110 protein-coding genes and 2 tRNA genes (2 of these 112 cut by a window edge) are annotated in these 111254 nt (G+C 68.2%); 60 read left to right on the forward strand and 52 right to left on the reverse strand.

What is annotated here, in order from left to right; all coding sequences use genetic code 11:
* Positions 1–50: the 5' end (the start) of a helix-turn-helix transcriptional regulator gene (locus ABFG95_RS12525; RefSeq protein ID WP_054501189.1), read on the reverse strand. 775 nt of this gene lie to the left of the window's left edge; the window shows 50 of its 825 coding nt (coding positions 1–50); the start codon lies at positions 48–50; its stop codon lies off the left edge, out of view.
* A 484-nt stretch (positions 51–534) separates the two neighbouring features.
* Between ABFG95_RS12525 and ABFG95_RS12530 the strand changes: the two genes are divergently transcribed.
* Entirely contained in the window at positions 535–1572 is a 1038-nt protein-coding gene (locus tag ABFG95_RS12530; RefSeq protein ID WP_348995984.1) for a 2-isopropylmalate synthase, read from the forward strand.
* On the opposite strand, the gene ABFG95_RS12535 is transcribed toward ABFG95_RS12530, so the two are convergent.
* On the reverse strand, positions 1520–2410 hold the full coding sequence (locus ABFG95_RS12535; protein WP_348995985.1) for a LysR family transcriptional regulator: 891 nt from the start codon (positions 2408–2410) through the stop codon (positions 1520–1522). The two genes, ABFG95_RS12530 and ABFG95_RS12535, sit on opposite strands and share 53 nt — an antisense overlap.
* A gap of 135 nt (positions 2411–2545) precedes the next feature.
* Here ABFG95_RS12535 and ABFG95_RS12540 point away from each other — a divergent pair, with 135 nt between their 5' ends.
* Together ABFG95_RS12540 and ABFG95_RS12545 are read left to right on the forward strand one after the other, a co-directional pair.
* Complete coding sequence (locus tag ABFG95_RS12540) at positions 2546–3094, forward strand: GNAT family N-acetyltransferase (RefSeq protein WP_049076590.1); 549 nt, start codon at positions 2546–2548, stop codon at positions 3092–3094.
* Complete coding sequence (locus ABFG95_RS12545) at positions 3091–4272, forward strand: MFS transporter (protein ID WP_063580374.1); 1182 nt, start codon at positions 3091–3093, stop codon at positions 4270–4272. Before ABFG95_RS12540 ends, ABFG95_RS12545 begins: the two co-directional genes overlap by 4 nt.
* 14 nt (positions 4273–4286) lie before the next feature.
* Here the strand turns inward: ABFG95_RS12545 and ABFG95_RS12550 are convergent, their stop codons facing one another.
* Both ABFG95_RS12550 and queC read right to left on the reverse strand, forming a co-directional pair.
* A complete protein-coding gene (locus tag ABFG95_RS12550) occupies positions 4287–5867 on the reverse strand; it encodes an EAL domain-containing protein (RefSeq protein ID WP_348995986.1) in 1581 nt (526 codons plus the stop codon).
* Positions 5868–6206: 339 nt separating this feature from the next.
* A complete protein-coding gene (queC, locus tag ABFG95_RS12555; RefSeq protein ID WP_278991995.1) occupies positions 6207–6920 on the reverse strand; it encodes a 7-cyano-7-deazaguanine synthase QueC in 714 nt (237 codons plus the stop codon).
* Between the two features lie 171 nt (positions 6921–7091).
* Here queC and ppc point away from each other — a divergent pair, with 171 nt between their 5' ends.
* The 4 genes from ppc (at position 7092) to ABFG95_RS12575 (ending at position 13694) form a co-directional block, all read left to right on the forward strand.
* The gene (gene ppc, locus ABFG95_RS12560; protein ID WP_054419415.1) at positions 7092–9938 is read left to right on the forward strand and encodes a phosphoenolpyruvate carboxylase; all 2847 of its coding nucleotides are present in this window, start codon (positions 7092–7094) and stop codon (positions 9936–9938) included.
* Between the two features lie 348 nt (positions 9939–10286).
* A complete protein-coding gene (locus ABFG95_RS12565) occupies positions 10287–11222 on the forward strand; it encodes a 3-hydroxyacyl-CoA dehydrogenase family protein (protein WP_278991996.1) in 936 nt (311 codons plus the stop codon).
* 185 nt (positions 11223–11407) lie between these two features.
* Positions 11408–12748 carry a TIGR00366 family protein gene (locus tag ABFG95_RS12570; RefSeq protein WP_049076597.1) on the forward strand — a complete coding sequence of 447 codons (1341 nt, stop codon included), beginning with the start codon at positions 11408–11410 and terminating at the stop codon, positions 12746–12748.
* Between the two features lie 217 nt (positions 12749–12965).
* On the forward strand, positions 12966–13694 hold the full coding sequence (locus tag ABFG95_RS12575; protein WP_348995987.1) for an SDR family oxidoreductase: 729 nt from the start codon (positions 12966–12968) through the stop codon (positions 13692–13694).
* A 50-nt stretch (positions 13695–13744) separates the two neighbouring features.
* Here the strand turns inward: ABFG95_RS12575 and ABFG95_RS12580 are convergent, their stop codons facing one another.
* Positions 13745–14527: an IclR family transcriptional regulator gene (locus ABFG95_RS12580; RefSeq protein WP_278991998.1), complete on the reverse strand. Its 783-nt coding sequence runs from the start codon at positions 14525–14527 to the stop codon at positions 13745–13747.
* Positions 14528–14696: 169 nt separating this feature from the next.
* Between ABFG95_RS12580 and ABFG95_RS12585 the strand changes: the two genes are divergently transcribed.
* The 6 genes from ABFG95_RS12585 to ABFG95_RS12610 are packed head-to-tail and all read left to right on the forward strand — an operon-like array spanning position 14697 to position 18545.
* On the forward strand, positions 14697–15386 hold the full coding sequence (locus ABFG95_RS12585; RefSeq protein ID WP_006390038.1) for a 3-oxoacid CoA-transferase subunit A: 690 nt from the start codon (positions 14697–14699) through the stop codon (positions 15384–15386).
* Positions 15383–16027, forward strand: a complete 645-nt coding sequence (locus tag ABFG95_RS12590; RefSeq protein WP_020926099.1) for a 3-oxoacid CoA-transferase subunit B — start codon at positions 15383–15385, stop codon at positions 16025–16027. The genes ABFG95_RS12585 and ABFG95_RS12590 overlap by 4 nt, the downstream gene beginning before the upstream one ends.
* Positions 16028–16081: 54 nt before the next feature.
* Positions 16082–16357 (forward strand): muconolactone Delta-isomerase, encoded by a 276-nt coding sequence (gene catC, locus ABFG95_RS12595; protein ID WP_020926098.1) that lies wholly within the window; start codon positions 16082–16084, stop codon positions 16355–16357.
* Positions 16358–16369: 12 nt separating this feature from the next.
* Positions 16370–16666 carry a YciI family protein gene (locus ABFG95_RS12600; RefSeq protein ID WP_006390035.1) on the forward strand — a complete coding sequence of 99 codons (297 nt, stop codon included), beginning with the start codon at positions 16370–16372 and terminating at the stop codon, positions 16664–16666.
* Positions 16667–16721: 55 nt separating this feature from the next.
* Positions 16722–17501, forward strand: coding sequence for a 3-oxoadipate enol-lactonase (pcaD, locus tag ABFG95_RS12605; protein WP_049076601.1), 780 nt, complete (start codon positions 16722–16724; stop codon positions 17499–17501).
* A 3-nt stretch (positions 17502–17504) separates the two neighbouring features.
* Entirely contained in the window at positions 17505–18545 is a 1041-nt protein-coding gene (locus ABFG95_RS12610; RefSeq protein ID WP_348995988.1) for a cyclase family protein, read from the forward strand.
* Positions 18546–18725: 180 nt separating this feature from the next.
* On the opposite strand, the gene ABFG95_RS12615 is transcribed toward ABFG95_RS12610, so the two are convergent.
* On the reverse strand, positions 18726–19097 hold the full coding sequence (locus ABFG95_RS12615) for a PsiF family protein (RefSeq protein WP_049076604.1): 372 nt from the start codon (positions 19095–19097) through the stop codon (positions 18726–18728).
* Positions 19098–19565: 468 nt separating this feature from the next.
* Here ABFG95_RS12615 and ABFG95_RS12620 point away from each other — a divergent pair, with 468 nt between their 5' ends.
* Positions 19566–19901 carry an FxLYD domain-containing protein gene (locus tag ABFG95_RS12620; protein ID WP_049076613.1) on the forward strand — a complete coding sequence of 112 codons (336 nt, stop codon included), beginning with the start codon at positions 19566–19568 and terminating at the stop codon, positions 19899–19901.
* A 166-nt stretch (positions 19902–20067) separates the two neighbouring features.
* Positions 20068–20718, forward strand: a complete 651-nt coding sequence (locus ABFG95_RS12625; RefSeq protein ID WP_049076615.1) for a carbonic anhydrase — start codon at positions 20068–20070, stop codon at positions 20716–20718.
* 519 nt (positions 20719–21237) lie between these two features.
* On the opposite strand, the gene ABFG95_RS12630 is transcribed toward ABFG95_RS12625, so the two are convergent.
* Entirely contained in the window at positions 21238–21894 is a 657-nt protein-coding gene (locus tag ABFG95_RS12630; RefSeq protein WP_230846684.1) for a GntR family transcriptional regulator, read from the reverse strand.
* Between the two features lie 226 nt (positions 21895–22120).
* Between ABFG95_RS12630 and ABFG95_RS12635 the strand changes: the two genes are divergently transcribed.
* The 12 genes from ABFG95_RS12635 (at position 22121) to ABFG95_RS12690 (ending at position 33517) form a co-directional block, all read left to right on the forward strand.
* Positions 22121–22912 (forward strand): SDR family oxidoreductase, encoded by a 792-nt coding sequence (locus tag ABFG95_RS12635; RefSeq protein ID WP_049076620.1) that lies wholly within the window; start codon positions 22121–22123, stop codon positions 22910–22912.
* A gap of 92 nt (positions 22913–23004) precedes the next feature.
* A complete protein-coding gene (locus ABFG95_RS12640) occupies positions 23005–24216 on the forward strand; it encodes an ABC transporter substrate-binding protein (RefSeq protein WP_348995989.1) in 1212 nt (403 codons plus the stop codon).
* Positions 24217–24338: 122 nt separating this feature from the next.
* Positions 24339–25241, forward strand: coding sequence for a branched-chain amino acid ABC transporter permease (locus tag ABFG95_RS12645; RefSeq protein WP_054417916.1), 903 nt, complete (start codon positions 24339–24341; stop codon positions 25239–25241).
* On the forward strand, positions 25238–26242 hold the full coding sequence (locus ABFG95_RS12650) for a branched-chain amino acid ABC transporter permease (protein ID WP_348995990.1): 1005 nt from the start codon (positions 25238–25240) through the stop codon (positions 26240–26242). Before ABFG95_RS12645 ends, ABFG95_RS12650 begins: the two co-directional genes overlap by 4 nt.
* On the forward strand, positions 26239–27003 hold the full coding sequence (locus ABFG95_RS12655) for an ABC transporter ATP-binding protein (protein WP_348995991.1): 765 nt from the start codon (positions 26239–26241) through the stop codon (positions 27001–27003). Before ABFG95_RS12650 ends, ABFG95_RS12655 begins: the two co-directional genes overlap by 4 nt.
* 4 nt (positions 27004–27007) lie before the next feature.
* The gene (locus tag ABFG95_RS12660) at positions 27008–27715 is read left to right on the forward strand and encodes an ABC transporter ATP-binding protein (protein WP_194957127.1); all 708 of its coding nucleotides are present in this window, start codon (positions 27008–27010) and stop codon (positions 27713–27715) included.
* 13 nt (positions 27716–27728) lie between these two features.
* On the forward strand, positions 27729–28484 hold the full coding sequence (locus ABFG95_RS12665; protein WP_064527314.1) for an SDR family oxidoreductase: 756 nt from the start codon (positions 27729–27731) through the stop codon (positions 28482–28484).
* Between the two features lie 8 nt (positions 28485–28492).
* Positions 28493–29233, forward strand: a complete 741-nt coding sequence (locus tag ABFG95_RS12670; RefSeq protein ID WP_063581622.1) for an SDR family NAD(P)-dependent oxidoreductase — start codon at positions 28493–28495, stop codon at positions 29231–29233.
* 5 nt (positions 29234–29238) lie between these two features.
* Positions 29239–30945 carry an FAD-dependent oxidoreductase gene (locus ABFG95_RS12675; RefSeq protein WP_278991304.1) on the forward strand — a complete coding sequence of 569 codons (1707 nt, stop codon included), beginning with the start codon at positions 29239–29241 and terminating at the stop codon, positions 30943–30945.
* Between the two features lie 25 nt (positions 30946–30970).
* A complete protein-coding gene (locus tag ABFG95_RS12680) occupies positions 30971–31576 on the forward strand; it encodes a glutathione S-transferase (protein ID WP_006390017.1) in 606 nt (201 codons plus the stop codon).
* Positions 31577–31955: 379 nt separating this feature from the next.
* Positions 31956–32804: a class I SAM-dependent methyltransferase gene (locus ABFG95_RS12685; RefSeq protein WP_278991307.1), complete on the forward strand. Its 849-nt coding sequence runs from the start codon at positions 31956–31958 to the stop codon at positions 32802–32804.
* 131 nt (positions 32805–32935) lie between these two features.
* Entirely contained in the window at positions 32936–33517 is a 582-nt protein-coding gene (locus tag ABFG95_RS12690) for a hypothetical protein (protein ID WP_049076637.1), read from the forward strand.
* A gap of 172 nt (positions 33518–33689) precedes the next feature.
* Here the strand turns inward: ABFG95_RS12690 and ABFG95_RS12695 are convergent, their stop codons facing one another.
* The gene (locus ABFG95_RS12695) at positions 33690–35024 is read right to left on the reverse strand and encodes a DUF3100 domain-containing protein (protein WP_278991309.1); all 1335 of its coding nucleotides are present in this window, start codon (positions 35022–35024) and stop codon (positions 33690–33692) included.
* A 319-nt stretch (positions 35025–35343) separates the two neighbouring features.
* Between ABFG95_RS12695 and ABFG95_RS12700 the strand changes: the two genes are divergently transcribed.
* Both ABFG95_RS12700 and ABFG95_RS12705 read left to right on the forward strand, forming a co-directional pair.
* On the forward strand, positions 35344–36267 hold the full coding sequence (locus ABFG95_RS12700) for a LysR family transcriptional regulator (protein ID WP_068981217.1): 924 nt from the start codon (positions 35344–35346) through the stop codon (positions 36265–36267).
* Between the two features lie 84 nt (positions 36268–36351).
* A complete protein-coding gene (locus tag ABFG95_RS12705; RefSeq protein ID WP_278991311.1) occupies positions 36352–36543 on the forward strand; it encodes a DUF2970 domain-containing protein in 192 nt (63 codons plus the stop codon).
* A 75-nt stretch (positions 36544–36618) separates the two neighbouring features.
* On the opposite strand, the gene ABFG95_RS12710 is transcribed toward ABFG95_RS12705, so the two are convergent.
* The gene (locus tag ABFG95_RS12710; protein ID WP_175144705.1) at positions 36619–37482 is read right to left on the reverse strand and encodes a LysR substrate-binding domain-containing protein; all 864 of its coding nucleotides are present in this window, start codon (positions 37480–37482) and stop codon (positions 36619–36621) included.
* 124 nt (positions 37483–37606) lie between these two features.
* Between ABFG95_RS12710 and ABFG95_RS12715 the strand changes: the two genes are divergently transcribed.
* The 3 genes from ABFG95_RS12715 (at position 37607) to ABFG95_RS12725 (ending at position 41582) form a co-directional block, all read left to right on the forward strand.
* Positions 37607–39148, forward strand: a complete 1542-nt coding sequence (locus tag ABFG95_RS12715; protein WP_278991312.1) for an MFS transporter — start codon at positions 37607–37609, stop codon at positions 39146–39148.
* Between the two features lie 159 nt (positions 39149–39307).
* Positions 39308–41044: a nitrite/sulfite reductase gene (locus ABFG95_RS12720; RefSeq protein WP_348995992.1), complete on the forward strand. Its 1737-nt coding sequence runs from the start codon at positions 39308–39310 to the stop codon at positions 41042–41044.
* Positions 41037–41582 (forward strand): DUF934 domain-containing protein, encoded by a 546-nt coding sequence (locus tag ABFG95_RS12725; RefSeq protein ID WP_348995993.1) that lies wholly within the window; start codon positions 41037–41039, stop codon positions 41580–41582. The genes ABFG95_RS12720 and ABFG95_RS12725 overlap by 8 nt, the downstream gene beginning before the upstream one ends.
* Positions 41583–41632: 50 nt before the next feature.
* On the opposite strand, the gene ABFG95_RS12730 is transcribed toward ABFG95_RS12725, so the two are convergent.
* Entirely contained in the window at positions 41633–42436 is an 804-nt protein-coding gene (locus tag ABFG95_RS12730) for a helix-turn-helix domain-containing protein (RefSeq protein ID WP_054500475.1), read from the reverse strand.
* A 102-nt stretch (positions 42437–42538) separates the two neighbouring features.
* Here ABFG95_RS12730 and ABFG95_RS12735 point away from each other — a divergent pair, with 102 nt between their 5' ends.
* Genes ABFG95_RS12735 through ABFG95_RS12750 form a run of 4 tightly spaced genes read left to right on the forward strand, consistent with a single transcriptional unit; the run spans position 42539 to position 46642 of the window.
* The gene (locus ABFG95_RS12735; RefSeq protein WP_054417904.1) at positions 42539–43528 is read left to right on the forward strand and encodes a tripartite tricarboxylate transporter substrate binding protein; all 990 of its coding nucleotides are present in this window, start codon (positions 42539–42541) and stop codon (positions 43526–43528) included.
* An 11-nt stretch (positions 43529–43539) separates the two neighbouring features.
* The gene (locus ABFG95_RS12740; protein WP_348995994.1) at positions 43540–45045 is read left to right on the forward strand and encodes an AMP-binding protein; all 1506 of its coding nucleotides are present in this window, start codon (positions 43540–43542) and stop codon (positions 45043–45045) included.
* Complete coding sequence (locus tag ABFG95_RS12745) at positions 45042–45830, forward strand: citryl-CoA lyase (protein ID WP_348995995.1); 789 nt, start codon at positions 45042–45044, stop codon at positions 45828–45830. The genes ABFG95_RS12740 and ABFG95_RS12745 overlap by 4 nt, the downstream gene beginning before the upstream one ends.
* Complete coding sequence (locus ABFG95_RS12750) at positions 45827–46642, forward strand: SDR family NAD(P)-dependent oxidoreductase (protein ID WP_348995996.1); 816 nt, start codon at positions 45827–45829, stop codon at positions 46640–46642. Before ABFG95_RS12745 ends, ABFG95_RS12750 begins: the two co-directional genes overlap by 4 nt.
* 111 nt (positions 46643–46753) lie before the next feature.
* Here the strand turns inward: ABFG95_RS12750 and ABFG95_RS12755 are convergent, their stop codons facing one another.
* Together ABFG95_RS12755 and ABFG95_RS12760 are read right to left on the reverse strand one after the other, a co-directional pair.
* A complete protein-coding gene (locus tag ABFG95_RS12755) occupies positions 46754–47293 on the reverse strand; it encodes an acireductone dioxygenase (protein WP_348995997.1) in 540 nt (179 codons plus the stop codon).
* Between the two features lie 3 nt (positions 47294–47296).
* On the reverse strand, positions 47297–48094 hold the full coding sequence (locus tag ABFG95_RS12760; RefSeq protein WP_054417899.1) for a MetQ/NlpA family ABC transporter substrate-binding protein: 798 nt from the start codon (positions 48092–48094) through the stop codon (positions 47297–47299).
* A 181-nt stretch (positions 48095–48275) separates the two neighbouring features.
* On the opposite strand from ABFG95_RS12760, the gene ABFG95_RS12765 reads away from it, so the two are divergent.
* Complete coding sequence (locus tag ABFG95_RS12765; RefSeq protein WP_348995998.1) at positions 48276–49349, forward strand: DUF6817 domain-containing protein; 1074 nt, start codon at positions 48276–48278, stop codon at positions 49347–49349.
* A gap of 105 nt (positions 49350–49454) precedes the next feature.
* On the opposite strand, the gene ABFG95_RS12770 is transcribed toward ABFG95_RS12765, so the two are convergent.
* From ABFG95_RS12770 to hemA, 5 genes are all read right to left on the reverse strand, one after another.
* On the reverse strand, positions 49455–50018 hold the full coding sequence (locus tag ABFG95_RS12770) for a UbiX family flavin prenyltransferase (protein ID WP_020926056.1): 564 nt from the start codon (positions 50016–50018) through the stop codon (positions 49455–49457).
* A 4-nt stretch (positions 50019–50022) separates the two neighbouring features.
* Complete coding sequence (grxD, locus tag ABFG95_RS12775) at positions 50023–50349, reverse strand: Grx4 family monothiol glutaredoxin (RefSeq protein ID WP_020926055.1); 327 nt, start codon at positions 50347–50349, stop codon at positions 50023–50025.
* Between the two features lie 139 nt (positions 50350–50488).
* Positions 50489–51316 (reverse strand): peptide chain release factor N(5)-glutamine methyltransferase, encoded by an 828-nt coding sequence (gene prmC / locus ABFG95_RS12780; RefSeq protein ID WP_348995999.1) that lies wholly within the window; start codon positions 51314–51316, stop codon positions 50489–50491.
* Between the two features lie 40 nt (positions 51317–51356).
* A complete protein-coding gene (gene prfA / locus ABFG95_RS12785) occupies positions 51357–52439 on the reverse strand; it encodes a peptide chain release factor 1 (protein ID WP_049076675.1) in 1083 nt (360 codons plus the stop codon).
* 82 nt (positions 52440–52521) lie between these two features.
* Complete coding sequence (hemA, locus tag ABFG95_RS12790) at positions 52522–53796, reverse strand: glutamyl-tRNA reductase (protein WP_006391699.1); 1275 nt, start codon at positions 53794–53796, stop codon at positions 52522–52524.
* A 327-nt stretch (positions 53797–54123) separates the two neighbouring features.
* On the opposite strand from hemA, the gene ABFG95_RS12795 reads away from it, so the two are divergent.
* Positions 54124–54199 (forward strand) — tRNA-Phe (locus ABFG95_RS12795).
* A 177-nt stretch (positions 54200–54376) separates the two neighbouring features.
* Here ABFG95_RS12795 and ABFG95_RS12800 read toward each other — a convergent pair.
* Together ABFG95_RS12800 and ABFG95_RS12805 are read right to left on the reverse strand one after the other, a co-directional pair.
* Positions 54377–54985: a LysE family transporter gene (locus ABFG95_RS12800; protein WP_063581636.1), complete on the reverse strand. Its 609-nt coding sequence runs from the start codon at positions 54983–54985 to the stop codon at positions 54377–54379.
* A 78-nt stretch (positions 54986–55063) separates the two neighbouring features.
* Complete coding sequence (locus ABFG95_RS12805) at positions 55064–55540, reverse strand: Lrp/AsnC family transcriptional regulator (protein WP_063581637.1); 477 nt, start codon at positions 55538–55540, stop codon at positions 55064–55066.
* Positions 55541–55735: 195 nt separating this feature from the next.
* On the opposite strand from ABFG95_RS12805, the gene ABFG95_RS12810 reads away from it, so the two are divergent.
* Entirely contained in the window at positions 55736–56380 is a 645-nt protein-coding gene (locus ABFG95_RS12810) for a LysE family translocator (protein WP_081273596.1), read from the forward strand.
* A 22-nt stretch (positions 56381–56402) separates the two neighbouring features.
* Positions 56403–57299: an EamA family transporter gene (locus ABFG95_RS12815; protein WP_049076681.1), complete on the forward strand. Its 897-nt coding sequence runs from the start codon at positions 56403–56405 to the stop codon at positions 57297–57299.
* Between the two features lie 128 nt (positions 57300–57427).
* Here ABFG95_RS12815 and ABFG95_RS12820 read toward each other — a convergent pair whose 3' ends face one another.
* The 5 genes from ABFG95_RS12820 to ABFG95_RS12840 all read right to left on the reverse strand — a co-directional run bounded on the left by ABFG95_RS12820 (position 57428) and on the right by ABFG95_RS12840 (position 64057).
* Positions 57428–58411 carry a tripartite tricarboxylate transporter substrate binding protein gene (locus ABFG95_RS12820; RefSeq protein ID WP_049076683.1) on the reverse strand — a complete coding sequence of 328 codons (984 nt, stop codon included), beginning with the start codon at positions 58409–58411 and terminating at the stop codon, positions 57428–57430.
* A 118-nt stretch (positions 58412–58529) separates the two neighbouring features.
* Positions 58530–59315, reverse strand: coding sequence for a 2-oxo-tetronate isomerase (gene otnI / locus ABFG95_RS12825; RefSeq protein WP_049076684.1), 786 nt, complete (start codon positions 59313–59315; stop codon positions 58530–58532).
* 78 nt (positions 59316–59393) lie between these two features.
* A complete protein-coding gene (locus ABFG95_RS12830) occupies positions 59394–61421 on the reverse strand; it encodes a TonB-dependent receptor (RefSeq protein WP_348996047.1) in 2028 nt (675 codons plus the stop codon).
* A gap of 213 nt (positions 61422–61634) precedes the next feature.
* A complete protein-coding gene (locus ABFG95_RS12835) occupies positions 61635–62726 on the reverse strand; it encodes a M14 family metallopeptidase (RefSeq protein WP_348996000.1) in 1092 nt (363 codons plus the stop codon).
* Positions 62726–64057 (reverse strand): MFS transporter, encoded by a 1332-nt coding sequence (locus tag ABFG95_RS12840; protein WP_348996001.1) that lies wholly within the window; start codon positions 64055–64057, stop codon positions 62726–62728. Before ABFG95_RS12840 ends, ABFG95_RS12835 begins: the two co-directional genes overlap by 1 nt.
* 176 nt (positions 64058–64233) lie before the next feature.
* Between ABFG95_RS12840 and ABFG95_RS12845 the strand changes: the two genes are divergently transcribed.
* Entirely contained in the window at positions 64234–65154 is a 921-nt protein-coding gene (locus ABFG95_RS12845) for a LysR substrate-binding domain-containing protein (protein ID WP_348996002.1), read from the forward strand.
* A gap of 49 nt (positions 65155–65203) precedes the next feature.
* The gene (locus ABFG95_RS12850; protein ID WP_049076702.1) at positions 65204–65911 is read left to right on the forward strand and encodes a FadR/GntR family transcriptional regulator; all 708 of its coding nucleotides are present in this window, start codon (positions 65204–65206) and stop codon (positions 65909–65911) included.
* Between the two features lie 46 nt (positions 65912–65957).
* On the opposite strand, the gene otnK is transcribed toward ABFG95_RS12850, so the two are convergent.
* The 6 genes from otnK to ABFG95_RS12880 form a co-directional block, all read right to left on the reverse strand.
* Positions 65958–67220 (reverse strand): 3-oxo-tetronate kinase, encoded by a 1263-nt coding sequence (gene otnK / locus ABFG95_RS12855; protein ID WP_348996003.1) that lies wholly within the window; start codon positions 67218–67220, stop codon positions 65958–65960.
* On the reverse strand, positions 67217–68122 hold the full coding sequence (ltnD, locus tag ABFG95_RS12860) for an L-threonate dehydrogenase (protein WP_049076707.1): 906 nt from the start codon (positions 68120–68122) through the stop codon (positions 67217–67219). The genes otnK and ltnD overlap by 4 nt, the downstream gene beginning before the upstream one ends.
* The gene (gene denD, locus ABFG95_RS12865; protein WP_059272752.1) at positions 68119–69096 is read right to left on the reverse strand and encodes a D-erythronate dehydrogenase; all 978 of its coding nucleotides are present in this window, start codon (positions 69094–69096) and stop codon (positions 68119–68121) included. Before denD ends, ltnD begins: the two co-directional genes overlap by 4 nt.
* A complete protein-coding gene (gene otnI / locus ABFG95_RS12870; RefSeq protein WP_100505074.1) occupies positions 69093–69884 on the reverse strand; it encodes a 2-oxo-tetronate isomerase in 792 nt (263 codons plus the stop codon). Before otnI (ABFG95_RS12870) ends, denD begins: the two co-directional genes overlap by 4 nt.
* 31 nt (positions 69885–69915) lie before the next feature.
* Positions 69916–70554: an aldolase gene (locus ABFG95_RS12875; RefSeq protein WP_348996004.1), complete on the reverse strand. Its 639-nt coding sequence runs from the start codon at positions 70552–70554 to the stop codon at positions 69916–69918.
* Between the two features lie 178 nt (positions 70555–70732).
* On the reverse strand, positions 70733–71179 hold the full coding sequence (locus ABFG95_RS12880) for a hypothetical protein (RefSeq protein ID WP_049076714.1): 447 nt from the start codon (positions 71177–71179) through the stop codon (positions 70733–70735).
* Positions 71180–71373: 194 nt separating this feature from the next.
* Between ABFG95_RS12880 and ABFG95_RS12885 the strand changes: the two genes are divergently transcribed.
* Positions 71374–71808 (forward strand): hypothetical protein, encoded by a 435-nt coding sequence (locus ABFG95_RS12885; protein WP_278991351.1) that lies wholly within the window; start codon positions 71374–71376, stop codon positions 71806–71808.
* Between the two features lie 48 nt (positions 71809–71856).
* Here the strand turns inward: ABFG95_RS12885 and ABFG95_RS12890 are convergent, their stop codons facing one another.
* Positions 71857–72765 carry an alpha/beta hydrolase gene (locus tag ABFG95_RS12890; RefSeq protein ID WP_054417883.1) on the reverse strand — a complete coding sequence of 303 codons (909 nt, stop codon included), beginning with the start codon at positions 72763–72765 and terminating at the stop codon, positions 71857–71859.
* A 90-nt stretch (positions 72766–72855) separates the two neighbouring features.
* Between ABFG95_RS12890 and ABFG95_RS12895 the strand changes: the two genes are divergently transcribed.
* The 4 genes from ABFG95_RS12895 (at position 72856) to ABFG95_RS12910 (ending at position 76827) form a co-directional block, all read left to right on the forward strand.
* Positions 72856–73242, forward strand: a complete 387-nt coding sequence (locus ABFG95_RS12895) for a MerR family transcriptional regulator (RefSeq protein WP_068952894.1) — start codon at positions 72856–72858, stop codon at positions 73240–73242.
* Positions 73243–73678: 436 nt separating this feature from the next.
* Complete coding sequence (locus ABFG95_RS12900; protein WP_059272758.1) at positions 73679–75124, forward strand: gluconate:proton symporter; 1446 nt, start codon at positions 73679–73681, stop codon at positions 75122–75124.
* Between the two features lie 11 nt (positions 75125–75135).
* Positions 75136–75999, forward strand: coding sequence for a serine hydrolase (locus tag ABFG95_RS12905; RefSeq protein WP_348996005.1), 864 nt, complete (start codon positions 75136–75138; stop codon positions 75997–75999).
* A 12-nt stretch (positions 76000–76011) separates the two neighbouring features.
* The gene (locus tag ABFG95_RS12910) at positions 76012–76827 is read left to right on the forward strand and encodes a carbon-nitrogen hydrolase family protein (protein WP_348996006.1); all 816 of its coding nucleotides are present in this window, start codon (positions 76012–76014) and stop codon (positions 76825–76827) included.
* Positions 76828–76900: 73 nt separating this feature from the next.
* On the opposite strand, the gene ABFG95_RS12915 is transcribed toward ABFG95_RS12910, so the two are convergent.
* The 3 genes from ABFG95_RS12915 to ispB all read right to left on the reverse strand — a co-directional run bounded on the left by ABFG95_RS12915 (position 76901) and on the right by ispB (position 78834).
* Positions 76901–77515 (reverse strand): DUF3182 family protein, encoded by a 615-nt coding sequence (locus ABFG95_RS12915; protein ID WP_175144684.1) that lies wholly within the window; start codon positions 77513–77515, stop codon positions 76901–76903.
* 115 nt (positions 77516–77630) lie between these two features.
* Positions 77631–77707 (reverse strand) — tRNA-Pro (locus tag ABFG95_RS12920).
* A gap of 161 nt (positions 77708–77868) precedes the next feature.
* Positions 77869–78834, reverse strand: a complete 966-nt coding sequence (gene ispB / locus ABFG95_RS12925; RefSeq protein WP_054417878.1) for an octaprenyl diphosphate synthase — start codon at positions 78832–78834, stop codon at positions 77869–77871.
* Between the two features lie 443 nt (positions 78835–79277).
* Between ispB and rplU the strand changes: the two genes are divergently transcribed.
* From rplU to proB, 4 genes are all read left to right on the forward strand, one after another.
* Entirely contained in the window at positions 79278–79589 is a 312-nt protein-coding gene (gene rplU, locus ABFG95_RS12930) for a 50S ribosomal protein L21 (protein ID WP_006389960.1), read from the forward strand.
* A 35-nt stretch (positions 79590–79624) separates the two neighbouring features.
* Positions 79625–79885, forward strand: a complete 261-nt coding sequence (gene rpmA / locus ABFG95_RS12935; RefSeq protein ID WP_006389959.1) for a 50S ribosomal protein L27 — start codon at positions 79625–79627, stop codon at positions 79883–79885.
* Positions 79886–80228: 343 nt separating this feature from the next.
* Positions 80229–81365 (forward strand): GTPase ObgE, encoded by a 1137-nt coding sequence (obgE, locus tag ABFG95_RS12940; protein ID WP_049076732.1) that lies wholly within the window; start codon positions 80229–80231, stop codon positions 81363–81365.
* Positions 81366–81423: 58 nt separating this feature from the next.
* Positions 81424–82560, forward strand: coding sequence for a glutamate 5-kinase (proB, locus tag ABFG95_RS12945; RefSeq protein ID WP_049076734.1), 1137 nt, complete (start codon positions 81424–81426; stop codon positions 82558–82560).
* Positions 82561–82573: 13 nt separating this feature from the next.
* On the opposite strand, the gene ABFG95_RS12950 is transcribed toward proB, so the two are convergent.
* A complete protein-coding gene (locus tag ABFG95_RS12950) occupies positions 82574–83218 on the reverse strand; it encodes a winged helix-turn-helix domain-containing protein (protein WP_231891625.1) in 645 nt (214 codons plus the stop codon).
* Positions 83219–83357: 139 nt separating this feature from the next.
* Here ABFG95_RS12950 and ABFG95_RS12955 point away from each other — a divergent pair, with 139 nt between their 5' ends.
* Positions 83358–83807, forward strand: a complete 450-nt coding sequence (locus tag ABFG95_RS12955; protein ID WP_049076739.1) for a helix-turn-helix transcriptional regulator — start codon at positions 83358–83360, stop codon at positions 83805–83807.
* A 73-nt stretch (positions 83808–83880) separates the two neighbouring features.
* Here the strand turns inward: ABFG95_RS12955 and ABFG95_RS12960 are convergent, their stop codons facing one another.
* Positions 83881–84444, reverse strand: a complete 564-nt coding sequence (locus tag ABFG95_RS12960) for a hypothetical protein (RefSeq protein WP_054417875.1) — start codon at positions 84442–84444, stop codon at positions 83881–83883.
* Positions 84445–84816: 372 nt separating this feature from the next.
* Here ABFG95_RS12960 and thiC point away from each other — a divergent pair, with 372 nt between their 5' ends.
* Positions 84817–86730, forward strand: coding sequence for a phosphomethylpyrimidine synthase ThiC (thiC, locus tag ABFG95_RS12965; RefSeq protein WP_049076743.1), 1914 nt, complete (start codon positions 84817–84819; stop codon positions 86728–86730).
* A gap of 320 nt (positions 86731–87050) precedes the next feature.
* Here the strand turns inward: thiC and ABFG95_RS12970 are convergent, their stop codons facing one another.
* The 7 genes from ABFG95_RS12970 to gpmA all read right to left on the reverse strand — a co-directional run bounded on the left by ABFG95_RS12970 (position 87051) and on the right by gpmA (position 95182).
* Positions 87051–88463 (reverse strand): FAD-binding oxidoreductase, encoded by a 1413-nt coding sequence (locus ABFG95_RS12970; RefSeq protein ID WP_348996007.1) that lies wholly within the window; start codon positions 88461–88463, stop codon positions 87051–87053.
* Positions 88460–89179, reverse strand: coding sequence for an FCD domain-containing protein (locus ABFG95_RS12975; protein ID WP_169535759.1), 720 nt, complete (start codon positions 89177–89179; stop codon positions 88460–88462). The genes ABFG95_RS12970 and ABFG95_RS12975 overlap by 4 nt, the downstream gene beginning before the upstream one ends.
* 85 nt (positions 89180–89264) lie before the next feature.
* Entirely contained in the window at positions 89265–90455 is a 1191-nt protein-coding gene (locus ABFG95_RS12980; RefSeq protein ID WP_348996008.1) for a GGDEF domain-containing protein, read from the reverse strand.
* A gap of 130 nt (positions 90456–90585) precedes the next feature.
* Entirely contained in the window at positions 90586–91341 is a 756-nt protein-coding gene (gene moeB / locus ABFG95_RS12985; protein ID WP_348996009.1) for a molybdopterin-synthase adenylyltransferase MoeB, read from the reverse strand.
* Positions 91338–92783: a S41 family peptidase gene (locus ABFG95_RS12990; RefSeq protein WP_049076753.1), complete on the reverse strand. Its 1446-nt coding sequence runs from the start codon at positions 92781–92783 to the stop codon at positions 91338–91340. The genes moeB and ABFG95_RS12990 overlap by 4 nt, the downstream gene beginning before the upstream one ends.
* Before the next feature lie 41 nt (positions 92784–92824).
* On the reverse strand, positions 92825–94393 hold the full coding sequence (locus ABFG95_RS12995) for a peptidoglycan DD-metalloendopeptidase family protein (RefSeq protein WP_348996048.1): 1569 nt from the start codon (positions 94391–94393) through the stop codon (positions 92825–92827).
* A 36-nt stretch (positions 94394–94429) separates the two neighbouring features.
* A complete protein-coding gene (gene gpmA, locus ABFG95_RS13000; RefSeq protein ID WP_049076754.1) occupies positions 94430–95182 on the reverse strand; it encodes a 2,3-diphosphoglycerate-dependent phosphoglycerate mutase in 753 nt (250 codons plus the stop codon).
* Positions 95183–95343: 161 nt separating this feature from the next.
* Between gpmA and ABFG95_RS13005 the strand changes: the two genes are divergently transcribed.
* From ABFG95_RS13005 to ABFG95_RS13025, 5 genes are read left to right on the forward strand one after another with little or no spacing between them, the layout of a single operon-like run.
* On the forward strand, positions 95344–95766 hold the full coding sequence (locus tag ABFG95_RS13005; protein ID WP_049076757.1) for a rhodanese-like domain-containing protein: 423 nt from the start codon (positions 95344–95346) through the stop codon (positions 95764–95766).
* A 50-nt stretch (positions 95767–95816) separates the two neighbouring features.
* Entirely contained in the window at positions 95817–96074 is a 258-nt protein-coding gene (gene grxC, locus ABFG95_RS13010) for a glutaredoxin 3 (RefSeq protein WP_068950383.1), read from the forward strand.
* A 36-nt stretch (positions 96075–96110) separates the two neighbouring features.
* Entirely contained in the window at positions 96111–96644 is a 534-nt protein-coding gene (gene secB / locus ABFG95_RS13015; RefSeq protein WP_049076759.1) for a protein-export chaperone SecB, read from the forward strand.
* Between the two features lie 18 nt (positions 96645–96662).
* Complete coding sequence (locus ABFG95_RS13020) at positions 96663–97712, forward strand: NAD(P)H-dependent glycerol-3-phosphate dehydrogenase (RefSeq protein WP_049076761.1); 1050 nt, start codon at positions 96663–96665, stop codon at positions 97710–97712.
* A gap of 59 nt (positions 97713–97771) precedes the next feature.
* Positions 97772–98767, forward strand: a complete 996-nt coding sequence (locus ABFG95_RS13025) for a tripartite tricarboxylate transporter substrate binding protein (protein WP_049076764.1) — start codon at positions 97772–97774, stop codon at positions 98765–98767.
* Positions 98768–98820: 53 nt separating this feature from the next.
* On the opposite strand, the gene ABFG95_RS13030 is transcribed toward ABFG95_RS13025, so the two are convergent.
* Positions 98821–99291 carry a tRNA (cytidine(34)-2'-O)-methyltransferase gene (locus ABFG95_RS13030; protein WP_054417870.1) on the reverse strand — a complete coding sequence of 157 codons (471 nt, stop codon included), beginning with the start codon at positions 99289–99291 and terminating at the stop codon, positions 98821–98823.
* A 117-nt stretch (positions 99292–99408) separates the two neighbouring features.
* Positions 99409–99906, reverse strand: a complete 498-nt coding sequence (locus ABFG95_RS13035) for a phosphoribosyltransferase family protein (RefSeq protein ID WP_348996010.1) — start codon at positions 99904–99906, stop codon at positions 99409–99411.
* A 311-nt stretch (positions 99907–100217) separates the two neighbouring features.
* Between ABFG95_RS13035 and ABFG95_RS13040 the strand changes: the two genes are divergently transcribed.
* The gene (locus ABFG95_RS13040) at positions 100218–101150 is read left to right on the forward strand and encodes a methyltransferase domain-containing protein (RefSeq protein WP_054417869.1); all 933 of its coding nucleotides are present in this window, start codon (positions 100218–100220) and stop codon (positions 101148–101150) included.
* Positions 101151–101228: 78 nt separating this feature from the next.
* Here the strand turns inward: ABFG95_RS13040 and ABFG95_RS13045 are convergent, their stop codons facing one another.
* The 7 genes from ABFG95_RS13045 to rsmB form a co-directional block, all read right to left on the reverse strand.
* Positions 101229–102473: a YbdK family carboxylate-amine ligase gene (locus tag ABFG95_RS13045; RefSeq protein WP_049076772.1), complete on the reverse strand. Its 1245-nt coding sequence runs from the start codon at positions 102471–102473 to the stop codon at positions 101229–101231.
* 376 nt (positions 102474–102849) lie between these two features.
* Complete coding sequence (locus tag ABFG95_RS13050; RefSeq protein ID WP_049076775.1) at positions 102850–104319, reverse strand: potassium transporter TrkG; 1470 nt, start codon at positions 104317–104319, stop codon at positions 102850–102852.
* 52 nt (positions 104320–104371) lie between these two features.
* Positions 104372–105751: a Trk system potassium transporter TrkA gene (gene trkA / locus ABFG95_RS13055; RefSeq protein WP_049076778.1), complete on the reverse strand. Its 1380-nt coding sequence runs from the start codon at positions 105749–105751 to the stop codon at positions 104372–104374.
* Positions 105748–106437, reverse strand: coding sequence for a response regulator (locus ABFG95_RS13060; RefSeq protein WP_238909723.1), 690 nt, complete (start codon positions 106435–106437; stop codon positions 105748–105750). Before ABFG95_RS13060 ends, trkA begins: the two co-directional genes overlap by 4 nt.
* Positions 106438–106448: 11 nt before the next feature.
* Positions 106449–108770, reverse strand: coding sequence for an ATP-binding protein (locus tag ABFG95_RS13065; RefSeq protein WP_049076790.1), 2322 nt, complete (start codon positions 108768–108770; stop codon positions 106449–106451).
* On the reverse strand, positions 108767–109357 hold the full coding sequence (locus tag ABFG95_RS13070; RefSeq protein ID WP_100505058.1) for a DUF4390 domain-containing protein: 591 nt from the start codon (positions 109355–109357) through the stop codon (positions 108767–108769). Before ABFG95_RS13070 ends, ABFG95_RS13065 begins: the two co-directional genes overlap by 4 nt.
* A 39-nt stretch (positions 109358–109396) precedes the next feature.
* Entirely contained in the window at positions 109397–110734 is a 1338-nt protein-coding gene (rsmB, locus tag ABFG95_RS13075) for a 16S rRNA (cytosine(967)-C(5))-methyltransferase RsmB (RefSeq protein WP_100505057.1), read from the reverse strand.
* Between the two features lie 130 nt (positions 110735–110864).
* Between rsmB and ABFG95_RS13080 the strand changes: the two genes are divergently transcribed.
* Positions 110865–111254: the 5' portion of a LysE family translocator gene (locus ABFG95_RS13080; protein WP_348996011.1), read on the forward strand. It continues 243 nt past the right edge of the window; 390 of the gene's 633 nt are visible here — the first part of the coding sequence; it begins with the start codon at positions 110865–110867; its stop codon lies beyond the right edge, outside the window.

Genomic DNA, 111254 nt, shown 5'->3' on the forward strand with positions numbered 1-111254 from the left:
TCGGCGGGCTTGCGCGATCGGGAGGCGGCGGGCGATTTCGGTTTGTCCATTTCTCGATGATTCATGTCCAACCGGCGGTAGACGGTCTTTTCCAGTGTACCTATCCTGCCCGCCATCCCGTCGATTTCCCTGTCGTCCGCGTTCCGATCATGCCTCTCGCCTGCCATTGCCCCGCCGCCCGCTGCGCCGCCATGCGCGGCCGGCGCGCGCGCATGGCCGGGAAATCGGACGCCCTCACAGCCGCGCGCGCGGTCCCGGACACCTGGCGCCTTTGCGCCAACGCGCGCCCCGCCGCGCCGCGCCGGCGCCTTTTCGCCCATACCCGCCTCGTCCCGAGCTGCCGCGCCCTCCGCGCCCACGCCGCGGCCGCCGTCCTGCCGACGCTACGACTAGCGCGCGGTTGCCGGGCCTTGCGCCCCGTGGCCGCCCGGCAGCCCCGGGCCCTCTGACGGGCCCGTCCGCCACCTCCCTTGCCCGACCGCCGCCGCAGACCGGCGGCCCCAGACGCCGCGCGCCGCGCGGCCGGAGGTTTTCATGCTCGACCATCCCCAACACAAATACCGCCCCGTCCAGCCCTTTTCCCGCGACTACGCCGAACGCCAATGGCCCGCGCGCCGCCCGAGCGCGCCGCCGATCTGGATGAGCACCGACATGCGCGACGGCAACCAGGCGCTGATCGAGCCCATGGACGCGGCGCGCAAGCTGCGCTTTTTCGAGCAATTGGTGGCCGTGGGCCTGAAAGAGATCGAAGTCGCGTTCCCCTCGGCCTCCGACACCGACTTCAACTTCGTGCGCAAGCTGATCGAGGAAAACCGCATTCCCCACGACGTCACCATCGAGGTCCTGACCCAGTCGCGGCCCGATCTGATCGAACGCACGTTCGAATCACTGCGCGGCGCGCGCCGCGCCATCGTGCACCTGTACAACCCAATCGCGCCGCAATGGCGCCGCATCGTGTTCGGCATGAGCCGCGCCGAGATCAAGGAGATCGCGCTGGCCGGCACGCGCCAGATCCGCGCCCTGGCCGACGCGCATCCGGAAACGGAGTGGATCTACGAGTACTCCCCCGAGACCTTCAGCCTGGCCGAGCTGGACTTCGCGCTGGAGGTCTGCGACGCCGTCAGCGCGATCTGGCGTCCGACGCCGGCAAACAGGATGATCATCAACCTGCCGTCGACGGTGGAATGCACCACCGCCAACGTCTATGCCGACCAGATCGAATGGATGCACCGCCGCCTGGCGCGGCGCGACAGCATCGTGCTGAGCGTGCATCCGCACAACGACCGCGGCACCGCCGTGACCTCGGCGGAACTGGCGGTGCTGGCCGGCGCCGACCGCGTCGAAGGCTGCCTGTTCGGCAACGGCGAGCGCACGGGCAACGTCGACCTGGTGACGCTGGCGCTGAACCTGGACCGGCAGGGCATCGCCAGCGGCCTGGATTTCACCGACATGGCGGCCGTGCGCGACTGCGTCCAGGCCTGCAACCAATTGCCGGTGGACGTGTTCCACCCCTACGCGTTCACGTCCGCAACGCCAGCAGCGCTTCCTGCAGGTGCCGCAGCCCCCGGCTGAGCGGCTTGTCGCGGCGCACCACCACGGCCAGCGTGCGCGCCAGGCGCGGCGTCAGGGAACGCACCGCCAGGCTGGCGCGCTGGCCCGCGCCGCTGACCGCCAGCCGCGGCAGCACCGCGCACGCCAGGCCGGCCGCCACGATTTCCTTCATGGCCTCGGTGCTGCCCAGCTCCATCACCGGCTTGGCCGCCACCCCTGCCGCGTCGAACCAGTCATCCACCAGGCCACGGGTGCGCGCGCCCGGCTCGAACAGCACCAGCGGCAACGCCGCCAACGCCTGCGGCGTCACGGCGTCCGGCATTCCCAGCGGGCCGCGCGCCGGGAAGATCGCCACGAACTCGTCTTCCAGCACGGGCGTGGCCTCGATCATGCGGCCGGGCGCGGGCAGCGTCACCAGGCCGATGTCGAGCGTGTTGTTCTCCAGGCCGCGCAGCATGTCGGCGGTATTGCCGGTGCTGGCCACCACGTCCAGCGCCGGAAAGCGCCGCCGCAGGCCGGCCAGCAGCGGCGGCAGCAGATAGGTGCAGGCGGTGGCGCCGGTGCCCAGGCGCACCCGCCCGGTCACTTGCGAAGCATGCGCCGTCATGGCCTGCTCGGCCCGCGCCAGCGCGGTGTCGATGGCGTGGATGTGGGTCAGCAGTTCCAGCCCGGCGGCGGTGGGCCCGGCGCGGCGGCCGACCCGCTCGACCAGCTTCAGGCCGAAGCGGCGCTCGAGCTGGCGCACCTGCAGGCTGACGGCGGGCTGGGTGATGCCGCCGCGTTCGGCGGCGGCCGAGAAACTGCCCAGTTCGATCACCTGCGCAAAGGTGCGCAGGGCGTCCAGATTGAGTCCGCGCATGGCATTCCGCCCCCGCCTAATCCAAAGTTTTACTTATGAAAAGCATAATAGACCAAAGCTTTATTTATGCATGGGCTTGCGCCACACTGGCGGCTGGTTTTTCACCCCTCCGTTACTTCCCTCCGCGAACCCGCCATGCCGCAACCCGCCGCCCCCACCATCCTGATCCGCGACAGCGTGGATGCCGATCTGCCCGCCATCAAGGCCATCTACGCGCACCATGTGGAGCACGGCACCGCGTCGTTCGAACTGGAACCGCCATCGATCCAGGAGATGCGCCAGCGACGCGCCGGGGTGCTGGAAAAAGACATGCCCTACCTGGTGGCCGAGATCAACGGCGAAGTGGTGGGCTACGCCTACGTCACCCCCTACCGCCCGCGCCCGGCCTACCGCCACACGGTCGAGGATTCGGTCTACGTCAAGGCCGGCCGCGCCGGCCTGGGCATCGGCGGCAGGCTGCTGGCCAGCCTGGTCGAACGCTGCACCGCGGCCGGCTGGCGCCAGATGCTGGCGGTGGTGGGCGACAGCCGCAATGCCGCCTCGCTGGCGGTGCATGCGCGCCAGGGCTTTCACCCGGTGGGCACGCTGCGTTCGGTAGGCCATAAGCATGGCGAATGGCGTGACACCGTGCTGATGCAGCGCGCCTTGGGCGAGGGCGACAGCACGCCGCCGCAACGCCCATGATCCCGCCGCGCGCGGTGGTCTGCCTGGGGCTGACGCAACTGGTCGGCTGGGGCGTCACCTTCTACCTGATCGGCGCGCTGGGGCCGGACATGGCCGCCGACCTGGGCTGGGACCCGGCCACCCTCTACGGCGGCTTCTCCTGCGCCATCGTGGTCATGGCGCTGGTGTCGCCGCTGGCCGGCCGCGCGGTCGACCGATGGGGCGGACATCGGGTCATGCCCGCCGGCGCCACGCTGGCGGCGGCGGGCTGCGTCGCGCTGGCCGCCGCGCACGGCCTGCCTGCCTATTTCGCCGCCTGGACGCTGCTCGGTGTGGGCATGCGGCTGTGTCTGTACGACGCCGCATTCGCCTCGCTGGCGCGCGCCGCCGGCCCCACGGCGCGGCGGCCGATGTCGCAGATCACGCTGTTCGGCGGGCTCGCATCGACCGTCATGTGGCCGGTGGGCCATGCGCTGTCGGGCTGGCTGGGCTGGCGCGGCGCCGTGCTGGCCTACGGGGCGCTGGCATTGGCGACCGTGCCCCTCTACCTGGCGCTGCCGCGCGCACGCTACGCCGCGCCGGTCCAGGCCGCCGGCCAGGGTGGCGCGGGCCTGACGCGCAACGCATCCGAGCGGCGCCTGGCCGGCCTGCTGTACGCGGTGATCGCCATGCTCACCAATTTCCTGGCGGCCGGCAATGCCGCCCACCTGATCCCGCTACTGGCGGGCCTGGGGCTGACCAAGGCGCTGGCGGTCAATGTCGCCGCGTTGTGGGGCGTGGGCCAGTTCGCCTCGCGGCTGGCCGACGTCGCGCTGGGGTCGCGCCTGCATCCCTTGACCCTGACCCTGGCGGTGGCCGCCCTGATGCCGCTGGGTTTCGTGCTGGCGCTGCTGTCCGGCGGTCACCTCGTCGCCTTGGCCGCCTACGCCTTGCTCTACGGCGCCTGCAATGGCCTGCTGACCATCGCGCGCGGCACGCTGCCGCTGGCGTTGTTCGACTTCCGCAGCTATGGCGCACTGGTCGGCGCCCTGCTGATCCCCAGCTTCCTGTTGACCGCCGCCGCGCCCGTGGCCTACGCCTACGTGGTCGAACGGCACGGGTCGCACGCCGCGATGGGCATATCGGCGGGACTGGCTACCGCCATCCTGGCCGCGGCGCTGGCGTTGCGATGGCGCTTCATCGCCCGGACGCGGGGCTGAAAGGCGCGCCGCCGTCACGCAGCGCCGGCCGGCGCCGGGCGTTCGCGGCCTCGCGCCATGTCGGCGCGGCGCCAGCGCTGCTCGGCGAGCGCGGCGGCCAGTTCATCGCCCGTGCCGGGCCGGAAAAACAGGAAGCCCTGCAGCAGGTCGCAACCGGCTTCGCGCGCGGCGCGGCAATGCGCCTCGGTCTCGATGCCCTGGGCCACGGTGACGATGTCCAGGTCGCGCGCCAGCTGACAGATCGAGGTCATCACCTTCTGCGCCTCCGCCTGGCGCGCGGCGCTCCAGACGATGGACTTGTCCAGCTTCAAGCCGGTCAGGGGCAGCGTCGACAACCATTCGAGGTTGTTGTAGCCCTTGCCAAAATCATCCAGCCAGACCTGGATGCCTCGACCGGTGAAAGCTTCCAGCGTTGAACGGATATCGGCGGATCCCGCGTGCAGGGCCGCTTCTTCGGTGAGCTCGATGCGGATGTCGCCCGACGCCAGGCCGCACGCGGCGATACCGCGCAGGACTGTGCCGACGACATCGCGGCGCGCAAAGCTCTGCGGCGAGATATTGAGATTCACCGCCAGCGCCGCCCCTTGCGCCGCCTGCCGCCAGCGCGCCTGGTCACGGGCAATGGTCTGCAGGCTCCAGCTGATGAGGGCCTGCGCCGCCTCGGGGGCGGCTGCTTCGCGCAACAAGCCATCGATGCCCATCGTCTCGCCCCCGGCCGCACGCCATCGCAACAGCGCTTCGGCGCCGACGATTTCCAGATCCGCGGCGGTGACGATAGGCTGGTAGTGGAACCGCAGGCGGTCGCCCTGGATCGCGGCCAGCAGCGGCGACACGGCGCCTTCCTTGCGGATCACCGTGGGTTCGTGGCTCGCGCCGCCGCCATCCTGGACCAGCGTGGCCGAGAACGCATAGCCCTTGCCGCGCAGGCTGCGTATTGGAATGGCCATGCCGGCGGCAACGCCCTTGCGCTTGAGGCGGCTGATGACCAGGTCCAACGCGCGGCCATTGCCGGCAATGTCGAGGCCGGCGGCGGCGAAGCCCGCGCGGCGGATGACGCGCTCGGGATGGCCGTGCATGCCCTTGAGCACCGCGCGTTCCATGGGCGTGAGATTGACGGCCGCCCCGCCGGGCGAGACCAGCGTCCATTCGTTGTCGCACAGCCGCCAGCTTTGTTCCGCCGCGGCGGGCTCGGCCGCCACGTCCGGCCGGCGCGGCGTGGAGGCCACGGGCGGCTGGCACAAGGTCAGCTTGCGCTGCGCCGACTGAATCGCCGCCGCCACTTCGCTGTAGCTGATGTTCGCGTCATAGCAACTATCCGCGCCGGCCAGCAGCGCGTTGATCCGCATCGCGGGGCTTTCGATGTGGCGGATGGCGATGATGGTCGAGTGGGCGAAGCGCGCGCGCAGTTGGCCGATCGTGATGTCCAGGTCGCGCGGCAGGCACAGATGCACCTGGATTTCCCCGGCATGGCGCGCCGGCGCCGGTTCCTGGAGCGATACGGGATTCAGGACGAAACCGATCTGCTGGAGCGAATCGGAGATGCCCTGCTTGGCGAATTCGTTATCGAAAATAAGGATGATGCGCGACCGATTCATGATGATTGAGCCCTGGATAAATACGCATTCCATCGAACGGTATTGAAATGTTTTTTTTCATCTCCATACCTGGAACAGGGTCGCAAAAAAAGGGCGCTCAATCCTTCCTGGTGCCGCGTAAAGTCGAAAATCATTGAATTCCATTCATTTAAAAATGAATGGAATTCAATATATCGAAATAAAATTCGCCGATGAGTGAAACGTAGCGACATGCGCGCGGCTACGGTGCCGGCGCAATCCGACGCCATTGCGGCGCGATCCGGCAACGCGCCGCGGCGGTCCGCCGGGCGCTTTCCGAAGCAGGGGGTCGTTGTTGGAGGGGTGTCGCGGGCGGTCGGCTCAAGCCGCGCCCTGAGCCTGCCATTTGTCCCAGCCGGCGCGGCGAAGCTTGCAGGCCGGGCATTCGCCGCAGCCATAGCCCCAGGCATGGCGCGCGCCGCGCTCGCCCAGGTAACAGGTGTGGCTTTCCTCGACGATGGTCTCGACCAGCGCGTCGCCGCCCAACTGCTTTGCCAGCGCCCAGGTTTCCGACTTGTCGATCCACATCAGCGGCGTCTCGATGGTGACGCGGCTGCCCAGCCCCAACCCCAGCGCCACCTGCTGCGCCTTGATGGTGTCGTCGCGGCAATCGGGATAGCCCGAGAAATCGGTTTCGCACATGCCGCCCACCAGCACGTCCAGTTGGCGCCGGTAGCCCAGGGCGGCGGCCAGCGTCAGGAACAGCAGGTTGCGTCCCGGCACGAAGGTGTTGGGCAGGCCGTTTTCCTGCATCTCGATGGCGCGGTCGCTGGTCATGGCCGTGTCGCCCACCTGGCCCAGCACCTTCAGGTCCAGCAGATGGTCTTCGCCCAGGCGCGCCGCCCATTGCGGAAAGCGCGCGCGGATCTCGCGCAGCACATTCAGGCGCGCATCCAGCTCGATGCGGTGGCGCTGGCCATAGTCGAACGCCACGGTTTCCACATGGGCATAGCGGTCCAGCGCCCAGGCCAGGCAGGTGGTGGAATCCTGTCCGCCCGAAAACAGCACGAGCGCGCGACGTTGGTGGTTCAGCATAAATGGGGGTTTCTGCAAAGACTAAGGGATAGAGCCAGACTTTACCGCAGCCAGCCGTCTTTCCCGTAAGGAAGCCTGCGTAAAATCGGTGACGTTTTCGTTTGTGGTTCACCCGTAGCGCGCATCACCCCACCCTCCCCTTTTCCAGCAGCCCGACGGATCTCCCGCCCGATGAATGCCAGCCGCCCGCAGTCCGATTCAGCAGAACCCTTGCGTCACGATATCCGGCTGTTAGGCCGATTGCTGGGCGAAGTCATCGCCGAATGCGAAGGCAAGCGCGTCTTCGACACCATCGAGACCCTGCGCCGCACCGCCGTTAAATTCCGCCGCGAAGGCAACGCCGCCGACGGCAAGCTGCTGGAGCAACGCGTCAAGCACCTGCAGGGCAGCGACCCCAACTCGGTGGCGCGCGCCTTCAGCTACTTCCTGCACCTGTCCAACATCGCCGAGGACCGCGACCAGAACCGCAGCCAGCGCGCCCGCGCCCTGGCCGGCGATGCGCCCGCGCGCGGCAGCCTGCGCGACGCGGTGCAGACCCTGGGCCGCCATGGCGTGACGCCCGCGCGCATCCGCCGCCTGCTGGCCGACGCCTGCGTCATGCCGGTGCTGACCGCCCACCCCACCGAAGTGCAGCGCAAGAGCACGCTGGACGTGCATCGCGAGATCGCGGCCGCGCTGGTCCAGCGCGACAACCCGCTGACGCCGGAAGAACTGGCCGAACTCGACGCCGCATTGCTCGGCCGCGTGGCCACGCTGTGGCAGACCCGCATGCTGCGCTACACCCGCCTGACGGTGGCCGACGAGATCGAGAACGCGCTGTCGTACTACCGCAGCACCTTCCTGCAGGTCATCCCGCGCGTCTACGGCGACCTGTCCAAGCTGCTCAACCGCGACGCCAAGCCGTTCGGCGCGCCCCCGCCGCCGCTGGAGCCGTTCCTGCGCATGGGCAGCTGGATCGGCGGCGACCGCGACGGCAACCCGAACGTGGATGCCGGCACGCTGGAGCGCGCGCTGCTGCGCCAGGCCACCGTGCTGTTCGAGCACTACCTGCAGGAAGTGCACGCGCTGGGCGCCGAGCTGTCCATCACCACGCTGCTGATCGCGGTCGACCCGGCCTTGCTGGCGCTGGCCGAGCACAGCGGCGACGACTCGCCGCATCGCAGCGACGAGCCCTACCGGCGCGCGCTGGTCGGCGTCTACGCGCGCCTGGCCGCCACCGCGCTGCGCCTGACAGGACAGGACCTGGCGCGCCGCAGCACCGTCGCGGCACAACCCTACGGCACGCCGCAGGAACTGTCGGCGGACCTGGCCGTCATCGCGGCGTCGCTGTCCGCGCACCATGGCGCGCCCATCGGCAAGTTGCGCCTGGCGGGGCTGCAGCAAGCGGTCGAGGTGTTCGGCTTCCATCTCGCGACGGTCGACCTGCGGCAGAGCTCAGACGTGCACGAGCGCGCGCTGGCCGAGCTGTTCAGCCGCGCCGGCGCCACCCGTGACGGCCAGCCGCTGGACTACCTGGCGCTGGACGAAGACGCGCGCGTGGCCCTGCTGCGCGCCGAACTGGCGCAGGCGCGGCCGCTGGCCTCGCCCTGGATCGCCTACAGCGAAGACACCACGCGCGAACTGGCGGTGCTGCGCGCGGCCGCCGCCGGCCGCCAGCGCTATGGCAAGCAGGCCGTGCGCCAGACCATCGTCTCGCACACCGAAACGCTCAGCGACCTGCTGGAAGTGATGGTGCTGCAAAAGGAAGCGGGCCTGATCGCGCCCGCCGGCCAGGACATCCCGCCGGAAGACGGCCTGATGGTGGTGCCGCTGTTCGAGACCATCCCCGACCTGCAGCGCGGCGCCGACATCATGGCCGCCTGGCTCGACCTGCCCGAGATCCGCGAGCGCGTGAAGCGCGCCCAGAATGGCGCCCAGGAAGTCATGCTGGGCTACTCGGACAGCAACAAGGACGGCGGCTTTCTCACCTCCAACTGGTCGCTCTACCAGGCCGAACGCGCGCTGGTGGACGTCTTCTCCAGCCGCCACGTGCGCCTGCGCCTGTTCCATGGCCGCGGCGGCTCGGTGGGCCGGGGCGGCGGCTCCAGCTTCGACGCCATCCTGGCGCAGCCGCCGGGCACGGTGGCCGGCCAGATCCGCCTGACCGAACAGGGCGAAGTCATCCAGAGCAAGTACAAGGACGCCGAGGTCGGCCGCTGGCACCTGGAGCTGCTGGTCGCCGCCACGCTCGAATCCAGCCTGGCGCCGCGCGCCGAGGCCACCAGCGCGGAAGACGCGCACATGGCGCAGCATGGCCCGGCCATGTCGTTCATGTCCGAGACCGCGCAGCGCAGCTACCGCGGCCTGGTGTATGACACGCCGCGCTTTGCCGAATACTTCTTCGCCGCCACCCCCATCGCCGAGATCGCCGGGCTGAACATCGGCTCGCGCCCCGCTTCGCGCAAGAAGGGCCAGCGCATCGAAGACCTGCGCGCCATTCCCTGGGGCTTTTCCTGGGCCCAATGCCGCCTGATGCTGACCGGCTGGTACGGCATGGGCTCGGCCATCGAGGCCTATCTGGAGACCGGCGCGCCGGGAGCGCCGCGCTCGCGGCGCGGCCGCCTGGCGCAACTGCGCGAGATGGCGCGGGACTGGCCGGCCTTCCGCACCCTGCTGTCCAACATGGAGATGGTGCTGGCCAAGTCCGACCTGGCCATCGCCGCGCGCTATGCGCAGCTGGTGCCGCAGCGCGCGCTGCGCGAGAAGATCTTCGGCATGATCAGCGCTGAACACGCCCGCACCCTGGCCATGCTCAAGCTGCTGACCCGGCGCGAACTGCTGGCCGACAACCCCGCGCTGCAGGCCTCGCTGCGCGAGCGCTTCGCTTACATCGACCCGCTCAACTACCTGCAGGTCGACCTGATCCGCCGCCACCGCGCCGCGCAGAAGTCGCCCGCCGCCGAGGCCGACGAACGCGTGCAACGCGCGATCCACCTGACCATCAACGGCATCGCCGCCGGGTTGCGCAACTCGGGGTGAGGCAACAGGGCAACGCCGCGCCCGGGCTTCGGGCTCCGGCGCGCGCTTTGCCCCCATTCCATCGATTCGACCCTCCACGCAGAACGCGACGCGGCCTCGGCAGGCCGCCTTGCGCACGCTCCGCACTGTCCACCTGACGAACGCCCCAAAACGGCCATTTGTCCACCCCCGGCAACTTTTAGTACTATCTTCGTCAGAAATTCTATATACGCACAAATGTTCGCATATAGAACACAACGATTTTTCTGGCCCGCGCACAGGAAGACACCGACGGAAGAGACAGATCGCAGTTCCCTGGTTCCGCCTGTGCCGCCCGCCGCGCGCGCCCCGTAAGGCAAGCGAACCCTCATGGATACTCCCCTGCAGAACCTGGCCGTCATCGGCGCCGGCGCCATGGGCAGCGGCATCGCCGCGCTCTTCGCCTCGAAGGGATTGGACGTGGTCCTGGTCGACCCGATGGAAGGCGCCCTGGATCGCGCCCGCGCCGTCATCGAACGCCAGTTGAATGTCTACGCCCCCGGCCAGGTCGACGCCGTGATGCAACGCATCCGCATGGCGCCCGGCCTGGACGCGGCCGCCGCCTGTGACCTCGTCATCGAGGCGGTGCCCGAGAACCTGGAACTCAAGCGCGGCCTGTTCGCCCAGCTCGACACGCTGTGCAAGCCCGAAGCGATCTTCGCCACCAACACCTCGGGCCTGTCGATCAACGCCATCGCCAGTGCTGTCACGCGCCGCGACCGCTTCGTCGGCACGCACTTCTTCACCCCCGCCGACGTCATCCCGCTGGTCGAAGTGGTGCGCAACGACGCCACCTCGGAAGACACCGTGGCGCGCGTCATGGCGACGCTGCGCCTGGGCGGCAAGCGCCCGGTGCTGGTGCGCCAGGACATTCCCGGCTTCATCGCCAACCGCATCCAGCACGCCCTGGCGCGCGAAGCCATCTCGCTGTTGGAAAAGGGCGTGGCCAGCGCCGAGGACATCGACGAAGTGGTCAAGTGGAGCCTGGGCATCCGCCTGGCGCTGTCGGGTCCGCTGGAACAGCGCGACATGAACGGCATCGACGTCCACTACGCCATCGCCAGCTATCTCTACAAAGACCTGGAAAACCGCACCGAGCCGTCCGACCTGCTCAAGAGCAAGGTGGAGAACAGCCAGCTCGGCGCCAAGAGCGGCCAGGGTTTCTACACCTGGAGCCCCGAGCGCCGCGAACGGGTGCTGCGCGAGAAAAGCGCGGCGCTGGGCGAGCTGGCCGCGTGGCTCAACGCCAAGGCCGGCGATTCCTGACGCGGCAAGCGCAACACCGAATACCTACACCATAAGGCGCGCGGCGATCCCTCCGACGCGCCAGCGGGCCACGAGCCCAACCACACAAAGAAACCGACCGTCCCATCCGCCACGCGCCAACATCCGGCGCACGGCGGCGCAAGACACAAGAGCAATACGCCTTACCGGAGTTCGTAGGAGGCACCATGAATAAATTGGCATCTTTTTTCACTGAGCTGATGCGCAAGTATCTGCCCGATCCCTTTGTCTTCGCGATCGCGCTGACCCTGCTCACCGTGCTGCTGGCCATGGGCATCGAAGGCCAGGGCATCGGCGACGTGACCCGCGCCTGGGGCAAGGGCTTCTGGAGCCTGCTGGCCTTCACCACCCAGATGGCCGTGATCCTGGCCATGGGCTACGTGCTGGCCACCGCGCCGCTGACCGACCGCCTGCTCAACCGCATCGTCAGCCACGTGCACAAGCCGCACACCGCCATCATCGTCGCCACGCTGGTGGGCGGCATCGGCAGCTACCTGAACTGGGGCTTCGGCCTGGTCATCGGCGGCATCGTCGCCAAGAAGCTGGCGCTGAAGGTCAAGGGCGTGCACTACCCGCTGATCATCGCCGCGGCCTACAGCGGTTTCACCATGTACGGCCTGGGCCTGTCGGCCAGCATCCCCGTGCTGGTGGCCACCCCCGGCCACCCGACCGCCAAGCAGATGGGCATCATCCCGCTGACGGAAACCATCTTCTCGGTGCCGATGCTGATCACCAGCCTGGTGATCATCGTGACGCTGCCGCTGCTGAACGCCTGGCTGCACCCGAAGAAGGGCGAAAAGATCGTCGAAGTGGACCCGGCCATCGACCGCGACGCCAACGCGTCCAATGCGGCCGAAGACATGCTGGAGAAAGGCACCCTCGCCTCCAAGCTGAACAACAGCCGCATCCTCAGCCTGCTGATCGGCGCGCTCGGCGTGGCCTACGTCGCCTTCCACTTCATCGACGGCGGCTCGCTCGACCTGAACCTGATCAACTTCATCATCCTGTTCCTGGGCATCATCCTGCTGGGCACGCCGGCCGCCTACGTGGCCAAGCTGACCGAAGGCATCAAGACGATCTCCGGGATCATCCTGCAGTACCCGTTCTACGCCGGCATCATGGCCATCATGGCCGCCTCGGGCCTGGTGACCACCATCTCCAAGGTGTTCGTGGACGTCGCCACCCCGGCCTCGCTGCCGTTCTGGGGCCTGATCAGCTCGTTCGTCATCAACTTCTTCGCCCCGTCGGCCGGCGGCCACTGGGTCATCCAGGGTCCGTTCATGATCGACGCCGCCCGCGAGATCGGCAGCGCGCTCAACCAGACCACCATGGCCGTGATGCTGGGCAACGCCTGGAACGATCTGGTGCAGCCCTTCTGGATCCTGCCGGCGCTGGCGCTGTCCAAGCTCAAGCTGCGCGACGTGATGGGCTATACGGTCATCATGATGCTGTGGGTCGGCGTGATCCACATCACCGCCGTGCTGGCCTGGGGCTATCTGACGCATTAAGCCCCCCCGTACGCGCTTGCGCGCGCCCCCCAGGGGGCGACACCTGCAGACCGGAGAACGAGATCCACCCCGTACGCGCTCGCGCGCGCCCCCTCAAGGGGGCGACACCTGCAGACCGGCAGAGCCGGATCTGGCGGTGTCCTCGCTGGGGGAGAGGGAACGTTGAGGGGCGGAGTTCCTGGGAACGCCGCGATTGAGAACTGAATTGGGAGCTGAGATGAGCAAACCTACCGCGTATCTGGTGACCGGCGGCAGCGCCGGGATCGGCGCCGCCATCATCCGCATGCTGCTGGATGCCGGACACAAGGTCGTCAACATCGACTACCGCCTGCCCAAGAATCCGCCGGCCGGGCTGGTGTCGTACCAGGCCGACCTGACCGACGAGGCGCGCACCAAGGAAGTGGCCGCCGAAGTGACCGCGGCCTACGACATCGTCGGCCTGGTCAACAACGCCGGCGCCACGCGTCCCGGCACCGCCGACACGGCCACGCTGGCCGACCTGGACTACGTGGTCAACCTGCATCTGCGCACCGCGCTGATCCTGGTGCAGGCCGCGTTGCCGGCGATGCGCGCGGCCGGCTTCGGCCGCATCGTCAACATGTCGTCGCGCGCCGCGCTGGGCAAGCCGGACCGCGTGGTCTATTCGGCCACCAAGGCCGGCCTGGTCGGCCTGACGCGCACGCTGGCGATGGAACTGGGCGGCGACGGCATCACCGTCAACGCCATCGGCCCCGGCCCCATCGCCACCGACCTGTTCACCAAGAGCAATCCGGCCGGCGCGCCGCAGACCGAACGCATCATCAACAGCATCGTGGTCAAGCGCCTGGGCACGCCCGAGGACGTGGCGCGCGCCGCCATGTTCTTCCTGTCGCCCGACAACGGCTTCGTCACCGGCCAGATGCTGTATGTCTGCGGCGGCACGACGCTGGGCGTCGCCCCGATCTGAGGCCGGCCGCCATGTCCGCCCGCCTGCCCGACTCCGCCCGCCCGCGCCGCCTAGCGGCGCAGCAGCGCGTGGTTGATCTGGTCGGCGGCGTGGCGCAGCGGCGGCAGGAAGGTCGCCAGCATTTCCTCGCGCGAGAAGCGGTTGGCATGGCCGCTGACGTTCATGGCGGCGATCACGCGGCCGCTACGGTCGACGATCGGCACCGCGACGGATTGCAGGCCCGGTTCCAGTTCCTGCGCCACGCAGGCGTAGCCGTCGGCGCGCACGCTGGCCAGGATGGCCTTGAGCGCGCCGATGTCGGTCACGGTGTCCTTGGTGTAGGCCTGGATCTGGCTCATGGCCAGCACCCGGTCCAGTTCGGCCGCGGGCAGGCCCGCCAGCAGCACGCGACCCATCGACGTCACCCACGCCGGCAGGCGGCTGCCCACGGCCAGGTTGATGGTCATGACCTTGTGCGTCGACAGACGCAGGATGTAGACGATGTCGGCGCCTTCCAGCACCGACACCGAGCACGACTCGCGCGTCTGCTCGGCCACTTCTTCCATGTAGGGCAGCGCCAGGTTCCACAGCGGCGTGCCCGACAGGTAGGCGTAGCCCAGTTCGAGGATGCGCGGGGTCAGCGCGAACTTGCGGTCCTCGACCGTGACGTAGCCCAGGTGCTCCAGCGTCAGCAGGATGCGGCGCGCGCCGGCGCGGGTCAGGCCGGTCACGGCCGCGACCTCGGACAGCGTCATCTGGGAACGATCCGGGCCGAACGCCCGGATCACGGACAGGCCGCGCGCAAAAGATTGAACGTAGCTGTCGCTGGGTTGCTGGGTTGCTTGCTCGGCCATCCGTCTACCGCGAGAAAAAACGTTGCCGCTGCCGGCAACCCTGGACGGGGAGGATCGGGCCGCGCCGGCTTGCCTTGACGGTCGACCATCCCCATGAAACGATGTTCTTCAGAAGAACGAAAGTTCTAATTAAGAACAAATTATGACACGCCACCTATGAGCGAACACCATGATTTCTAAGCTTGTTGCAAGCGCGGCGGCCGCCCTCGCCGACGTCCCCGACGGCGCCACCGTCATGATCGGCGGCTTCGGCACCGCCGGCCAGCCCATGGAACTGATCGACGCCCTGCTCGAGCAAGGCGCCAAGGACCTGGTCATCATCAACAACAACGCCGGCAACGGCACCACCGGCCTGGCCGCCCTGCTGGGCGCCAACCGCGTGCGCAAGATCATCTGCTCGTTCCCCCGCCAGGTGGACTCGCAGATCTTCGACGGCCTGTACCGCAGCGGCAAGATCGAGCTCGAACTGGTGCCCCAGGGCAACCTGGCCGAGCGCATCCGCGCCGCCGGCGCCGGCATCGGCGCGTTCTACTCGCCCACCGGCTACGGCACCCCGCTGGCCGACGGCAAGGAAACCCGCGAGATCAACGGCCGCCAATACGTGCTGGAATATCCGCTGCACGCCGACTACGCGCTCATCAAGGCCGAGCGCGGCGACCGCTGGGGCAACCTGGTGTACCGCAAGACGGCGCGCAACTTCGGCCCCATCATGGCCAGCGCGGCGCGCGTGGCCGTGGCGCAGGTGCGCGAAGTCGTGGAACTGGGCGCACTCGACCCGGAAACCGTCGTCACCCCCGGCATCTTCGTGCAGCGCGTCGTGCAGATCGACGCCGCCCAGGCCGCCAAGGAGCAGCAATGAGCACCAAACTGACCCGCGACCAGATCGCCGCCCGCGTCGCCCAGGACATCCCTGAAGGCGCCTACGTCAACCTCGGCATCGGCCTGCCCACGCTGGTGGCCAACCACCTGCCGGCCGACCGCGAAGTCATCCTGCACACCGAGAACGGCATGCTGGGCATGGGCCCCGCGCCGGCCAAGGGCGAAGAAGACTACGACCTCATCAACGCCGGCAAGCAGCCCGTCACCGAACTGCCCGGCTGCTCGTTCTTCCATCACGCCGACTCGTTCGCGATGATGCGCGGCGGCCACCTGGACATCTGCGTGCTGGGCGCCTTCCAGGTGTCGCAGCACGGCGACCTGGCCAACTGGCACACCGGCGCGCCCGACGCCATCCCCGCCGTGGGCGGCGCGATGGACCTGGCCATCGGCGCCAAGGACGTCTTCGTCATGATGGAACTGCAGACCCGCGAAGGCCAGAGCAAGCTGGTCGACGCCTGCACCTATCCGCTGACCGGCGTGCGCTGCGTGTCGCGCGTGTACACCGACGTGGCCGTGTTCGACATCCGCGCCGACGGCGTCACGGTGATCGACATGTTCGGCGAAACCACCGCCGACGAACTGCTGCGCCTGACCGGCCTGCCGCTGAAGTTTTCCAACTGATCATTCCCCCCGCGCCCCGGCAACGCCGGGGCCGATTTCCTGGAGACACCCATCATGTTGTTCATGGTTCAAATGCAGGTCAATCTGCCCGTCGACATGCCGGCCGCCCAGGCCGACAAGCTCAAGGCCGACGAAAAGGCCCTGGCGCAGCAGCTGCAACGCGACGGCAAGTGGAAGAGCCTGTGGCGCGTGGTCGGCCGCTACGCCAACGTCAGCATCTTCGACGTGCAGGACAACGACGAACTGCACGCGCTGCTGTCGTCGCTGCCGCTGTTCCCGTACATGGACATCCAGGTGACGGCGCTGGCGCGCCATCCCTCGGCCATCTGAACGGAGCCGCCCATGCCCTACATCATCGAAACCTTCGACAAGCCCGACCACCAGGCCGTGCGCCAGCAGCATCGCGCCGCGCATCTGGAATACCTGGACGCCAACAAGCATCTGCTGCTGGCCTGCGGCGCCAAGCTGCAGGATGACGGCAAGGACCTGGGCGGCGGCCTGTACATCGTCGACCTGGACACGCGCGAGGCCGCGCAGCAGTTCATCGACGCCGATCCCTTCGCCCAGGCGCAGCTGTTCCAGCGCGTGACCATCACGCGCTGGCGCAAGGCCTACGTCGACGGCACCTGCTATCTGTAATCGCCACGCGGCCGCCTCCGGGGGGCCGCGCTTTCATTCCCCGAGGATTTCCCGCATGTCTTACGCCGATCTCAGCCAGGCACGGCTGTTCTACGTCATCGATGGCCCCGCCGACGCGCCGGTGCTGGTGCTCTCCAATTCGCTGGGCACCAACGCCGACATGTGGGCGCGCCAGGTTCCCGCGCTGAGCAAGCACTTCCGCGTGCTGCGCTACGACACCCGCGGCCACGGCAAGTCCTCGGTCCCCGACGGCGAATACACGTTCGCGCAACTGGGCAACGACGTCGCCGAGCTGCTGGCGCACCTGAACATCGAGCGCGCCCACTTCTGCGGCCTGTCGATGGGCGGCCCCACCGGCCTGTGGCTGGCGCTGAACCGGCCCGAGCTGATCGGCAAGCTGATCCTGTGCAATACCGCCGCGCGCATCGGCTCGGCCGAAGGCTGGAGCGCCCGCATCGCCGCCGTGGCCGAGCAGACGCTGGAAAAGATGGCCCCGACCCTGGTCGAGCGCTGGCTCACCGACGGCTACCGCGCCGCCGAGCCGGGCCTGTCGCAAGTGCTGGTCGATATGCTGCGCCGCACCCCCGACGCCGGCTACTCGGGCAACTGCGCCGCGCTGCGCGACGCCGACTTCCGCGAACAGGTGTCGGCCATCAAGGCGCCGACGCTGGTCATCAGCAGCACCCACGACCTGGCCGCCACGCCCGCGCAGGGCCAGGAACTGGCCGCCGCCATCAGCGGCGCGCGCTATCTCGAACTGAACACCTCCCACATCTCCAACTGGGAACAACCGGAAGCCTTCACCCGCGCGGTGGTCGACTTCCTCGCGGAGTAAGCCATGCAGCGCTGGACCCATCGGCCCGAAGGCTCCAACTGGGGCGACTTCGGACCCGACGACCAACTCGGCCGCCTCAATCTCATCACCGAAGAACAGGTCCTGAAAGGCGCGCGTGAAATCCGCGCCGGCAAGACCTTCTGCCTGTCGCTGCCGCTGGACCTGCCCGGCGGCAACGTGCTCAACCCGCGGCGCCATCCGCCGCAACTGAGCCCGACGCGCCTGGCCGACACGCCCTACCTGAACTTCCCGCTGCGCAACGTCAACCCGGACGCGGTCGACGTGCTGAGCGACGACCAGGTGCTGCTGTCGATGCAGTACTCGACGCAATGGGACGCGCTGGCGCACGTCGGCGCGCTGTTCGACGCCGACGGCGACGGCAAGCCCGAGCTGCGCTACTACAACGGCTACCAGGCCGGCGTCGACGTCGTCGGCCCGGCCGACGGCGACCACACCGGCTGCGGCTGCAACAGCGGCGGCCCCTCGGCCGCGCTGAAGCTCGGCGTCGAGAACCTGGCGCAGAAAGGCATGCAGGGCCGCGGCGTGCTGCTGGACCTGGCGCGCCACTACGGCCCCGGCCGCACCCTGATCGGCCACGCCGAGATCCAGCACGTGCTGAAGACGGACGGCATCGAGATCGAGGCCGGCGACATGCTGGTGCTGCGCACCGGCTACGCCGAAGCCGTGGTCGCCATGGCCGGCAAGCCCGACGCCGAGGTGCTGCACACCTACGGCGCCGCGCTCGATGGCACCGACGCCGCGCTGCTGCAGTGGATCACCGACAGCGGCATCGCCGCCATCTGCGCCGACAACTACGCCGTGGAAGCCTATCCCGCGCGCGAGAAAACCGGCCCGCGCGCCATGCTGCCGCTGCACCACCACTGCCTGTTCAAGCTGGGCCTGCCGTTGGCCGAGCTGTGGTACGTGAAGGAGCTGGCCGAGTGGCTGCATGCCAACGGCCGCCACCGCTTCATGCTGACCGCCCCGCCGCTGCGCCTGCCGCACGCGATCGGCTCGCCGGTCACGCCGATCGCCACGGTGTAGGCCACGCCTCGGGTCGCGCCGGGCGCGGCCGGGAGGCCCGCCTGGCGGGCTGGGTCGTCAACGACCGTGCCGTGATCCGGGCCCGCGGTAATCGATCACGTCCTGCTTGCGACGCGCAGAAAAAAGCGCCGGTCCGTTCAACGGCCGGCGCTTTTCACTTACGCGGAATCCACGCCGCGTTCAGCCTTTCAGGCAGGTGCTCATGAAGGTCTTGCGCTTGTCGCCGGTCAGCTTCTGTTCGCCGGCCTTGGCGTTGCAGTCCTTCATCTTCTGCTGCTGCGGCGTCAGCTGCTTGGCGGGCGGCGGCGCCTCGCCCTTCAGGCAGGCGCTCATGTACGTCTTGCGATCATCGCCCTTCTTGCCTTCGGCCGACTTGTTGCAATCGGCCATGCGCTGCTGCTGCGGGGTCGGCGTCTTGGCTGCCGGCGTGGCGGCGGGCGCGGGGGTCTTGGCGGGTGCGGGCGCGGCGGCCGGCGTCTGGGCGTGGACGGCGCCCAGGAAACAGGCGGACAACACGATGGCCGAAGCCAATTGGCTAGTACGAGAAAGCATGAGTTCCTCCCTTGATCGCCCGCCGGCGCCATCCTGGCGCGCGCCCGGGCCGCAAGATCCGCCGGCCAAGTTGCCGGCGTGGTCATCATCGGACAAAGCCGCATGCTTCGCAAGCGTCGAAAGGACAACAAATGCTAACGCCGCCGCGATCATTCAGCTTACAGAAAGGTGGTGCCAGACCGTTCCGGCGACGGCCATTTTTCCTCCGAAAACCGTGCACCGCCCACCCGCGCCACCGCGCCGAGATTCCACCCAAATCGCCTGAAACGCCCGCAAGTTGGAGACATTCCGATGCACTTGTGGCATCCACGGCGGAATCTGCGGCTATCCCCAGCAACCTGTTACCCATTCATCCCTTTGGGCCGTTGTGCCCGGGTCGGGAAAGGTGTGAGATAGACGCATGCCCCGACACGCGACGCCAAAGACCGCGACCGGGACGCCCCGGCAGCCGGGCAACAGGAGACCGCCATGAAATCCGCCCTCGCCATCCTCGCATTGCTGGCCGGCCTGACCGGCGCCGCCAACGCGCAAAGCCTGTACGGCGTCACGCTCGGCAATATCCAGGCCGTCCGCGACACCAACGAAAACCAGTCCACCATCACCGGCTTGCTCGCCAACCAGTCCAGCCGCGCCGTCAACTACGTGATGCTGACTTTCGTCCTCTACGACGACCAGGGCCGCGAGATCGGCCGGGTGCGCGATGACGACATCGGCCCCCTGGCGCCGGGCCAGATCAAGACCATCCGCGCCATCACGCCGCTCCGATTCGCCAAGGTCACCGCCCTGGACATCCGCGCCCGATAATCCAAAAAAACCCTTATCTGGATAGGGTTTAGTCAAGCCGGCGTCAGGCCAATTGTGGGAAAATTCCGCAGCCGACTCGACAAAAGGGGCTTCCACACGAAGCCCCTTGTTGCGTCTGCCGGCACGCCGGCATGCCCGGCCTCGTTACCAAGGAAGTGAAAAGATCATGTTTCCCAAAAGACTCACCGAAGGCTATCAGTCCTTTCTCGCCGGCCGTTTCCATTCCGAACGCAGCCGCTACGAAAAGCTGGCCGAAACTGGGCAAAGCCCGGAAATCCTGATCATCGGCTGTTGCGACTCGCGCGTCTCGCCCGAAGCGATCTTCGACGCCGGCCCCGGCGAAATGTTCGTCGTGCGCAACGTCGCCAACCTGGTCCCGCCCTGTGATCCCGATTCCGAATCCTCGTACCACGGCACCAGCGCCGCGATCGAGTTCGCCGTCAACGGCCTGAACGTCAAACACATCGTCGTCCTCGGCCACGCCTCCTGCGGCGGCATCCGCGCCTTCTTCGACGACGCCAAGCCGCTCACCAAGGGCGACTTCATCGGCAAGTGGATGTCCCAGATCGCGCCCGTCGCCGAAGAACTCGGCCCCGGCGGCGACGACCGCGCCGCCAACCTCAAGCGCCTCGAACTCGCCGTCATCGGCCACAGCCTGAACAACCTGATGACCTTCCCCTCCATCCGCCGCCGCGTCGAAAGCGGCGACCTGGAGCTGCACGGCACCTACTTCGGCGTCGCCACCGGCGTCCTGTTCCTGCGCGACCCCGCCACCGGCGAATTCAGTCCCTGCCTGGAAACCGGCCTGCCCGGCTGATCGCTCCGCGAACGCGGCGGCTCGGCCGCCGCGTGCAGGCAGCGCCGCCACAGCCCGCCACGGGCAAATAGCGCAGGCGCATCCGCGCCATGCAACCGCGGCAAGCACGCCAAACCGTCACTGCGCAGCCGCAACATCACACGGCCAGCGCAACGCCATCACCAGCGCGCAGCGTCATCCCCCCGACGCCAGACACCCAAACGCCAAAGAAGGCCGCCCGCGCGGCCGCCTTTGGCGACCCCGCAAGACCTTCCCCTACCCCCGATCGCTGGCAAAAACGCCAAGCACACAACTCGCCCCAAAGCCCGGCCGTTAAGTCTCATCAAAAGGGGGAGCCGGGGCAGGCGGGGGATGGCGGGGCGTGTAGATGCGCCCGACGGAATCTGAAGGGAAGGCCGAAGGCCTGGACGAAGATGAGGAAGGGGCAGTCCGGAGCGAAGGCTCCGGACCGCAATCGTAGCCCCGCCATCCCCCGCCTGCCCCGGCTCCCCCGGCTAAAGAACCCAACCGCCAGCCCCCTTAGACCCGATAGGCCTGCGCCAACCTCTCATAATTATTCTTAAGAATGATCCCCGCATAGTAGACATGCTCCCGCATCAGATCCTCGGCCCGCGCCCCATCCCGCGCAATAATGGCATTCACGATCCGATGATGATCATCATGCGACCGCAGAATGATCCCATGGTCCTCCCACAGGATGATCCGATCCGACGCATACGGAATCGCCTGCGCCTGCGTCGCGAACCGCTTCACCCACGGATTGCCCGCCGCCTCCAGGATCCCGTTGTGCAGCGTGATGTTGACCTGCTGGTACGGCAGATGATCCTCCGCCAGCAGCACGCCCTTGCCGAGAATGCGATCGCCTTCGTCCAGGCAGTTCTTCAGCACCGCCACCGCGTCATTCGATAAACCGCGCAGCGCTGCCTGCCGACAGGCCAGGCCTTCGAGCGCCGCCCGCACCTCGTAAGCCGCCACGATCTCGGCCAGGTCATAGGCCCGCACGGTGTAGCCGCGCTTGGGCAGGTGCTCCAGCAACCCCTCGTTGCCCAGCGTCGCCAGGGCCGCCCGCACCGGCGTGCGCGACACCCCCAGTTTCTCGGCCAGCGGGATTTCCTCCAGGCGGGCCCCGGGGCTGAACTTGCCATGCAGCACCCAGTCCCGCAGCGTATCGGTCACGTGTTGAGATAGCGTATCCATGCCCGCATTGTATACATGAAGAATACATGCGACACCGCCCCTTACCACCGCGCTAGGGCTTTCCCCAATGAGAACAGTCAAGGCTCCTCGATAAATACGGGAAACCCCCTATACCTGCCACCCCTTCATGTATACATAATCGCCAAAAATTCAGATCAGCGGACGCCGTTTCCAAGGCAGGCGAATCCGCGCAACAGGAGACAGCATGTCCAATGTATCCACGCCGGCCGCGGGCCCGGCCCCGCGGCTCGCGCTCGTCACCGGCGGCGGCGGCGGCATCGGCGCCACCATCTGCCAGGAGCTGGCCCGCGCCGGCTACCGCGTGGTGGTGTCGGACGTGGACGCCCAGCGCGCCCGTCGCGTGGCCGACGAACTCGGCGCGCCGCACAGCGCTCATGCCTTCGACGTCAGCGACGAAAGCGCCGTCGAAACGGCGTTCGACCAGATCGAAAAGACTCACGGCCCCATCGCCGTGCTGGTCAGCGCCGCCGGCCTGCTGCTGTTCCAGGCCAACGGCGAACGCCCGCTGATCAAGGACACCACGCTCGACATCTGGGAACGCAGCTTCGCCGTCAACGCGCGCGGCGTGTTCCTGTGCGGCCGCGCCTACCTGCGCCGGCGCGAAGCCGCGCCGCTCCAGCATGGCCGCATCGTCACCTTCACCTCGGTCGCCGCGCAGTTGGGCGGCTATCGCTCCAGCGCCTCGTACATCGCCGCCAAATCCGCCGTGCTGGGCCTGACCAAGGCCATGGCGCGCGAGTCCGCGCACCTGGGCATCACGGTCAACGGCATCGCGCCGGGGCTGATCGACACCGACATGCTGCGCAGCACCGTCACCAGCAGCGGTGCGCTGGCCGCCGCGGCGCAGGCGATTCCGCTGGGCCGCATCGGCACGGTGGACGACGTCGCCGCGGCCGTGCGTTTCCTGGCCTCGGAAGAAGCGGGCTACATCACCGGCAGCGTCATCGACGTGAACGGCGGCTACCGCATGCAATGAACACTGTGCAGTGAACCCAATCCGGCGGCCTAGCCGCCACGCAGCAACGCGCCATGGATAAAGGCGCGCACTCAAAAAACGGGAGACAAACCATGAAGCCCCTTCGCCGCCACGCGGCCGCCGCGCTATGCGCCCTTGCCCTGGGCGCCTCCGCCCAGGCCCAGCAGGAACCCGGCATCACCGACAAGACCATCCGCATCGGCCTGTTCGCGCCCCTCTCGGGCAGCGGCATGGCCTACGGTTTCGACGTGCTGAACGCCGCCAAGATGTGGTACGCCAAGGTCAACAAGGAAGGCGGCGTCAACGGCCGCCAGATCGAACTGGTGATCGAGGACGACCGCTGCAACGCCAACGACCTGGTGGCGGCGGTCAAGAAGCTGACCGAGCAGGACAAGGTGTTCCTGCTGAACGGCGGCTCGTGCTCGGCCGCCGTGGTGGCCGCGCGCGAATATGTCGAGCGCGAGAAGGTGCCGCTGGTCATGCTCAACGCCTCGGGCGACGGCGCGCTGTATCCGCCGTCCAAATACATCTACGGCGCGTTCTCGATCTCGCAGCACGCCGTGGGCGGTTCGATGGTGCAGTTCGCCAACGAGCACCTGAAGGCCACCAAGATCGGCTACATCAACCACGACGACGCCTACGGCGGCTGGAACCTGGAAGCCGCGCAGGCCCAGGCCAAGCAGCTGGGCAACGTGAACCTGCAGGTGCAATCGGTCAATCCCAACATCACCGACGTCACCGCGCCGATGCTCAAGATCCGCGCCGCCAACCCGGACGTGCTGCTGTTGACGACGTATGCCCGCCCCGCCGCGCTGATCATCAAGAAGGCGCAGGAACTGGGCTGGAACAAGCCCATCGTGCTGGCCGTCAACGGCACCGCCGACCTGAAGCAGCTGGTGGAGAACGTCGGCAACAAGGACGCCTTCAAGAATGTCTACATCCAGGAAGTGCTGAGCGACATGCCCGGCGGGCCCAAGCTGACCTGGGTCTACGACATGTACAAGCAGGCCTATCCGGACCTGGCCGCCAAGCCCGGCCACCCGCAGACCTACATGCCCTACGGCCTGCCGCCGGCGATGGCGGTGGTCAATGCGCTCAAGGCCGCTGGCCCGCAGCCCACCCGCGAGAAGGTGCTGGCCGCGCTGGAGACCATGAAGTTCGATTCCGGCGTCATGGCCGGCCCGATCGAGTTCGGCCCGAACGACCGCGCCGCGCAGGAATCGGCCATCTACATCAAGTTCGACGGCACCAACATGTCGCTCGTGCCGGGCGCCTTCAAGAGCGTCTGGCAGTACCAACCGTAACCGCCGACACAGGCCAGTGTGCTGTCCCGTAGATACGTGCGCATGACGTGCGGGCGTATCCGCGGGACAGCGCACCCAGTCCGCGCCGCGGCGCAGCGCCGCGCGGACCGCCGGAGACCATCATGAGCTTTGCCGATATCTGGTTGTTCCTGCAGCAGGGGGTGCTGTCGGGACTGGTGACGGGCAGCGTGTACGCGCTGCTGGCGGTCGCCGTTGTCATCATTTTCAAGACCACGGATGTGCCCAACTTCGCCCAGGGCGAGATCTTCATGGTCGGGGGCTACATCGCCCTGTTCCTGACCCTGGTGATGGGCTGGCCCTACCTGGCGGTCATTCCGGTGACGCTGGCCGTGGTGGCCGTGGTCTCCGGCCTGTTCCAGCGCGTCGTCATGGAGCGCGTCATCGCCTCCAGGGGCGTAGGCGTGCAGATGGTGATCGCCACGCTGGGCCTGGCCTACGCCCTCAAAGGGCTGGTGCGCCAGAGCGGGCTGGGCGACACGCCGCGCTCGCTGCCGCCGCTGGCTCCGACCGACGCCATCCTCATCGGCGACGCCGTGCTGACGCAGCTGGACCTGGTGATCTTCGCGGTGGCCGTGGGCGTGATGCTGCTGCTGTACGGGATGTTCACCTATACGCGTGTCGGCAAGGCCATGCGCGCCGTCGGCATGAACCCCAAGGCCGCGCGCCTGGTGGGCGTGAACCTGACGCGCATCCGCATGATGGTGTGGGCGCTGTCCGGGCTGATCTCGGCCGTGGCCGCGCTGCTCATCACGCCCAAGATCCTGATCACGCCGGACATCGGCCACATCGCCATCCTGGCCTACGCGGCCGCCATCGTCGGCGGCATCACCAGCCTGCCCGGGGCGGTGGTCGGCGGCTTCGTGATCGGCGTGGCCGAGAACCTGGTGGGCCTGTTCATTTCGACCAACGCCATCGTGGTGGCGCCCTTCGTCGCCATCATGGTGGTGCTGCTGCTGCGTCCGCAAGGCCTGCTGGGCGGCAAACTGCAAGTGAAAAAAGTATGAAACCCAATACCGACCGCGCCCTGCTGGCGCTCATGGCCGTGGCGCTGGCGGCCCTGCCGTTCATGGCCAGCGGCTATGTGATCTACGTCGTCAACCTGCTGATGGTGTTCGTGGTGCTGGCCCTGGGCCTGCACATCGTCATCGGCGAGACCGGGCAGTTCGCCCTGTCGCACGCCGCGTTCTATGGCGTCGGCATCTATACGGCGGGGCTGATCAACAACCTCTGGCACCCGCCCTTCTTCCTCTCGATCCTGGCGGGCGGGCTGCTGGCCGCGCTGCTGGGCTACATCATCGGCGCCCTGGCGCTGCGCATGCGCGATATCTACCTGGCGCTGTCGACCTTCGCCTTCGGCGAGGCGATGCAGTGGGTGTTCCTGAACTGGCAGGCGGTGACCAATGGCTCGAACGGCTTCCGCATTTCGCCGGCCACGCTGTTCGGCTATGAACTGGTGACCGACATCAAGGCCTATCCGTTCGTGGTCGCGATCGCCGCGCTGCTGCTGTGGATCACCGTGGCCCTGTCGCGCTCGCAGCTGGGCTCGGCTTTTCGCGCCGTGCGCGAGAGCGACGTGGCGGCGCAGGCCATGGGGGTGAACGTCAATGCCATCAAGCGCACCGCCTTCACGCTGTCGGCCGCCTACGCCGGCATCGCCGGCGGCATGTACACCACCTTCGCCTCGTTCATCCACCCGGAAAGCCTGGGCTTCCAGACCACCATCCTGATCCTCACCATGGTGGTGGTGGGCGGCATCGGCTCGGTGCGCGGCGCCATCGCCGGCGCCATCGGCTTCGGCCTGATCTCGGAGCTGCTGCGCCAGGCGCTGTCGTTCCAGGAAATCATCTACGGCGTGATCCTGATGGGCTTCATGATGTTCGCGCCCAAGGGCCTGTTCGCCAGCCGCGAGGCGCGCCGCCGCGCGCCGCCTCCGGCCGCGCCGCTGCCCGCGCGCCGGGACGCGCAGGGCGCGACCGCCAAACCCACGCAAAGGAGCGCGGCATGAGCGCCCAACCCTACCTCGACGTCCAGAGCCTGACGGTGAAGTTCGGCGGCCTGACCGCCATCAACGGCCTGTCGATGCAGGTCGAGCGCGGCCGCATCCACGCGCTGATCGGCCCCAACGGCGCCGGCAAGTCCACCACCTTCAACTGCGTCTCGCGCTACTACCGGCCGACGCAGGGCCGCATTGTGTTCGACGGCGTCGACATCACGAAGAAGAAGCCGCACGAAATGGCCGCGCTGGGCGTGGCCCGCACCTTCCAGAACCTGGAGCTGTTCAGCGCGCTGACGGTGCGCGAGAACGCGCTGCTGGGCACCTATGCGCACGGCGCCAACACGGCCTCGCGCCTGCTGCGTCCAGCCAATGCCGAGGCGCGCGAACGCGTCGAGCACCTGCTGGAACGCGTCGGCCTGGCCGACTTCCTCGACACGCCCGCGTGCAGCCTGGACTTCGGCCGCCAGAAGATGCTGGAACTGGCGCGCGCGCTGGCCATCTCGCCCAAGCTGCTGTTGCTGGACGAGCCCGCCGCCGGCCTGCGCAACCGCGAAATCGAGACGCTTGACCGCATCCTCACCGAGCTGTGCGAACGCGACGGCATCACGGTGCTGCTGGTCGAGCACGTGATGCAGCTGGTGATGTCGATCTCGGATCGCATCACCGTCATGTCATTCGGCGAGAAGATCGCCGAAGGCACGCCCGCGGAGGTGCGCAGCAACCCCCGCGTCATCGAAGCCTATCTGGGCAAGGGAGCCGCCGGTGGCTGAGAACCTGCTTGAAGTCGAATCGGTCAGCGCCGCCTACGGCAATATCCGCGCCCTGCAGGACGTGTCGCTGAAGGTGCCGCAAGGCGCCATCGTCGCGCTGCTGGGCGCCAACGGCGCCGGCAAGTCCACCACGCTCAACGTGATCTCGCGGCTGGTGACGCCCACCGCCGGCAGCGTGCGCTTTGCCGGCGAGGCCATCCACCGCCAGCCGGCCGACGCCATCGTCAGCCGCGGCATCGTGCAGGTGCCGGAAGGCCGCGAGATCTTCCGCGAGATGAGCGTGCGCGAGAACCTGGAAATGGGCGCCTACCTGCGCCAGGACCGCCAGGCGGTCAAGGCCGACCTGGACATGGTCTGCGACACCTTCCCGCGGCTGCGCGAGCGCTTCGAACAGAAGGCCGCCACGCTGTCTGGCGGCGAACAGCAGATGCTGGCCACCGGCCGCGCCATGATGGCGCGCCCGCGCATGATCCTGCTGGACGAACCGTCCATGGGCCTGTCGCCGCTGGTGGTGGAACAGATCTTCGACATCGTGCTGCGCCTGAACCGCGAGCAGGGCATCACCATCCTGCTGGTGGAACAGAACGTGAAGCTGGCGCTGTCGGTGTCCAGCTACGCCTACATCCTGGAAAACGGCGAGATCGCGCTGGAAGGCGCATCGGCCGCGCTGGCCAGCGACGAAGGCGTGCAGCGCGCCTACCTGGGCGGCTAGGAGCCAACAAACCATGCCCCTGATGATGCAAGACAAGCGAGTCCTCGTCACCGGCGCCGGACGCGGCCTGGGCGCCACCATCGCGCAGGGCTTCGCCCGCGAAGGCGCCAGCGTGATCGTGGCCGACCTCGATCCCGCCCTGGCGCGCGCCAGCGCCCAGGCCATCGCGGCCGCCGGCGGCCGCGCCATCGACGCCGCGCTGGACGTGACCGACGCCGCCGCGGTGCGCGCCTTCGCCGCCGAATGCGAAGCGCGCCACGGCCCCATCGACGTGCTCGTCAACAACGCCGGCATCTCGGCGCGGGCGCCGTTCGACGATCCGCAGACGCCGCAGATCTGGGAACGCGTGATGAACGTGAACCTGCAAGGCACCTTCAACGTCACCCACGCCTTTGTCGAACAGCTCAAGGCCAGCCGCGGCGCCATCGTCAACCTGTGCTCGATCGTGGCCTACGGCTGCGGCATCTCGACCGCCGGCTACGTGGTCTCCAAGGGCGGCGTGCGCTCCTTCACCGAAGTGCTGGCGCGCGACCTGGCGCCGCACGGCGTGCGCGTCAACGCCGTGGCCCCCGGCCTGATGGAAACCGAGATGACCGCCGGCCAGCGCGCCCAGGCCCACGGCACCGACTGGTACATGCGGCGCGCGCCGATGGCGCGGGCCGGACGCGCCGACGAGATCGTCGGCCCCGTGCTGTTCCTGGCCTCGGCCATGGCCAGCTACGTCAATGGCGTGGTGCTGCCGGTGGACGGCGGCTACCTGGCCGTATAGGAATCGATATGGAACCCCTCAATTCTCGTGGCACCGCGCTGGTGACCGGCGGCGCCAGCGGCATGGGCCTGGCGATCGTAGAACGGCTGGCGCGCGACGGCTTTCGGGTCGTCATGGCCGACCGTAACGCGGCCCTGGCCGACCAGGAAACCCAGGCGCTGCGCGCGCAGGGCCTGGACGTGGACTACCGCGTGGTCGACCTGGCCGACGAACACGCCACCCGCGCCCTGGTGCGCGAACTGGCGCCGCTGGCGGCGCTGGTCAACAACGCCGGCCTGTTCGACGAACGCAAATTCTTCGACGTCTCCAGCGACGACTACCGCCGCATGTTCGACGTCAACCTGTTGGCCGTCGCCACGCTGACGCAGGAAGCCGCGCGCGACATGGCCGCCGGCGGCAAGATCGTCAACATCGCCTCCCGCGCCTACCTGGGCGCGCGCAACCATCCGCACTACGTGGCCTCGAAGGCCGCGCTGGTGGGCTACACCCGCGCCTCGGCCATGGAGCTGGCGGCGCGCGGCATCCTGGTCAACGCCATCGCCCCCGGGCTGATCGACACGCCGCTCTTGCGCAACCTGAGCGCCGAGCGCCTGGCGGCCCAGCTGGCATTGCAGCCCACGGGCCGCGCCGGCCAGCCGCGAGACGTGGCCAACGCGGTGTCGTTCCTGGCCTCGCCGCAAATGGACTTCATCACTGGCCAGGTGATCTTCGTGGACGGCGGCAAGTCGCTCGGCGGGTCGGGAGCATAGGCAGCATGGACAGCATCAAGTGGGACAAGGAAGTCGACGCGCTCGTGGTCGGCTCGGGCGCGGGCGGCATGAGCGCCGCGCTGACCGCCAGCGTGGCGGGCCTGGACGTATTGCTCATCGAGAAGACCGACCGCATCGGCGGCTCGACCGCCATTTCCGGCGGCGCGCTATGGATACCGCTGAACGCGCAGACGGAGGCCGCCGGCCATCCGGACAGCTTCGACAAGGTCTGGACCTATCTGCAGGAAACCGTCGGCGCCGCGGCCTCCGACGAGATGAAGCGCGCCTATCTGGACGCCGGCCCGCGCATGATGAATGACCTGGTCGCGCGCGGCTTCCTGCGCGTGGCCGCGCGCACCGCCTCGCCCGACTACTACCCCGACCTGCCCGGCGCCGCCATGGGCGGCCGCTCGCTCGATCCGGTGGAATTCGACGGCCGCAAGCTGGGCCGCCACTTCAAGACGCTGCGCGATCCGTTGAAGGAGTTCACTGTGCTGGGCGGCATGATGGTCAGCATCACGGACGTGCGCCACCTGCTGCGCGCCACCCGCGCGTTCGCCTCGTGGCGCCACGCCATGAAGCTGGTGCTGCGCTATGGCGCGGACCGCCTGCGCGGCTACCACCGCGGCACCCGCCTGCTGCTGGGCAACGCGCTGGCAGCGCAACTGTTCCACGCCATGCTGGCGCGCAAGGTGCCGTACTGGCTCAACACGCCGGCGCTGGCGCTGCTGCGCGATGCCGATGGCGCGGTACTGGGCGCCACCGTGGAGCATCAAGGCCGGCACATCAACATCCGCGCCCGCCGGGGCGTGGTCATGGCCACGGGCGGCTTCCCGTGGGATTCGACGCGCCGCCGCCAGACCTATCCCCACCCCACCGACGACTGGTCGATGTCGCCGCGCGACAATACCGGCGACGGCATCCGCCTGGCCGAGGACGCCGGCGCGGCGCTGGGCCAGGGCCATTCCAGCCCCGCCTTCTGGGCCCCGGTCTCGATCCTGGAACAACCTGGCGGCAAGCGGCTGCACTATCCGCACCTGGTGTGGGACCGCGCCAAGCCGGGGCTGATCGCCGTCAACGGCGCCGGCCGCCGCTTCGTCAACGAATCGACCTCGTACCACGCCTTCGTGCAGGCCATGTACCGCAGCCACGAACAGGCGCCGACCATGCCGGCCTTCCTGCTGTGCGACCAGCGCTTCATCGATACCTGGGGGCTGGGCCTGGCGCTGCCCGGCGGACGGCCGCGCCAGCATCTCATCGATGCCGGCTACCTGCTGCAAGGCACAACGCTGGAGGCGCTGGCGCAGAAACTGGGCGTGCCGCCCGCTGCGCTGCACGCGACCGTCGCGCGCTACAACGAATACGCGGCGCAAGGCCTGGACCCCGACTTCGGCAAGGGGAGCACCGCCTACAACCGCTACCTGGGCGATCCCGAGCACCAGCCCAACCCCTGCCTGGCCCCGCTCGGCGCCGGCCCCTATTACGCGGTCAAGGTCTATGCCGGCGACATCGGCACCGCCTGCGGCATCGCCGCCAATGGCAACGCGCAGGCGCTGGACGCCGCCGGCCAGCCGATCCCCGGCCTTTATGTGGCCGGCAACGACATGCATTCCGTCATGGGCGGCGCCTATCCCGCGCCCGGCATCACGCTCGGACCCGCCCTGACTTTCGGCTGGGTCGCTGGACAACACCTGGCCCGTGGCCAACACTGACGCACCACCCCTGACAAGGAACCCCATGAAGATCTACTTTTCGCCCGCCTCGCCCTTCGTGCGCAAATGCATGGTCATCGCCCACGAACTGGGCCTGGCCGACCGCATCGAGAAACTGCCCAGCGCCGCCGGCCCCGTGGCCCGCGACCAGAACATCATCCCGGACAATCCGCTGGGCCAGGTACCGACGCTGATCACCGACGACGGCCAGCGCCTGTTCGACAGCCGCGTCATCTGCGAATACCTGAACGACCTGGGCAAGGGCGCGCTGTTCCCCACCGGCGCCACCCGCTGGGCCGCGCTGGCCGAGCAATCGCTGGGCGACGGCATGCTGGGCGCCGCGCTGCTCGCGCGCTACGAGACCGTGCTGCGTCCCGAGCCGCTGCGCTGGGACGGCTGGTACGAGGGCCAGATGGGCAAGGTGCGCGATGGCCTGGCGCTGCTCGAGAAGACCGCCGCCCGCCTGGAAGGCCGCCTGGACATCGGCACCATCACCGTCGGCTGCGCGCTGGGCTACCTGGACTTCCGCTACCCCGATTTCGACTGGCGCGCCGGCCACCCTGCCGTCGCCGCGTGGTTCAAGGCGTTCAACCAGCGCCCGTCGATGCAGGCAACGCTGCCGCACGCCTGACCCGCTCCGGTTTGGGCGGCCGCCAGTCCTGGAGAACCCGCCGGGCTCCAGGCGCAACGGCCGCCCGGTACGGCGCGCCCCCTTGGGCCCGCCGCTCGCCCCTGGCGCTTGCCAGGGGCTTTTTTTATCGTGAAATGGCTCGAGTCGATCACGCGACTTTTCAAATAGATGTCGGGGCCATGACTGCTCGATTCATTGAAACCTAATGCTGCATTCTTTCCCACTTGAAGCATGACCCATCAGTTTCAGACCGAGTGAAGGGCGAATATGGAACTCAGCCCTGTCATACATATTGATTTCACGATGCCCGATCGGTAACCATGTTGATCAAGCTGCGGCGGACCAATGCGCTCATCGCCGCTGAACCAGATCAATCGTTTTGCTGTATGCGTGGCACCACCGATTCATGAGCAAGCCTGTTCCAAAGTTTCCCACCAGCGGCATCTATCCCTGGGTCAAGCAATACATCCAATCGCTGCCGACACTGCATGGAAAGGTTGCTCTTGATATCCCGTGCGGCGATGGTCGTGCCACCGCCGTTTTGCGAGAGTCCGGGGCCGACGTACTGGCCTATGATCTGTTTCCAGAGAGTTTTTTACTGGATGGCCAAGCCCAATTCGCGGATTTGGCCGAACGCCTGCCTATTCCGGACGACTCGATCGATATCGTCGTATGCCAGGAAGGCATCGAGCATCTGCCGAATCAATTGCTTGCCTTGCAGGAATTCCACCGTGTACTGAAGCCTGGCGGCACGCTGGTGATCACGACACCCAATATTTCCAATTTGGTCGGCAGATTGGCCAACTTGGTGTTTGAATCCCAACTGCTGCGTGATACACCCTATGCCGCCGAAGAGTCCGCCTGGCGCATGGAGCATACCGGGCCCGGCGGGGCCTCCCAAACGCGGACCTACTACGGCCACATCTTCCTGGCGGGCGTCCAACGCCTGCGCACGCTACATCGAGTGGCCGGTTTCACCGACATTCGCGAACTGCCGACACACAAGAGCACCTCTTCCCTGCTGCTTATTCCATTTCTGCTTCCCATCATCGTTCTGCTCAATCTCAAATCCATGTGGAGAGCACGACGAAGGCTGCGGAATAACCCCGTCCTCTGGACGGAAAAAAAAGCGCAGTTCCGAACCAACCTGTCTCGTCCGACCTTGTTCAATCGGAATCTCTTTTTGGTGAGCCAGAAAAGTCCTTCGGCGGGCGCGGAGTCAGCCTGACTGCACAGGGCGATTCGAATCAGGTGCCTTTCCTTACAGATTGAAATGCCAGCGGCGGCGGCGCGGCCTATATTGAACTTTCGAGATACCGGCCAGACCAACCTGTAACCTCATGCACCGGGAGCCCACGCATGAACGTGACCGCCGTCTCCCCCATCGCCCGCGTCGCCCCGCCGTATGCCGCGCGCATTCCGCTGCTGGACGATACCCGCCCCGTCTGGGAAGCCGAATGGGCCGCCCGTAACGCCGCCACGCGCCAGGCGCAACGCAGCGCGCAGGCGCAGGCCGCGTGGCAGGCCCAGCGCATCGCCCGCGCGGCCCCGCCGCAGGCCGACGACGCCGATACCAGCCGCGTCGTCGCCAACACCCCATCCAAAGCGGTCGCCCTCGCGGCCGCCGCGCCCGCCGCCATCAATGTCGACCAGCTGCGCGACCTGTACGCGGACGCCCGCCTGCGCCGCGCCATCGACGAATTCTCGGCGCGCCCCGATCCGGTGGCGCTGCGCGCCGACAGCGCCAACGACCTCGGCACCATCGAGGGCCTGACGCCGCTGCAACCCTACCGCGTGGCCATGGGCAATCCGCAAGTGCAGGAACTGCAGACCGCCGTGGCCATGAAGGCCGCGGGCCTCGGCATCCCCAAGGTCGAGAACATCGGCCCCACCGAGAACGTCACCGATCAAGCCCGCTACCGGCCCAACGCGCGCACTTGATGATTGAACCGCGCAGGCGCGCCCCGCGCCTTGGGGGCGCCCTGGCGCGAGACATGAAGGGCTCGTGTAGAGGGCGCCTCACATAACGCTCACGTGCACCGCTGCGCCGATCCACGCAAGAAAAAAGCCGCCCACACGGGCGGCTTTTCACTTGCCGGACGGCGAGGTCCGATCAGTGGAAGAACTCGGCGATCATCGTCGCGCCCAGGAAGGTGCCGGCGTTGGCCGCCAGCGACACCACCACGATCTTCCAGCCCAGCTTGCGGAAGGCCGGCAGGTCCTTCAGGATCGACAGGCCGGCCATCGCCAGGATCACCGTGGTGAACGGCAGGAAGTTGACCTTGTTGACCGCGGCGATGATCTGGTCCGAGTACGGCACCGCGCCGGGGCAACCCACGGTCATGGCGATCAGCGACAGCACCGCCACGGCGGGCAGCTTGGGCACCACGCGCAGCAGCAGGTCGGCGATCACGACCAGCAGGATGATGATCAGCATGCCGGGCAGCGCGTCCAGGATCGGCACCTTGTAGCCGAACTGATTGCCGACCAGCGCGAACAGGCCGCACACGGCGTAGGCGGTCAGGCGGTCGCCGAAGCCCATCTTCACGGCGTGCGACGGCGCTTCGGTGGCGGCCGCGGCATCGGCGGCCGTGTCGGCCTTGCCGCGCGAGAAGCGGCCCAGCACCGGCTCCAGCTTGCCGTACAGGAATACAGTCGTCGGCAGCGAGATGAACAGCGTGAAGTACACGCCCACCACCGTAGTCAGCAGGTTGGCGGCGGCGGCCAGCGCGGCCACCTGGTGCGCCACTTCCGGCGTCTGCTGCGAAGCGATGGCGCCCACGCCCGCGGCCATCATGCTGCCCGAGCCCACGCCGGCGCCCATGGCGAGCGAGCGCGGATCGAAGATGTTCAGGCTGGTGATGAAGCCGGCCATCAGCGCCACGAACAGCGCGCCGATCACGGTGCCGGTGATGTACTCGGCCATCACGCCGCGGCCTTCGGGCGAATTCATGCCGTAGCGCTCGCCGATGATCGCCAGGCTGGGCTCGCGGCCCACCGAGAACGTCGCGCCGATGGCTTCGCGCTTGATGCCCAGCAGCAGCGCCAGCGGCAGGCCAATCGCCATGGTGCCGAAGAAGTGGCCGAATTCCTGGAACACCAGGGCCCAGCCGGCTTCGCGCACCTGCGGCAGCGAACCGCCCACCATCAGGCCCAGCTTGGCCAGGAACGGCAGCAGCGCGTATTGCAGGTAGCCGCTGATGCGGGTCTGCATGGCGGTGTCGATACCCGCGTTGGCCGGCAGGCGCTGGCCGAAGGCGGCCACGACCGCGCCGATGAAGATGGCCCAGAGCATGGGCTGCAGAACGATCTTGCCCGGGCCCACCGCGAAGGTGACGCTGCCGATCGCTTCGGACACGAGCACCACCAGCAAGATGGCGACGAGCATGCGGAGGCGGCTGGATAGCGACATGGCGGGCATGGCCTGGCTGGCGCCGGCTTGAGACATCGGATTCCCCTGAGTACGTGAGTAGGTATGGCGCGGCCCGATCGGCATGTCCGTGACGGGCCAGCCCCGCTGAACGGCTGGTGCGGGACGGCGTGCGCGGGCGGTCCGTAGGGACGGCTCGCGATGCGAGCGGGCGGCAGCGGCGATTTTCGCCCGGGGCCCGCCGGACCAACCATGACACCGCCAGGGCTAATGTGTTGCGTAAAATGCAACGGACGCCCCTGGACAGGGAATTTTTTGCAAGAACCAGCAATATATAAGGGTAAACCCTCAATATATTGCAGACCGAACCGATGCCTTTGCGCCACGGAGCACCGCCATGGACGAAAAACTCGACGCCCGCCGCACCCATTACTTCATGCAGGTCATGAGCCGCGGCTCGGTGCGCGGCGCCGCCGAAGTCCTGAACATGGACCCGTCCGCCGTCAGCCGCGCCATCGCCGCGCTGGAGCGCGACTGCGGCATGGCCCTGTTCGAGCGGCGCGGCCGCGGCGTGGTGCCGACCGACGCCGGCCACATCCTGGCGCGCTACGTGAAGCGCCAGCAGAACATCCAGGAGAGCTTCTTCTCGGAGATCGACAGCCTGCGCAAGGCGGAGCGCGGCCACATCGACCTGGTGCTGGGCGAAGGCTTCGTCGAGCTGATGTTCGACCGCGTCCTGCCCGGTTACTGGCGCAATCATCCGGAAGTCACGCTGGACATCGACGTGGCCCGCACCTCGGAAATCGTGCAGCGCATCGTCGACGACCAGGCCTACATCGGCCTGGTGTTCCAGCCGCCCAACGACGCCCGGCTGCGCACGCATTACTCTCGCCCCGAGCCGATCCGCGCCATCGTGCGCCAGGAGCATCCTTTGACGCGCCTGCAGCGCCCGCTGCTGCTGACCGACCTGGTCGAGTACCCCGGCGCCGCGATGCAGGAAGGCTTCGGCGTGCGCCAGCACATCCAGGCCGCCGAGATCAGCGAACAGGTGCGGCTGCGCAACGTGCTGACCACCTCGTCGTTCAAGGCGTTGTGGCAGTTCGCCGCCACCGGCATCGGTTATGCCCTGACGCCGCCCATCGCCGTCACCGCCGACATGGCCGCGATGCGGCTGGCGAGCCTGCCGCTGGCCAACCCCATCCTCAACCAGGGCAGCCTGCACGTGCTCAGCCGCGCCGGCCGTCACATCTCGCCGGCGGCGCGCGAACTGCTGGACCACATCGTGCGCGGCATCGGCACGCCCGCCGCCGGCGCCATCTGATACGGTCGCCTGGGGCCAATCTGCACCTGCCGCGCCCGCGCCGGGGCGGCTACAGTGGGTCCATCCCCTGTCTGGAGACCCGCCATGCTCAGCTTCCTGCGCACGGTCAAATCCGTGCTGTGGGGCTTTTTCGGCGTGCGCCGCGGCCGCGGCTACGACGCCGACATCGCCCACAACAAGCCCACCCCGCTGATCCTCACCGGCCTGTTGATGGCCGCCTGCCTGGTCGTGATCCTGGTGCTGGTGGCGCGCTGGGCCGTCAACGCCGCGCTGTAGGCCGCCGCGCGATCGGCAACGACGCCCAGGCATCACTGGATGGATCGCGTGCCCGCGAAGCCGCGAGCCAGCACGCTAAGGCAGCGCCAGCGCCGACATTTCCGTCAGCAGTTGCCCGAAGGCCCGCACCGCCGGCGCCTGCGGTTCCACCTGGCGGGAAATCAACCTGAAGTCAGCATGCGTCAACGGCGGCAGGCCGTAGCGGCCGTCGATCACGTCCATGCCTGGCCGCACGTCCTCTTGCGGCAGCGCCGTCACCGCCAGCCCCGCCAGCACCGCCGCGCGCAGGCCCTCCTGGCTGGGCGAGGTGAACGCCACCCGCCACTCCAAACCGGCCGCCTGCAGCGCATCCACGCCCACCAGCCGATGCACACAGGGCGACGGCGCGAAAGCCAGCGGGATCGGCTCGTCATCGGGAAAATCGAATGCGTGCGCGGCCGCCCACACGAAGCGCGTGCGCCGCAGCATCGCGCCGCGCTCGGGTTCGCTGGGCAACGCCATCACCACGGCCAGATCCAGCGCATCCGCCTCGACCTGGGTGCGCAGATCCAGGTAGCTGCCGACCACCACGTCCAGGCGCACCGCCGGAAAGGCGCGCGCGAACCGCGCCAGCAGCAACGGCAGGCGTTCGCCCATGAAGTTCTCGGGCACGCCCAGGCGCACCGCCCCCGCCACCGACGACCGCTGGAAGCGCCGCGCCAGCGCGTCCTGGGCGCGCAGCACCTGTTCGGCGTAGCGCAGGAAGTCCTCGCCGTCCTCCGTCAGCGCCAGGCTGCGGGTGGTGCGGACCAGCAGCGCGGTGCCGGCCTGCTCCTCCAGGCGCCGGATCTGGTGGCTGACGGCCGACTGGCTCAGGTGCAGCCGTTCGCCGGCGCGGGTGAACCCGCCGGCCTCCTTGACCGCGACGTAGGTGCGCAGCAACGCGGTATCGAAGTCCATGGCATCAACTCATGATGAAATTTAATTAATTCGACGAAATTAAATCATTTCCATCATTTTTAACAGGCTCCCAGAATGAGGTCCCGCGGCGGATTCCCGCCGCCGACCTCTCGTGAGAACCCCGATGCCGCTTTCGATAGCGCAGAAAAACAGCTTTACGCTGGCCGCCGTCTGCCTGGCCGCCCTGATGTTCGGCCTGGAGATCTCCAGCGTGCCGGTGATCCTGCCCACGCTGGAACAGGCGCTGCACAGCGGCTTCCAGGAACTGCAATGGATCATGAACGCCTACACCATCGCCTGCACCACGGTGCTGATGGCCGCGGGCACGCTGGCCGACCGCTACGGCCGCAAGCGCCTGCTGCTGGCCAGCCTGGCGGTGTTCGGCCTGACCTCCCTGGTCTGCGGCTGGGCGCAGGACACCGGCGTGCTGATCGCCGGCCGCGCCCTGCAAGGCCTGTCCGGCGGCGCCATGCTGATCTGCCAGGTGGCGGTGCTGTCGCACCGCTTCCAGGACGGCGCCGCGCGCGGCCGGGCCTTTGGCGCCTGGGGCATCGCCTTCGGCGTCGGCCTGGGATTCGGCCCCGTCATCGGCTCGGCCATCGTGGCGGTAGCGAGCTGGCAATGGGTGTTCCTGGCGCACGGCCCGCTGGCGTTGATCGCGCTGGGCCTGGCGTGGAAGGGCGTGGACGAATCGCGCGATCCGCGCCAGCGCAAGCTGGACGTGGCCGGCATCGTCTCGCTGTCAGTGGCGGTGTTCGGACTGGCCTGGCTCATCACCCAGGGGCCTTCGGCGGGCTTTGCCAGCGCGGCAACCCTCGGCAGCCTGGGCGCGGCCATCGCGGCGCTGATCATCTTCGTGATCGCCGAACGCCGCTGCGCCGACCCGATGTTCGACTTCGCGGTCTTCCGCATTCGCCGCTTCTCGGGCGCGCTGCTGGCGTCAGCCGCGATGAACTTCAGCTTCTGGCCCTTCATGATCTACCTGCCGCTGTATTTCCAGAACGGCCTGGGCTATGGCGGCCTGGGCACCGGCCTGGCGCTGCTGGCCTACACCCTGCCGACGCTGGTGGCGCCGCCGCTGGGCGAGAAACTGGCGCTGCGCTACCGCCCCGATACGGTGATCCCCGCCGGCCTGTTCGCCATCTGCCTGGGCTTCGCGCTGATGAAATGGGGCAGCGGCGTCGCGCAGGCCAGTTGGCTGACGATGCTGCCTGGCTGCCTGCTGGCCGGCGCCGGCCTGGGCCTGATCAACACGCCCGTGACCAACACCACCACGGGCGCGGTGCCCGGCGACCGCGCCGGCATGGCCTCGGGCATCGACATCAGCGTGCGCATGATCAGCCTGTCCATCAATATCGCGCTGATGGGATTGCTGCTAGTCGAAAGCGTCCTGGCGTCGCTGCGCCGCCATTGGCCCCAGGCGCCCGCCGATGCCACGCTGCGCGCCATGGCCGAGGCCCTGTCGGCGGGCAACCTGGGCGATGGCGCCGCGCCCGCCATCCCGGCGGACGTGGCCCGGATCGCGCTGACGCACGGGTTTGGCGATGTCATGCTGTACGGCGCGGCGGCCGTCGGACTGCTGGCGCTGGCCAGCCTGGCCGTCTTCCGGGGCGCCCGGCCGCGTCCCCGGCCGCGTCCCCGGGCCGTCGCCGGGTCCGGCGGCTGAACGCCGCCACGCAGGCGTACGCCGCAGGCATACGCTTATTACCAGAATGACTTAGACGCTCGAACCAGCTGCCTGTTACGGTTATGAATCCCCCAGTCCCCGCCCACGGCGGGCCACGCTTGCGGGGACCAGACCGAGAAGACTTCAAGGGCAGTAGACATGTACGTGTATGACCCCGTCGACCAGCAGCTCGTCGAGCAGCGCGTGGCGCAGTTCGCCGACCAGACGCGCCGCTTCCTCGATGGCCAGCTCACCGAAGATGAATTCCGCGTCCTGCGCCTGCAGAACGGCCTGTATATCCAGCGCCACGCGCCGATGCTGCGGGTGGCCATTCCCTATGGCATCCTGGCCTCGCGCCAGCTGCGCACCTTGGCGCACATCGCGCGCAAGTGGGACCGCGGCTACGGCCACTTCAGCACGCGCCAGAACATCCAGTTCAACTGGCCCAAGCTGGAGGACGTGCCGGACATCCTGGCCGAACTGGCCACGGTGCAGATGCATGCCATCCAGACCAGCGGCAACTGTATCCGCAACACCACCACCGACCACTTCGCGGGCGTCGCGCCGGACGAGCTGATCGACCCGCTGGTGTGGTGCGAGATCATCCGCCAGTGGTCCACGCTGCACCCCGAATTCGCGTTCCTGCCGCGCAAGTTCAAGATCGCGGTCAGCGGCGCGGTGCAGGACCGCGCGGCGGTCGGCGTGCACGACATCGGCCTGCAGGCGGTCGAGCGCGACGGCAAGCTGGGTTTCCGCGTCTGGGTCGGCGGCGGCATGGGCCGCACGCCCATCGTCGGCAAGCTGATCAACCCCTTCGTCGAATGGCAGGACCTGCTGACCTATCTGCAGGCCGCGCTGCGGGTCTACAACCTGCATGGCCGCCGCGACAACAAGTACAAGGCGCGCATCAAGATCCTGGTGAAGGACCTGACGCCGGAAGTCTACGCGCAGCAGGTGGACGAACAGTGGCAGCTGATCAAGGGCGGCCCCGACACCATCACGCAGGAATTCGTCGACACCATCGCCGCGCGCTTCATCTGGCCGCAATACGATCCAGCCGCGGCCCAAGATACCGACAACACGGCGGCGCTGGCCGCCGCCGACAAGCGCTTCGCCCGCTGGCTCCGCACCAACGTGCATGCGCACAAGACGCCGGGCTACGCCGCCGTCACCGTCTCGCTCAAGGCCACCGGCGTGCCGCCGGGCGACATCACCGCGGACCAGATGGACGCGGTGGCCGCGCTGGCCGATGAATACGGCTTCGGCGAACTGCGCGTGTCGCACGAGCAGAACCTGATCCTGGCCGACGTGCGCCGCGCGCGCCTGCACGAGCTGTGGGGCAAGCTCGAAGCGCTCAACCTGGCCACGCCCAACGTCGGCCTGCTGACCAACATCATCGCCTGTCCGGGCGGGGATTTCTGCGCGCTCGCCAATGCCGTGTCGATCCCCGTGGCCGAGGCCATCCAGCGCCAGTTCGACAACCTCGACTACCTGTTCGAGATCGGCGAGCTGGACCTGAACATCTCCGGCTGCATCAACTCCTGCGGCCACCACCACGTCGGCCACATCGGCATCCTGGGGGTCGATAAGGCCGGCGAAGAGTGGTACCAGGTCACCATCGGCGGCCGCCAGAACGGCGCCGCCAAGCCCCTGCCCGACATCGAATCCACAAAGGGCGGCGGCGCCGCCATCGGCCGCATCATCGGCCCCTCGTTCGCCCGCGACCAGGTGCCGGGCGTGGTCGACCGCCTGATCCGCACCTACCTGGGCTTGCGCGACAGCGAGGAAGAACGCTTCATCGACGTGGTGGACCGCGTCGGCATCGATCCCTTCAAGCAAGACGTGTATTCCGACCCCGCCTTTGCCAAGCCCGCCCAGGAGGCCGCCCATGTCTGAGCCCTACGCCCACGACGCGCCCGGCCCGCACCTGATCCGCAACGGCCGGCTGGAAGCCGACAGCGCCCGCCCCTTCGTGCCCGACCCCGAGGTCGCGGCCGACGGCCAGGTGCCGACCGACGAGCCCGGCTGGATCGTGCCGCTGGCCACCTGGAAGGCCTCGCACGCCACGCTGCGGCGCCATCGCCATCCGGTCGCGGTCCTGCTGCAACCGGACGCCGACCTGCGCGACCTGCTGGAAGCCGATGGCACGCTCGATCCGGCGGGCATCGCCTTCATCGCGGTGGACTTCCCCGTCTACACCGACGGTCGCGGCTATTCGCTGGCGCAACTGCTGCGCACCCGCTATCACTGGACGGGCGAGCTGCGCGCGGTCGGCGACGTGATGATCGACACCATCCACTACCAGGCGCGCGTCGGCTTCGACAGCTTCCTGGTCAAGCCGGGCCACGACCCGCACAAGGCGCTGGAAGCGTTCAAGACCTTCACGGTGCACTACCAGAAGACCTACCGCGCGCCCGCGCCGGCGCAGGCCTGACGCGCGCAGCCGGCCTCGATGCCATCGAGGCCGGACCGAACCCTTATCGTTCAATCCGCCTCGTCGACCAAGCCGGGCAAGCTCCAGCGCTGGCGCCTGACCTCGTCCTGCCCCAACTGCGTGCGGATCAACTCGGCAATGGCGCGCTGGCGCGGCGCCTGCATGCGGTCTATCAGGCTCGAAACGCTGACCGCCAGCCGCGGATAGCCGCCCGCGTCGCACAACGCCACCCCGACGCCCAGCACGCCCGGCACCGCCGCATTGCCCACCACCGCCCAACCCCGGTCGCGCGTGTTCTCGGCCAACCGCCGCATCTGCGCCACCGTCATGCCGCCATAGGCGCGCAAGGCCTGCTCGTTCTGTGCGATCACCTCGTCGGCCTCGGCCGGCGGCAAGGCGCCCAGCAGCGCCAGGCCGGCCGCGCCCACGCCCAGCGGCTGGCGATGGCCGATGGTCACCGCCAGCACCTGCACCGGGTAGTTGCCGACCTCGCGATGCAGGCATAGCGAATCGCCGCCGGCGCGGCAGATCAGGAATGCCGAATCGCCGCTGACGTCGCTGATCTGCCGCAGCACCGGCCGCAGGCCGCGCACCGCTTCGGCGTGCGGATCGCCGGCCATCATCACGCCCAGCTCCGCCATGCGCCAGTGCGGCGCGTCCGGCTCGCGCAGCGCGTAGCCCTCCTGCGCCAGCACATCCAGGTACCGGTAGACGGTGGAGCGCTGCATGCCGGCGGCGCGCGCGATGTCGGTCACGTGCATGCCGGCCGCGCCCGCCTGGCGCAGCACGCCCAGCACCCGCAGCCCGCGCCGCAACACCCGCGGCCCGCCGTCGTCGCTTTCCGGTTTGTTCATTTTCTGGACACCTTGCGTTGATGAGGCGCCTATCAAAGCCCAATATGAAGTCGGGCAGGCAAAGATCTGTCCAGATATTAGACAAACAGGACGGAGACAACCATGCAGACATTCAGCAGGCGGCTGGCCGCCAGCGTCGCGGCCCTGGCGGGCGCCATTGCATTCAGCGCGCCGAGCCAGGCTGCCAAACCCTATCCCGAACGCCCGGTGACCCTGGTGGTCGGTTACGCCGCGGGCGGCGCCACCGACATCGTGGCGCGCCTGGTCGCCAAGGCCCTGAACGAGGAACTCGGCCAGACCATCGTGGTGGAGAACAAGACCGGCGCCAACAGCAACATCGGCGCCGAAATCGTCGCGCGCGCCGCGCCCGACGGCTATACGCTCTACGTCGGCTCGATCGCCAACACCATCAACCGCACGCTGTACAGCAAGCTCAACTACGACTTCGTCAAGGACTTCGAGCCGATCGGCCTGCTGGCGACCATCCCCAACATCCTGGTGGTCAACCCCAAGCTGCCGGTCAAGACGGTGCCGGAATACCTGGCCTACGCCAAGGCCCACCCCGGCAAGTTGACCTGCGCCTCGTCGGGCAGCGGCTCGTCCATCCACCTGTCCTGCGAACTGTTCAAGATGCAGACCGGCACCGACATCCTGCACGTGCCCTATCGCGGCAGTGGTCCGGCGGTGGCCGACCTGCTGGGCGGCCAGGTCGATTCCATGTTCGACAACCTGCCTTCGTCATTGCCGCACGTGCAGGCCGGCAAGCTGCGCGCCATCGGCGTCACCTCGCCGCAGCGGCTTCCGGCCGTGCCCGACGTGCCGACGCTGGCCGAGTCCGGCCTGCCCGGCTTCGACGTCGAATCCTGGTTCGGCCTGATGGCGCCGGCCGGCACGCCGCAACCCATCATCGCGCGCCTGAACCAGGCCATGAACAAGGCCCTGGCCAACCCCGCACTGCTGGCCTCGTTCCAGCAATCGGGCTTCTACGCGCCGCAATCGCCCAACACGCCGCAGACCTTCGGCAAGAAGATCGCCAGCGAAATCGACAAATGGGGCGAAGTGGTCAAGCGCGCCGACATCAAAGCCAACTGAGGAGCACCAGGGTGTACCCGATAGATTTCTTTTTTCGCGCCGCCGAGCAGTATCCGGACCGCGTGGCGCTAGACGCGCCCGAGGGCCAGGTGACGTATGCGCGGCTGGCCACGGACGTGCGCGCGCTGGCCGCCGCGTTGCAGGACCTGGACCCGGCGCCACAGACCCGCGTCGCCCTGTGCGCGGGCAACACCAGCCGTCATATCCTGGCGCTGCTGGCGGTGCTGGCCAGCGGCAAGATCTGGGTGCCGTTGAATACCCGCAGCACGGCGCGCGAGATCGGGCGCATCCTGGACGCCACCGAGCCGTCCATCGTCATGGTGGACGACGCCGGCGACGCGCTGGTGGCGGCGGGCGCGCCGCATCGCGTCAGCCTGGCGCCGGACATCGCCGGCCTGGCCTTCGAGACCCTGCTGCAACGCGGCGCCGGTCGCGAGCCGCTGCGCCACGCGCTGCCGCGCGAGGCCACCCAGGCAATCAAGTTCACCGGCGGCACCACCGGCCTGCCCAAGGGCGTGATGCAGCCCTATCACGCCTGGAACGCCGCCATCATCAACCAGATCCACAGCTGGGGCCTGACGCACGAGGACCGCTACGTGGTCGCCGCGCCGGTGACGCACGGCACGGGCACCTACCTGCTGCCCGTGCTGGCGCGCGGCGGCGCGCACGTGCTGCTCGACAGCGCCACGCCGGCCTCGATCACCGCCGCCTTCCGCGAACGCGGCGGCACCCTCAGCTTCATGCCGCCGACGCTGATCTACATGATCATGGCGCAGCCGGGCGTGTCGCGCGCCGATTTCCCCACGCTGCGCAACCTGATCTATGGCGGCGCGCCCATGCCGCCCGAAAAAATCGAACGCGCCCGCGCCTTCTTCGGCCCGGTGCTGGGCACCACCTACGGCCAGACCGAGGCGCCGCAGATCGTCACGGTGCTGCGCCCCGCCGACCTGGAATCGCCCGACAACCGGGCCTCGGTCGGCCGCGTCACCTGGCTGTCGGACGTCGCCATCATGGACCCGGCCGGCGCGCTGCTGCCGCGCGGCGCCATCGGCGAAGTGGTGGTGCGCGGCGACCTGGTGATGTCGGGCTACTGGCGCCTGCCCGAGAAGACCGCCGAGACCGTCGTCGACGGCTGGCTGCACACGGGCGACACCGGCCTGATCGATGAACGCGGCTACCTGTTCCTGAAGGACCGCCTGCGCGACGTCATCATCACCGGCGGCTTCAATGTGTATCCCGTGGATGTCGAGAACGCGCTGTCGTCGCATCCGGCCGTCTACGAATGCTCGGTGTTCGGCCTGCCCGACGACAAATGGGGCGAGGCCGTGCACGCCGCGGTGCAACTGCATCCCGGCGTCGCGGCCGACGCCGATGCGCTCAAGGCCCACGTGCGCGCCCTGCTCGGCCCGGTCGCCACGCCCAAGCAGATCCACCTCCACGCCAGCCTGCCGCGCTCGCCCGTCGGCAAGGTGCTCAAGAACGCCGTGCGCGACGCGGCCCTCAAGGAATCCCCATGACCACGCCCGAAACCCGCCTCTGCGCCCATCACCTCACCGGCATGTCGTACCGCGACGTCGACCTGGTGGAAGACCTGATCGGCAAGAAGACCTTCACCGAAGTCATGATCATGCAGATCCTGGGCCGCGAGGCGCGTCCGGTGGACATGCGCATCGTCGACGCGGTGCTGGTGACCCTGATGGAGCATGGCCTCACGCCCAGCGCCATCGCCACCCGCCTGATCTACATGAGCGCGCCCGAAAACCTGCAGGGCGCGGTGGCGTCCGGCCTGATGGCGGTCGGCAGCCAGTTCGTCGGCACCATGGAGAACTGCTCGCGCCTGCTGGACCGCATCCGCCAGGCCGCCGACGGCCGCGCCGAGGCGCTGGCGATCGCGCGGGAATTCCGCGACAGCCGCCAGGCGCTGCCGGGCTTCGGCCATCACCTACACAAGCCCGACGACCCGCGTTCGATCAAGCTGCTGGCGCTGGCCGAGGCCGAGCCGGACCTGCCCGGCGATTCGCTCAAGGCGCTGCGCCTGCTGGCGGCGGCGATCGACGAGACCTACGGCAAGCACATCACCATCAACGCCACTGGCGCGGTCGCCGCGCTGCTCAGCGAGATCGGCGTGCCCACCGCGCTGATGCGCGGCTTTGCGGTCATCTCGCGCGCCGCCGGCCTGGTGTCGCACGTGGCCGAGGAGCAGCAGAGCCCGAGCGGCCGCTTTATCTGGGAAACCATCGACCACGCCATTCCCTACGTCGGCAAGGGCAAGTCGCACCAGCGCAACGGAGAACCGTCGTGATCCCGCCCGCGCCCGGCGCACGGCTGGCGGGCAAGATCGCGCTGGTGGCCGGCGCCGGTTCCTCGGCCGCCGGCTGGAGCATCGGCAAGGCCAGTTGCGTGACGCTGGCGCGCCAGGGCGCGGCCATCATCGCGCTGGACGCCGACCTGGCGGCGGCCGAGGACGCGGCCCATGAAGTCGAGCGCGCCGGCGGCCAGGCGCTGCCGGTGCAGGCCGACGTGGCCGACGCGGACGCCATGCAGGCCGCCGTGGACGCGGCGCTCGGCCACTACGGCCGCATCGACGTGCTGCAGGCCAACGCCGGCATCGGCAAGGTCGGTGGCCCGGAAGACATCGACCTGGCGGATTGGGATCGCATCCAGCGCGTCAACGTCACCAGCCTGCTGATCGCCACGCGCCTGCTGGCGCCCGCGATGCGCGCGCAGGGCGGCGGCGCCATCGTCACCGTATCGTCGATCGCCGGCATCCGCTACACCGGGTATCCCCACCTGGCCTACAGCGTCAGCAAGGCCGCCGTGATCCACTTCGCCCGCATGGCGGCGCAGCAATACGCGGCCGACGGCATTCGCGTGAACACGGTGATTCCGGGCCTGATCGATACGCCGCGCGTCGCGAAGAACGTGGCCGGCATGTTCGCCAAGGACGACCTGGAGGCGGCGCGCAAGGCGCGCGACCGGCAGGTGCCGATGGGCCGCATGGGCACGCCGTGGGAAGTGGCGAACGCGGTGGCGTTCCTGGCGTCGGATGAAGCGTCGTACATCACCGGCACGGAACTGCTGGTGGATGGGGGCCTGACGGGCAAATACGCTTAGAGCGAATCGCAAGGAAGAACGCGGCGGCGCGGTCCGGGCGCGTAGCCGGACCGCTTGAGGCGAAGGACACGATCAGGCCGCGTCGTCACGGCGCGCCGCGCCCTCGCGCCGTCAGGGCAGCACCGGAAAACGCGTGGCGATCTCGTCGCCCGTGAACTGCGCCACCCAGCCCGCCGGATCATTGAATAGCCGGATACAGGTGAACGCGGGCGCCGAGCCCATGTCGAACCAGTGCGGCAAGCCGGCTGGCACCGAGATCAGGTCATCCTGCTCGCACAGCACCGCGTAGACGCGGCCGGCGGCATGCAGCGTGAACAGGCCGCTGCCGGCAACGAAGAAGCGCACCTCGTCATCGGCGTGCGTGTGCTCGGCCAGGAACTTGCGGCGCAAGGCCTCGCGCTCGGGATGCGCCGGGTCCAGGCTGACCACGTCGACGCTGCGATAGCCGCGCTCGGCCACCAGCCGTTCGATCTCGGGCCGATACGCCGCCAGCACTTCGGCCTGCGGCGCGCCGGGCGTCAGCGGCGCCTGTGCCTGCCAGCGCTCGAAGGTCACCCCGATGGCCGCCAGCTCGCGCCGGATCTCGCCGGCGTCATCCAGCCGCCGACCCGCGGCTGGATCGTCCTGCGGATAGATCGTCAGCGTCGACATCGCTTACCAGGAGGTGGAATACGCGCCAGGGAACTTCTGCGCCACGAAGGCCTTCACCTCGTCGGACTGGTAGGCCTTGATGAAGCGCGCGATGCGCGGATCGTTCTTGTTGTCCTCGCGCGCGGCGATGACCACGGCGGCGAACGGCGCATCCTTGCTTTCCAGCGCCAGCGCGTCCTTGGCGGGCGACAGGCCGGCGGGGATGGCGTAGGCCGAATTCACCGCGGCGGCGTCCACGTCGGCCAGCGAGTGCGGCAGCTGCGCGGCCTCGATCTCGACGAACTTGAGCTTCTTGGGGTTGTCGACCACGTCGAACAGCGAGGCCGTCACGGTCACGCCGTCCTTCAGCTTGATCAATTTGGCGGCCTGCAGCACCAGCAGCGCGCGGGCGCCGTTGGTCGGGTCGTTGGGGATCGCCACCTTGGCGCCCGGCTGCAGGTCGTCCAGCGACTTCACGCGCTTGGAATAGATGCCCATCTGCTGCACCACGGCCGTGGCCACCGGCACCAGCTTGTAGCCGCGCGCCTTGTTCTGCGATTCCAGGAAGGGCTTGTGCTGGTAGATGTTCAGGTCCAATTCCTTGGCGTCCAGCGCGGCGTTGGGCTGGATGAAATCGCTGAACTCGACCAGCTTGACCTTCAGGCCCTGCCTGGCCGCGACCTGCTGCACCACTTCGCCGATCTGGGCGTGCGGGCCGACGGTCACGCCGACTTTCAGTTCGGCGTCCTGCGCCATGGCCGGCGCGGCGGCGGCGAATCCGATCAGGGTGGCAAGGGCGGCCAGGGTGTGGCGTAGACGCATGGGAATCTCGGCAATCGAACAAGGGAAGGGAAGCCCCGGATTCTAGTGAGCGTCCTTCAAAACCGGAAGCGATGAATTTTCATATTTATATGCGTATTTCCATATAAGTGCCGCGCCATGACAAGCACGCTTGCGCACGACACAATAGCGGCTGGATTCCCAACCCCTTGCCGTCATTGTCATGTCCACCCCCAACGAACTGCATCCGCACGCGCGCGCCCTGCTGGCCGACCACTATGCCGCCGTCGATGCCGACCTGCCCGTCCTGCTCGACCTGCTGTTTGCCCGCAGCGCCGGCGAAGACTGGCACAAGGCCGGCACCTTCAAGCACCACCTGCTGGGCGTCTACCGCACCCTGGCGCTGTGGAACCAGCCGCGCGAAGTGCGGATGCTGGGCCTGTTCCACAGCGTATATGGCAACGAATACGTCGACCTGACGCTGTTCGACCGCGAGCGCGAGCGCAGCACGCTGCGCGAGGCGCTGGGCGCCGAAGCCGAGGAATGGGTCAGCCTGTTCTGCGCCATGCCGCGCACCCGCTTCGTGCAGGCCATCCTGCAAGGCCAGGGCCAGGGGCCCGAGGGGCTGACGCTGGAAGGGGCCGACGGCCAGGTCTTCACCTTCACGCCGCGCCAGGTCGCCGCCTTCATCGTGGTGTCGGCCGCCGACATCGGCGAACAGTGGCACAGCTGGCAGGACGAGATCTTCGCCGGCTATCCGCAGCAGCAGCGCCGCGACCTCAAATCGCATTGGGCCGCGTCGCTGTGGCCCGGCCCGCTGAAGCCGCCGTCGAACATCCTGTCGATGCTGTCGCACCTGCTGGCGCCGCTGTCAGCGCTGCCGGCCGATACCGGCATTCCCGTGCCACCCGCCTTCGACCATTGCCGCGCCACCCTCAGCCCGCGCGACGAGGCCGCCGCCAGCGCGCTGTACTGGCAGGTCGTCACCCGCATGCATCCGCAGACCGAAATGGACACGGCGCGCCACATGCTGGAAGCCGCGGTGGCGCACAACCCGTGGGTCGCCGAGCCGCGCCTGCTGCTGGCGCAACTGGCGCTGACGGCGGGCGACTTCGAAGCTGCCGAAGGCCACGCGGCCGCCGGCCTGGCTGCCCTGCAGGCCTGGGGCACCGCCTGGGACAAGCGCATCGAGTGGGCCGGCTGGATGGCCTGGGCCCGCATCGAACTGCAGAACGCCCGCGCGCGCCGCTGGCCGGAGAACCTGGCGGCCCTGAACGGCCTGGGGCTGGTGGCGTGATCGCGGCGCGCTGAACCACGGCAACCACACGCAAGGCAAAAACGAAAACGCCCCGGGGAATCTCCGGGGCGTTTGACCTTCACGGCCCGTGGGCCGCGACGGCGCTTATTTCATGCCTTCCCAGTGCGGACCGGGCACATGGATGTCGAACAGCTCCAGCACCCGGGCCACGGTGTGGTCCACCATCTCCTCGATGCTGGCCGGCCGGTGATAGAACGCCGGCAGCGGCGGAAACACGATGCCGCCCATCTCGGTGACGGCGGTCATGTTGCGCAGGTGCGCCAGGTTGAAGGGCGTCTCGCGCACCATCATCACCAGGCGGCGACGCTCCTTGAGCGTAACGTCGGCCGCGCGCGTGATGAGGTTGTCGGACAGGCCATGGGCCACGGCCGCCAGCGTGCGCATCGAGCACGGCACGATGACCATGCCGGCCGTCTGGAACGCGCCGCTGGCCAGCGTGGCGCCCACATCGCGCACGCTGTGCACGTGGTCGGCCAGCGCGTAGACATCATGGCGGCTGACATCGAGTTCGTGCTTGATGTTCAGCACGCCCGAGGCCGACACCACCAAGTGCGTCTCGACGTCGTCCACGCCGCGCAGCGCCTGCAGCATGCGCACCGCGTACAGGGAGCCGGTGGCCCCCGTGATGCCGACGACCAGTCGCCGCATGGAATCAGGCCGTGGCGCCGGATTGCTCCAGCAGGGTCTTGAGCTCGCCCGACTCGTTCATCTCATTCATGATGTCCGAACCGCCGATGAATTCGCCGGCCACGTACAGCTGCGGAATGGTGGGCCAGTTCGAGAATTCCTTGATGCCCTGGCGGACTTCGTCGTCCTCCAGCACATTCACGGTGACCAGCTTCTTGACGCCACAGCTCTTGAGGATCTGGATGGCCTTGCCGGAAAAGCCGCATTGCGGGAATTGGGCGGTGCCCTTCATGAACAGCACGACGGGGTGCTGGGTCACGGTTTCGCGGATGAATTCTTGAACGTCGCTCATGGTGGTCTCTTGGACAGGAGGCATAACGGAATACGCCAATTATAGGTACAGGCGGGATTTCGTCCCGGATACCCCGGGGCCGCCCCCGGGAATCGGCCGCTTGCGGCGCGGCAGCCGGTTACAAATCGCCGGCCCGGCGTCAACCGCGCCCCGGCCAGCGTCCGCCGGAAATGCGCTCGATAGCGGCCAGGTCGCGCCGGCTGTGGACGTCCGTGAAGCCCGCGGCGGCCAGCAGGCCGCGCACGGCCTCGGCCTGGTCCCAACCGTGCTCCATCCACAGCGCGCCCCCCGCCTTCAGGTGGCGATGGGCGCCGGCCACGATGCGGCGCAGGTCTTCCAGGCCATCGGCGCCGTCGGTCAACGCGCCACGCGGCTCGAAGCGCACGTCGCCCTGCCCCAGGTGCGGATCGTCGCTGGCGACATAGGGCGGGTTGGACACGATCAGGTCAAAGCCCTCGCCTGCCGGCACCGCGTCGTACCAACTGCCCTCGACGAAGCGCACCGAGGCCGTCAGCTCCCAGGCATTGCCCGCGGCCACGGCCAGCGCGGCGGCGCTGACGTCGCTGGCCATCACGCGGGCATCGCGACGTGCCAGGGCGATCGAGATGGCGATGGCGCCGCTGCCCGTGCCCAGGTCCAGCACGGCGGGCGCGGACTGTCCGGCCACGCATTCCAGCGCGGTTTCCACCAGCACCTCGGTGTCCGGGCGCGGGATCAGCACGTCCGGCGTGACGCGGAACATGTGCCCCATGAACTCGCGCTGGCCCAGCAGATAGGCCATCGGCTCGCCGGCCAGGCGGCGCTGCGCCAGCGCCTCGTAGGCCGCGGCCGTTCCCGGCGCCAGCGGATCGGTGTCATGCGCCAGCAGCCAGGCGCGCGGCTTGGCCAGCACGTGCTCGAGCAGCATGCGCACCTCGAGCCGGGGCAGGCGCGTATCCAGCAACAGGCTCTTGATCTGCGTCGTCATGGTGGTCGAAGGGTGCTCGCCGAAGGGGCCCGCCAGCCGCTCAGATATCGTCGCCCAGCGCCGCCAGCTGCTCGGCCTGGTGCTCGGCGATCAGGGCGCCGGTCAGCTCCTCCAGATCGCCTTCCATGATCTGCTGCAGCTTGTACAGCGTCAGGTTGATGCGATGGTCGGTGACGCGGCCCTGCGGGAAGTTGTAGGTGCGGATACGCTCGGAACGGTCGCCGGAGCCGATCAGGCTCTTGCGCTCGGCCGCTTCCTTGCTCTGGCGCTCGCGCGTTTCCTTGTCCTTCAGGCGCGCGGCCAGCACCTGCATGGCCTTGTCCTTGTTGCGGTGCTGCGAGCGGTCGTCCTGGCATTCCACCACCAGTCCGGTGGGCAAGTGCGTGATGCGCACGGCCGAATCGGTCTTGTTGATGTGCTGGCCGCCCGCGCCGCTGGCGCGGAAGGTGTCGATGCGCAGGTCGCTCGGGTTGATGACGATCTCCGACATCTCGTCGGCTTCGGCCATGATGGCCACCGTGCAGGCCGAGGTGTGGATGCGGCCCTGCGCCTCGGTGGCCGGCACGCGCTGCACGCGGTGCGCGCCCGATTCGAATTTCAGGCGGCCATAGGCGCCGTCGCCTTCGATGCGCGCGATCACTTCCTTGTAGCCGCCCAGCTCCGACGGGCTTTCCGACATCAGCTCGACGCGCCAGCCGCGCTGCTCGGCGTAGCGCGTGTACATGCGCAGCAGGTCGCCCGAGAACAGCGCGCTTTCATCGCCGCCGGTGCCGGCGCGGATTTCCAGGAACACGCTGCGGCCGTCATTGGGGTCGCGCGGCAGCAGCAGCAACTGCAGCGCCGCTTCCAGCGATTCGAGCTTGACGCGGCCGCTCTTGATCTCGTCCTCGGCCATCGCCTTCAGCTCGGGATCGGACAGCATCTCCTGCGCGGTCGCCAGGTCTTCCTCGCCGCGCACGAAGGCGGTGAAGGCCTCGACCACCGGCTCCAGCTCGGCGCGCTCGCGCGAAAGCTTGCGGAAGCGGTCCATGTCGGCCGCGGTTTCCGGTTCGGCCAGCAGCGCGTCCACCTCGATCAGGCGGTGACACAGATGCTCCAGCCGGCTGCGCATGGAAGATTTCATGATGGGAATTCAGCAAGGGAAAACGGAAATGGCGGGCGCCCGCAACGAGCGCCCGCCGCAAGGCGGGGCGGAGGCAGCGCCGCTAACGGCGCGAGTCGCGGCCGGGGAACAGGCGCGGCATCCAGGCAAGCAGCTGCTTGCGGTCCTCGCCTTCGCTGCGGTTCAACGCCGCCAGCGGGCCATGCAGGTATTTCTGGGTCAGGCCGTGGGCCAGCTGCTCCAGCACGGCTTCCGGCGATTCGCCGCGCGCCAGCAGGCGGCGGGCGCGTTCGAGTTCGGCGGCGCTGACATCTTCGGCGGCCTGGTGCAGGTCGCGGATGACGGGCACCACTTCGCGCGATTGCATCCAGTGCATGAAGCCCTGGACGCGGGTTTCGATGATGGCCTCGGCCTGCACCACCGCGGCGCGGCGGGCGTCGGTGCCGGTCTGGACCAGGCGGCCCAGGTCATCGACGGAATACAGGTAGACGTCGTCCAGGCGGCCGACCTCGGGTTCGATGTCGCGCGGCACGGCCAGGTCGATCATCACCATGGGGCGGTGGCGGCGCAGGCGCGTGGCCCGTTCCACCATCCCCAAACCGAGGATGGGCAGGGAGCTGGCCGTACAGGAGACGACCACGTCGAATTCGGACAGGCGGTCGGTCAGGTCCGACAGCTTCATGGTGCTGGCCGAGAAACGGTTGGCCAGCAGCTCGGCGCGCTCGGCCGTGCGATTGGCCACCACCATGCTGCGCGGACGCTGCGCGGCGAAGTGGGTGGCGCACAGCTCGATCATTTCGCCCGCGCCGATGAACAGCGTGCGGGCCTGGTCCAGGTTGCCGAACACGCGTTCGGCCAGGCGCACCGCGGCGGCGGCCATGGACACCGACTGCGCGCCGATGGCGGTCTGCGAGCGGACTTCCTTGGCCACCGAGAAGGTGCGCTGGAACATCTGGTGCAGCAGCGTGCCGAGCGAACCGGCTTCGCCAGCCGCGCGCACGGCGTCCTTCATCTGGCCGACGATCTGGGTTTCGCCCAGCACCATGGAATCGAGCCCGCTGGCCACGCGGAAGGCGTGGCGCACGGCGTCGTCCTGCTGGTGACGGTACAGATGCGGGCGCAGCGTGCCGGCGTCCAGCCGGTTGTGCTCGGCCAGCCACGCGGGCAGCTGGTCGGCCACGTGGCCGTCGGCAGCGCAATAGATTTCGGTGCGGTTGCAGGTCGACAGGATGGCGGCTTCGCGCACCGACCCGCCGAACGCGGAGCGCAGGCCTTCCAGCGCCGGCTTGACCAGATCGACGGGCATGGACACGCGTTCGCGAACCGACACCGGCGCGGACGTGTGATTCAGACCGAAGGCTAGGACAGCTACCGACATGTAAAGGACAAGGCCGTAAGTATTAGAGCTGTGGTCCCCGCAAAGCCCATGCGGTGCAGCGTGCATGTAACAGCGGACCGGCCATGATTATACTCCCGCGGGTTATCCCCACGCCATTTGGCGTCCCGACCGCGACCCTGCGTCGCACCCCTCGCGACCCGTGTCGCCCCGCCACGTGACCTTGCATCGCCCCCATGCAATGGCCGTTTGCGGTAGTATGCGCCCCTTGCCCCTTTCCACGTTGGAAGGCGCCCCGGAAATTCTTCAAACTTTTTTCGAGGCGACTGGCACAAGTCCAAAAAATTGTGTATAGTTGCGGACTTCGTTGGCCTGGTAGCTCAGTTGGTAGAGCAGCGGATTGAAAATCCGCGTGTCGGTGGTTCGATTCCGCCCCAGGCCACCAGAATTAAAAAGCCCGGCTCCTTGGAGTCGGGCTTTTGCATTGTGGGGCCGGCTTGTGATGCAGGTCTGTAATGCGCAGGTCTGTAATGCGCGGGTTGGTGGCGCAGGCCCGCGGCGCAGGGTTGTGGGTGCGAGCCCGCCAGCGCAGCGCCGGCCGGCGCCCGGCAATGCACGATGATCAAGACCCCGGCAACGCCGCCCCCATCGCCGCGAACAATCCCCCGCACACCTTGTTGAAGCGCCGCCCCGCGCGCTCCAGCCACGGCCGCACGCGGTGCGCCAGGCGCGCCAACACGTACTCCACCACGAACTCGATGGCCACGAAGGTCGCGGCCATGATCACGAATTGCGTCAACAGGCTGCGCCCCGGATCGATGAATTGCGGCAGGAACGCGCCGTAGAACAGCAGCGCCTTGGGATTGGCGATCGCCGACAGAAAACCCTGGCTGAACATGCGCGTGCCGCGCAGCCGCGGCATGTCGGGCGCCGGACGCAGTTGCACGCCGGGCGAGCGCCACAGCTGGATGCCGAGCCAGACCAGATAGGCGCCGCCGGCCCACTTCAGCACCGTCAGCGCCGGCCCCCAGGCCTTGAGCAATGCACTGATGCCCAGCATCGACAAGGCGATCAGCGCAATGAAGCCGACCGCGCCGCCAGCGATGGTGCACAGCGCCTTGCGATGCCCGTGCAGCGCGCCGTGGGTCAGCGCCAGCAAGGTGTTGGGGCCGGGAGTGATCGACAGGCCGGTCACGGCAACCAGGTAGATGAGCCAGCTATGCAATGCCATGGCGGTGAGACACGGAAAGAGAGGGAGGCGGCCAGTCTAGCGCCGCCGGCGCGGGCCGCGCAATCGGCGGCGAGCCCGCTATGCCTCGTCCGGCTGCGTGGTCGGCACCGCCAGACCGTACTTGACGCGGTTCATCACCACCAGCGTCGAAAAGCGCTTCACATTGGGGTCGCCCCAGAAGTGGCGCTGCGCGAAGGCGTCGTACTCCGCCATGTCCCGCACGGTCATGGTGACGACGAAATCCACTTCGCCCGTGACTGCCAGGCACTGCATGATCTCCGGCGCGTTGCGCATCGCGCGCTTGAAGGTGTCCAGCTTGTCGGCGCGCTCGCTCTCGAGCGACACCAACACCACCATCATGATGTCGCGCCCCACCGCCGCCGGGTCCACCACCGACACATCGCCCAGCACCGCCCCGGACTCGCGCAGCCGCTTCATGCGCCGCAGGCACGATACCGGCGACAGGTTCACGCGCTCGGCCACCTCCTGGCTGGTGCGCTGGTTGTCTTCCTGCAGGCTTTGCAGGATCTGAAGGTCGAAATCGTCTAGTTCCATGGGGGGTCTCGGCGCCGCGGCGGTCCAGGCCGTGCGGGCCTGTAGGCTGATTCTAAACGGGCGCGCCGCACGACCCGCCCCCAAATTCGACGGGAAACTTCATTTGCGCACCGCCGGCTGCAGGAATTAATCACCCGCCTTGCTTACACTGGGAACCCTCTGGCCGCCCTCGCGACCAGGCGCAGCCCGATTCCCATGCCGTCACTCCAGCTTTTCCTGCTCTTCCTGGCCGCCGACGCGGCGTTGAAACTCACTCCCGGCCCGGACATGGCGCTGACGCTGTCGCGAGGCATGACCCAGGGATTCCGGCCAGCCTTCCACAGCGTGCTGGGCAATGTGGCGGCGGGTTTCATCCAGGTGCCGGCCGTGGTGCTGGGACTGGCCTCGGTGCTGCAGGCGTTTCCGACGCTGTTCCTGGCGATCAAGGCGGCGGGCGGCCTGTACCTGGGCTACCTGGGCATCAAGGCCATGCTGCGCTGCGCCCGCGACGCCGACGTGTCCCTGGCCGCGCGGCCCGGCGAGGCGCGCGACGCGTTCTGGCAGGGCTTCATGACCAATCTGCTGAACCCGAAGGTGCTGCTGTTCATGATCGCCTTCCTGCCGCAGTTCACCACGCCGGACAACGGCCCGGTGTGGATCCAGATGCTGGTGCTGGGCGTGACCATGAAGGCGTTGAGCCTGCCGTATGGCAGCTGCTTTGCCTACGGCGCGTCGCGCATCCGCGGCTGGGTCGGCCGCAACCCGTGGTTCCTGCGCATGCAGCAGGGACTGCTGGGCGCGATCATGCTGGCGCTTGCCCTGTACGTGCTCTACTCCACCGCCCTGACCTTGAACCCCTGATTCTTTCCGCAGACGCAGCACCATGACCGCCGCCACCCTTCCCTCCGGACGCGATGCCTCCGCCTCCACCCTGATGCCGACCCTGTCGCTGATCGGCGCCATGGCCTCGCTGTGCGTCGGCACGTCGTTCGCCAAGTCGTTGTTTCCCGAGGTGGGCGCGCAAGGCACGACGGCCTATCGCATCGTCATCGGCGCCATCATCCTCATCGCGTTCTGGCGCCCATGGCGCTTCCCGCTGACCGCGCGCAACGCCGCCAAGATCGCGCTGTACGGCGTGACGCTGGCCTGCATGAACCTGCTGTTCTACATGGCGCTGCGCACCCTGCCGCTGGGCGTGGCGATCGCCATCGAATTCACCGGGCCGCTGACCCTGGCGGTGGTGCTGTCGCGGCGCGCCATCGACTTCGTCTGGATCGCCTGCGCGCTGGCCGGGCTGGTGCTGCTGATCCCGACCGGCCAGTCGATGCACGACCTCGATCCCGTCGGGATCGCTTATGCGCTGGGCGCGGCGGTGTGCTGGGCGCTGTACATCATCTTCGGCAAGATGGCTGGCAACGTGCACGGCGGCCAGGCGACCTCGCTGGGCCTGCTGGCGGCCACCATGGTGGCGCTGCCGGTGGGCGCGGCCCACGCCGGCATGGCGCTGCTGGATCCCAAGCTGATCCTGGCCGGGGTGGCGGTCGGCATCCTGTCGAGCGCCCTGCCCTATTCGCTGGAGATGGTGGCATTGCGACGCCTGCCGCAGAAGACCTTTGGCGTGCTGCTGAGCATGGAGCCCGCCATGGGCGCGCTGGCCGGCGTCATCGTGCTGAATGAGCACCTGTCCGGCACGCAGTGGCTGGCGATCTGCGGCATCATCATCGCCTCGGCCGGCTGCGCCGCCACCGCGCGGCGGCAAAAGCGCGCGGCGGCGAACTAGGCGGTTGCTGCGCCGTCATCCTCATCGCGCCGCCGCGGACGGCTGCCGGCAAGACCCGGGCGGCCAGGCAGCGCCTGCCGAAGGGGCCTTGCCCACGGCACACGAACGGCGCGGCCATCGCCCGCCGCTCAATCCACCGAGATATTCTTCTGGCGGATCACCGCGCCCCAGTTCTCGTATTCGCGATGCGCGTAGTCGAAGAAATCGTTCGACGAGCTGCCCATCGGCTCCATGCCCTGCAGCTTGAGCTGCGTGATCACCTCGGGCGACTTCAACGCCGCCTGGATCGCGCCGCTGAGCTTGTCGACAACCGCCTTGGGCGTGCGCGCCGGCGCCACGACGCCCTGCCAGGCGGTCGCTTCCAGCGGCGGGCCGCCGGCCTCGCCGAAGGTGGGCACGTCGGGCAGTTGTTCCGAGCGCTCGTTTGCCGGCACCGCGATGGCGCGCAGCTTGCCCGCCTGGATCAACGGCCGCGCGGCCGCCATGTCGGCCATCATCAGCGGCACCACGCCCGCCGCCACGTCCTGCAACGCCGGCGGCGTGCCCTTGTAGGGAATCGCCGTGGCCTTGGCGCCGAACATCGACAGGAACAACTCCATCGCCAGATGGTGCGGGCTGCCCACGCCCAGCGAGGCGTAGCTGGCCTTCTTGTCGTCGGACAGGTACGCCATCACTTCGGGCATGTTCTTCAGCTCGGAAGCCGGCGAGGCCACCAGCACGATGGGCAGCGCCACCAGCGTCGAGACCGGCTTCAGGTCCTTCCATGGGTCGTACGGCAATTGCTTGTAGAGCCACGGATTGAGCGCCAGCGTGCTCATGCCGGCGGTCATCAGCGTGTAGCCATCGGGCGCGGCGCGCGCGGTTTCCTGGGCGGCGACGATGGTGGCGGCGCCCGGACGGTTCTCCACCACCACCGGCTGGCCCAACGTCTGGCTGACGTGCCTGGCAACGATGCGGGTGGCCAGGTCGCTGCCGCCGCCCGCGCTGAACGGCACCAGCCAGCGGATCGGGTGATCGGGAAATTCGCCAGCCAGCGCGGGCATGGCGCTCGTGGCGAATGCGGCGGCGGCCAAGGTTCCCAGCGCGCAGCGGATGAAACCTCTTCTGGACATGCGGTTGTCTCCCGGAATTCTTAATTTAATTAACATATTAACTATATTTTCACGCAGCGGCGAGCACGGCATGCGCGCCATCATGGCAAAAGGTTCATGGCCAAGCGCCGGCCGCCGCTCAGGCGCGGGCCGCGGCCAGCCAACGCAGGCCGGCGGAGGTGCCCGCCGCCGGACGGTATTCGCAACCGATCCAGCCCGCGTAGTCCAGTTCGCGCAGCACCGAGAAGATCCAGCCGTAATCCAGTTCGCCGCGATCGGGCTCCTGCCGCAGCGGCACCCCGGCGATCTGCAGGTGCCCGACCCGCCCCGTGGGCAGGTACTGGCGCAGTTTCGCGGTGACGTCGCCCTCGACGATCTGGCAGTGGTAAAGGTCCATCTGCACTTTCAGGTTGGGCGCGTTGACCGCCTGCACCACCTCGTGGGCCTGGTCCTGGCGATTGAGGAAATAGCCGGGAATGTCGCGCGTGTTGATGGGCTCGATCAGCACGGTCACGCCGGCCGAGCGCGCCTGGCGCGCGGCCCAGTCGAGATTCTCGCGGTAGCAGTCCAGCATGGCGTCGCGCGAGACGCCATCGGGGGCGACGCCGGCCATCACGTGCACCCGGGCACAGGCCAATGCGGTGGCATAACCCAGCGCCTGTTCGATACCGGCGCGGAATTCGTCCTGGCGGCCCGGCAGCGCGGCCAGCCCGCGTTCGCCGCGCGCGCTCACCCCCGGCGGCGCATTGAACAACACCTGCGACACGCCGGCGCCATCCATGCGCTCTCGCACGAAGGCGGCCGGCGCCTCATAGGGAAACATGCATTCCACGCCCGCGAAACCATCGGCCGCGGCGGCCGCGTAGCGGTCCAGGAACGCATGTTCCGGGTACATCATCGACAGGTTGGCGGCGAACTTCAGCATGGCGGACTCCGGGGCGGGCGGCATGGCTGGAACTTAGCACATCCGCCCGCCCGCGAAGCCCGGTCGCGCCGGTTCCCCTCAGTAGGTCAGGCGCATCCCCAGCATCACGCTGCGTCCGGGCAGCGGCGCCACCGACGAGATGAACGAGGCATGGTTGTAGGCCAGCTTGTTCAGCAGGTTGGTGCCGCGCAGGTAGACCTCGTAACCCGTGGCGCCGTAGCGGCCGCGGTACGCCACCACCGCATTGACCAGGTTGTAGCCCGGCGTGCTGCTTTCGTACGCGGCGATGTCCTTTTGCGAGAACACGCGGGCGTACTCGACGCCGCCCGACCACTGCTGCCACTTGACGTTGCCGCGCAGGCCGGCGCGCGCCGCCGGGATGCGCGGCAGGTTGCCGTCGCCGCCGGTCAGCTTGCCGCGCACGTAGTCGCCGAACACCGCCGCCGAGAACACCGGCGTGAACTGGTGCCGCAGCTCGCCTTCCACCCCGGTGAACTCGGCGTCGCGCTGGGTGTATTCGATCAGGCGGAAATCCTCGTAACGGTCCAGCGTGTTGGCGTAGATGTAGTTCTTGACCTTGTTGTGGAACACGCTGGCCGAGAACGTCGTGTCGCCCGAGTGCTTGCGCAGCGTCAGGTCGATGTTGCGCGAGGTCTCGCGGCCCAGGCCCGAGTTGCCCAGCTCATAGGTATTGGTGGCCAGGTGCACGCCATCGGCATACAGCTCCTGGGCGGTCGGCAAGCGCTGCGAGCGCGACAGCGACAGGGCCACCGAATACTGCGGCGCGAAGTCCCAGATGGCCGCGGCCGACAGCGAGGTGCCCGACAGGCTGCTGCGCGAAGCGCCGCCAGACGGCGCGATGCGCTGCCAGTCCTGGCGCGCGCCGACTTCGAAACGCCAGTCGTTCAACTGGTATTCCTCCAGCACGAACAAACCGTTCGAACGGGTGCGGCTGCGCGGCAGGAAGGCTTCCTCGCCATCGGCGCGGAAGTCGCTGTAGGCATTCTGCAGGCCGATCACGCCGCGCCAGCCAGCCACCGGCTTGTGCTGCAGCTCCACGCGCAGGTCGTAGCCCTTGTTCTTGAAGCGGGTGCCCACCTGGCCGCCCTCGATTTCCTCATGCTGGTAATCGGTCAGGCCGCCGCGCACGCGGATCTTCTCGAAGCCGGCGAACGGGTCCTGGTATTCGGCGCGCAGGTCCAGGCGGTTGCTGCGCAGCTTGACGTAGGGCACGCCGCCGTGTTCGTGGCCGTGATCATGGTCGTGGCCTTCCTCGTCTTCGTCGCCATGATCATGGTCATGGTCGTGGCCGCCGCAATGCAGGTGGGTGCCGTGCGGATGGCAGCCTTCGTACTCGTGATTATGGCCGGGCAGGCCATACTTGCTTTCCAGGTGCGTGAAAGCCAGGCCGACGTAGCCGCGCGGCGTGATCCACGACATCCCGACCGTGCCCTGCGTGGACTCGCTATACGACCCGGCCAGCTTGCCGCCGGGCCAGTCCGGCACGTCGTAGTCGCTGGTGCGCCGCTTCATGCCCTCGACCCGCACGGCGAACTGGCCTTCGCCGGCGGTGATGCCCACGGCGCCGGCGCGCTCCTTGGTGCCGGTGGCGCCACGCAACTCGGCTTCCATCTCCACGCCCTTCTCCGGCACGGCGGTGGGCACCTTCTTGTCCACCACATTCACCACGCCACCAATCGCGCCGCCGCCGTACAACAGCGTGGCCGGGCCGCGCAGCACCTCGATGCGCTCGGCCAGCAGGGGTTCCACCGTCACCGCGTGGTCCGGCGAAATACCGGACGCGTCCCTCACCTCGGAGCCGTCGGACAGCACCTTCACGCGCGGCGCGGTCTGGCCACGGATCACCGGGCGGCTGGCGCCGCCGCCAAAGGTATCGCTGTTCACGCCCGGCAGGCTCTTGAGGGTCTCGCCCAGCGTACCGGCGCGGCGCTCGACCAGTTCATCGCCTTCCAGCACGGAAGCCGGCAGCATGGTGCTGTTCAGGTCCAGGCCCAGCGGATTGGCCGACACCGTGATCGGCGCCAGTGTGCGGTTGCGAGAGGGATCGGCCTCGGTTTCGGCCTGCGCCACCGGCGCGGCCAGCATCAAGGAGCAGACCAGGGGCTTGAGCGCCCGCGCGCCGCCAATCCGCCCCGCCCGCGCCATGCCACGCCTTTCCCGAAACCCCTGTTTTCCCTGCGTCTTGCCTGTCATTTTCAGCCTCTTTGATGTTATATCATTACAACCAGCTGAAGGATGATATAACATCTCGAATACAAAGCAAGGCCGATTCCCGCGAATCGGCCTTGCCGGCAAGTGTCAGTCCCCTGCCAGGCCCAGCACGGCTTGCAGCACCGCCACCCGGCTCTGGCCGAGCACCGCGCCATGCCAGTCCGGCGCATCGCAATAGAACGCTTCCAGCGTCGTGCGCAGGATCTGGTCGCGCAGCGCCGGCGCGGCGTCGGGATGCGCGCGCAGCCAATTGCGGCCACGCAGCGCATCCACCACTTGCTCGGCGGGCTGCGTGCCATATTCCAGCGCCATCAGCGTCGGCACCGAATCCGGGCAGGCCTGGTAGATCAGGCCCGCCAGGTGCCCGGTAATGTCCACCGAGGCCGACGTGCCCTGGTACGGCACGGCGATGTCGGTGCCCCACCAGCGGCGCGCGCGCGCCACTTCGGCCTCGTCGCGGCGGCCCGCGTAGATCTTCTCGCCATGGCCACGCGGTCCCAGCCCCGTGTGCACGTCGATCCAGCCGATCTGCCTGTATGCGGCCGCATGCTGCTGGAGGATGCGGCGCAGGTTCGACAGCGAGGCGGCCGGGCGGTCGCCGCCATAGAACAGGCCATCGGCATGCGTGTATTGACCGCGGGTGACGGCCTGCTTGAAGGCCGGCAGGCCGTTTCCGGCGATGTAGGCGGCGATCTGCTCGCGGTTGCTGTCCGACGGCGGCCACTGCTCGGGCAACAGCAATTCGTGGATGCGCCCGTACTCCGGATTGGCCGGCAACGGCTGCCCGTCAAAGGGCTGCGCGTTGCGGTTCAGGTCGACATTGCCCTCGTCGGTGCGCGCGATCCACGAGAAGCCATGCGGGTTCACCGCATGCACCAGCAACAGCGCCACGCCGGCCTGGCGCGCGCGTTCCAGCATCTCGGCGTCGTCCAGCAGGGCCAGCTGGCAACCCGAGCCACAGAAGCCCTCCACGCCGTGGGTCGCGGAAGTCATGATCAGCAGGCGCGTGGCTGTCTTGTCGCCGATCAGCGCCACGTCGGTGGCCAGCGCCTCGCCCTCGCGCCCCAGGGGCGCGACGGGATAGGACGCGAACTGCGCGGCCAGCGGCCGGGCCGCCGCCGTGAAGCGCACGCGCGCTTCGGCGTAGCTGCGGGAAAAATAGGGCGTAGCGGATTGCATCAGGCCTCCTGGTTGTCGATATCGTCGCCGGTGCGGTCGCGGATCCAGAACAACACCACCGTGGAAAGCGCCACCGCCACCATCAGGTACCAGGCGGGCGCCATGGGATTGCCGGTCACGTGCAGCAGCCAGGTCACGAAGAATTGGGCGAAGCCGCCGAACACGGAAATCCCCAGACCGTACACCACCGACATGCCAGTGGTACGCACGGACTTCGGGAACAGTTCGGGCAGCATGGTGATGCCGGGCGCGGATTGCAGCGCCAGCAGGATCGACAGCAGCGCCACCACCAGCATCAGCCGCATGCTGCTGGGCGCGGCGATCAGCCATTCGAAACACGGCAGCAGCACCGCCACCGTCGTCACCCGCGACCAGAAGATCACCCGCTTGCGCCCGACGCGGTCGGCCAGCATGCCGACCAGCGGCGCGAACAGGAAGCCGACCGCGCCCACCACCACGCTGGCCGACAAGGTCGAGGTCGCCGGCAACCCCAGTTCGCGATGCGCGTACGACGGCATGTAGAAGCCGATGATCTGCGCGCAGACCATGCCGCCGATCATCAGCAGGATGCCCTTGGCGACCTCGGTCTTGTGCTCGGCGAAGATGCGGCGCAGCGGCTGGTGGCCGCCGCCGCGCGGCCGGCGCGCATCCGGCTCATCGACTTGCAGCGTCTCTTCGAGATTGCGGCGGATGTAGGCGCCCACCGGCACCGTCAGGATGCCGATCACGAACGGCACGCGCCAGCCCCAGGCCTGCATCTGCTCGGCGGTCAGCGCGGCGGTCAGCGTCCCCACCACCACCGCCCCCAGCGCCACGCCGAGGGACTGGCTGCCGAACTGCCAGCTGGAATAGAACCCACGCCGCGACGGCGGCGCGTGCTCGACCAGCAACGTGGTCGAGGCGCCGACCTCGCCCCCGGCGGCGAAGCCTTGGATCAGCCGCGCCAGCACCATCATCACCGGCCCCAGCAGCCCCATCTGCGCATGGGTGGGCGCGGCGGCGATCAGCGCACAACCCAGGCCCATCAACCACAGCGTCAAGGTCATGGCGGCGCGGCGGCCATGGCGGTCGGCGTAAGAGCCGATCAGCATGCCGCCCACCGGCCGCATCAGGAAGCCGACGCCGAAAGTAGCCGTGGTCAGCAGCAATTGCCCGTAGCTGGAGGCCGCCGGAAAGAACAGCGGCCCGATGACCAGCATCAGGAAGGTGAAGACCGTGAAGTCGAAGAATTCGAGCGCGTTGCCGATGGTGGTGCCGGCGATGACCCGCCGGCGCATGGATGGCGTATGCAGGCTGCGCGCGCCGGCGCCGGCCGCGATGGCGATAGACATGTTTTCCCCTTGATGTCCGATCTCTATGCCGGCCCGTGTTTCCGAAGCCGTGGCTAGGGCCTGTTCACACTAAAGCTCCTTTTAGTGTGGACAGGCCCTAGTGAATATACGGATGGCCGCCGAAACGCAAAAGACAGTATTTTTCGCGCAGTGATGACTTTTGCTTATAGCCCGCCGTGCCCGCCCCGATGAACCTGCGCCAGTTGCGCGCCTTCGTGCTGATCGCCGAACATGGCAGCATCCGCGCCGCCGCCCGCGCCCTGTGCGTGACCCAGCCGGCGGCCACGCGCAGCCTGCGCGAACTGGAACAGAGCCTGGGCGCGGAACTGGTGCGGCGCAGCGCCAAGGGGGTGGAGCTGACGCCTTATGGCCAGGCGCTGCACAAGCGCGCCGTGCTGATCCTGCAGGAAGCGCGGCGCGCGCAGGAAGACATCGACCAGATGCGCGACGGCGAGGGCGGCACGCTCAACCTGGCCATCAGTTCGTCGGTGCTGCCGATACTGCCGGCCGCGCTGGCGGCGTTCCGCGCCCGCATGCCGCGCGTCGCGGTAGCCTTTCATGAGGTGGCGCCGCCCTACAGCCATGAACAGCTGGAGACGGGCCGCTACGACCTCGTGGTCCAGACCGAATACGACGGCGACATCTACGACGGCTTTGCCCGCACCACCCTGTTCACCCTGCCGCTGGCGGTGGGCGCGCGCGCCGACCATCCCCTGCGCCACGCAACCGACCTGGCCGAGCTGCGCGACCTGCTATGGCTGATGCCCGGCAATACGCAGACGCCCACCAATCTGCTGCGCCTGGCCTACGCCGAACGCGGCCTGCCGCCGCCCGCCGATGTGATCCCGTGCCAGTCCATCGCCATCGCCCTGGCGATCCTGGGACAGAGCGACGCGGTCGGGTTTTTCGTGCGCAATGGCCTGCACCGCGTGCTGGCGCCGACGTCCTTGTGCATCCTGCCGCTGGCGCACCCGCTGCCGGCGGCGCGGGTATCGATCCTGACGCGCACCGACTCCCCGCCGACGCCGGCCGCGCAGCTTTTCATCGACTGCCTGAACCGCGCCCGCGCGGCGGCCGGAGCCGCCGGGTTATCATGAAGCCCCTGTCCCGGGGCGGTGCCGCGCCCTCTTCTCACGGCCCCATGCCATGGCCTTTCCCCGACTCCACGCGCCTCCCTCGCTGACCGACACAGTGGCCAAGCAGTTGCTCGCCGAGATCGACGCGGGCCGCGTGCTGCCCGGCGAAAAACTGCCCACCGAAACCCGTCTGGCCGAGCAATTCGGCGTCAGCCGCACCGTCATCCGCGAAGCGGTGTCGCGCCTGCGCCAGGACGGCATCGTCGAAGCGCGCCAGGGCAGCGGCGTATTCGTCACCGGCCAGGGCGGCAACCGCGCGTTGCGCATCGACGCGGCCGAATTGGGCTCACTGGACGCGGTGCTGCACGTCGTCGATCTGCGCCGCGCGCTGGAAACCGAAATCGCGGCGCAGGCGGCCGCCCAGCGCGGCAAGCGCGACATGGCCGCCATCGACGACGCGCTGGCCGCCATCACCGCGGCGGTGGACAACGGCGGCGACGGCGTCGCGCAAGACGTGGCCTTCCATCGCAGCATCGCCCGCGCCACCGGCAATCCGTATTTTCTCGCCACCCTGGCCTTCGTCAGCCAGTATCTCGAAGCCGCCACCCGCGTCACGCGCGGCAACGAGGCGCGCCACGCCGACCAGATGCGCGCGGTGCTGCGGGAACACGAAGCCATCGTCGAAGCCATCCGGCGCCAGGACGTGGAAGCGGCGCGCGAAGCCGCGCGCATCCACATGGTCAACGCCGCCAAGCGACTGCGTCAGGCGCATCGTTGAACGCACCGGCGCGCCAGGGCGCGGCACGGGAATCAGCGATTGATCATCAGACAGCCCGGCGGAAGGCCCGCGTGAAGAAATCAACGCCGCCGAAATTGCCCGACTTCAACGCGATGCTGATGCGCGCTTGCGCCGCCTGCGCGTAGCCGGCGCACCACGGCACGCCCGGATCGATCTGCTCACCGATAGCCAGTTGCGTCAGCCCCAGCGCCTGCACCACCGCGCCCGAGGTCTCGCCCCCGGCGACGATCAACTGCCGCACCCCGAGCCGCGCCAGGCCCGCCGCGATCCGCGCGATGGCCTCCTCGACCAGCGCGCCGGCGCGCGCCGCGCCCAGGCTGGCCTGCGCCGCCTGCACGGCATCGGGCCGTGCCGTGGAATAGATCAAGAGCGGGCCGTCGGACAGGCGCGGCGCGGCCCAGGCCAGCGCCTGCGCCACGACATCGTCGCCCGCGGCGAGACGCAATGGATCAAGCGCCAGCGCCGGCCGGCCCGCCGCGATAAACGCGGCCACCTGGCCCTGGGTCGCGCTTGAGCAACTGCCCGCCACCACCGCCTGGGCGCCCGGCTCGCGGGGCAATGCGGCGGCCGCGCCCGGCGCCAGGCCCCAGTTGCCGGGCAGGCCGATCGCCACGCCCGACCCGGCCGTCACCAGCGGCATGTCCTTGAGCGCCGGCCCCAGCGCCAACAGGTCGTCATTGGAGATGGCATCCACAATGGCGATCTCCACGCCTTCGCTTCGCAGCGCGTCGATGCGGCCGCGAATCGCATCGCTGCCACGCGCCACCACCGCATAGTCGATCAGGCCGACCTTGCGGCGGGTCTGCGCCGACAACACCCGCACCAGGTTCGGATCGGTCATCGGGGTCAAGGGATGATGCTGCATGCCCGACTCATTCAGCAGCACGTCGCCGGCGAACAGATAGCCCTTGAACACCGTGCGCTGGTTGTCGGGAAAGGCCGGCGTGGCGATGGTGAAATCCGTCTCCAGCGCCGCCATCAACGCGTCGGCCACCGGGCCGATGTTGCCCTGCGCCGTGCTATCGAAGGTCGAGCAGTACTTGAAATAGATCTGCCCGGCGCCCTGCGCCCGCAGCCAGGCCAGCGCCGCCAGCGATTGCGCCACCGCCTCGTCGGCGGGCAAGGTGCGGGTCTTGAGCGCCACCACCACCGCGTCCGCCGGCGTCTCCAGGGGCCCGCTCGGCACACCGATGGCCTGCACGGTGCGCATGCCGGCGCGCACCAGGTTGTTGGCCAGGTCGGTGGCGCCAGTGAAGTCGTCGGCGATGCAGCCCAGTTTGATCGTCATGCGGACTCCGGCAGGGTGATTCCGGGAAAGATCTTGATGACCGCGCTGTCGTCCTCCCGCCCGTGCCCGGCAGCCGACGCCTGCATGAACATCTGGTGCGCGGTGGACGCCAGCGGCAGCGGAAACCTGCTGTGGCGCGCGGTGTCCAGCACCAGCCCCAGGTCCTTCACGAAGATATCCACCGCCGACAGCGGCGTGTAGTCGCCCGCCAGCACGTGCGCCATGCGGTTCTCGAACATCCAGCTGTTGCCGGCGCTGTGGGTGATCACCTCGTACAAGGCAGCGGCGTCGACCCCTTCGCGCAGACCCAACGCCATGGCCTCGGCCGCGACGGCGATGTGCACGCCGGCCAGCAGCTGATTGATGATCTTGACCTTGCTGCCCGCGCCGGCGCGCTCGCCCAAGCGGTAGACCTTGCCCGCCATGGCCTCCAGCACGTTGCCGCAGGCGGCGTAGGCGGCCGGGGCGCCGGCGGTCATCATGGTCATCTGGCCCGCGGCGGCCTTGGCGGCGCCGCCAGAGATCGGCGCGTCCAGGTAGTGGATGCCCTGCGCGGCCAGGCGCGACTCCAGCGCGCTCGACCAGGCCGGGTCCACCGTCGAGCACATCACGAACACGCTGCCGGGCCGCAGGGCGGTGGCAATGCCGCCTTCGCCAAACAGCACGCTTTCGGTCTGCTGCGCGTTCACCACCACGCTGACCACGACGTCGCAGGCGGCGGCCATGTCCGCCAGCGTCTCGCAAGCCACGCCCCCCTGTTCCGCGAACGCCGCCGCGACGCCGGGCCGGATGTCATAGGCATGCACCCGGCACCCGCCGCGCCGCAGGCTCTGCGCGATGCCCGCGCCCATCGCCCCCAGGCCGATCACACCGACCGCGCGCGCTTCGTTGGACTGGCTCATACCTTCCCCCGCAAGTCGTCACTGATATAGGCGCGGATGATTTCGGCGAAATCGCCGTCACCCGCCAAACCCAGGTCCGCCGCGCGCGCGGTATCCCAACGCCCCGGCCAGCTGCCGACGATGGCCTGCACCCGCGCATCGGCCTGCCAGCCGACTCGGTCGGCCACCGCGTCGCCCGCGATTTCGCGCAAGGCCCGCACCATCTCCGCCGCGGTCACCGATACCCCTGGCAGGTTGATGGGCCGGCGATCCGCCACCGCCCCCGCATCCAGTTCGCAGCCGGCGATCAGCGCCTGCACCGCGCGGCGCGGCGACAACAGCCACAGACGCGTATCGGCGGCCACCGGGCAGGTCGCCGGTTCGCCATTGAGCGGTTCGCGGATGATGCCGCTGGCGAACGACGAGGCCGCCGCGTTGGGCCGGCCCGGACGCACGCTGATCGTGGGCAGGCGCAACGCCCGGCCGTCGACGAAGCCGCGGCGCGTGTAGTCGGCCAGCAGCAGTTCGGCGATCGCCTTTTGCGTGCCATACGAAGATTGCGGATTGAGCGCGGTGTCGTCGCGCACCGTTTCCGGCAACGCCCCGCCGTACACCGCCACCGAACTGGTGAACACCACCCGCGGCCGATGGCCGCGCTGGCGGCACGCCTCCAGCAGCGCGCGCGAGGCATCCAGGTTGATGCGCATGCCCAGGTCGAAATCGGATTCGGCCTGACCGCTGACGATGGCCGCCAGGTGGAAGATCACCGCCGTATCGGCGCCGATCAGGGCCTGCAGGCAGGCCGGATCCGCGACGTCGCCTTCGATCGACCGCACCCGCGTGTCGTTGATGGCATCGGTCCGGGTGACGTCGAGCAGGTCGATCTGGGTGATGGGCGCGCGCTCGCCGTCCAGCGACAGGCGGCCCTGCTCCAGCAGCTTGCGCGCCAGGCGCTGGCCCAGGAAACCAGCGCCGCCGGTGATCAGTATCTTCATCGCCCGCCTCCCGCGAGATAGGGGCTGGCCCAGCCCAGTCCCGCCGTGGTGTCGCCCGCGGGCCGGTACTCGCAGCCGATCCAGCCCGTGTAGCCCAGCGCGTCGACCAGCGCCAGCAGATACGGGTAGTTCAGTTCACCCAGGTCGGGCTCGTGGCGATCCGGCACGCCGGCGATCTGGATATGGCCGATGCCCGGCATGTCGCGGCGCAGCTTCACCGCCAGGTCGCCCTCGACGATCTGGCAGTGGTAGCAATCGAACTGCACCCGCAGGTTGTCGGCGCCGACTTCGGCGCGGATCGCCTGGGCCTCGTCCTGGCGCGTCAGGAAATAGCCCGGCATGTCGCGCGGATTGATCGGCTCGATCAGGATGGTCACGCCGGCCGTGGCGGCAACGCGCGCGGCGAGTTCCAGGTTGCGCAGATACACCTGGCGATGCGCGGCGCGGTCCTGCCCGGCGGGGACCAGCCCGGCCATCACATGCAGGCTGCGATTGCCCAAGGCCGTCGCGTACTCCAGCGCCCGGTCCAGTCCGCGGCGGAACTCGTCCTCGCGGCCCGGCAACGCGGCGATCCCGCGCTCGCCGCCGGCCCAGTCGCCCGGCGGCGCGTTGAACAGCGCCTGCGCCAGTCCGTGGCTGTCCAGGCGCGCGCGGATTTCCGCGGCCGGATGATCGTAGGGAAACAGGAACTCCACGCCCTGGAAGCCGTCGCGCGCGGCGGCGGCGAATCGCTCCAGAAACGGGTGCTCCGCGTACATCATGCTCAGGTTCGCGGCCAGGCGCGGCATGTCGGCTCCTTCGGGTTGAGGTGGGCGCGAGTCAGTAGCGCGCACCGAACACGGCGCGCAGTTCGTCGATGGCGGCCTCGGACAAGGGGGCGGGGCGCGGCTGGGCCATCAGCCACAGGCGCGCGGTTTCCTCCAGTTCCTCCAACGCGTAGGAGGCCTGCGACACCGAACGCTCCCACACCACCGGCCCCAGGCGCTCGAACAGCACCCCGCGCACCTGGGCGGCCAACGCCGCCACCTGCGCGGCCGCCGCCGGGTCGCCGGGACGCCGATAGGGAATCAGGGGAATGCGGCCGACCTTCATCACCTGATAGGGCGTGATCGGCGGCAGCACTTCGTCCTGGCGCCAGACTCCCGCCAGCGTCAACGCCACCAGATGAGTCGAATGCGTATGCACCACGCCGCGCGTGGCCGGGTCGGCCTGGTAGATGCCCTGGTGCAGCGCCAGGGTCTTGGACGGTTTGCCGCCCGAGACGTGGTTGCCGGCCAGATCGACCTTGGCCAGTTCGGCCGGATCGAGCCGGCCCAGGCAGGCATCGGTGGGGGTGATCAGCCAGCCGTCATCGAGCCGCGCGCTGATGTTGCCTGCCGCGCCGACGGTGTAGCCGCGTTGGTAGAGGCTGGCGCCGACCGTGCAGATTTCCTCGCGGATACGGGCTTCCGGCGTCATCGAGCGCCGCCCGCGACACGGCCTCGGGCGACGAAAACGACTTGCGGCATGCGGATCTCCCTCGGAAAATTCATAGGGTCATCATACAAATTTTGCCGAAATCCCCGGTAGCGGGATTACCCGATGGGGCGGCCCGCGCCCCGGCGCGGCTACCGGGCGCCGGCCGCTACAGCGGCCGTTACAGCGAATACCGGTAATCGCAATTCAGGATCGCCGTGAGCGGGTTGCCCATTCCCGAAGCGGTCGTTCCCCCCGGGCGCGGCCCGGTCAGCTTGGCCTGGAAGGTGCCCGCGATATCGCCATTGGCGACCTTCTTGACCGCAACGGTGGCCGGCAACGCATACAGCGTCAGCGGCCAGGTGTCGTCCGGCGCGACCAGCGTGAACACGCCCAGCGGGAAATCCGACACCACGTAGGCCGGATCATCGCCGGAATCAAAAGCCTGCTTGGCGTTGCCGTACGTCAGCGTCAGGCTGAGTTCCTCGGACGACGGCGACGGGATGGTGCCTCGCAGCGCCACCTTGCCGCTTTCCGAAACACACGACAACTCGGCCGGCGCCGAGCCCGCATGGGCGGCGCCCGCCAACAGCAGGCAGGACAGGAACCAGGGGGCGGACGGCTTCATGGCGTGGGTTTCCTCGGGGCGGCCGGTCACGGCCGGGAGCGTTCATCGAGCCGCCATATTAGCGGCCTGACAGGAATCGCCAAACCGTGACCGGCGGCGGGCAATGCCAGCGTTCGCATACAAGTCGTAATATGCGCCGGCGCCGATCGGGCTAGGATGTTGTCATCGATCCGCCCGCCACCCGGAGCCCGCCCATGACCGCTTTCCGATCCCTCGCCTGCGCCGCCCTGCTGCTGGCCGCCGCCGCAACCCACGCCGAAAGCGTGACCCTGCGGGCGGAGAAGGCCACCGCCGGTATCGACCCGCAGACGTCGATGCGCTACGTCGACGTGGTGCTGCACCCCGACAGCCGCCAGGCCCTGGCCGACTTCACCCGCGACCGCGTCGGCAAACGCATCCAGCTGCGCTCGAATGGCGTGCTGCTTTCCTCGGCCACGCTGCAAAGCCCGCTGGAAGGCGACAGCTTCCGCATCGTCGCTGGCGAACACGGCTTTGCCGGCAAATCCGCCGACGAGATCGCCCACGGCATCACTTCCGGCGGCGGCCTCACGGTGGACGACGAAGGCAGCACGCCGGGCGACTTCCCCACCCGGCCCACCAAGCGATCCACGCCGTCTCCCGGCGCTTGAGCCGATCCGCGCCCGGCCGCGGCCGACGGCCTCCGCGCACCGCGAACGTCAGCGCCTGGCGGCCGCGTCGACGAAGGCCGCCAGGTCCCGGTTGAACCGCTCGGCCTCTTCCACGAACGGCGCGTGTCCCGCCGTCGCATACAGCGTGGTCCGCAGGCGCGGATTCAGTTGCCGGGCCCGTTCCATCGACGGCACGGCGCGCACCAGCGCATCGCGCGCGCCATAGATGAGCCACAGCGGCTTGTGCATCGCGCCCAACCCTTCGCGCGCCGCGATCGTCATGGCCGGCACCGCGGCCTGCATCTCGGACGAGGCCAGGGCGGCATTGGCCAACAGGCGTTCGAACGTGGCCGCGTCCGGCTGCGTCGCGAAGCACAGCGCCAGAAAGGCGCGCTCGGCGTCCAGGTGCGTCTTCAGGTCGGCCGACGCCATGCCGCGATACACCGCCGGGTGCGACGCGATCTGGCTGGCCTGCAGTTCGATCACGCCCCCGACGTAGACCGCGCCGGCAATGTCCGCGTCGCCATGCGCGGCCAGGTAGTTGGTGGTCACGGCCGCGCCCAGCGACCACCCCACCAGCACGGGCCGGCGCGCGCCCGAGGCCGCGATCACGGTCGCCAGGTCGTCGGCCCAGCGGCGTCCGTCGGTGTAGGCCAGCGGCGCGGTCGGCTTGCCGGACTGGCCATGGCCGCGCAGGTCGTAGGTGATCAGGCGATAGCGCTGCAACAACGGGCTGGACAACTGCGCCTCCCAGCTGAGGCGGCTGCCCAGCAGACCGTGGATGAACACGATGGCGGGGCCGGCCGGATCGCCGGCCTCCTGGATGGCAAGGGTCACGCCATCCGGCGCGACGGCGGTGTACTGACGGCTGTCGGCAAACGCCAAGGCGTTCGTCGACAGCAGGGCGACGGCCACCAGCAGGTGGCGCAAGCAGCGGAAAAACAGGCGGCCCGGCATGGAACTGACTCCTGGAAGACAAAAGGGGAATCACAGTCTCAACCGTCACACCGGTGTTAGAGTCAAGCGGTCGTTTCGTGAATGTTTGCCATGACACCCCAGCCCGCCGCCAAGCCGATGTCGATCGGCGCCCTCGCCCGCGCCACCGGCGCCAGCCTGCGCTCGATCCGCCATTACGACGCGCACGGCCTGCTGACCTGCACCCGAGCCGACAACGGCTACCGCAGCTTCGCGCCCGCGGCGATCGGCCAGGTGCGGCAGATCCAGCGCCTGATCGCGACCGGCTTCAGCCTTGCCGAGATCCAGGGCTTTCCCGATTGCATGCGCATGATCGAAGGCGCGGCCGCCTGCCCGGAAACCTCCGCGGTGCAACGCCAGCGGCTGGCCTCGGTCGAACGACAGATCGCCGACCTCGAACGCCGCCGCGCCCGCCTGCGCCAGATGCTGGCCGAGGGCGCGGCGGCGCCCCGGCGATAGCGGCGCCACGCCCTGCGGCGCGCAGGCGCGCTCCTGCCGCGCGCACCCCGCCAGGAATCCATCGCCGCCCTGGCCGCCATCGACCGGCGCAGGTCCGGGAACACCGCCTGCCAGCGATCGCGGACGCGCGCTTCGCCCTCCACCGCCAACCGTTTCGGCATGACGTCGCGGTCACTGACGGCGATACCACCGCGCCGAACGCATAACCTTTGGTTATGGCCGCACCCGCTCCACTCATTTGAACCTGTCGCCCGCCGCGCCCACACTCTCACCGTCCAGCGTCAGGCCCACCGATGGGGCCCGGCGGCCTGGACGTTGGACCGCTGGGCATCCATGCCTGCAACATTGCAAGGCAGGATCACAACAATAGGCCGACAACCGCCGGACGCGCAGCGCGTCACGGCCTGGCCACAGAGATGATAGGGACGGAGAAGACATGACCTCATTGGCACAGACGGCGGCGGCGCCACGCCCGCCCGCCGGCGGCACGCTGCACCCGCGCCGGCGCAATGCCGCCATCGCGGTATTCCTGGTCGGACTGGCCATCGCGCTTTATACCCACTACGCCATGCCGGGCCAGGCCAGCCTGTGGGGCCTGACGCCCGTGCTGGTGTTCGCCATCATCGCGCTGCTGGGCGTGGACATCGTGCTGTCCACCATCGCCGCCATCGTGCTCGGCGCCATCATGACCGGCACCACGCCCATCGCCATGGGCAAGCTGCTGGCCGAATCGCTGGGCTCGTTCATCGCGGTGGTCGGCCTGATCATCGTGCTGGGCGCCGGCGTGGGCGAAGTCGCCGCGCGCACCGGCGCCGCGGAACAGATGGTGCGCGCCATCGTGCGCCGCATCGGCCTGTCGAACCAGGTGCGCGTGCGCCTGGGGATCATGGTGACGTCGACCCTGATCTGCGGCGCCCTGGGCACCCTGGCGGGCGGCAACGCCATCATCGCCGCGGTGGTCATTCCGATCGCCGCCGCCGTGCGCCTGTCGCCGCCCACGGTGGCCGCCCTGTTCCAGACCGCGGGCTCCGCCGGACTGGTGCTGGGCCCCTTCACGCCCAACGTGGTCACGGTGACCGGCCTGACCGGACTGAGCTATCCGCAGTACCTGATGGTGGCGGGCATCCCGATGGCCGTGGCGACGCTGCTGGCCGGCTGGTTCATGTCGGGCCGCATCCAGAAAAAGACCGAGGCCAGCCACCAATACGACGAAGCCGGCGCCGGCGCGGCCGCCTTCGACCTCGATGCGGCCCCCTCGCGCAGCGCCGTGCGGGCGGCGTGGGCGTTCTGCCTGACCATCGTTCTCCTGGCGATCGTCGGCGTGCTCGCCAAGGCGGGTTATGCCTTCGCCATCATCGTCATGGTGGCGCTGGCCACCACCACCGGGCTGGCCGGCGGCATGGGTCCGCGCGCGATTCTGCAGGCGATGTACGCGGGCGCCGGCAAACTGATCTGGATCTTCTTCCTCTTCTGGCTGTTCAATCCGGTGCTGGTGCTGGTGGACCAGCTCAACGCCTACCACGCCGTGCTGGAGCTGGCCAAGCCGCACCTGGCCGGCATCAGCGGCGCCATGCTGTGCGTCATCGTGCTGTGGTTCAACGTGATCGGCCACATCCCCGGCGCGGCGGTGGCGCAGATGACCTTCACCGCCAAGATCTTCGGCCCGTTGCTGGCGGCCGCCGGCGTCGGCCCTGCGGCCACCACGGCGGTTATCCTGGGCAGTTCGCAGATCGACTGGTTCGGTCCGTTCCCCACCTCGGACATGTTCGGCCAGATGGGCCTGGCGCGCTCGGGCGAGCTCAAATACATGCTCTACAACGGCTGGGCGGTGATCCTGGTGAACCTCTGCCTGTTCTCGTCCCTGTTCTTCTTCCTGGTCTGAGGAGATCGACCATGTTCCCCTTGGGACCGCAAGCGCTGGACCGCGACGCCTTGCGCCAGCACGTCGACGCGGCGCTGACGCCTTTGCTCGCGTCCACGCCCGCGCGGGTCTCGCTGAGCCTGCGCGACCTGGATGGCGGCGTCGTGCTGGCGCGCCACGCCGACCGCGTGCAGCCATCGGCCAGCATCATCAAGGTGCCCATCCTGCTGGCGCTGCTCGAAGCGGTGGCCAAGGGCCGCTACGCGCTCGAACAGCCGCTGGCCCTGCCCGCATGCGCCGAGCGCGCCGGCGGCACCGGCATCCTCGCCCAGTTGCCCAGTGTCACCACCCTGTCGCTGGCCGAACTGGCGCGGCTGATGATCGTGCTCAGCGACAACGTCGCCACCAACGCGCTGATCGATCTGTTGGGCTCCGACGCGATCAATCAATGGAATCAGCGCGCCAACCTGGAGGCGACCTGCCTGCAGCGCCGCATGATGGACGCCGCCGCGCGCGAAGCCGGCCGCGACAACTACACCAGCGCCGGCGACGCCACCGCCGCGCTCTGCTGGATGCTGCGCGACGGCATGCTGCCGCCGCCCCTGCGGACCTTCGCGCTCGACCTGCTGGCCGACCAGCGCGAACGCGCCCACTTCGGCGCCGCGCTGCCGGCGCCGGCCCACCTGGCCAGCAAGGCCGGCCAGCTGCCGGGCCTGCGCCATGACGCCGGCATCCTCACCGTGGCGGACCGCAGCGTGGTGCTGGCGGTGCTGGCCGACGGCTTCACCGACTGGCAGACCGCGCAGACGCTTCAGGGCGGCGAAGGCGCAACCCTGCTGGGGCAGATCGCGCGCGCGGTCGCGCTCGGCCTGAAAGCCCAGGCACACACACACTGACAAGGAGCCCGCATGTCCATCAGAGTGGCAGCCATCCAGCTCGATAGCCGCCGTGACCGCGATGCCAACCTGGCGGCGCTGGAACATTGGATAACGGCCGCGGCCAACGACGGCGCGAAACTGATTGTCACGCCCGAGTACAGCGATGTGCGCGGCGACACGCCAACGCTGCGCGCCGCCGCCAGTCCGATCCCCGGCGCGGTCACGGCGCGCATCGCCGCGCTGGCGCAACGCCACGCTTGCTGGATCCACCTGGGCTCGATGCATGAACGCCTGGCGGACCAGGACCGGCTCGGCAACACCGGCGTCACCTTCGCCCCGGACGGCAGCATCGCCGCCTCCTACCGCAAGGTCCACCTGTACGACGCGGTGGTCGACGGCATTCCTTACCGCGAATCCGCCGACTTCGCGCCCGGCGCGCACCTGCGGACCGTCGAGGCCGCGGGCCTGACGCTGGGCCTGAGCATCTGCTACGACCTGCGTTTCGCCGAACTCTACCGCGCGCTGCGCGCACGCGGCGCCAACGTGCTGGTGGTGCCCGCGGCCTTCAACCTGCACACCGGGCGCGATCATTGGGAAACCCTGCTGCGCGCCCGCGCCATCGAGAACCAGTGCTACGTGATCGCCGCCGCCCAGATCGGCGGCGACGGCCCGGGCCTGCCCTGCCTCGGCCGCAGCATGATCATCGACCCCTGGGGCACGGTGCTGGCCTGCATGCCGGACCGCACCGGCTATGTCATGGCCGACCTCGACCCGCAGCGCGTGGCCACGCTGCGCGCCGGCCTGCCGGCCTGGGCGCATCGCCGCCCCGATCTCTACCCGGGTTGACCCGCGCCGCGAGAGAAAACGGCCGGCGTCGTTGCCGGCCTTCCCTGATGCGCACCCACCCTAACGCCGCCGCTCAATAGCGCGCCCGCCCCTCGCCCATGCGGGCGCCCATGACCATTTCGGTCACCCAGTTCACCAGTATCGAGGTATAGGCGCGTTGCGCCGGTTTTTCCGTCAGCGCGTGGTCGGCGCCGTCGATGATCCGGTGCGTCAACGAGTGCGATCGGCGAAACGCGGAGCGATAGCTCATGATGGTCGAATGCGGGATATAGCTGTCGTGTTCCGCCTCGACCAACAGCACGTCGCCGGCGAACGCCGTGCACGCCTTCAACGCGCGGTTCTCTTCCGGCGCGACGTAGACGCTGGCATCCGGCCGCGCCAGGCCATGGCTGATGGATTTGGTGGCGACGAAGGCATGCGGCACGACCCCACCATAGAGGTCGGCGATGCCCGCGATACCCAGGATGGTCGCGCGCGCCGCCCCGGCGATACTGCGGTCAGGCACGTAATACGGCACCGGGCCGCCGCGATGGCGACTGGGCCGGTAATCGGGAACATGGCGCCCGCCCAACAGCGCGGCCAGACGCGCCGCCAGGGCGTCATGCGACGCCACTTCGTGCTCGGACGCCCGGGCGCGGCGAGGATAAGCGACCACGAGCGGGCCGTCTGCAAGAGAAAACGAGTTCATGGGCGCCACGCCAGCAAACGGCGTGCCCACGCAAAAAAGCCGGCAACGCTTGCGCGGTACCGGCTTTCAGCCAAAGGTGTCGGGAAACACCTTCAAGAATTCGACCACAGATAAGTGGTCGGGGCGAGAGGATTCGAACCTCCGACTCCTGCGTCCCGAACGCAGTACTCTACCAGGCTGAGCTACGCCCCGAGTCTGGGCATGGGCTTATACATCTCCCACACCTTACAGCTACTGACTTCGTTGCGCTCAGTGCAACCAAATCATCTTTTCGCTTCGGCTTGAAGGTTTTACCCTTCCCGCCTTTTGAATTCCAACCTTGCTCAAAGCAGCGCTTGCAGTGCTGTTTTCAACTAGCGATCTCGATTCACCGCGAAAGCGCAGAATTCTAACAGAGAATTTAGAAAAGGGGAAACGGGATACGAAGAAAGTGCTTCGCGGGCCCGATCCGCCTCGGCCACGGCGGCCTGGCGGGCGTGCTCCAGCGCGTCCGTCGCCTGGATGGCGGCGGCCACGGCGGCGAAGTCGGCGTCGCCCGTCTTGATGGCGTCGCGGATCAATTGCTGCTGTGCCGGCGTGCCCACTTCCATCACGCGGATCAGCGGCAGCGTGGGCTTGCCCTCGCGCAGATCGTCGCCCACGTTCTTGCCCAGCGCGGCGGCGTCGCCGCTGTAGTCGAGCACGTCGTCCACCAATTGGAAAGCCGTGCCCACGTGGCGACCATAGGCGGCGGCCGCGGCTTCCTGCTCGGGCGTGGCGCCGGCCAGCACCGCGCCGACCTGCGCAGCGGCCTCGAACAGCTTGGCGGTCTTGTAGCGCACGACCTGCAGGTAGCGCTCCTGCGAGACATCCGGATCGTGCACGTTCAGCAACTGCAGCACCTCGCCCTCGGCGATCACCGTGGTGGCCTCGGACAGGATGCTCATGATGCGCATCGAGTCGGCCTCGACCATCATCTCGAACGAACGCGAATACAGATAGTCCCCCACCAGCACACTGGCGGCGTTGCCGAACACCGCGTTGGCGGTTTCCCGGCCACGGCGCAGGTCGGACTCGTCGACCACGTCATCATGCAGCAGGGTCGCGGTATGGATGAATTCCACCACGGCGGCCAGCAACTGGTGGTGCGTCCCCTGATACCCCAGGGCCCGGGCCACCATCAGCACCATCGCCGGGCGCATGCGCTTGCCGCCCGCGCCAATGATGTAGTCGCCGATCGTACGGATCAGCACCACATCGGAATTCAGCCGCTCGCGGATAACCGCATCGACGGCTTTCATATCGTCAACTATGGGGGCAATGAGCGCGGGGAGATTCAAGACGTATCCGGAGAGTGAAACGAGCCGTTCACAACAGCTCTTACCGCTGGGCCGCCGGCATGGCGGAGGGATTCGACCAGCGATTATACGGGCTGTCAGGAACCAAAGCCGGACGTAGCGACACCCCTGCCCGGGGCGCGGACGCCCCGTCCGCCACCCCGTTTCGAATCGCCCCGCCCCCGTTTTCTTGGTCGCCAGCCCCCCCGACGCGGCGCCCAGGCCACACCTAAGCCCTTAGCCTGCAAGCGCTTTTTGACTTTTCCCCGCCCGCGGGCTAATATCCCGGATTCGGTCAGAGATGGCCGAATTACGTCGGTGAATTACGCACGCCCAGCCTTGGCAACCCATCGTGGCAACCCCATCGTGGCAACCCCAGGCAGGTACTGCCAGCCCAGCAGGGCCGGCAAGCGAATGAACCCATTTACCTATTTAAGGAATACCCCATGTACGCGGTCGTAAAAACCGGTGGCAAGCAGTACCGTGTTGCCATTGGCGAAAAACTCAAGGTAGAACAGATACCGGCTGACATTGGGCAAGAAATCACCCTGGATCAAGTGCTGTCCGTGGGCGAAGGCGACCAACTGAAAGTTGGTACGCCCCTCGTCGCCGGCGCCGTGATCAAGGCAACGGTTCTTGCGCAAGGCCGCCACGACAAGGTCAAGATCTTCAAGATGCGCCGTCGCAAGCACTATCAGAAGCGTCAGGGCCACCGTCAGAACTACACCGAAATCCGCATCGAAGCCATCACGGCTTAAGACGCGACTCGGCACCACATTAGCAGGAGCTAAACATGGCACAGAAAAAGGGCGGCGGCTCTACGCGAAACGGACGCGACTCAGAATCGAAGCGTCTGGGCGTCAAGGCTTTCGGCGGTGAACTGATTCCCGCTGGTTCGATCATCGTGCGTCAGCGCGGCACCCGTTTCCACGCTGGCGTGAACGTCGGCATGGGCAAGGACCACACCCTGTTCGCGCTGGTCGACGGCAAGGTTCAATTCGGCTTCAAGGGCGCGTTGAACAAGCAAACCGTTTCGATCGTCGCCGCCGAGTAATCCTCGACGCCGCACGATCCGGCCAGCGGCGCGGTCGCCTCAGCGATCCGCCGCCGGCCAGAACGGCAAAGCCCTGTCGCGTGCGGCAGGGCTTTTTCATCGCCGAGCCGCCTCGAGATGAAAAAGCCCCCTCGGGGGGGCAGCAAGCCGAAGGCGCCGCGTGGGGGCCTTTCCCCTCCCCGGCCACCGCGAATACGCGGCGGCCCGCGCCACCCGATGGCGAACCCGCCGGCCGCGAGGCCGGGCGGTTTTAAGGCAGAATGAGCGGAGTGTTCCGCCCTGCCCTCCCGGCAATGCCCCGCCACGGCGGCACAGCCCTCTAATTCATACACGCGCAGACATCATGAAATTCGTAGACGAAGCCACCATCGAAGTCGTCGCCGGCAAAGGCGGCAATGGCGTGGCGAGCTTTCGCCGCGAGAAATTCATTCCCAAGGGCGGCCCGGACGGCGGCGACGGCGGACGCGGCGGCAGCATCTTCGCCGTGGCCGATCGCAACATCAACACGCTGATCGACTTCCGCTATGCGCGCCTGCACCGCGCCAAGAACGGCGAAAACGGCCGCGGCTCGGACCAGTACGGCGCGGCCGCTCCCGACATCACGCTGCGCGTGCCCGTCGGCACCATCATCCATGACGCCGAGACCGGCGAAGTCCTGTTCGACCTGAACCGCCACGACCAGAAGGTCGTGCTGGCCGCCGGCGGCCAGGGCGGCATGGGCAACATGCACTTCAAGTCCAGCGTCAACCGCGCCCCGCGCCAATGGACCCCCGGCAAGGAAGGCGAACACCGCTACCTGCGCATGGAACTGAAGGTGCTGGCCGACGTCGGCCTGCTGGGCCTGCCCAACGCCGGCAAGTCCACGCTGATCACCCGCATCTCCAACGCCAAGCCGAAGATCGCCGACTACCCGTTCACGACGCTGCACCCGAACCTGGGCGTGGTGCGCACCTCGCCGTCGCGCAGCTTCGTGGTGGCCGACATTCCTGGCCTGATCGAAGGCGCCTCCGAAGGCGCCGGCCTGGGCCACCTGTTCCTGCGCCACCTGGCGCGCACCCGCGTGCTGCTGCACCTGGTGGACGTGTCCACCCCCGATCCCGACGCCGATCCCGTGGAGCAGGCCGTGGTCGACGCCCGCGCCATCGTCGAGGAACTGCGCCGCTACGATCCCGAGCTGGCCGCCAAGCCGCGCTGGCTGGTGCTGAACAAGCTGGACATGGTGGCCGATCCCGAGGACACCAAGCGCCGCTTCATCGAGCTGTACGACTGGAAAGGCCCGGTGTTCGGCATCTCCGGCCTGTCCGGCGATGGCACCCAGGACCTGATCTACGCGCTGCAGGACTACCTGGACGCCGAGCGCGAAAAGGAACAGCTGGCGCAGGACCAGGCCGACGGCACCTACGTCGCCGAAGACCCGCGCTTCGACGACACCCGCAGCGACGCCGACCACAAGCCGGCCGCGCCGCGCGGCGACGAATAAGCCATAATCGCAATCTCGTTCGATTACGCCTTTTCTCGCGCCGCAGCCCGCCGCCATCATGTCTGCCGAATCACCCGCCGTTTCCGTCGTCACCCACGCCCAGCGCCTCGTCGCCAAGGTCGGCTCATCGCTGGTCACCAATGAAGGCCGAGGCCTGGATCGCGCTGCCGTGGCGCACTGGGCGGCCCAGATCGCCGCGCTGCACAAGCAGGGCAAACAGGTCGTGCTGGTATCCAGCGGCGCCATTGCCGAAGGCATGGCCCGCCTGGGCTGGCGCAAGCGGCCGTCGGTAATGCACGAACTGCAGGCCGCGGCCGCCGTGGGCCAGATGGGCTTGTGCCAGGCCTACGAAGCGGCGTTCGCCGAATACGGCCTGCGCACCGCGCAGATCCTGCTGACCCACGAAGACCTGGCCGACCGTCACCGCTACCTGAACGCACGCAGCACGCTGTTCGCGCTGCTGCGCCTGGGCGTGGTGCCGATCGTCAACGAAAACGACACGGTGGTCACCGACGAAATCCGGCTCGGCGACAACGACACGCTGGGCGCACTGGTCACCAACCTGATCGAAGCCGACACGCTGATCATCCTGACCGACCAGCGCGGCCTGTACGACTCCGACCCGCGCAAGAATCCGGACGCCAAGTTCATGGCCCACGTCCAGGCCGGCGATCCGGCGCTGGAAGCCATGGCTGGCGGCGCCGGCAGCGGCATCGGCACCGGCGGCATGCTGACCAAGGTACTGGCGGCCAAGCGCGCGGCGCACAGCGGCGCGCACACCGTGATCGCCTCGGGGCGCGAACGCAACGTGCTGACGCGCCTGGCGCAAGGCGAATGCATCGGCAGCGAACTGCGCGCCGTATTGCCGGTCTGGTCGGCACGCAAGCAATGGCTGGCCGACCACCTGCGCCTGCGTGGCCGTGTGGTGCTGGACGATGGCGCCGTGCAGGCATTGCTGCGCGAAGGCAAGAGCCTGCTGCCGATCGGCGTGGTCGATGTGGAAGGCGAATTCGGCCGCGGCGACGTGGTGGCCTGCGTCGACGGCCAGGGCCGCGAGTGCGCGCGCGGCCTGATCAATTATTCGTCGGCCGATACCCGCCGCATTCTGCGCCAGCCGTCATCGCAGATCGCCCGCATCCTGGGCAGCATGACCGATCCGGAACTGATGCATCGCGACAACCTGGTCGTGCTTTGAGGCAAGCGGGGGCCTAGTCCTGCCCGACCGCGCCCAGGCCGGGCGGCGCCCCTTGCGGCATCAACATATACCCCCATCCGCGCACCGCCAGCACCGGCAGGTCGATGTTGAGCCGGCGCGCCTTGGAGCGCAGGCGCGAGACCAACACGTCGACGCGCCGCGCGCCGTCCATCGGGTCGCGCGTGGCATCGGGGAAGAAGCCCTCGCGCGGCAGGCATTGGTGCGGCGCGTTCAGCAGGCTGACGAAGAAGGCGCGTTCGGTATTGGTAAGGGGCAGGCGTTCTCCCGCCGGCCCTGACAACATCCGGGCGCGGCCATCGACACGCCAGCGCGGCATGGCATCCGCGGCGGGATGCTGGCAACGGATCTGGTTGCGCAGCACGGCATCCCATTCCGGAATGTTGGCCTGCGCCGGCACGCAAACGTGCGCACCGGCATCGAGCGCGGCGATGCGCGCCTGGGGTGAGTCGTCGGGCGATTGCCAGACCACCGCGCAGTTGGGTGAGGCGCGGCGCAACGCGGCGATCAGTTCAGTCAGATTGTCGGCCGAGCCCCGCAGCACCACCACGTCAGCGGGCTCGTTGCGCAAGCGGGCCAACACCCCATCCGGGGAGCGGCACAGACCGACCTCCCACTGGAATTGGCGCAAGGTATGCACGAACTTATTGCATGGCATTCCACCAAGTTGCACGACCAGGACGTAACCTCTTTCCTGCATGGCACTGCCTTTCCGAAGTTATCACTTAAGTAATATTTATATCCACCAAAGTACCTACGGTGCAAGCTTCAATCGACGCGTGAAAACTTTTTCAGACCGACTGAAGCACGCCCGTCTTCTGCGTGGCTACACGCAGAAAACCCTCGCGCGCATGGCCCGCCTGTCGCAGAGCGCGATCGGCAGCTATGAGAGCGGGCTGCGGCATTCGAGCCGTTCACTGCGCAAGTTGGCGCAGGTCCTGAAGGTGGAACTCGAATGGCTGGAGACGGGCAAGGGCCCCATGGAACTGCCCATGGAAAGCTACGACCTGAGCGACACGCTGCCGGCCACCGGCGTGTCCGAACCATTGCCACGCGGCATGACGCGGCGCGCGCGTCCGCTGGCCCCATGGCCCTATCCCAACATCTCGCCGGCACAGTTCGATACGCTGACGGCGGACGACCGGAACACGCTCGAAGCGCTGACGCAGACCTTCATCGAATCGGCCCAGGCGCGCCGCGGCATCAAGCCACGCGGCCGCAAGTCCTGACCCGCCCCGGCCCTCGGTCGTCAGCGGGATAAAAAAAGCCCGGCATCGCCGGGCTTTTTTGTGCCTGCGCCGCTCAGGGCTTGGCGGGCGCCGGCGCGGCGCCTCCGGCGGGCGGGGCGCTTTCGCCACGGATCTTGGCGGCGATGTCGGAAGCGGCCTGGGCCGAGGGCACGCCGAAGGCCAGCACGCCACGGTTCAGCGGTTCGCCGATACGCGGCGCGGCGATCAGTTCGCGGTCGATCACCAGCGCCAGCATGTTGCCGACGTTCTGGCTGCTGACGTCATTGAGCTTGCGCGCGCCAGCTTCGGAGAAACGCAGTCCGACGAAGTTGGCGCCCTGGCGATCGACCAGCGCGGCGGCTTCGGTCAGGTCGGCGCGCGTCAGCACGGGCTGCTGTTGCATGTACAGCTTGCCGTCGGGCAGGCTCACTTCGACCAGGCCCGGGGCGGACTGGGTCTGGGCCACATAGAACTCGACCACCGATGCGGTGGCGGGCTGCTGCGCGGACGGCTGCTGCTGGCCCGTCGCGTCGGGCGTGGCGGCGGCGCCGGATTTGGTCGGGGCGGTCTTGCAACCCGCAAGCGCAAGGGTCATGACCACCAGGGCGGGCGCCAATTTGCGTAGGGTCAGTTGCATGCTCGTTTCCTTCTTGAGTGGACTGGGGCCTGCGGACGGACCGCCGGCTGACGAGAAAAAGTGTACAGAACCTATATGGCACTGTCTCCGCAGTCTGATTCCAAATGTAAACCGGTACTACCAGCCACCCCAGGTCGTCCCGGCGACCGCGCTGCGGCGGCGCAGCATCGACCCGCATTCGCTTGGCGGCCGGGCAGGCTCTATACTTCGCTTTCGCGCAGGGGTACTCGTCGCGCCGAACGGCCCGACGTGTTGAGAGAGTCCCTTCGTACCAGTACGGATAATGCCGATGCTGGGAGCCGTATTCCCGCCATGCCCGCATGGCGGGAGTCCATTCCCGATCGGCTCCAAACCATTCGCTTGGAGCTTTCCATGAACGCCAATCCCAAATTCCTGGCCGCCACCGCCGAAGTCGACGCGGCCGCGGTCGCCCCGTTGCCCAAATCCCGCCGGGTCTACGAGGTCGGTTCCCGTCCCGACATCCGCGTCCCGTTCCGCGAGATCGAGCAGGACGACACGCCCACCATGTTCGGCGGCGAAAAGAACCCGCCGCTGACCGTCTACGATTGCAGCGGCCCCTACACCGACCCCGACGTCAAGATCGACATCCGCCGCGGCCTGCCGGAAGTGCGCCGCGCCTGGATCGATGAGCGCGGCGACACGGAAGTGCTGTCCGGCCCGACCAGCGAGTACGGCAAGCAACGCCTGACCGATCCCAAGCTGACGGCCATGCGCTTTGACCTGCAACGCCCGCCGCGCCGCGCCGTGGCCGGCGCCAACGTCTCGCAGATGCACTACGCGCGCCGCGGCATCATCACGCCCGAAATGGAGTACGTGGCGATCCGCGAAAGCCTGCGCCGCGAGCACTACCTGCAGACGCTGCGCGACAGCGGTCCGGACGGCGAGAAGATGGTCAAGCGCCTGCTGCGCCAACACCCGGGCCAGTCGTTCGGCGCCGCCATCCCGGCCGCCATCACGCCGGAATTCGTGCGCGACGAAATCGCGCGCGGCCGCGCCATCATCCCCGCCAACATCAACCACCCGGAAGTCGAGCCGATGGCGATCGGCCGCAATTTCCTGGTCAAGATCAACGCCAACATCGGCAACTCGGCCGTCAGTTCGGGCATCGGCGAGGAAGTCGAGAAGATGACCTGGGCGATCCGCTGGGGCGGCGACACGGTCATGGATCTGTCGACGGGCAAGCACATCCACGAAACGCGTGAATGGATCATCCGCAATTCGCCGGTGCCGATCGGCACGGTGCCGATCTACCAGGCGCTGGAAAAGGTCGACGGCAAGGCCGAGGAACTGACCTGGGAAATCTTCCGCGACACGCTGATCGAGCAGGCCGAACAGGGCGTGGACTACTTCACGATCCACGCCGGCGTGCGCCTGCCGTTCATCCCCATGACGGCGGACCGCATGACGGGCATCGTCTCGCGCGGCGGCTCGATCATGGCCAAGTGGTGTCTGGCTCACCACAAGGAAAGCTTCCTGTACGAGCGCTTCGAGGAAATCTGCGAAATCATGAAGGCCTACGACGTCAGCTTCTCGCTGGGCGACGGCCTGCGTCCGGGCTCGGGCTATGACGCCAACGACGAAGCCCAGTTCGCGGAACTGAAGACGCTGGGCGAGCTGACGCAAGTGGCCTGGAAGCACGATGTGCAGGTGATGATCGAAGGCCCGGGCCACGTGCCGATGCAGATGATCAAGGAAAACATGGAGCTGCAGCTGGAACATTGCCACGAGGCGCCGTTCTACACGCTGGGCCCCCTGACGACCGACATCGCGCCGGGCTACGACCACATCACCTCGGGCATCGGCGCGGCGCTGATCGGCTGGTACGGCACGGCGATGCTCTGTTACGTGACGCCCAAGGAGCACCTGGGGCTGCCGAACAAGAAGGACGTGAAGGACGGCATCATCACGTACAAGATCGCGGCGCATGCGGCGGACCTGGCCAAGGGCCATCCGGGCGCGGCGATCCGCGACAACGCCTTGTCGAAGGCGCGCTTCGAGTTCCGTTGGGACGACCAGTTCAACCTGGGTCTGGATCCGGACACGGCCAAGGAGTTCCACGACGAGACGCTGCCGAAGGACTCGATGAAGGTGGCGCACTTCTGCTCGATGTGCGGGCCGCATTTCTGCAGCATGAAGATCACGCAGGACGTGCGCGACTACGCGGCGTCGCAAGGCGTGAGCGAGAAGGAAGCGCTGCAAAAAGGCATGCAGGAGAAGTCGATCGAGTTCGTGAAGAAGGGCGCCGAGGTTTACCACCGGCAGTGATCTTCTGAACGGATTTTGCCTTTGCCGGGCTGGTCGCTGATGGCGGCGGTTTGGTGGACTTGGGGCGATATGAAAGGCCTGGATGCGTTGCTCCAGGCCTTTTTTTGTTATCCGTGGTGTTTTTTTGCGGAGTTGGTCTGATCTTGGGTTGCGAGGGTTGGATTCTTGAGGCGCCCGATGGAATCCGAAGGCGAGGACGAGGATGAGGCAGGGGCAGTCCGGAGCGAAAGCTCCGGACTGCAATCGTGGGCACCCGCCATCGGGTCCGCCCGATCGAGGGGCGACCTACGAAGCGCCTTCCCCCCACCGACAAGCCCTTCTTACAGCAACTTCCCCGGATTCATGATCCCCTTGGGATCCAGGACCCGCTTGATTTCCCGCATCAACCGCAACTCCAGCGCGTCCTTGCTATGCAGGAAATGATCCCGCTTCAGCTGCCCGATCCCGTGCTCGGCACTGATGCTGCCGCCGTAGCGGTTGACCTCGTCCAGGACCGCGTCGGTGATGGCGGCGCCGTGTTCGGCCACCCAGCCGCGCTCGGCGCCAGCGGGGCGCGACAGGTTGTAATGCAGATTGCCGTCCCCGAAATGGCCGAAGATGAAGGGGCGGATGTCCGGGTACAGCGCGCGCACGCGGGCTTCGGCCGACGCCATGAAATCGGGAATGCTCTCGATGGGCAGCGACACATCGTGCTTCAGGTGCGGGCCATCGGCGCGTTGCGCTTCGGAGATTTCCTCGCGCAGCTTCCATAGCGCCTGCAACTGCGCCAGCGACGCGGAGACGGCGGCATCCAGGCACAGGCCGCGCTCGAGCGCGGTGCCGATCACATTTTCCAGCAGCGCCGTCAGCGCCGCTTCGTCGGTGGTGTCGGCCAGTTCGACCAGCACATAGGCCGGATAGCGTTGGTCGAACGGTTCCTGCACGCCCGCGGCGTGGGTCAGGACCAGGTCGAGGCAGTCGCCGGAGAAATACTCGAAGGCCTGCAGGCGCGCGCCGCATTGCTCGAACAGGATCTCGAACAGCCGCAGCGCCTGGGCCGGCGATTCGACGGCGGCCAGCACCACCGAACGCACATCGGTGCGCGGATACAGGCGCAGCGCCACGGCCGTGATGATGCCGAGCGTGCCTTCGGAGCCGATCAGCAGTTGCTTGAGGTCGTAGCCGGTATTGTCCTTGCGCAGCGTGCGCAGGCCGTTGAAGATCTCGCCGTTGGGCAGCACCGCTTCCAGGCCCAGCACCAGCTCGCGCGCCATGCCGTAGCGCACCACGTTGACGCCGCCGGCATTGGTGGCGACGTTGCCGCCGATCTGGCTGGAGTCTTCGGCGGCCAGGCTCAACGGCAGCAGGCGGCCGGCATCCTGCGCGGCGCGGCGCAGGTTGCCGAGGATGCAGCCGGCTTCGGCGACCATGGTGTTGGCGACGGTATCGATGGCGCGCACGCCGTTCATGCGGTCCAGGCTCAACACGACGTTGGCGGGCGCGGCATCGGGCGTGGCGCCGCCGCACAGGCCGGTATTGCCGCCGCGCGGCACCACCGACACGCCGGCTTCGTTGCAGAGCGACAGGCAGGCGGCGACCTCGGCGGTGGTGCGCGGACGGACCACCGCCTGGGCGTGGCCGTTGTACAGGCCGCGCCAGTCGGACAGCCAGGGCGCGATATCGTCGCTGGCGGTGAAGACGGTGTCGGGGCCCAGGGCCTGGACCAGGCGCTGGGCGATGTCGGTTGTGCTCATGATGTCTGCCTGGAGGCGGGAAAGAGGGAATCTAGGCGCAGGCGGCTGGCCGCCTGGCGCAGGTGGCTTTCGGCCATGAGACGCGCGCGCGGGGCATCCCGCTCGCGGATGGCCTCGAACACGGCGACGTGCTCGTGGTGCACGGCATCGGTCATGCCCGCCAACTGGCGGCTGTTGGCGCGCGCGGTGGTGACGGCCAGGCGCAACTGCAGGTTCAGGTATTGCAGCAGGTCCTGGTAGAAGGGGTTGTGGGTTGCCGCCGCGATCGCCAGGTGAAAGGCGATGTCATGCTCGACCCCGTGTTCGGGATGGTGCTGGTGGCGTTCCAGGTCGGCCAGGGCGCGCGCCATGGCGTCCAGGTCGGCGGCGCCGCGGCGCTCGGCCGCCAGCGCCGCCGCGCCCCCTTCCAGTTCCATGCGCAGTTCGTAGACATTGGCCAATTGCTCGCGGCTGACGGCGATATCGGCGGGCACCTGGAAGCCCTGCGCGCCGGTGCGCGCCAGCACCACGCAACCCGAACCCTGGCGGCTCTGGATCAGGCCCTGCGCGCGCAGGCGTTCGGTGACTTCGCGAATGACGGCGGCACTGACGCCGTACTGTTCGGCCAGGACGCGGCCGGATGGCAGCTTGGCGCCCACGGGATAGACCCCATGGGCGATGTCGCCCGCTATCTGGCGGGCGACCTGTTCGGTCAGGGTCAGGCTCTTGGTCAGCATAGCGATCGAGTATAGCGCATACTTTTCAGGTTATCTGATAACTTTTGATGAAGCGGGCCGGCTTTTGCCCCCGTGCGGAGACGACTCAGGCCACTGCGGTGGCGTCGCCGGCCTGGAGCACGTCCTCGGCGTCCGTCAGGCCCGCCACCGAACAGCGGCGGCCGCCGCGCGCCTTGGCGCGGTACAGCGCGGCATCGGCGGAATCGAGCACTGCCTGGGCCTTGCGATTGGCGCCGGAGATGATCGAAATGCCGATCGACAGCCCGACGCTGACGCGGGTGCCATCGGCCAGCACGATGGGCTGGCTGGCGTCATGCAGCAGGTGGTTGCCCAGCCGCAGCGCGGCGGTGGCGTCGATGCCGGTGGCCAGCACGATGAATTCATCGCCGCCGATGCGGGCGGCGACGTCATCGACGCGCAGCATGGCACGCATGCGTTGCGCAATGGTCTTCAGGACGTGGTCGCCGGCGGCATGGCCATGGGTGTCGTTGATGATCTTGAAGTCATCCATGTCCATGTAGAACAGCGCGGCGGCGCTGTCGTGCTCGCGCGCGCTGGTGCAGATACGCTCGAGCGCGGCTTCCAGCCCGGCGCGGTTGGCCAGGCCGGTCAGGGCGTCCTGGCTGGCGCGGCGTTCGTTCTCGCGCTCGGCGAGCATGGTGGACACCAGGATGCGCCGCAGCCGTTGCGAGGCGATGCTCATGCTGACCAGGTAGAACGGAATCTGGATGAAAACGATGGCGGTGACGTATTCGCCGGCGAACAGCGCGCCCAGGCACATCGGCCCCAGGCTCAGGAAGATCATCGCCGCCACCAGCCGTGGCGCGCCGTAGTTGCGAAAGCAGATGCCGCCGGCCATCGCGCCGCAGGACACGCCCGCCAGCGTGGCGGCCAGCCAGTCGTGATTGAGGAAAGTGACGAAGACCCCGTAACCGACGCTGAAGGCCCACAGCAGGGCCAGCACGATGTAGATGTCGGTGTGGGTGTTGCCGCCGCGGGCGGCATTGCGCAGGGCCGAGCGCAGCACGGTGACGCGCACCACGGCCAGCAGGACCTCGAGTATCAGCCAGGAGAGATAGAGCGGCTCGGGCCGGCGCCAGGCCACCACGCCGGAGATCATCAGGGTGTTGATGACGCCGCCCGCGAAAATCGGCAAGGTGCCGAACAGACTGGCGATCAGGGCGGCGCGGATATCCGCGGGCGTATCCTGCCCGGAATGCGTCAGCCAACGGGTCAGCCGCCACTTGGGCAGGCTGAAGCTCAATCCTGTGTCCACACCGTTACGTCCAAAGCTGCCTGCCCTTGAGCGGTAGGCTGGCTGGCGTTATAGCAGGTATTTCAAGCCTTTAATATTGTCCGCGAGGGCAATGGCCGACGGATTTTTTGAGGGACGGAATAACGCGGCGTCAGTGCCCGCGGGCGCCGCAAACGGCGCATTCAGGGTCGCGCTGCACGTTGACGCTGCGCCATTGCATGGTGCGCACGTCCAGCCACAGCAGCCGCCCCGACAGGCTTTCACCCACGCCGGACAACAGCTTGAGGGCCTCGGCCGCCTGCATGCTGCCGATGATGCCGACCACCGGCGCGAACACGCCCATGGTGGCGCAGTTGGCTTCCTCGACGTCGTCTGCCTCGGGAAACAGGCAGTGGTAGCACGGCGCGTCCGGGGCGCGCAGGTCGTAGACGCTGACCTGGCCGTCGAAGCGGATGGCGGCGCCCGACACCAGCGGCTTGCGATGCTGCACGCAGGCGCGGTTGATGGCGTGGCGAGTGGTGAAATTGTCGGTGCAGTCCAGCACCAGGTCGGCCTGCGCCACCGCGTCGGACAGGGCCTGGCCCTGCAGCCGCTCGACGCGGGCATGCACGCGGGTCTGCGGATTGAAAGCCGCCAGCATGTCGCGCCCGGACTCGGCCTTGGGCCGGCCCACGCTGGAAGTGGTGTGCAGGATCTGGCGCTGCAGGTTGCTGAGTTCGACGACGTCGTCATCGGCCAGCGTGATGTCGCCGACGCCGGCGGTGGCCAGGTAGAGCGCGGCGGGCGACCCCAGTCCACCCGCCCCTATGATAAGCACTCGCGCCGCCAGCAGTCTTTCCTGCCCTTCGATACCCAGCTCGTCGAGCAGGATATGGCGGGCGTAGCGCAGCAGTTGCTCGTCGTTCATTTGTCCTTGCTGGGCTCGACTCCGGTCGGCGTGATCTTCATGCGCTGGGCGGTGCCGGCGCCGGGCTTGGCGTCGGCCTTGGCCTGGGCGCGGGCCGAACCCTTCTGCACCGGCTTGCCGGCCAGCAGGTTGATCGCCTGCTGCAGCTGGAAGTCATCCTTGCCGCCGAATTCGAACACCTTGGTCGGCACGTCGACGTTGTCCTGGTCCGAGTTGGACTTCACTTCGTTGGCCGTGCCCGGGTTCGACAGGTGGCGTTGCAGGTCGGCTTCGCGCGGCAGGCGGAACAGGTCGCCATCGGCGGTGTCGGCCACGACGTAGTCGGGCTCGATGCCGGTGGCCTGGATCGAACGGCCGCTGGGCGTGAAGTAGCGCGACGTGGTGAGCTTGACCGCGGTGGTTTCCGACAGCGGCAGGATCACCTGCACCGAGCCCTTGCCGAAGGTGCGGTTGCCCAGCACCTTGGCGCGCTTGTGGTCCTGCAGCGCGCCGGCCACGATCTCGGAAGCCGAGGCCGAACCGACGTTGACCAGCACCACCATCGGCACGGTCTTGGTCCAGGCCGGCAGGCCCGACAGGTAGTTGCTTTCACCGCGGGCGTATTCCGACGGGGTCGCCAGGTACTTGTGGCGCGCGTCAGGGGTGCGGCCGTCGGTCGACACCACCAGGGCGTCGGCCGGCAGGAACGCGCCGGACACGCCGATGGCGCTGGTCAGCAGGCCGCCCGGGTCATTGCGCAGGTCGAGCACCAGGCCCTTGGGCGCTTCCTTGGCGCCCAGGTCCTTGAGCTGCTTGGCCAGGTCGACGCCGGTCTTCTCCTGGAACTGGGCGATGCGCACGTAGGCCACGCCGTTGTCCAGCATCTTGCTGCGCACGCTGCGCACCTTGATGATGTCGCGCACGATCTTGAGGACGATCGGCTGCGGCCGGTCGGCGCGCATGATGGTCAGCGTGATGGGCGACTTGGGCGCGCCGCGCATGAGCTTGACGGCGTCGTTCAGCGACATGCCCTTGGTGGGCGTGTCGTCGATCTTGATGATGAGGTCGCCGGCCATGACGCCCGCGCGCGCGGCGGGGGTGTCCTCGATGGGCGAGATGACCTTGACGAAGCCGTCTTCGGCGCCGACCTCGATGCCCAGGCCGCCGAACTCACCCTGCGTGGCCGTCTGCATTTCGCGGAAGGCGTCGGCATCCAGGTAAGCGGAATGCGGGTCCAGGTTCGACACCATGCCGGAAATGGCATTGTCGATCAGCGTCTTGTCGTCCACCGACTCGACGTAGTTGTTCTTGATGGCGGCGAAGACGTTGCTCAGTTGCCTGAGTTCATCCAGCGGCAAGGGACTGCCGCGCTGGGCGACAGCGGTGACGCCCACGCTGAGCAGGACACCTGCCACCGCACCGATGGCAATCAGACCGAAACCGCGAAACTTGCGAGTGCTCATGCACACTTCCCGAATGGTTTTCGCCCTTGAGGGTTTTTGGCTTACTGGGCCAGCCACTGGGCTGGATCCACAGGAGCGCCGCGATGGCGAATTTCAAAGTATAGGCCGGATTCCACTTGGCCGCCGGTTGCGCCTACCGAAGCAATAGTATCCCCCGCCGCGACGGAATCGCCCACCCGTTTGAGCAGACTTTGGTTGTAAGCATAGACGGTCAGATATTGCTGGCCATGATCCACAATGATGAGGTTGCCGAAGCCCCTCAGCCAATCGGCATAGACCACCGTGCCGGGGGCCACCACCTTCACGGGGGTTCCCTCGGGCGCGCGCAGCACGATGCCGCGCCAGACGCCGCCGTCCGGGCGATCGACCCCGAAACGGCCCTGCACCTGGCCACGCACCGGCGCCGCCAACCCGTGGCGCAGCCCGTTGCCGCCGCCTGCCGGCGCGGCGCGCGGGGTCTGCTGGACCGATGCAGTACGGGTTGGAGTGGATTCCGCCTCCGCGGGTTCCGCCTTTTTGGGAGGATCTGCGGGTTTTACCGGGGGCGGCGTCTCGGCCTGCCCGGTCAGGCGGGTATGGCGGGTATCGGCCGGGCGCAGGCCAGCGGCGTCCGGATCGGCCACGGCCACGGGCCCCCGCGCCTGGCGCGACGCGGCCTCGACCTGTTCGCGCGCTTCAGCGGCCTCGCGGGCCTCGCGCGCATTGCGGTCGCGACGGGCATTGTCGGCCGCGGCCTTGTCGGCGGCCGCCTTGCGGTCGGCCTCGGCTTTCCTGCGGGCCTCCTCGGCGCGGCGGTCGGCTTCGGCCTTCTTGCGGGCTTCTTCGGCGCGGCGGGCCTCCTCGGCCTTGCGGGCTTCCTCGGCGCGGCGTCGCGCCTCTTCGGCCTTGCGGGCCTCTTCGGCCTGCTTGACGATGGCCGCGTCCAGGTCGGTGATCAGGCGCGAGAGTCGCTGATCGTCGCGACCCAATTTGTTGGCTTCGGCGCGCTGGGCGGCGATCTGGCCTTCCAGCTGCGCCAGCAGCGTGGCGCGTTCCTTTTGCTGGGCGACCAGGGCGGTTTTCTGCTCGGAGGTCTCCGCCACCAGCTTTTCGATTTCGGCGCGGCGGGCGTCAGCGCGCCCCTGCAGCGCCGCCAGGCGGTCGATATCGGCCCGCAAGGCCTCGACGGCGCGGGCACGGGCCTGGGATACATAGTCCAGATAGCCGAGGTTGCGCCCCAGCACCTGGGGATCGTCGCCCGACAGCAGCGCTGTCCAGGGCGACAGGCCGCTGGTGTACTGGGTACGCAGTTGGTCCGCCAGTTCGACGCGGCGCTTGGCCAGCACAGCCTGCTGGGCGGTGATCTGCTTTTCCAGGCCGGACAGGTCGGTGGTCGCCTGGCGGTTGGCGTCGGCCAGTTCCTTCAGGCGCAGGTTGATTCGGGAGATCGCCGATTCCGACTGCTTCAGGGCGTCGGCGGCTTCCTTGCGGGCCGCTTCGCGCGTATCGATATCCTTTTGCAGGTTCTCGATGCGGTCGCGCAGCTGCGCCTGCTGCCTTTCGGCTTCGGACTGGCGGCCGGCGAGATCGTTGGGCGCGGCGCCCGCCGGCAGCGCTCCGCCGGCCAGCATGACCGCCAACAACCATCCCGCCTTGCGCACCATGTATCAGTCCTTCTTCGCCTTGCCCTGGGCCGCGACGGCGGCCATGGCCGCCTCGATCTCGGCGGCATCGCCCAGATAATAGTGGCGGATGGGACGCAGGTCATCATCCAATTCGTACACCAGCGGCTGGCCGGTGGGGATGTTCAGGTTGACGATGTCGTCGTCGGACACGTTGTCCAGGTGCTTGATGAGCGCGCGCAGGCTGTTGCCGTGGGCCGCGATGAGCACCTTGCGGCCGGCGCGGATGGCCGGGGCGATGGATTCGTTCCAGAACGGCAGCACGCGCGCCACGGTGTCCTTCAGGCACTCGGTGGCCGGCAACTGGTCGGCCGGGATCTTGGCATAGCGGCTGTCAAAGCGCGGGTGGCGCTCGTCGTCCAGCGACAGGGGTTCCGGCGCGATGGCGTAGGCGCGGCGCCAGATCAGCACCTGCTCGTCGCCGTACTTGGCGGCGGTTTCCGCCTTGTTCAGCCCCTGCAGGGCGCCGTAGTGGCGCTCGTTCAGGCGCCAGTTCACGCCCACCGGGGTATACATGGCGTCCATGGCGTCCAGGGCGATCCACAGGGTGCGGATGGCGCGCTTGAGCACCGACGAGTAGGCCAGGTCGAAGGTGTAGCCTTCCTTCTTGAGCAGTTCACCCGCCTTGCGGGCCTGTTCACGGCCGGTTTCGGTCAGGTCGACGTCGGTCCAGCCGGTGAAGCGGTTTTCCAGATTCCACTGGCTTTCGCCGTGGCGCATGAGAACGAGTTTGTGCATGGTTTGGCAGGCGTGTAACGCGGGTTAAAGTTGCGGAATGCGCTCATTTTATAATTGAGCGATTTTGCCCTTGATTTTGCCCCGGCGCACCCGTCAATTTCGCGGCGCGGCGCGTCAGGGTTCGCCCTTACCAGGCTAGACGCCGCACTTCAGGATGCCCCGTGGACCTTCTGCAATTCTTGCTCGATAAAAACAACATCTTCATTGTCGCCGTAACCCTCGTTTCCGGCGTCATGCTGGCCATTCCCGCCCTGCGCAAGGGCCGCACCGGCTCGGCCGTGAGCACCACGGAAGCCATCCAGATGGTCAACCAGCGCCAGGCCGTGTGGGTCGACGTGCGCCCCGCCGAACAGTTCCAGGCCGGCCACATCGCCCAGGCACGCAGCGTGCCGGCCGCCGACCTGGAACAAAAGGCCGCCTCGCTGCCCAAGAACAAGCCGCTGGTCGTGGTTTGCGACAATGGCCGTGATTCCGCCCGCGCCGCCGCCAAGCTGCGCGCGCAGGGCTTCGCCGACGTCGTGCCGCTCGAGGGCGGCATGCGCGCCTGGCTGGCCGCCAGCCTGCCGGTTACCCAGAAGGGTTGAACCCGGGCGACGCGCCCCCATCTTATCGACAGAATCCGCCTGGAGCGCCTATGAATAAAGTTGTCATGTACAGCAAGGACTATTGTCCCTATTGCGCCCGCGCCAAGGCGCTGCTGGAGCAGCGCGGCGTGACCGACCTGGAGATCATCCAGATCGACCGCGAACCCGGCCAGCGCGATCGCATGATCGAACGCACCGGCCGGCGCACGGTACCGCAGATCTTCATCGGCGATACCCACGTCGGCGGTTGCGACGACCTGATGGCGCTGGACCGCTCGGGCGGCCTGGCCCCATTGCTCAACGGCTGACGCCCCTTTTTGCCCCTCCCACCAACGGAAACACTCATGGCTGATCAAGACCAAAACACCCAGCAAGAAGGCGGCAACGACGCGCCCTCGTTCAATCTGCAGCGCGTCTACCTGAAAGACCTTTCGCTGGAAATGCCGAACGCGCCCCACGTCTTCCTGGAGCAAGAAGCCCCCCAGGTCGAAGTGAGCATCACCGTGGGCGGCCAGCGCCTGGCCGAAACCGTGTTCGAAACCACGGTCACGGTCACCGTCACCACCCGTGTCAATGACAAGGTCGTGTACCTGGTCGAAGGCACCCAGGCCGGCATCTTCGAAGCCGCCAACATTCCCGAAGAACAGCTCGACCCGCTGCTGGGCATCGTCTGCCCGACGATGCTGTACCCGTACCTGCGCGCCAACATCGCCGATGCGATCACCCGCACCTCGATGCCGCCGCTGCACCTGACCGAAGTCAACTTCCAGGCCCTGTACGAGCAGCGCCTGGCCGAACTGCAACAGCAGCAAAGCAATGCCAACGGCAACGGCAGCGACTCGGGCATCATCCTGCCCGCCAGCGCCACCCGCCAATAAGGCGCACCGCGGCGCTCCATGAACCAGCCCACCTCGCCCAGCCTGCGCGTTGCCGTCCTGGGCGCGGGCAGCTGGGGCACCGCGCTGGCGGCGGCCGCGAGCCGCCGCCACCCCACCGTACTCTGGGCGCGCGATCCGGCGCAGGCCGCCGACATGGCCGCCCGCCACGAAAACGCGCGCTACCTGCCCGGCATCCCGCTGCCGCAGGCCCTCACCGTTTCCTCCGATCTCGACGCGACCCTGCGCAGCCTCAAGCAGGACGGCGCGGCGGGATTGATCATCCTGGGCGTCCCGGTGGCCGGCCTGGCCGCCACCTGCGCCGAATTGGCACACCGCCTGCCCGCCCTGGGCCTGCGCGACACCCCCATCGTCTGGACCTGCAAGGGTTTTGAAGCCGACACGGCGCGGCTGCCGCATGAAATCGTGCGCGAAGCCCTGCCCGACGCCATCGGCGGCGTCCTGTCGGGCCCCTCCTTTGCCCGTGAAGTGGCCCAGGGCCTGCCGGTGGCGCTCACTGTCGCCAGCGACAACGCCGACTTGCGGGCCGCCACCACCCAAGCGCTGCACGGCGCCGCGCTGCGCGTCTACGCCAGCAGCGACCTGGTCGGCGTCGAAATGGGCGGCGCGCTCAAGAACGTCATCGCGGTGGCCTGCGGCATTGGCGACGGCCTGGCGCTGGGCACCAATGCCCGCGCCGCGCTCATCACCCGCGGCCTGGCCGAGATGACCCGCTTTGGCGTTGCGCTCGGCGCGCGGCCCGAAACCTTCGCCGGCCTGACCGGCCTGGGCGACCTCGTGCTGACCGCGACCGGCGAACTGTCACGCAATCGCCGCGTCGGACTGGAAATCGGCGCCGGCCGCAAGCTGGCCGACATCCTGGCCAGCGGCGTCACCGCCGAAGGCGTGCGCTGCGCCCGCGCCGCGCTGGAGCGCGCGCGCGCCATCAACGTCGAACTGCCCATCACCGAAGCCGTGTGCGCCGTCCTGTTCGAGGGCGTCGCGCCCATGACGGCGGTGTCCGCGCTGCTGGCGCGCAACGCCCGCGACGAACACGGCGACGACACCTGACGCTCGCGGGTCTTCCACCCCATAACAACACCACGCCCGACACCCTGGAGACATCCTTCATGACGCATACCCGCAAGTTCCGGGTCGGCCGCCTGCTGCGCGGCCTGTGCCTGAGCCTGGCGGCCATCCTGCCCGCCGCCGCCCACGCCGATTGGCCCGAACGCCCCATCCATCTGGTGGTGCCGTTCCCGCCCGGCTCCTCGCCCGATATCCTGGCGCGCACCATCTCCGAACCGCTGTCGCAGGCGCTGGGCCAGCCCATCGTCGTCGACAACAAGCCCGGCGCGGGCGGCAACATCGGCACCCGCATCGTCGCCCAGGCCAAGCCGGACGGCTACACCCTGCTCTACACGATCAACGGCCCGCTGGTCACCGCCCCCACGCTCTACAAGAAGACACTGGGCTACGACCCGCTGCTCGACCTGGCGCCCGTGACGCTGGTCGGCACCAGCCCCAACGTGCTGACCGTGCCGGGCAATCTGAGGAATGTGAACTCGGTGCAGGATTTCGTGCGCATGGTGAAGGAGCACGGCAGCTCGCTGAACTACGGCTCCGTCGGCCCCGGCAGCTCGGCCCACCTGGCCATGGAAATGTTCAAGGAGCGCGCCGGCATCGACATGGCGCACATCCCTTACGCCGGCTTCCCGCAGGTCATCAGCGCCATCATCGGCGGCGACATCCAGGCCGGCTTCATGGTCCCCGCCATCGCCGTGCCCCAGACCCGCGACGGCAAGGTCAAGATCCTCGCCGTCACCAGCCTGCAGCCCAGCGACACCCTGCCCGGCGTCCCCACCATGGCTTCACAGGGCTACCCCGATTTCGAAGCCATCTCCTGGAACGCCATCCTGGCCCCCGCCGAAACGCCGATGCCCATCATCGAGCGCCTGAACAGCGAACTGACCCGCATCATCAACAGCGACACGGTCCGCAAGCAGATGGCGCTGCAATACTTCACGCCGGCCGCCTCCACCCCCGAGGCCCTGACCGTCCGCATCCGGGACGAAAAGGCGCGCTGGGACCAAGTCATCCAGAAGCTGAACCTGTCGCTCGACTGATTGCGCGGCAAGCCACGCCGGCGAGCCCGTCAATCGGCTCGCCGAGCGGGGCCTCAGACGCCCCCTTCGTAGCCCAGCTGGCGCCAGGCTTCGAAAACCGTCACTGCCACCGCGTTGGACAGGTTCAAGCTCCGCTGCCCCGCCCGCATCGGCAGCCGCAACCGCTGCTGCGGCGCGAACATCGCGTGATGCGCTTCCGACAGTCCGGCGCTCTCGCGCCCGAACACGAACACGTCGCCCGCTTCGAACCGCACATCCCCGACGCTACGCTGCGCGTGAGTCGTCAATGCATAGATATGCGAGGCTGCCGCCCCGGTATCCGCCAGCGCTTCCGGCAAGGAATCGTGCACCCGCACCGGCTGCCATTCGTGGTAATCCAGTCCCGCCCGCCGCATGCGGGCGTCATCCAGCTCGAATCCCAACGGGCGCACCAGATGCAATTGGGCGCCGGTATTGGCGCACAAGCGGATCGCATTGCCCGTGTTGGGCGGAATCTCGGGACAGACGAGGATGACGTGGAACATGGCAAAAGGCGCGCAAGACATTGACAGGCGCGCGGTCCGGGACGGCCGCGCAGCAGCGATTGTCGCCGATTTGGACCACCCACCGACGGCGCGCCCGAGAACCGGCGCGGCGAAGGATCAATCGGGACGCGGCGTGCGCGCCGCCACCAGCACGGTCACGCTGGCCGCCCCCGCCGCCAGCAAGGCGCGCGCGGCGGCATCGGCGGTGCTGGCCGTGGTCATGACGTCATCGACCAGGCCGACGTCGCGGCCGGACAGGTCCCGCCGGCAGTGGAACACGCCCTGCGCGCCCTGTTGCCGCGCCCGCCGTCCCAGGGTCGTCTGCCGTGGGGTCTCACGCCGCCGCAGCAACGTTCCGCGCAGCAGCGGCCAATCAAGGTGCTGCGCCAGGCCACGGGCGATCTCGCCGGCCGGGTTCAGGCCGCGCCGGCGCAGCGACGCGCGGCTGGACGGCACCGGCACCAACAGCAGCGCCGCGGGCGGCGGGTCGCTCCATACCGCATGCGCCAGCAGGCGCGCCAACACCGGCGCCGCGCTCAGCCGCAGCTGGGTCTTGAGTTGGCGGATCAGCGTATCGGCGGGGGGTTCGTAATCGAACGCGGCGATCGTGCGCACGAAGGCCGGCGGCCGCGCCAGGCAGGCGGCGCAATGCAGCGCGTCCGGGCCCAGCCGAAGGGCGCAACGAGGACAGCGCGGATCGGGCGGCGTCTGCGACGCGGCGGCGAGATCGAGTTCGCAGCCTTCACATAGCCGGGCGCCGCCGACGCGCGCCCCGCATAGGGGGCAATCGCAAGGCACCCGGGCCAGCAGCCACCGCCCCATCGCCTGTAGGGACAATCCGCGTCCCCGGCCGGGATGGGCAATAATGTGGGCCATCCCCCATGAAACCATGATCCGCCCGCGGCACCGGCCCGGGCGCGACCGAAATGTCCCTGCCCGCACCCGCCACCCCGCCCTCGCTACCGCTCGTCGCCGCCGACGTGCCGCGCCAATTCGCCCGCCGCGGCGACCTGTCGGAAGCCCAGTTCCTGTATGGCGAAGTCGCCCGCCGCATGCTGGGCCGGCTGCAGTACATCCGCGTGCAACCGCAGGCCATGCTCGACGCCGGCTGCGGCGCGGGTGACAACCTGGCCCTGTTGCGCGAGCGCTATGCCGAGGCCGCCTACACCGGTCTGGACAATTGCGAACCGTTGCTGGACATTGCCCGCAAGCGCCACGCGCCCGCCGGAATCGGCGCCTGGATCGGCAAACTGGCGCGTCGGGGCCCGGCCACCGGCTTCGTCAACGCCGATCTGGCCGCCACCGGCCTGGCGCCGGAATCGCACGAACTGGTGTGGTCCAACCTGGCCCTGCACTGGCACCGCGAACCGCACGCCGTGCTGGGCGAATGGCGCCGTATCCTCAAGGTCGGCGGGCTGGCGATGTTCTCCTGTCTGGGCCCGGCGACGCTGCGCGAGTTGCGCCAGGCGCTCGATGATGCCGGCCTGCGCACCGCCACGCCGGCCTTCGTCGACATGCACGACTTCGGCGACCTGCTGGTGGAAAACGGCTTCGCCGACCCCGTCATGGATCAGGAGATCCTGACCCTGACCTACCGCACGCCGGAAAAACTGCTGCAGGATGTGCGCGCCCTGGGCGGCAATCCCGCGGCCGGCCGCCGCGCCGGCCTGGTCGGACGCGACTGGCGCGCACGCCTGTGCGCGGCGCTGGAGGCACAACGCCGTCCCGACGGCGTCATCGCCCTGAGCATCGAAGTGGCTTACGGCCACGCCTGGCGCGCCGCGACTCACCGCGGCAGCGCGGGGGAAACCCGTTTGTCGGTCAGCGCCATCGGCGGCCGCCAGCGCGGCACGCCCTGACGAGACACGCCCCGGCCGACGGCCCGCCTGCGCGGGACGCCCGGCCAGGGCGCAAGGCTTGCAACTGTCGCGTTCAGTTCAGTGCAGACGCTCGGGCAGCGTCGCCGTCACTCCCGGTTCCGCCGCCGACAAAGGTTGCATGGGTTCGGAAGTGGCGCGGATGCGCCGCCGCAGCACCGCGGTTGGCTCTGCGGGCGCGGCTACCTGGGGCGATTCGCCCCGCCAGGCTTGCGACATCGACTCCACCACCAGCGGCAGGTCGCGCAGGCGATGGAACTGGTTGCGCAACCAGCGCGCGTCGTTGCCGCTGCGCATGGCGTCGTCGCGCAGCGTCGCGATCATGTCGCCCGTGCCCAATTCCTCGGCCACCGGCATCAGCCGCTGGAACAGCGCGCGCAGGTGATCCATCAGGCGCAGGCGCTGGCCGTCCGGCGTCACATAGCTGCCTTGCAGGCCGAAGCGGCAGGCCTGGAAGTGGTTGCTCCGGTAGGACAGCCAGGCCTTGTCGCTGGGATCTTCCTCGCGCATCAGCAGCACCGCCAGCGCCTGGGCGAACGCGGCGATCTGGCAGGCGCGCTCCACCGTCAGCGGCGTGTCGCAGACGCGGATCTCGACCGTGCCGAATTCGGGCTTGGGACGGATATCCCAGTACAGGTCCTTGATGCTCTCGGCCAACCCGTAGGCGCGCAACTGCGCCAGATGGGCCTCGAACTGGTACCAGTCCTTGACGTCCGCCGGCATGTGGCCCGCCAGCGGGAAACTGTTGACCGCGTTCAGGCGCGAGCACGAGAACAGCGTATCGACGCCCTCGCAGTACGGCGACGAGGCCGACAGGGCGATGAAGTGCGGCACATAGGGCGACAGCCGGCGCAACAGTTTGATAGCTTCGTCGCCGCTTTTGACGCCCAGGTGGATATGCTGGCCGAACACCGTAAATTGACGCGCCAGGTAACCATACATTTCGGCCAGGTACTGGAAGCGCGGGGTATCCGAGATCGAGCGTTCCTGCCAGCGCATGAACGGGTGGGCGCCGCCGCCCGCCACCGAAACGCCAACGGCATCGGCGGCTTCGACCAGCGCATCGCGCATCTCTCGCATCTCGGCCAGCAGGCCCATCGGGTGCTCGTGCACCGAGGAATTCAGTTCGATCATGGACCGCGTGATTTCCGGTTTAACGCGGTCGGCGATGGGGTGATTGGCCATTTGGGCCAGCAGCTCGTCAGAGGCTGCGGTGAGGTCAAAACTGCGGGGGTCGATCAGTTGCAGCTCGAGTTCGATGCCCAGGGTGTTGGGGGCCGACGAAATGAACGGGATCTGTTCCATCTCGGACTCCTTCGGATATGGATGAGGGGGTGCGCCGTTCGACCTTGAAGCCCGGTAACTTCCCGGGGGGCACTAGACGGCGGCTTGTGAACGCATAATAGCCGCATGTTTGTGGCAAAACGATTGAAAATCGTGACATTTGTGTGCAACATCGCGATGCATTCGGTTTTTCCCTCTAGAACAAAGTGAGCGAGCGCTCACAACGTAGGAAGGACGCGGGCTGGCGGCCGGTGGGCGTCGCAAGCGCAGTCAGGATGGGGCTTTTGGGATGGGACGGGAAAACCCTGATTCGGGTTTTCCCCAGGTAAAGGCGGCCTGCCGGCAAACGCCTTGCGCCAGGGCTCGCGCGCGTGGGACGGCAGTGTCCGAGGGCCGGCTACTTACGCCAGAAGATGGGGGTGAACAGCACCAGTACGGTCAGCAGTTCCAGCCGGCCGATCAGCATGGCGAAGGTGCAGACCCAGATCTGAAAGTCGGACAACACCGCGAAATTGCCCATGGGGCCGACCGGGCCCAGGCCGGGGCCGGTGTTATTGACGCTGGCGAACACGGCCGAGAACGCGGTGATCGGGTCCAGCCCCGACAGCAGCAACAGGCTGGTGAAGACAGCGATGGACAGTCCGTAGAACAGCATGAATGCGAGCACCGACGACATGGTGCGGGCCTCGACCGCCCGGCCATTGACCCGTACCGGGCTGACGGCATGCGGATGCAACATTGTGACAAGTTCGTTGCGCGCCTGTTTGACCAGCAGGATGGCCCGGATCATCTTGATCCCGCCCCCGGTCGAGCCCGCCGAGGTGGCAAACCCCGACAACAGCAGCATGGTCAGGGGCGCGAACAGGGGCCACTGGGCGAAGTCGGTATTGGCGTAACCCGTGGTGGTGGCCATCGAAATGGTGTTGAACATGCCGTAGCGCAGGGCTTCCAGAGGCTCCTGGTAGACGCCCTTGACGTACAGGAACACCGAAATCACCAGCCCCACGCCCAGCACCACCACCAGATACGGGATCGCCTCCGGGCAGCGCAGATAGGCGCGTCCGCTGCGCTGGCGGAAGGCATTGAAGTGCGTGGCAAAGTTGATGCCGGCGATCAGCATGAAGACCATGGCCACCATTTCGACCGCCACCGAATCGAAGTGGGCAAAGCCGTCGTCCCAGGTCGAAAAGCCGCCCAGGCCCATGGTCGTGGCCATGTGGCACCAGGCCTCGAACCACGACAGGCCAACCGCGCGGTACGCCAGGAAGCACAGGATCGAGAAGGCGAAGTACACCGCGTACAGCGCCTTGGCGGTGCTGGCGATGCGCGGGGTCAGGCGCTCGTCCTTCATGGGGCCGGGTGTCTCGGCCCGCACCACCTGGTGCCCGCCCACGCCCAGCAGCGGCAGGATCGCCACCGCCAGCACCAGGATGCCCATGCCGCCCACCCATACCAGGGTGGCGCGCCACAGGTTGATCGACGGCGGCAGCGCGTCCAGGTTGGTCAGCACGGTCGCGCCAGTGGTCGTCAACCCGGACATGGCCTCGAAATAGGCCCCAGTAAACGACAGCGGCAGGCCGGCGCGGTGGAAGTAGATCAGCAGCGGGATCGCCGCCAGCAGGGGCAGGCCGGCCCACACCGCCGACACCAGCACGAAACCGTCGCGGGCGCGCAGCTCGCTGCGGGCCCGCCGGGTCAGCGCCGCCAGGCCGACGCCGATGCCGACCGAAATCAGGAATCCATGCAGGAAGGCGCCACGCGCCGCGTCGCCGCCGACGTAGGCCACCCCCAGCGGGATCAGCATGGTCAGGGCGAACATCACCATGGTCAGGCCGAGGATGTGCAGGGTCGCCAGGACGCGCTTCATGCGGCCTCCCCGGCCGCCGCCGGTCCGTCGGGAAACGGGACGCGCGGGCTCATCAGAAGAACGACGCCGAGACTTGGAACAGCTTTTCCACGCGCGGCATCTGCTTGCGCGAGGGCACGAAGACGATGACGTGATCGTCGGTCTCGATCACGGTATCGGCATCGGGCAGGATGATTTCGTCCTCGCGCACCAGCGCGCCGATGCTGGCGCCCTTGGGCAGGCTGATCTCGCCCACCTTGCGGCCCACCACCTTGGAAGTGGAGCGGTCGCCGTGGGCGATGGCTTCCAGCGCCTCGGCCACGCCCTGGCGCAGCCGGTGCACCGCCGCCACGTCGCCGCGCCGCACGTGGCGCAGCAGCTCGCTCATGGTGGCCTGCGATGGCGACACCGCGATATCGATATGGCTGCCCTGCATCAGCTCGCCATAGGCCTGGCGGTTGATCAGCGCGATCACCTTGCGCGCGCCCAGCCGCTTGGCCAGCAGCGACGACATGATGTTGTCCTCGTCGTCGCTCGTCAGGGCCAGCCAGGTGTCCATGTCCTCGATGTTCTCGCGCTCCAGCAGGGCCTCGTCGGTGCCGCTGCCGTGCAGCACCAGCACGCTGTCGGGCAACTGCGTGGCCAGGTATTCGCAGCGCTTGAGGTCGCGCTCGATGATGCGCACGCTGTAGTTTTCCTCGGCCAGCGCGCGCGCCAGCCGCAGGCCGATATTGCCGCCGCCGGCGATCATCACGCGGCGCACGGCCTTTTCGGCTTCGCGCAGCTGCCGCACGGCGCGGCGAGCGTGGCGCGTATCGACCACCAGCACCACCTCGTCGCCGGGCGCGATCACGGTGCCCGAGCCGGCGCGCAGCGGCCGGCCGCCGCGCAGCACGTCGATCACCCGGGCGGTGACGTCTGGCCAGACCTCGCGCAGCTTGTCCACGGGGTGGTGCGCCATCGGACTGCCATGCCCGACGCGAACGGTCACGACACTGACGCGGCCCTCGGCGAATTCGACCACCTGCAGCGCCTCGGGAAACTCGATCAGGCTGTGCAGGTAGGTGGTGACGCTGCGCTCGGGACTGATGATGGCGTCGATGCAGAAGCCCTCTTCGCTCATCAGCTCCGGGTACTCGGAGAACTCGCCCGAGCGGATGCGGGCGATGCGACGGGGAATATTGAACAGCTGGCGGGCGATCTTGCAGGCCACCATGTTGGCCGCGTCGGACGCGGCGCAAGCGATCAGCAGGTCGGTGTCGGCCGCGCCGGCGCCTTCCAGCACCGACACCTGCGAACCGTCGCCATGGACGACGCGCAGGTCGAAGTGTTCTTGCAGGTACTGCAACTGGGACGGATCCGAATCGATCACCGTGATGTCGTTCTGCTCGGACACCAGGTTTTCCGCCACGCTGGTGCCTACCCGCCCAGCGCCGATGATCAGGATCTTCATGCGCCCCGTTTGCGCGCGGACTCGATGCCCAATTGCTTGAGCTTGCGGTAGAGGTGGGTGCGCTCGAGGCCGGTGCGTTCGGACACGCGGGTCATGCTGTGGCTTTCGCGGACCAGGTGGTATTCGAAGTAGATGCGCTCGAACTCGTCGCGCGCCTCGCGCAGCGGCTGATCCAGCGAGATGCTGCCCAGCTGGCCGTTGGCGGTGACCGGGACCTCGTTGGCGGGGGCCGTCGACAGGGTCGGCGGATCGAGTTCGTCTTCCAGCGCCACGGTGGCGCTGGCCACCGCGGGCGCCGCCACGGGCGCCGCATGCGGCACCCGGCCGCGGGCCAGGCCGGCCGCCACGGTCTTGAGCAGGCGCTGCAGCGTGATCGGCTTTTCGAGGAAGTCCATGGCGCCGATGCGGGTGGCCTCGACCGCCGTGTCGATGGTGGCGTGGCCGCTCATCATGATGACCGGCATGTCCAGCAGGCCCTGCGAGCCCCATTCCTTGAGCAGGCTGACGCCATCGGTGTCCGGCATCCAGATGTCCAGCAGCACCAGATCGGGACGCATGCGAAGGCGCGCGGCGCGCGCTTGCGCCGCGTTTTCGGCCAATTCGACCGTGTGTCCTTCGTCGTACAGGATTTCCGACAAAAGCTCGCGAATACCGACTTCGTCGTCAACCACCAGAATTCTGGCCATAAAGCATCCACCTATTGCGTAGCCGCATTATCCTTTTCTTGCGCGGGCGCGTCCATAGTATCGGCCCCGGGAGCGAGCCGGGTCAACAAGATGGAAATCCGCGCGCCTCCTTCCTTGCGATTGGCAAGGTCGATCCGCCCGCCATGCTCTTCGACGATCTTGCGTACGATTGCCAATCCTAACCCAGTCCCGTGCGACTTGGTGGTTACGTAGGGCTCGAAGGCGCGCTGCATGACCTGCGGCGGGAAGCCCGGGCCGGTGTCGGCGACCGTGAAACGCAAGGCCTGCTGGTCGGCGCGGTCGGGCTGCTCGCTGCGCATCAGCTGGGTAGTGACGCTGACCCGGCCTTCCCCGCCCTTCTCGGCAATGGCGTCGCGGGCGTTGGACAGCAGGTTGTGGATCACCTGGCGCAGCTGGGTCGGATCGCCCTCGATGGCCGGCAGGTCCGCGCCCAGGCTGACATCCAGGTTCAGCGCCTTGCCGGACGCCGAGCGCACCGAGGGCGCGCCGTCCGGCTCCCAGCCGTACAGCGACAGCACGTCCGCCACCAGCGCGTTGAAGTCGATGCGCTGCATCACCGCCGGCGGCGTGCGGGCGTATTCGCGGAAATCGTCGACCATCTGCTTGAGCGAGGCCACCTGGTTGACGATGGTGTTGGTGGAACGTTCGACGATCTGGGCCTCGGCCGGCGGCAACTTGCCTTCCAGCTTCATCGCCAGGCGCTCGGCGGACAGCTGGATCGGCGTCAGCGGGTTCTTGATTTCGTGGGCCAGGCGGCGGGCCACCTCGCCCCAGGCCACGGTGCGGTTGGCCGAAATGACTTCGGTGATGTCGTCGAACACCACCAGATAGCCGTTGCCCCGGCCATCGACCCGCAGGTGCGTGCCGCGCGCCAGCAGCGTCAGCGGCTGCGGCCCATTGGGTGTGTCGCCCTGCTTGGGCGCGATCTCGAACTGCTGCTGCCAGTGCTGGCGCTCGGAGCCCACCGCCGCGTGGGTGGAAAACGCCTGCCGCACGATATTCGCGAATTCAAGCATGCCATCCACGGTTTCCAGCGGCCGCCCGATCACCGAGCGCAGGTCTGCCTGCAGGATGGTCTGGGCGCCCTGGTTGACGGTGGTGACGCGGAAGGACTCGTCGAACACCAGCACCCCGGACGACAGGTTCGACAGCACGCTTTCCAGGTAGACGTTGGAGCGCTCGAGTTGCTGGCGGTTGCTCTCGACCATGCGGCGGGCCTCGTCGAGCTGGCGCGTCATGGCGTTGAACGAGCGGGTCAACTGGCCGACCTCGTCGCGCTCGGGCGGCTCGGGCAGCGGCCGGTAGTCGCCCACGCCCACGGCCTGGGTGCCGCCGGCCAGACTCAACAATGGCCGCACCAGCCGCTTGGACAGCGACAACGCCACGGCAATGGCGCCGAACGCGGCCAGCAGCAGCGCCAGGGTCAGGGTGATGCCGTACAGCTTGCGCAGGCCCAGCCGCGACAGCGCCAGTTCCTGGTAGTCGCGAAAGCCCTGCTGCACCAGGTTGGCGTTGTGCGCGATCTGCTCGGGCACCGGCTGCAGCAGCTGCAGCCAGCGCGGCTCGGAGGCGGCGCCCAGCAGGTTGTCGTAGCGGTCCGGGCCGGTCAGCGGGATCACCACGCGCAGATGCAGGCCGCCGTCCACGCCCGGCTTGACCGGATCGTCGGCCTCGGCGGCCGAGTAACCCCGCGACAGGCGCAACTGGTTCATGACGGTGGGCGGCGGCATGGCCGGCAGCAACTGTCCGTACTGACTGGTGGAGAACGCCACCATGCGGCCGCTGCCAGTGAAAACCATGGCTTCCTGCACGCCGTTGGCTTCGCGCAGGCGGGTCAGGGCCAGCGTCACGCCGGTGTCGGAATTGCGGTTCAGTTCGGCGGCCATCGAGCGGGCCCGCGCATCCAGATCCGCCAGCAGCGAATCGAGCGCGGCCCGCCCCAGGTTCAGGCCAGCCTCGAGCGCGCTGTCGACCCGCACGTTGAACCAGGACTCGATCGAGCGCGACATGAACTGCACCGAGACGGTATAGATCAGCGCGCCAGGGACCACGCCGATCAGGGCAAAGGCCAGCGAAAACCGCGCGGTAAGCCGGGCGCCGAACTGCCGGCGGCGGATCTGCCGCGCCAGCCGCACCGTCAGCGCCACCACCCAGATAAACAGCGCCAGGGCGAAAATGCCGTTCAGGATCAACAGGGTGTCGTAATAGCGGGCAAAGCGCGAGGCATTGCCGGTGGACCACGCCAGCAGGCCCAGCAACGCCAGGCCGCTCACGGCGCCGACCATCAAGGCCAGCCGAAGCAGCAGCCTCATGAGGGGTCTTGCTCCTTGTCACCCAACGTGAACGAGAAATCGGTCCACGGCGTGCCCTGGATCCAGGAACTGCTGTTCAGCGCATTGACCTGGAACGGCCGGGGCAGCAGGGACGTGTCCAGCCGCAGCCGGAACTGGCCGCCGTAGACCACGCCTTCGTCGAAATCGTCGGCATCGGCCACCTGCCAATTGCGCACGTGGCGGATCACGCTCATGGCGTCGTCCAGCGAGGCCACCGGAAAGGACAGCTCGCCCACGCCGGCACGCCACTGGCGCGTCAGCGCGTTATAGATCACGCGCCAGGTGCGGGAGGTGTCCACCAGGGATTTGTTGAACCACCACCAGCGCTCGCGGGTGATGGTCAGGTCGGCGGTGAAATAGAGCGGCACGCCGCGCTGGGCGGCATCGCGCAACTGCTGGTTCAGTTCGAATTCGATGTCGGCGTCGATTTCAAGCTTGTCGCCACGCACCACCGGCTCGACGCGCACCACCTTCGGTTCGGACCCGTGCGCCTGACCCGCCGGCGCCAATGACAGCGCGGCAAATGCGAACAATAACCCCAGAAATGAACGTGAAATGATGGACATACGACACCGAAACCCTGTCATGCCCCTATTCTTGGCGATTCAGGACTGCTTGGCAAACAAGGCGTAGAAAAACCCGTCGTGCTGTGCCGCGGGTGTTGCATCGACCGCAACTGGCAGCAGTTGGCCGGGCGCATCGAGGCGCGTGGCCTCGGGATGGCGCTGCAGGAATTCCAGCGCCTGGCGCGTGCCTTCGATCGGGAACACCGAACAGGTGACATACAGCAGGTGGCCGCCGGGGGCCACGGTACGCCAGAGGGCGTCCAGGATGCGGGCCTGCAGCGTCGCGGTGCGGCGCAGGTCGTTCTCGCGCCGCAGCCAGCGGATGTCGGGGTGGCGCCGCACGATGCCCGAGGCGGTGCACGGCACGTCCGCCAGCACCGCGTCGAACGGCTTGCCGTCCCACCAGGAATCCAGGTCCGCGGCGTCGGCGGCCTGCAAGCGCACGTGCTCGCCGGCCAGGCCCAGGCGGTCCAGATTCTGGCCGACCCGGACCAGGCGGTCGGCATCGGCATCCAGGGCCAGCAGGTCGATATCGGCCAGCTCCAGCAAATGGGCGGTCTTGCCGCCGGGCGCGGCGCAGGCGTCCAGCACCCGCATGCCATCCTTGGGCGCCAGCAGTTCGGCGGCCAACTGGGCGCCGGCGTCCTGCACCGACCACCAGCCCTCGGCAAAACCGGGCAGTTGGGTCACCGGGCGCGGCGAGGCCAGCACCAGGCCGGCCTGGCCCACCGGCTCGGCGACCAGGCCCGCGTCGTGGAATGCGGCCAGGACCTGCTCGCGGCTGGCGCGGCGTCGGTTGACCCGCAACGTCAGCGGCGCCGGCACATTGGCCGCCCGCAGGATGTCCTGCCACTGCCGCGGATAGGCCACGCGCAGTTGCTTGACCCACCAGCCCGGGTGGTTCCATTCGGCCTCGGGGCTGTCGGCCACGGCGGCCTCCAGCGCTGCCCGTTCGCGCAGGAAGCGGCGCAGGCAGGCGTTGAGCAAGCCCTTGAACGAGGCCAGGCCGCGGTTCCTGGAAGCGGCCGTGACCGCCTGGTCCACCACCGTGTGCGGCGCGTACACCGGCATGCCGGGCAGGGCCGAGGCGGCCTCGCCCTCGGCCTTGAGCAGCGTCAGCGACACCAGCAGCAGCGATTCGAACAACACATTGGGATAGCGCTGCACCAGCTCGCGGCCGACCGCGTCGGCCCAGCCCAGGTAGCGCATGGCGTGGAACGACACCGCCTGCGCGGCGGGACGCAGGGCGCCATCGACGTCGGCCAGCGCCTCGGTCAGCGAACGGCCGTCCAGGACCTCCTCCACGACCCCCGCGCTGGAAAGCAGGACGGTGGACAGCGGCGGGGCCAGATGAGGGGTGTCGGAACGCGTGGACATGGCAGCAAATCAAAGGACAAGACCGCTATGGTAGCCCGGCGCGGCCCGCTCGCCCCGCCGAGGGGCCGCGCCGGGCGCTGGACGAACCGCGGCGGGCGCGTCACACTGGCCGCTTGCCACGGAGCCCGCCATGTCCACCGCCACGCTGCTGCTGTTCATCCTGGCCTCGGCCGTCGCCATCGTGACGCCCGGCCCCACCGTGCTGCTCGCCATGAGCAACGGCTCGCGCCATGGCGTGCGCACCGCCTGCTGGGGCATGGGCGGCGCGGTGCTGGCCGACTTCATCCTGGTGGGCGCGGTGGCTTCCGGCCTGGGCGTGGTGCTGGCCGCCTCCGAAGTGGCGTTCCATGTCATCAAGTGGGCGGGCGCCGCCTACCTGGCCTACCTGGGCTGGAAGATGCTGCGCTCGGATGCCGCGCTGGTGCTGCCGGCCGCCGAACCCGGCGCCGCCCGGCCCGTGGGCCTGAAGCTGGGCCTGCGCAGCTTCGTGGTGGCGTTGACCAATCCGAAGGCGCTGCTG

Origin of the sequence: Achromobacter sp. HNDS-1, assembly GCF_040084795.1 — a bacterium.
Lineage (GTDB): Bacteria > Pseudomonadota > Gammaproteobacteria > Burkholderiales > Burkholderiaceae_B > Achromobacter > Achromobacter ruhlandii.

Coding starts and splice junctions, on each gene's coding strand:
- ABFG95_RS12910 (WP_348996006.1), top strand. CDS start 76,012: ATGTCCATCAGAGTGGCAGCCATCCAGCTCGATAGCCGCCGTGACCGC.
- ABFG95_RS12705 (WP_278991311.1), top strand. CDS start 36,352: ATGCTCAGCTTCCTGCGCACGGTCAAATCCGTGCTGTGGGGCTTTTTC.
- trkA (WP_049076778.1), bottom strand. CDS start 105,751: ATGAAGATCCTGATCATCGGCGCTGGGCGGGTAGGCACCAGCGTGGCG.
- ABFG95_RS13025 (WP_049076764.1), top strand. CDS start 97,772: ATGACGCATACCCGCAAGTTCCGGGTCGGCCGCCTGCTGCGCGGCCTG.
- otnI (WP_100505074.1), bottom strand. CDS start 69,884: ATGCCGCGCCTGGCCGCGAACCTGAGCATGATGTACGCGGAGCACCCG.
- ABFG95_RS12745 (WP_348995995.1), top strand. CDS start 45,042: ATGACCACGCCCGAAACCCGCCTCTGCGCCCATCACCTCACCGGCATG.
- ABFG95_RS13050 (WP_049076775.1), bottom strand. CDS start 104,319: ATGAAGCGCGTCCTGGCGACCCTGCACATCCTCGGCCTGACCATGGTG.
- ABFG95_RS12530 (WP_348995984.1), top strand. CDS start 535: ATGCTCGACCATCCCCAACACAAATACCGCCCCGTCCAGCCCTTTTCC.
- ABFG95_RS12580 (WP_278991998.1), bottom strand. CDS start 14,527: ATGGCCGAGCAAGCAACCCAGCAACCCAGCGACAGCTACGTTCAATCT.
- ABFG95_RS12640 (WP_348995989.1), top strand. CDS start 23,005: ATGAAGCCCCTTCGCCGCCACGCGGCCGCCGCGCTATGCGCCCTTGCC.
- ABFG95_RS12990 (WP_049076753.1), bottom strand. CDS start 92,783: ATGAGCACTCGCAAGTTTCGCGGTTTCGGTCTGATTGCCATCGGTGCG.
- ABFG95_RS13040 (WP_054417869.1), top strand. CDS start 100,218: ATGTCCCTGCCCGCACCCGCCACCCCGCCCTCGCTACCGCTCGTCGCC.
- ABFG95_RS12680 (WP_006390017.1), top strand. CDS start 30,971: ATGAAGATCTACTTTTCGCCCGCCTCGCCCTTCGTGCGCAAATGCATG.
- pcaD (WP_049076601.1), top strand. CDS start 16,722: ATGTCTTACGCCGATCTCAGCCAGGCACGGCTGTTCTACGTCATCGAT.
- ABFG95_RS12665 (WP_064527314.1), top strand. CDS start 27,729: ATGCCCCTGATGATGCAAGACAAGCGAGTCCTCGTCACCGGCGCCGGA.
- ABFG95_RS12835 (WP_348996000.1), bottom strand. CDS start 62,726: ATGCAATCCGCTACGCCCTATTTTTCCCGCAGCTACGCCGAAGCGCGC.
- ABFG95_RS12890 (WP_054417883.1), bottom strand. CDS start 72,765: ATGCCGGGCCGCCTGTTTTTCCGCTGCTTGCGCCACCTGCTGGTGGCC.
- ABFG95_RS13020 (WP_049076761.1), top strand. CDS start 96,663: ATGAACCAGCCCACCTCGCCCAGCCTGCGCGTTGCCGTCCTGGGCGCG.
- ABFG95_RS12610 (WP_348995988.1), top strand. CDS start 17,505: ATGCAGCGCTGGACCCATCGGCCCGAAGGCTCCAACTGGGGCGACTTC.
- ABFG95_RS12735 (WP_054417904.1), top strand. CDS start 42,539: ATGCAGACATTCAGCAGGCGGCTGGCCGCCAGCGTCGCGGCCCTGGCG.
- ABFG95_RS12695 (WP_278991309.1), bottom strand. CDS start 35,024: ATGTCTCAAGCCGGCGCCAGCCAGGCCATGCCCGCCATGTCGCTATCC.
- ABFG95_RS13060 (WP_238909723.1), bottom strand. CDS start 106,437: ATGGCCAGAATTCTGGTGGTTGACGACGAAGTCGGTATTCGCGAGCTT.
- thiC (WP_049076743.1), top strand. CDS start 84,817: ATGAACGCCAATCCCAAATTCCTGGCCGCCACCGCCGAAGTCGACGCG.
- ABFG95_RS12975 (WP_169535759.1), bottom strand. CDS start 89,179: ATGCTGACCAAGAGCCTGACCCTGACCGAACAGGTCGCCCGCCAGATA.
- ABFG95_RS12995 (WP_348996048.1), bottom strand. CDS start 94,393: ATGCTGGCCGGCGGAGCGCTGCCGGCGGGCGCCGCGCCCAACGATCTC.
- gpmA (WP_049076754.1), bottom strand. CDS start 95,182: ATGCACAAACTCGTTCTCATGCGCCACGGCGAAAGCCAGTGGAATCTG.
- ABFG95_RS12765 (WP_348995998.1), top strand. CDS start 48,276: ATGTCCACCCCCAACGAACTGCATCCGCACGCGCGCGCCCTGCTGGCC.
- ABFG95_RS12905 (WP_348996005.1), top strand. CDS start 75,136: ATGTTCCCCTTGGGACCGCAAGCGCTGGACCGCGACGCCTTGCGCCAG.
- ABFG95_RS12900 (WP_059272758.1), top strand. CDS start 73,679: ATGACCTCATTGGCACAGACGGCGGCGGCGCCACGCCCGCCCGCCGGC.
- ABFG95_RS12675 (WP_278991304.1), top strand. CDS start 29,239: ATGGACAGCATCAAGTGGGACAAGGAAGTCGACGCGCTCGTGGTCGGC.
- ABFG95_RS12760 (WP_054417899.1), bottom strand. CDS start 48,094: ATGCGTCTACGCCACACCCTGGCCGCCCTTGCCACCCTGATCGGATTC.
- ABFG95_RS12820 (WP_049076683.1), bottom strand. CDS start 58,411: ATGTCCAGAAGAGGTTTCATCCGCTGCGCGCTGGGAACCTTGGCCGCC.
- ABFG95_RS12645 (WP_054417916.1), top strand. CDS start 24,339: ATGAGCTTTGCCGATATCTGGTTGTTCCTGCAGCAGGGGGTGCTGTCG.
- ABFG95_RS12875 (WP_348996004.1), bottom strand. CDS start 70,554: ATGACGCCGGAAGCCCGTATCCGCGAGGAAATCTGCACGGTCGGCGCC.
- ABFG95_RS12635 (WP_049076620.1), top strand. CDS start 22,121: ATGTCCAATGTATCCACGCCGGCCGCGGGCCCGGCCCCGCGGCTCGCG.
- hemA (WP_006391699.1), bottom strand. CDS start 53,796: ATGTCGGTAGCTGTCCTAGCCTTCGGTCTGAATCACACGTCCGCGCCG.
- grxD (WP_020926055.1), bottom strand. CDS start 50,349: ATGAGCGACGTTCAAGAATTCATCCGCGAAACCGTGACCCAGCACCCC.
- ABFG95_RS12810 (WP_081273596.1), top strand. CDS start 55,736: ATGCCGTCACTCCAGCTTTTCCTGCTCTTCCTGGCCGCCGACGCGGCG.
- ABFG95_RS12600 (WP_006390035.1), top strand. CDS start 16,370: ATGCCCTACATCATCGAAACCTTCGACAAGCCCGACCACCAGGCCGTG.
- rpmA (WP_006389959.1), top strand. CDS start 79,625: ATGGCACAGAAAAAGGGCGGCGGCTCTACGCGAAACGGACGCGACTCA.
- ABFG95_RS12570 (WP_049076597.1), top strand. CDS start 11,408: ATGAATAAATTGGCATCTTTTTTCACTGAGCTGATGCGCAAGTATCTG.
- ABFG95_RS13070 (WP_100505058.1), bottom strand. CDS start 109,357: ATGTCCATCATTTCACGTTCATTTCTGGGGTTATTGTTCGCATTTGCC.
- ABFG95_RS12770 (WP_020926056.1), bottom strand. CDS start 50,018: ATGCGGCGACTGGTCGTCGGCATCACGGGGGCCACCGGCTCCCTGTAC.
- secB (WP_049076759.1), top strand. CDS start 96,111: ATGGCTGATCAAGACCAAAACACCCAGCAAGAAGGCGGCAACGACGCG.
- grxC (WP_068950383.1), top strand. CDS start 95,817: ATGAATAAAGTTGTCATGTACAGCAAGGACTATTGTCCCTATTGCGCC.
- ABFG95_RS12715 (WP_278991312.1), top strand. CDS start 37,607: ATGCCGCTTTCGATAGCGCAGAAAAACAGCTTTACGCTGGCCGCCGTC.
- catC (WP_020926098.1), top strand. CDS start 16,082: ATGTTGTTCATGGTTCAAATGCAGGTCAATCTGCCCGTCGACATGCCG.
- ltnD (WP_049076707.1), bottom strand. CDS start 68,122: ATGAGCCAGTCCAACGAAGCGCGCGCGGTCGGTGTGATCGGCCTGGGG.
- ABFG95_RS12830 (WP_348996047.1), bottom strand. CDS start 61,421: ATGCTGGCCGCGCCGGTGGCGCAGGCCGAAACCGAGGCCGATCCCTCT.
- ABFG95_RS12895 (WP_068952894.1), top strand. CDS start 72,856: ATGACACCCCAGCCCGCCGCCAAGCCGATGTCGATCGGCGCCCTCGCC.
- moeB (WP_348996009.1), bottom strand. CDS start 91,341: ATGAACGACGAGCAACTGCTGCGCTACGCCCGCCATATCCTGCTCGAC.
- ABFG95_RS12840 (WP_348996001.1), bottom strand. CDS start 64,057: ATGTCTATCGCCATCGCGGCCGGCGCCGGCGCGCGCAGCCTGCATACG.
- ABFG95_RS12970 (WP_348996007.1), bottom strand. CDS start 88,463: ATGAGCACAACCGACATCGCCCAGCGCCTGGTCCAGGCCCTGGGCCCC.
- ABFG95_RS12755 (WP_348995997.1), bottom strand. CDS start 47,293: ATGTCGACGCTGACGATCTATCCGCAGGACGATCCAGCCGCGGGTCGG.
- ABFG95_RS12960 (WP_054417875.1), bottom strand. CDS start 84,444: ATGCAACTGACCCTACGCAAATTGGCGCCCGCCCTGGTGGTCATGACC.
- otnI (WP_049076684.1), bottom strand. CDS start 59,315: ATGCTGAAGTTCGCCGCCAACCTGTCGATGATGTACCCGGAACATGCG.
- ABFG95_RS12720 (WP_348995992.1), top strand. CDS start 39,308: ATGTACGTGTATGACCCCGTCGACCAGCAGCTCGTCGAGCAGCGCGTG.
- ABFG95_RS12545 (WP_063580374.1), top strand. CDS start 3,091: ATGATCCCGCCGCGCGCGGTGGTCTGCCTGGGGCTGACGCAACTGGTC.
- queC (WP_278991995.1), bottom strand. CDS start 6,920: ATGCTGAACCACCAACGTCGCGCGCTCGTGCTGTTTTCGGGCGGACAG.
- denD (WP_059272752.1), bottom strand. CDS start 69,096: ATGAAGATACTGATCACCGGCGGCGCTGGTTTCCTGGGCCAGCGCCTG.
- ABFG95_RS12590 (WP_020926099.1), top strand. CDS start 15,383: ATGAGCACCAAACTGACCCGCGACCAGATCGCCGCCCGCGTCGCCCAG.
- ABFG95_RS12615 (WP_049076604.1), bottom strand. CDS start 19,097: ATGCTTTCTCGTACTAGCCAATTGGCTTCGGCCATCGTGTTGTCCGCC.
- ABFG95_RS12730 (WP_054500475.1), bottom strand. CDS start 42,436: ATGAACAAACCGGAAAGCGACGACGGCGGGCCGCGGGTGTTGCGGCGC.
- ABFG95_RS12725 (WP_348995993.1), top strand. CDS start 41,037: ATGTCTGAGCCCTACGCCCACGACGCGCCCGGCCCGCACCTGATCCGC.
- ABFG95_RS12915 (WP_175144684.1), bottom strand. CDS start 77,515: ATGAACTCGTTTTCTCTTGCAGACGGCCCGCTCGTGGTCGCTTATCCT.
- proB (WP_049076734.1), top strand. CDS start 81,424: ATGTCTGCCGAATCACCCGCCGTTTCCGTCGTCACCCACGCCCAGCGC.
- rplU (WP_006389960.1), top strand. CDS start 79,278: ATGTACGCGGTCGTAAAAACCGGTGGCAAGCAGTACCGTGTTGCCATT.
- ABFG95_RS12800 (WP_063581636.1), bottom strand. CDS start 54,985: ATGGCATTGCATAGCTGGCTCATCTACCTGGTTGCCGTGACCGGCCTG.
- ABFG95_RS12550 (WP_348995986.1), bottom strand. CDS start 5,867: ATGAATCGGTCGCGCATCATCCTTATTTTCGATAACGAATTCGCCAAG.
- ABFG95_RS12650 (WP_348995990.1), top strand. CDS start 25,238: ATGAAACCCAATACCGACCGCGCCCTGCTGGCGCTCATGGCCGTGGCG.
- ABFG95_RS12805 (WP_063581637.1), bottom strand. CDS start 55,540: ATGGAACTAGACGATTTCGACCTTCAGATCCTGCAAAGCCTGCAGGAA.
- ppc (WP_054419415.1), top strand. CDS start 7,092: ATGAATGCCAGCCGCCCGCAGTCCGATTCAGCAGAACCCTTGCGTCAC.
- ABFG95_RS12670 (WP_063581622.1), top strand. CDS start 28,493: ATGGAACCCCTCAATTCTCGTGGCACCGCGCTGGTGACCGGCGGCGCC.
- ABFG95_RS13065 (WP_049076790.1), bottom strand. CDS start 108,770: ATGAGGCTGCTGCTTCGGCTGGCCTTGATGGTCGGCGCCGTGAGCGGC.
- ABFG95_RS12885 (WP_278991351.1), top strand. CDS start 71,374: ATGACCGCTTTCCGATCCCTCGCCTGCGCCGCCCTGCTGCTGGCCGCC.
- otnK (WP_348996003.1), bottom strand. CDS start 67,220: ATGACGATCAAACTGGGCTGCATCGCCGACGACTTCACTGGCGCCACC.
- rsmB (WP_100505057.1), bottom strand. CDS start 110,734: ATGTCCACGCGTTCCGACACCCCTCATCTGGCCCCGCCGCTGTCCACC.
- ABFG95_RS12585 (WP_006390038.1), top strand. CDS start 14,697: ATGATTTCTAAGCTTGTTGCAAGCGCGGCGGCCGCCCTCGCCGACGTC.
- ABFG95_RS13045 (WP_049076772.1), bottom strand. CDS start 102,473: ATGGAACAGATCCCGTTCATTTCGTCGGCCCCCAACACCCTGGGCATC.
- ABFG95_RS12815 (WP_049076681.1), top strand. CDS start 56,403: ATGACCGCCGCCACCCTTCCCTCCGGACGCGATGCCTCCGCCTCCACC.
- ABFG95_RS12655 (WP_348995991.1), top strand. CDS start 26,239: ATGAGCGCCCAACCCTACCTCGACGTCCAGAGCCTGACGGTGAAGTTC.
- ABFG95_RS12710 (WP_175144705.1), bottom strand. CDS start 37,482: ATGGACTTCGATACCGCGTTGCTGCGCACCTACGTCGCGGTCAAGGAG.
- ABFG95_RS12700 (WP_068981217.1), top strand. CDS start 35,344: ATGGACGAAAAACTCGACGCCCGCCGCACCCATTACTTCATGCAGGTC.
- ABFG95_RS12565 (WP_278991996.1), top strand. CDS start 10,287: ATGGATACTCCCCTGCAGAACCTGGCCGTCATCGGCGCCGGCGCCATG.
- ABFG95_RS12535 (WP_348995985.1), bottom strand. CDS start 2,410: ATGCGCGGACTCAATCTGGACGCCCTGCGCACCTTTGCGCAGGTGATC.
- ABFG95_RS12540 (WP_049076590.1), top strand. CDS start 2,546: ATGCCGCAACCCGCCGCCCCCACCATCCTGATCCGCGACAGCGTGGAT.
- ABFG95_RS12880 (WP_049076714.1), bottom strand. CDS start 71,179: ATGAAGCCGTCCGCCCCCTGGTTCCTGTCCTGCCTGCTGTTGGCGGGC.
- ABFG95_RS12620 (WP_049076613.1), top strand. CDS start 19,566: ATGAAATCCGCCCTCGCCATCCTCGCATTGCTGGCCGGCCTGACCGGC.
- ABFG95_RS12850 (WP_049076702.1), top strand. CDS start 65,204: ATGGCCTTTCCCCGACTCCACGCGCCTCCCTCGCTGACCGACACAGTG.
- ABFG95_RS12575 (WP_348995987.1), top strand. CDS start 12,966: ATGAGCAAACCTACCGCGTATCTGGTGACCGGCGGCAGCGCCGGGATC.
- ABFG95_RS13030 (WP_054417870.1), bottom strand. CDS start 99,291: ATGTTCCACGTCATCCTCGTCTGTCCCGAGATTCCGCCCAACACGGGC.
- prmC (WP_348995999.1), bottom strand. CDS start 51,316: ATGACGACGCAGATCAAGAGCCTGTTGCTGGATACGCGCCTGCCCCGG.
- ABFG95_RS12625 (WP_049076615.1), top strand. CDS start 20,068: ATGTTTCCCAAAAGACTCACCGAAGGCTATCAGTCCTTTCTCGCCGGC.
- prfA (WP_049076675.1), bottom strand. CDS start 52,439: ATGAAATCTTCCATGCGCAGCCGGCTGGAGCATCTGTGTCACCGCCTG.
- ABFG95_RS12690 (WP_049076637.1), top strand. CDS start 32,936: ATGAACGTGACCGCCGTCTCCCCCATCGCCCGCGTCGCCCCGCCGTAT.
- obgE (WP_049076732.1), top strand. CDS start 80,229: ATGAAATTCGTAGACGAAGCCACCATCGAAGTCGTCGCCGGCAAAGGC.